At 37.8% G+C, this 115,343-nt stretch carries 108 protein-coding genes, 8 tRNA genes and 3 rRNA genes (1 of these 119 running past the window's edge); 75 read left to right on the forward strand and 44 right to left on the reverse strand.

Features of this window, described 5'->3' with window-relative positions; translation table 11 throughout:
- The first annotated feature begins 647 nt into the window (after nt 1-647).
- From LS68_RS00005 to rrf, 5 genes are all read left to right on the forward strand, one after another.
- A 16S ribosomal RNA gene (locus tag LS68_RS00005) occupies nt 648-2,141 on the forward strand.
- A 131-nt stretch (nt 2,142-2,272) separates the two neighbouring features.
- Nucleotides 2,273-2,349: transfer RNA gene (locus LS68_RS00010), tRNA-Ile, on the forward strand.
- Nucleotides 2,350-2,360: 11 nt separating this feature from the next.
- Nucleotides 2,361-2,436, forward strand: a tRNA-Ala gene (locus LS68_RS00015).
- A gap of 408 nt (nt 2,437-2,844) precedes the next feature.
- Nucleotides 2,845-5,726: ribosomal RNA gene (locus LS68_RS00020) — 23S ribosomal RNA — on the forward strand.
- Nucleotides 5,727-5,938: 212 nt separating this feature from the next.
- Nucleotides 5,939-6,054, forward strand: a 5S ribosomal RNA gene (gene rrf, locus LS68_RS00025).
- Together the 16S, 23S and 5S rRNA genes with 2 tRNA genes alongside form the textbook arrangement of a ribosomal RNA operon.
- Before the next feature lie 492 nt (nt 6,055-6,546).
- On the opposite strand, the gene LS68_RS00030 is transcribed toward rrf, so the two are convergent.
- The 6 genes from LS68_RS00030 to LS68_RS00055 form a co-directional block, all read right to left on the reverse strand.
- A complete protein-coding gene (locus tag LS68_RS00030) occupies nt 6,547-7,182 on the reverse strand; it encodes an ion transporter (RefSeq protein ID WP_158621807.1) in 636 nt (211 codons plus the stop codon).
- 116 nt (nt 7,183-7,298) lie between these two features.
- A complete protein-coding gene (locus LS68_RS00035) occupies nt 7,299-7,904 on the reverse strand; it encodes a hypothetical protein (protein WP_034374051.1) in 606 nt (201 codons plus the stop codon).
- Entirely contained in the window at nt 7,891-8,409 is a 519-nt protein-coding gene (locus tag LS68_RS00040) for a hypothetical protein (RefSeq protein WP_034374048.1), read from the reverse strand. The genes LS68_RS00035 and LS68_RS00040 overlap by 14 nt, the downstream gene beginning before the upstream one ends.
- Nucleotides 8,410-8,420: 11 nt before the next feature.
- A complete protein-coding gene (locus LS68_RS00045) occupies nt 8,421-9,587 on the reverse strand; it encodes a hypothetical protein (RefSeq protein ID WP_034374046.1) in 1,167 nt (388 codons plus the stop codon).
- A gap of 25 nt (nt 9,588-9,612) precedes the next feature.
- On the reverse strand, nt 9,613-10,278 hold the full coding sequence (locus LS68_RS00050; RefSeq protein ID WP_034374044.1) for a hypothetical protein: 666 nt from the start codon (nt 10,276-10,278) through the stop codon (nt 9,613-9,615).
- Nucleotides 10,279-10,632: a hypothetical protein gene (locus tag LS68_RS00055; protein ID WP_034374041.1), complete on the reverse strand. Its 354-nt coding sequence runs from the start codon at nt 10,630-10,632 to the stop codon at nt 10,279-10,281.
- A 251-nt stretch (nt 10,633-10,883) separates the two neighbouring features.
- Here LS68_RS00055 and LS68_RS00060 point away from each other — a divergent pair, with 251 nt between their 5' ends.
- Nucleotides 10,884-11,489 carry a carboxymuconolactone decarboxylase family protein gene (locus LS68_RS00060; protein ID WP_034369120.1) on the forward strand — a complete coding sequence of 202 codons (606 nt, stop codon included), beginning with the start codon at nt 10,884-10,886 and terminating at the stop codon, nt 11,487-11,489.
- A 165-nt stretch (nt 11,490-11,654) separates the two neighbouring features.
- Here LS68_RS00060 and LS68_RS00065 read toward each other — a convergent pair whose 3' ends face one another.
- Genes LS68_RS00065 through LS68_RS00075 form a run of 3 tightly spaced genes read right to left on the reverse strand, consistent with a single transcriptional unit; the run spans nt 11,655 to nt 13,825 of the window.
- Nucleotides 11,655-12,005: a hypothetical protein gene (locus tag LS68_RS00065; protein ID WP_034369122.1), complete on the reverse strand. Its 351-nt coding sequence runs from the start codon at nt 12,003-12,005 to the stop codon at nt 11,655-11,657.
- A gap of 10 nt (nt 12,006-12,015) precedes the next feature.
- Entirely contained in the window at nt 12,016-12,672 is a 657-nt protein-coding gene (locus LS68_RS00070; RefSeq protein ID WP_034369124.1) for a hypothetical protein, read from the reverse strand.
- A gap of 16 nt (nt 12,673-12,688) precedes the next feature.
- Nucleotides 12,689-13,825, reverse strand: a complete 1,137-nt coding sequence (locus tag LS68_RS00075) for a hypothetical protein (RefSeq protein WP_138090677.1) — start codon at nt 13,823-13,825, stop codon at nt 12,689-12,691.
- A gap of 254 nt (nt 13,826-14,079) precedes the next feature.
- On the opposite strand from LS68_RS00075, the gene LS68_RS00080 reads away from it, so the two are divergent.
- From LS68_RS00080 to LS68_RS00130, 11 genes are all read left to right on the forward strand, one after another.
- Nucleotides 14,080-16,026, forward strand: coding sequence for a methyl-accepting chemotaxis protein (locus tag LS68_RS00080; protein ID WP_199741454.1), 1,947 nt, complete (start codon nt 14,080-14,082; stop codon nt 16,024-16,026).
- 229 nt (nt 16,027-16,255) lie between these two features.
- Nucleotides 16,256-16,954: an LPP20 family lipoprotein gene (locus tag LS68_RS00085; RefSeq protein WP_034373893.1), complete on the forward strand. Its 699-nt coding sequence runs from the start codon at nt 16,256-16,258 to the stop codon at nt 16,952-16,954.
- Nucleotides 16,955-16,977: 23 nt separating this feature from the next.
- The gene (locus LS68_RS00090; protein WP_138090680.1) at nt 16,978-17,529 is read left to right on the forward strand and encodes a hypothetical protein; all 552 of its coding nucleotides are present in this window, start codon (nt 16,978-16,980) and stop codon (nt 17,527-17,529) included.
- Nucleotides 17,530-17,619: 90 nt separating this feature from the next.
- The gene (gene argF, locus LS68_RS00095; RefSeq protein ID WP_034373895.1) at nt 17,620-18,600 is read left to right on the forward strand and encodes an ornithine carbamoyltransferase; all 981 of its coding nucleotides are present in this window, start codon (nt 17,620-17,622) and stop codon (nt 18,598-18,600) included.
- Between the two features lie 10 nt (nt 18,601-18,610).
- Nucleotides 18,611-19,048: a DUF2603 domain-containing protein gene (locus LS68_RS00100; RefSeq protein ID WP_034373898.1), complete on the forward strand. Its 438-nt coding sequence runs from the start codon at nt 18,611-18,613 to the stop codon at nt 19,046-19,048.
- Between the two features lie 12 nt (nt 19,049-19,060).
- Complete coding sequence (gene hemN / locus LS68_RS00105; RefSeq protein ID WP_034373900.1) at nt 19,061-20,434, forward strand: oxygen-independent coproporphyrinogen III oxidase; 1,374 nt, start codon at nt 19,061-19,063, stop codon at nt 20,432-20,434.
- A gap of 8 nt (nt 20,435-20,442) precedes the next feature.
- The gene (locus tag LS68_RS00110; RefSeq protein WP_034373903.1) at nt 20,443-21,750 is read left to right on the forward strand and encodes a (Fe-S)-binding protein; all 1,308 of its coding nucleotides are present in this window, start codon (nt 20,443-20,445) and stop codon (nt 21,748-21,750) included.
- Nucleotides 21,740-22,699, forward strand: coding sequence for a metallophosphoesterase (locus LS68_RS00115; protein ID WP_052100532.1), 960 nt, complete (start codon nt 21,740-21,742; stop codon nt 22,697-22,699). The genes LS68_RS00110 and LS68_RS00115 overlap by 11 nt, the downstream gene beginning before the upstream one ends.
- A 69-nt stretch (nt 22,700-22,768) precedes the next feature.
- Nucleotides 22,769-23,881, forward strand: a complete 1,113-nt coding sequence (locus LS68_RS00120; protein ID WP_138090683.1) for a glycosyltransferase family 4 protein — start codon at nt 22,769-22,771, stop codon at nt 23,879-23,881.
- On the forward strand, nt 23,856-24,959 hold the full coding sequence (locus LS68_RS00125; RefSeq protein ID WP_138090686.1) for a glycosyltransferase family 4 protein: 1,104 nt from the start codon (nt 23,856-23,858) through the stop codon (nt 24,957-24,959). The genes LS68_RS00120 and LS68_RS00125 overlap by 26 nt, the downstream gene beginning before the upstream one ends.
- Nucleotides 24,960-25,157: 198 nt before the next feature.
- A complete protein-coding gene (locus LS68_RS00130; RefSeq protein ID WP_138090689.1) occupies nt 25,158-26,012 on the forward strand; it encodes an HDOD domain-containing protein in 855 nt (284 codons plus the stop codon).
- 189 nt (nt 26,013-26,201) lie between these two features.
- Here LS68_RS00130 and LS68_RS00135 read toward each other — a convergent pair whose 3' ends face one another.
- Together LS68_RS00135 and aspA are read right to left on the reverse strand one after the other, a co-directional pair.
- Nucleotides 26,202-27,629 (reverse strand): anaerobic C4-dicarboxylate transporter, encoded by a 1,428-nt coding sequence (locus LS68_RS00135; protein WP_034371865.1) that lies wholly within the window; start codon nt 27,627-27,629, stop codon nt 26,202-26,204.
- Between the two features lie 186 nt (nt 27,630-27,815).
- Nucleotides 27,816-29,246: an aspartate ammonia-lyase gene (aspA, locus tag LS68_RS00140; RefSeq protein ID WP_034371862.1), complete on the reverse strand. Its 1,431-nt coding sequence runs from the start codon at nt 29,244-29,246 to the stop codon at nt 27,816-27,818.
- Nucleotides 29,247-29,533: 287 nt separating this feature from the next.
- Between aspA and LS68_RS00145 the strand changes: the two genes are divergently transcribed.
- The 11 genes from LS68_RS00145 (at nt 29,534) to metF (ending at nt 42,060) form a co-directional block, all read left to right on the forward strand.
- Nucleotides 29,534-30,826 carry an aminotransferase class I/II-fold pyridoxal phosphate-dependent enzyme gene (locus LS68_RS00145; protein ID WP_034371859.1) on the forward strand — a complete coding sequence of 431 codons (1,293 nt, stop codon included), beginning with the start codon at nt 29,534-29,536 and terminating at the stop codon, nt 30,824-30,826.
- A gap of 63 nt (nt 30,827-30,889) precedes the next feature.
- The gene (gene metA / locus LS68_RS00150; protein WP_034371856.1) at nt 30,890-31,777 is read left to right on the forward strand and encodes a homoserine O-succinyltransferase; all 888 of its coding nucleotides are present in this window, start codon (nt 30,890-30,892) and stop codon (nt 31,775-31,777) included.
- 103 nt (nt 31,778-31,880) lie between these two features.
- Nucleotides 31,881-33,986: a TonB-dependent receptor gene (locus LS68_RS00155; RefSeq protein WP_241993672.1), complete on the forward strand. Its 2,106-nt coding sequence runs from the start codon at nt 31,881-31,883 to the stop codon at nt 33,984-33,986.
- Between the two features lie 17 nt (nt 33,987-34,003).
- Entirely contained in the window at nt 34,004-34,498 is a 495-nt protein-coding gene (locus LS68_RS00160; protein ID WP_034369540.1) for a hypothetical protein, read from the forward strand.
- Nucleotides 34,495-35,526: an ABC transporter substrate-binding protein gene (locus LS68_RS00165; RefSeq protein ID WP_034369537.1), complete on the forward strand. Its 1,032-nt coding sequence runs from the start codon at nt 34,495-34,497 to the stop codon at nt 35,524-35,526. The genes LS68_RS00160 and LS68_RS00165 overlap by 4 nt, the downstream gene beginning before the upstream one ends.
- 48 nt (nt 35,527-35,574) lie before the next feature.
- Entirely contained in the window at nt 35,575-36,336 is a 762-nt protein-coding gene (locus LS68_RS00170; RefSeq protein ID WP_034369535.1) for a class I SAM-dependent methyltransferase, read from the forward strand.
- Complete coding sequence (locus tag LS68_RS00175; RefSeq protein ID WP_034369533.1) at nt 36,336-37,355, forward strand: iron ABC transporter permease; 1,020 nt, start codon at nt 36,336-36,338, stop codon at nt 37,353-37,355. The genes LS68_RS00170 and LS68_RS00175 overlap by 1 nt, the downstream gene beginning before the upstream one ends.
- A complete protein-coding gene (locus tag LS68_RS00180; RefSeq protein WP_052100540.1) occupies nt 37,348-38,133 on the forward strand; it encodes an ABC transporter ATP-binding protein in 786 nt (261 codons plus the stop codon). Before LS68_RS00175 ends, LS68_RS00180 begins: the two co-directional genes overlap by 8 nt.
- Complete coding sequence (locus LS68_RS00185; protein WP_034369526.1) at nt 38,120-38,746, forward strand: energy transducer TonB; 627 nt, start codon at nt 38,120-38,122, stop codon at nt 38,744-38,746. Before LS68_RS00180 ends, LS68_RS00185 begins: the two co-directional genes overlap by 14 nt.
- A gap of 186 nt (nt 38,747-38,932) precedes the next feature.
- The gene (gene metE, locus LS68_RS00190) at nt 38,933-41,203 is read left to right on the forward strand and encodes a 5-methyltetrahydropteroyltriglutamate--homocysteine S-methyltransferase (protein ID WP_034369524.1); all 2,271 of its coding nucleotides are present in this window, start codon (nt 38,933-38,935) and stop codon (nt 41,201-41,203) included.
- Nucleotides 41,200-42,060, forward strand: a complete 861-nt coding sequence (metF, locus tag LS68_RS00195; protein ID WP_034369522.1) for a methylenetetrahydrofolate reductase [NAD(P)H] — start codon at nt 41,200-41,202, stop codon at nt 42,058-42,060. The genes metE and metF overlap by 4 nt, the downstream gene beginning before the upstream one ends.
- 70 nt (nt 42,061-42,130) lie before the next feature.
- Here the strand turns inward: metF and mnmA are convergent, their stop codons facing one another.
- On the reverse strand, nt 42,131-43,159 hold the full coding sequence (mnmA, locus tag LS68_RS00200) for a tRNA 2-thiouridine(34) synthase MnmA (protein WP_241993627.1): 1,029 nt from the start codon (nt 43,157-43,159) through the stop codon (nt 42,131-42,133).
- A gap of 133 nt (nt 43,160-43,292) precedes the next feature.
- Between mnmA and LS68_RS00205 the strand changes: the two genes are divergently transcribed.
- From LS68_RS00205 to LS68_RS00245, 9 genes are all read left to right on the forward strand, one after another.
- The gene (locus LS68_RS00205) at nt 43,293-44,159 is read left to right on the forward strand and encodes an ATP phosphoribosyltransferase regulatory subunit (RefSeq protein ID WP_241993628.1); all 867 of its coding nucleotides are present in this window, start codon (nt 43,293-43,295) and stop codon (nt 44,157-44,159) included.
- 9 nt (nt 44,160-44,168) lie between these two features.
- A complete protein-coding gene (locus LS68_RS00210) occupies nt 44,169-45,410 on the forward strand; it encodes an adenylosuccinate synthase (RefSeq protein ID WP_034369520.1) in 1,242 nt (413 codons plus the stop codon).
- Nucleotides 45,411-45,415: 5 nt separating this feature from the next.
- Entirely contained in the window at nt 45,416-45,844 is a 429-nt protein-coding gene (locus LS68_RS00215) for a flagellar export protein FliJ (protein ID WP_034369517.1), read from the forward strand.
- The gene (locus tag LS68_RS00220) at nt 45,841-46,620 is read left to right on the forward strand and encodes a pdp protein (RefSeq protein WP_034369514.1); all 780 of its coding nucleotides are present in this window, start codon (nt 45,841-45,843) and stop codon (nt 46,618-46,620) included. The genes LS68_RS00215 and LS68_RS00220 overlap by 4 nt, the downstream gene beginning before the upstream one ends.
- Before the next feature lie 123 nt (nt 46,621-46,743).
- The gene (locus LS68_RS00225; protein WP_034369511.1) at nt 46,744-47,337 is read left to right on the forward strand and encodes a heme-binding protein; all 594 of its coding nucleotides are present in this window, start codon (nt 46,744-46,746) and stop codon (nt 47,335-47,337) included.
- Between the two features lie 10 nt (nt 47,338-47,347).
- Nucleotides 47,348-49,834, forward strand: a complete 2,487-nt coding sequence (locus LS68_RS00230) for a molybdopterin guanine dinucleotide-containing S/N-oxide reductase (RefSeq protein WP_138090695.1) — start codon at nt 47,348-47,350, stop codon at nt 49,832-49,834.
- 90 nt (nt 49,835-49,924) lie between these two features.
- Nucleotides 49,925-50,416 carry a type II 3-dehydroquinate dehydratase gene (gene aroQ, locus LS68_RS00235; protein ID WP_034369507.1) on the forward strand — a complete coding sequence of 164 codons (492 nt, stop codon included), beginning with the start codon at nt 49,925-49,927 and terminating at the stop codon, nt 50,414-50,416.
- The gene (locus LS68_RS00240; protein WP_034369504.1) at nt 50,416-51,456 is read left to right on the forward strand and encodes a M24 family metallopeptidase; all 1,041 of its coding nucleotides are present in this window, start codon (nt 50,416-50,418) and stop codon (nt 51,454-51,456) included. Before aroQ ends, LS68_RS00240 begins: the two co-directional genes overlap by 1 nt.
- A complete protein-coding gene (locus LS68_RS00245) occupies nt 51,453-53,420 on the forward strand; it encodes a 6-hydroxymethylpterin diphosphokinase MptE-like protein (RefSeq protein ID WP_052100130.1) in 1,968 nt (655 codons plus the stop codon). Before LS68_RS00240 ends, LS68_RS00245 begins: the two co-directional genes overlap by 4 nt.
- A gap of 173 nt (nt 53,421-53,593) precedes the next feature.
- On the opposite strand, the gene LS68_RS00250 is transcribed toward LS68_RS00245, so the two are convergent.
- Nucleotides 53,594-54,013 carry a Fur family transcriptional regulator gene (locus LS68_RS00250; protein WP_034369502.1) on the reverse strand — a complete coding sequence of 140 codons (420 nt, stop codon included), beginning with the start codon at nt 54,011-54,013 and terminating at the stop codon, nt 53,594-53,596.
- Nucleotides 54,014-54,180: 167 nt separating this feature from the next.
- Here LS68_RS00250 and ffh point away from each other — a divergent pair, with 167 nt between their 5' ends.
- The 6 genes from ffh to rplS all read left to right on the forward strand — a co-directional run bounded on the left by ffh (nt 54,181) and on the right by rplS (nt 57,715).
- Complete coding sequence (gene ffh, locus LS68_RS00255; RefSeq protein ID WP_034369499.1) at nt 54,181-55,524, forward strand: signal recognition particle protein; 1,344 nt, start codon at nt 54,181-54,183, stop codon at nt 55,522-55,524.
- A 66-nt stretch (nt 55,525-55,590) separates the two neighbouring features.
- The gene (gene rpsP / locus LS68_RS00260) at nt 55,591-55,821 is read left to right on the forward strand and encodes a 30S ribosomal protein S16 (RefSeq protein WP_034369496.1); all 231 of its coding nucleotides are present in this window, start codon (nt 55,591-55,593) and stop codon (nt 55,819-55,821) included.
- Nucleotides 55,822-55,842: 21 nt separating this feature from the next.
- Complete coding sequence (locus tag LS68_RS00265) at nt 55,843-56,082, forward strand: KH domain-containing protein (RefSeq protein ID WP_034369493.1); 240 nt, start codon at nt 55,843-55,845, stop codon at nt 56,080-56,082.
- Between the two features lie 10 nt (nt 56,083-56,092).
- Nucleotides 56,093-56,641: a ribosome maturation factor RimM gene (gene rimM, locus LS68_RS00270; protein WP_034369491.1), complete on the forward strand. Its 549-nt coding sequence runs from the start codon at nt 56,093-56,095 to the stop codon at nt 56,639-56,641.
- 1 nt (nt 56,642) lies between these two features.
- A complete protein-coding gene (trmD, locus tag LS68_RS00275) occupies nt 56,643-57,362 on the forward strand; it encodes a tRNA (guanosine(37)-N1)-methyltransferase TrmD (RefSeq protein ID WP_034369487.1) in 720 nt (239 codons plus the stop codon).
- The gene (gene rplS / locus LS68_RS00280) at nt 57,359-57,715 is read left to right on the forward strand and encodes a 50S ribosomal protein L19 (protein WP_034369485.1); all 357 of its coding nucleotides are present in this window, start codon (nt 57,359-57,361) and stop codon (nt 57,713-57,715) included. Before trmD ends, rplS begins: the two co-directional genes overlap by 4 nt.
- Before the next feature lie 13 nt (nt 57,716-57,728).
- On the opposite strand, the gene LS68_RS00285 is transcribed toward rplS, so the two are convergent.
- Entirely contained in the window at nt 57,729-58,337 is a 609-nt protein-coding gene (locus LS68_RS00285; RefSeq protein ID WP_034369482.1) for a rhodanese-like domain-containing protein, read from the reverse strand.
- Nucleotides 58,338-58,347: 10 nt separating this feature from the next.
- Nucleotides 58,348-61,020: a valine--tRNA ligase gene (locus LS68_RS00290; RefSeq protein ID WP_034369480.1), complete on the reverse strand. Its 2,673-nt coding sequence runs from the start codon at nt 61,018-61,020 to the stop codon at nt 58,348-58,350.
- A gap of 80 nt (nt 61,021-61,100) precedes the next feature.
- On the opposite strand from LS68_RS00290, the gene fliW reads away from it, so the two are divergent.
- Nucleotides 61,101-61,523 carry a flagellar assembly protein FliW gene (gene fliW / locus LS68_RS00295; RefSeq protein WP_034369478.1) on the forward strand — a complete coding sequence of 141 codons (423 nt, stop codon included), beginning with the start codon at nt 61,101-61,103 and terminating at the stop codon, nt 61,521-61,523.
- A gap of 20 nt (nt 61,524-61,543) precedes the next feature.
- Nucleotides 61,544-63,571, forward strand: a complete 2,028-nt coding sequence (locus LS68_RS00300) for an ATP-dependent helicase (RefSeq protein WP_034369474.1) — start codon at nt 61,544-61,546, stop codon at nt 63,569-63,571.
- Nucleotides 63,572-63,585: 14 nt separating this feature from the next.
- On the opposite strand, the gene LS68_RS00305 is transcribed toward LS68_RS00300, so the two are convergent.
- The 6 genes from LS68_RS00305 to LS68_RS09545 form a co-directional block, all read right to left on the reverse strand.
- On the reverse strand, nt 63,586-64,884 hold the full coding sequence (locus LS68_RS00305; RefSeq protein WP_138090698.1) for an ATP-dependent nuclease: 1,299 nt from the start codon (nt 64,882-64,884) through the stop codon (nt 63,586-63,588).
- A 2-nt stretch (nt 64,885-64,886) separates the two neighbouring features.
- Entirely contained in the window at nt 64,887-65,291 is a 405-nt protein-coding gene (locus tag LS68_RS00310; protein ID WP_034369471.1) for a YkgJ family cysteine cluster protein, read from the reverse strand.
- Nucleotides 65,278-66,522: a hypothetical protein gene (locus LS68_RS00315; RefSeq protein ID WP_138090701.1), complete on the reverse strand. Its 1,245-nt coding sequence runs from the start codon at nt 66,520-66,522 to the stop codon at nt 65,278-65,280. Before LS68_RS00315 ends, LS68_RS00310 begins: the two co-directional genes overlap by 14 nt.
- Entirely contained in the window at nt 66,519-67,169 is a 651-nt protein-coding gene (locus LS68_RS00320) for a uracil-DNA glycosylase family protein (protein WP_034369470.1), read from the reverse strand. Before LS68_RS00320 ends, LS68_RS00315 begins: the two co-directional genes overlap by 4 nt.
- 4 nt (nt 67,170-67,173) lie before the next feature.
- The gene (locus LS68_RS00325) at nt 67,174-67,929 is read right to left on the reverse strand and encodes an exodeoxyribonuclease III (RefSeq protein WP_034369468.1); all 756 of its coding nucleotides are present in this window, start codon (nt 67,927-67,929) and stop codon (nt 67,174-67,176) included.
- Between the two features lie 26 nt (nt 67,930-67,955).
- A tRNA-Glu gene (locus tag LS68_RS09545) sits at nt 67,956-68,032 on the reverse strand.
- Between the two features lie 96 nt (nt 68,033-68,128).
- Between LS68_RS09545 and LS68_RS00330 the strand changes: the two genes are divergently transcribed.
- A complete protein-coding gene (locus LS68_RS00330) occupies nt 68,129-69,232 on the forward strand; it encodes a CapA family protein (RefSeq protein ID WP_052100127.1) in 1,104 nt (367 codons plus the stop codon).
- A 2-nt stretch (nt 69,233-69,234) separates the two neighbouring features.
- Nucleotides 69,235-70,212, forward strand: a complete 978-nt coding sequence (locus tag LS68_RS00335; RefSeq protein WP_052100125.1) for a cation transporter — start codon at nt 69,235-69,237, stop codon at nt 70,210-70,212.
- Nucleotides 70,213-70,216: 4 nt separating this feature from the next.
- Here LS68_RS00335 and murG read toward each other — a convergent pair whose 3' ends face one another.
- Complete coding sequence (gene murG, locus LS68_RS00340; protein ID WP_034372821.1) at nt 70,217-71,275, reverse strand: undecaprenyldiphospho-muramoylpentapeptide beta-N-acetylglucosaminyltransferase; 1,059 nt, start codon at nt 71,273-71,275, stop codon at nt 70,217-70,219.
- A gap of 125 nt (nt 71,276-71,400) precedes the next feature.
- On the opposite strand from murG, the gene gltX reads away from it, so the two are divergent.
- The 3 genes from gltX (at nt 71,401) to LS68_RS00355 (ending at nt 74,041) form a co-directional block, all read left to right on the forward strand.
- Nucleotides 71,401-72,783: a glutamate--tRNA ligase gene (gene gltX / locus LS68_RS00345; protein ID WP_034369463.1), complete on the forward strand. Its 1,383-nt coding sequence runs from the start codon at nt 71,401-71,403 to the stop codon at nt 72,781-72,783.
- Between the two features lie 61 nt (nt 72,784-72,844).
- Nucleotides 72,845-73,054 (forward strand): TOBE domain-containing protein, encoded by a 210-nt coding sequence (locus LS68_RS00350; protein WP_034369460.1) that lies wholly within the window; start codon nt 72,845-72,847, stop codon nt 73,052-73,054.
- Between the two features lie 30 nt (nt 73,055-73,084).
- On the forward strand, nt 73,085-74,041 hold the full coding sequence (locus tag LS68_RS00355; RefSeq protein WP_052100123.1) for an ankyrin repeat domain-containing protein: 957 nt from the start codon (nt 73,085-73,087) through the stop codon (nt 74,039-74,041).
- Between the two features lie 19 nt (nt 74,042-74,060).
- On the opposite strand, the gene LS68_RS00360 is transcribed toward LS68_RS00355, so the two are convergent.
- From LS68_RS00360 to LS68_RS00370, 3 genes are read right to left on the reverse strand one after another with little or no spacing between them, the layout of a single operon-like run.
- Entirely contained in the window at nt 74,061-74,417 is a 357-nt protein-coding gene (locus tag LS68_RS00360) for a dihydroneopterin aldolase (RefSeq protein WP_034369457.1), read from the reverse strand.
- Nucleotides 74,418-74,419: 2 nt separating this feature from the next.
- Entirely contained in the window at nt 74,420-75,073 is a 654-nt protein-coding gene (gene plsY / locus LS68_RS00365) for a glycerol-3-phosphate 1-O-acyltransferase PlsY (RefSeq protein ID WP_034369454.1), read from the reverse strand.
- Between the two features lie 41 nt (nt 75,074-75,114).
- Nucleotides 75,115-75,453: a rhodanese-like domain-containing protein gene (locus tag LS68_RS00370; RefSeq protein WP_034369451.1), complete on the reverse strand. Its 339-nt coding sequence runs from the start codon at nt 75,451-75,453 to the stop codon at nt 75,115-75,117.
- Between the two features lie 137 nt (nt 75,454-75,590).
- On the opposite strand from LS68_RS00370, the gene LS68_RS00375 reads away from it, so the two are divergent.
- From LS68_RS00375 to LS68_RS00385, 3 genes are read left to right on the forward strand one after another with little or no spacing between them, the layout of a single operon-like run.
- Nucleotides 75,591-77,198, forward strand: coding sequence for an ATP-binding cassette domain-containing protein (locus tag LS68_RS00375; RefSeq protein ID WP_034369448.1), 1,608 nt, complete (start codon nt 75,591-75,593; stop codon nt 77,196-77,198).
- Nucleotides 77,199-77,220: 22 nt separating this feature from the next.
- On the forward strand, nt 77,221-77,997 hold the full coding sequence (locus LS68_RS00380) for a protein-ADP-ribose hydrolase (protein ID WP_034369445.1): 777 nt from the start codon (nt 77,221-77,223) through the stop codon (nt 77,995-77,997).
- Complete coding sequence (locus LS68_RS00385) at nt 77,960-78,808, forward strand: hypothetical protein (protein ID WP_199741455.1); 849 nt, start codon at nt 77,960-77,962, stop codon at nt 78,806-78,808. The genes LS68_RS00380 and LS68_RS00385 overlap by 38 nt, the downstream gene beginning before the upstream one ends.
- Nucleotides 78,809-78,876: 68 nt before the next feature.
- Here the strand turns inward: LS68_RS00385 and LS68_RS00390 are convergent, their stop codons facing one another.
- From LS68_RS00390 to LS68_RS00405, 4 genes are all read right to left on the reverse strand, one after another.
- Nucleotides 78,877-79,689 carry a hypothetical protein gene (locus tag LS68_RS00390; RefSeq protein WP_034369440.1) on the reverse strand — a complete coding sequence of 271 codons (813 nt, stop codon included), beginning with the start codon at nt 79,687-79,689 and terminating at the stop codon, nt 78,877-78,879.
- A 9-nt stretch (nt 79,690-79,698) separates the two neighbouring features.
- Entirely contained in the window at nt 79,699-80,166 is a 468-nt protein-coding gene (locus LS68_RS00395; protein WP_034369438.1) for a hypothetical protein, read from the reverse strand.
- A gap of 75 nt (nt 80,167-80,241) precedes the next feature.
- The gene (locus LS68_RS00400) at nt 80,242-80,817 is read right to left on the reverse strand and encodes a hypothetical protein (protein ID WP_034369436.1); all 576 of its coding nucleotides are present in this window, start codon (nt 80,815-80,817) and stop codon (nt 80,242-80,244) included.
- Nucleotides 80,818-80,859: 42 nt separating this feature from the next.
- Nucleotides 80,860-81,270 (reverse strand): hypothetical protein, encoded by a 411-nt coding sequence (locus tag LS68_RS00405; RefSeq protein WP_241993629.1) that lies wholly within the window; start codon nt 81,268-81,270, stop codon nt 80,860-80,862.
- A gap of 137 nt (nt 81,271-81,407) precedes the next feature.
- On the opposite strand from LS68_RS00405, the gene LS68_RS00410 reads away from it, so the two are divergent.
- On the forward strand, nt 81,408-81,812 hold the full coding sequence (locus LS68_RS00410; RefSeq protein ID WP_034369431.1) for a helix-turn-helix transcriptional regulator: 405 nt from the start codon (nt 81,408-81,410) through the stop codon (nt 81,810-81,812).
- Nucleotides 81,813-81,969: 157 nt separating this feature from the next.
- On the opposite strand, the gene LS68_RS00415 is transcribed toward LS68_RS00410, so the two are convergent.
- The 5 genes from LS68_RS00415 to LS68_RS00435 form a co-directional block, all read right to left on the reverse strand.
- Nucleotides 81,970-82,046: transfer RNA gene (locus tag LS68_RS00415), tRNA-Asp, on the reverse strand.
- 50 nt (nt 82,047-82,096) lie between these two features.
- Nucleotides 82,097-82,172, reverse strand: a tRNA-Val gene (locus LS68_RS00420).
- A 55-nt stretch (nt 82,173-82,227) separates the two neighbouring features.
- Nucleotides 82,228-82,302 (reverse strand) — tRNA-Glu (locus tag LS68_RS00425).
- A gap of 14 nt (nt 82,303-82,316) precedes the next feature.
- Nucleotides 82,317-82,392: transfer RNA gene (locus tag LS68_RS00430), tRNA-Lys, on the reverse strand.
- Between the two features lie 157 nt (nt 82,393-82,549).
- On the reverse strand, nt 82,550-83,065 hold the full coding sequence (locus tag LS68_RS00435; RefSeq protein ID WP_034369428.1) for a CinA family protein: 516 nt from the start codon (nt 83,063-83,065) through the stop codon (nt 82,550-82,552).
- Nucleotides 83,066-83,169: 104 nt separating this feature from the next.
- On the opposite strand from LS68_RS00435, the gene ppk2 reads away from it, so the two are divergent.
- From ppk2 to LS68_RS00455, 4 genes are all read left to right on the forward strand, one after another.
- On the forward strand, nt 83,170-84,306 hold the full coding sequence (gene ppk2, locus LS68_RS00440; protein ID WP_052100121.1) for a polyphosphate kinase 2: 1,137 nt from the start codon (nt 83,170-83,172) through the stop codon (nt 84,304-84,306).
- A gap of 355 nt (nt 84,307-84,661) precedes the next feature.
- On the forward strand, nt 84,662-86,038 hold the full coding sequence (gene ccoG / locus LS68_RS00445) for a cytochrome c oxidase accessory protein CcoG (protein ID WP_034369425.1): 1,377 nt from the start codon (nt 84,662-84,664) through the stop codon (nt 86,036-86,038).
- Between the two features lie 59 nt (nt 86,039-86,097).
- Nucleotides 86,098-86,796 (forward strand): Bax inhibitor-1/YccA family protein, encoded by a 699-nt coding sequence (locus tag LS68_RS00450; protein WP_034369423.1) that lies wholly within the window; start codon nt 86,098-86,100, stop codon nt 86,794-86,796.
- A complete protein-coding gene (locus LS68_RS00455) occupies nt 86,780-87,196 on the forward strand; it encodes a thiamine-phosphate pyrophosphorylase (protein WP_241993630.1) in 417 nt (138 codons plus the stop codon). The genes LS68_RS00450 and LS68_RS00455 overlap by 17 nt, the downstream gene beginning before the upstream one ends.
- Nucleotides 87,197-87,273: 77 nt before the next feature.
- Here LS68_RS00455 and miaA read toward each other — a convergent pair whose 3' ends face one another.
- The 6 genes from miaA to flgH form a co-directional block, all read right to left on the reverse strand.
- Nucleotides 87,274-88,227, reverse strand: a complete 954-nt coding sequence (gene miaA / locus LS68_RS00460) for a tRNA (adenosine(37)-N6)-dimethylallyltransferase MiaA (RefSeq protein WP_241993631.1) — start codon at nt 88,225-88,227, stop codon at nt 87,274-87,276.
- A complete protein-coding gene (locus LS68_RS00465) occupies nt 88,199-89,317 on the reverse strand; it encodes an alanine--glyoxylate aminotransferase family protein (protein ID WP_034369417.1) in 1,119 nt (372 codons plus the stop codon). Before LS68_RS00465 ends, miaA begins: the two co-directional genes overlap by 29 nt.
- Before the next feature lie 130 nt (nt 89,318-89,447).
- Complete coding sequence (gene pseI, locus LS68_RS00470) at nt 89,448-90,503, reverse strand: pseudaminic acid synthase (RefSeq protein WP_034369414.1); 1,056 nt, start codon at nt 90,501-90,503, stop codon at nt 89,448-89,450.
- Nucleotides 90,503-92,032: a UDP-4-amino-4,6-dideoxy-N-acetyl-beta-L-altrosamine N-acetyltransferase gene (pseH, locus tag LS68_RS09710; RefSeq protein WP_034369412.1), complete on the reverse strand. Its 1,530-nt coding sequence runs from the start codon at nt 92,030-92,032 to the stop codon at nt 90,503-90,505. The genes pseI and pseH overlap by 1 nt, the downstream gene beginning before the upstream one ends.
- A 75-nt stretch (nt 92,033-92,107) precedes the next feature.
- Nucleotides 92,108-92,803 (reverse strand): pseudaminic acid cytidylyltransferase, encoded by a 696-nt coding sequence (pseF, locus tag LS68_RS00480; protein ID WP_034369409.1) that lies wholly within the window; start codon nt 92,801-92,803, stop codon nt 92,108-92,110.
- Between the two features lie 71 nt (nt 92,804-92,874).
- The gene (gene flgH / locus LS68_RS00485; RefSeq protein WP_034369406.1) at nt 92,875-93,609 is read right to left on the reverse strand and encodes a flagellar basal body L-ring protein FlgH; all 735 of its coding nucleotides are present in this window, start codon (nt 93,607-93,609) and stop codon (nt 92,875-92,877) included.
- 139 nt (nt 93,610-93,748) lie between these two features.
- On the opposite strand from flgH, the gene LS68_RS00490 reads away from it, so the two are divergent.
- The 5 genes from LS68_RS00490 to LS68_RS00510 are packed head-to-tail and all read left to right on the forward strand — an operon-like array spanning nt 93,749 to nt 98,320.
- Nucleotides 93,749-94,675 carry a DMT family transporter gene (locus LS68_RS00490; protein WP_241993632.1) on the forward strand — a complete coding sequence of 309 codons (927 nt, stop codon included), beginning with the start codon at nt 93,749-93,751 and terminating at the stop codon, nt 94,673-94,675.
- Nucleotides 94,668-95,111 carry a CoA-binding protein gene (locus tag LS68_RS00495; protein ID WP_034369403.1) on the forward strand — a complete coding sequence of 148 codons (444 nt, stop codon included), beginning with the start codon at nt 94,668-94,670 and terminating at the stop codon, nt 95,109-95,111. Before LS68_RS00490 ends, LS68_RS00495 begins: the two co-directional genes overlap by 8 nt.
- A gap of 34 nt (nt 95,112-95,145) precedes the next feature.
- Nucleotides 95,146-96,360, forward strand: a complete 1,215-nt coding sequence (gene ilvA / locus LS68_RS00500) for a threonine ammonia-lyase (protein ID WP_034369401.1) — start codon at nt 95,146-95,148, stop codon at nt 96,358-96,360.
- A 5-nt stretch (nt 96,361-96,365) separates the two neighbouring features.
- Nucleotides 96,366-97,643, forward strand: coding sequence for a hypothetical protein (locus LS68_RS00505; RefSeq protein ID WP_034369398.1), 1,278 nt, complete (start codon nt 96,366-96,368; stop codon nt 97,641-97,643).
- 32 nt (nt 97,644-97,675) lie between these two features.
- Nucleotides 97,676-98,320 (forward strand): hypothetical protein, encoded by a 645-nt coding sequence (locus LS68_RS00510; RefSeq protein ID WP_241993633.1) that lies wholly within the window; start codon nt 97,676-97,678, stop codon nt 98,318-98,320.
- Here the strand turns inward: LS68_RS00510 and LS68_RS09870 are convergent.
- The 3 genes from LS68_RS09870 to LS68_RS00525 all read right to left on the reverse strand — a co-directional run bounded on the left by LS68_RS09870 (nt 98,317) and on the right by LS68_RS00525 (nt 100,562).
- The gene (locus tag LS68_RS09870; protein ID WP_138090707.1) at nt 98,317-99,738 is read right to left on the reverse strand and encodes a methyl-accepting chemotaxis protein; all 1,422 of its coding nucleotides are present in this window, start codon (nt 99,736-99,738) and stop codon (nt 98,317-98,319) included. The two genes, LS68_RS00510 and LS68_RS09870, sit on opposite strands and share 4 nt — an antisense overlap.
- A 196-nt stretch (nt 99,739-99,934) precedes the next feature.
- Nucleotides 99,935-100,010: transfer RNA gene (locus LS68_RS00520), tRNA-Lys, on the reverse strand.
- 96 nt (nt 100,011-100,106) lie between these two features.
- Complete coding sequence (locus LS68_RS00525; protein ID WP_034372637.1) at nt 100,107-100,562, reverse strand: Fur family transcriptional regulator; 456 nt, start codon at nt 100,560-100,562, stop codon at nt 100,107-100,109.
- Nucleotides 100,563-100,892: 330 nt separating this feature from the next.
- On the opposite strand from LS68_RS00525, the gene LS68_RS09875 reads away from it, so the two are divergent.
- The 4 genes from LS68_RS09875 to carA all read left to right on the forward strand — a co-directional run bounded on the left by LS68_RS09875 (nt 100,893) and on the right by carA (nt 106,216).
- The gene (locus LS68_RS09875) at nt 100,893-102,224 is read left to right on the forward strand and encodes a methyl-accepting chemotaxis protein (protein WP_138090710.1); all 1,332 of its coding nucleotides are present in this window, start codon (nt 100,893-100,895) and stop codon (nt 102,222-102,224) included.
- A gap of 235 nt (nt 102,225-102,459) precedes the next feature.
- Nucleotides 102,460-104,463, forward strand: coding sequence for a PBP1A family penicillin-binding protein (locus tag LS68_RS00535; protein WP_138090713.1), 2,004 nt, complete (start codon nt 102,460-102,462; stop codon nt 104,461-104,463).
- 68 nt (nt 104,464-104,531) lie between these two features.
- On the forward strand, nt 104,532-105,083 hold the full coding sequence (locus LS68_RS00540; RefSeq protein ID WP_034373181.1) for a DUF507 family protein: 552 nt from the start codon (nt 104,532-104,534) through the stop codon (nt 105,081-105,083).
- Nucleotides 105,080-106,216 carry a glutamine-hydrolyzing carbamoyl-phosphate synthase small subunit gene (carA, locus tag LS68_RS00545; protein ID WP_034373179.1) on the forward strand — a complete coding sequence of 379 codons (1,137 nt, stop codon included), beginning with the start codon at nt 105,080-105,082 and terminating at the stop codon, nt 106,214-106,216. Before LS68_RS00540 ends, carA begins: the two co-directional genes overlap by 4 nt.
- Nucleotides 106,217-106,219: 3 nt before the next feature.
- On the opposite strand, the gene LS68_RS00550 is transcribed toward carA, so the two are convergent.
- On the reverse strand, nt 106,220-107,596 hold the full coding sequence (locus LS68_RS00550; RefSeq protein WP_034373176.1) for a sodium-dependent transporter: 1,377 nt from the start codon (nt 107,594-107,596) through the stop codon (nt 106,220-106,222).
- 130 nt (nt 107,597-107,726) lie between these two features.
- On the opposite strand from LS68_RS00550, the gene LS68_RS00555 reads away from it, so the two are divergent.
- The 8 genes from LS68_RS00555 to LS68_RS00590 form a co-directional block, all read left to right on the forward strand.
- A complete protein-coding gene (locus LS68_RS00555) occupies nt 107,727-108,137 on the forward strand; it encodes a thioesterase family protein (protein ID WP_034373173.1) in 411 nt (136 codons plus the stop codon).
- Nucleotides 108,138-108,248: 111 nt separating this feature from the next.
- Nucleotides 108,249-108,509, forward strand: coding sequence for a DUF493 domain-containing protein (locus LS68_RS00560; protein ID WP_034373170.1), 261 nt, complete (start codon nt 108,249-108,251; stop codon nt 108,507-108,509).
- A 9-nt stretch (nt 108,510-108,518) separates the two neighbouring features.
- On the forward strand, nt 108,519-109,226 hold the full coding sequence (locus LS68_RS00565) for an MqnA/MqnD/SBP family protein (RefSeq protein WP_034373167.1): 708 nt from the start codon (nt 108,519-108,521) through the stop codon (nt 109,224-109,226).
- Nucleotides 109,227-109,287: 61 nt separating this feature from the next.
- Nucleotides 109,288-110,721, forward strand: a complete 1,434-nt coding sequence (locus LS68_RS00570) for a TrkA C-terminal domain-containing protein (protein WP_034373166.1) — start codon at nt 109,288-109,290, stop codon at nt 110,719-110,721.
- Between the two features lie 15 nt (nt 110,722-110,736).
- A complete protein-coding gene (gene aroB / locus LS68_RS00575) occupies nt 110,737-111,792 on the forward strand; it encodes a 3-dehydroquinate synthase (RefSeq protein ID WP_034373163.1) in 1,056 nt (351 codons plus the stop codon).
- Nucleotides 111,793-111,794: 2 nt separating this feature from the next.
- Nucleotides 111,795-113,438, forward strand: a complete 1,644-nt coding sequence (locus tag LS68_RS00580) for a mechanosensitive ion channel domain-containing protein (RefSeq protein ID WP_081950969.1) — start codon at nt 111,795-111,797, stop codon at nt 113,436-113,438.
- Entirely contained in the window at nt 113,438-114,700 is a 1,263-nt protein-coding gene (gene mtaB / locus LS68_RS00585) for a tRNA (N(6)-L-threonylcarbamoyladenosine(37)-C(2))-methylthiotransferase MtaB (RefSeq protein WP_034373160.1), read from the forward strand. Before LS68_RS00580 ends, mtaB begins: the two co-directional genes overlap by 1 nt.
- Nucleotides 114,687-115,343: the start of an AAA family ATPase gene (locus tag LS68_RS00590; protein WP_034373156.1), read on the forward strand. It continues 1,047 nt past the right edge of the window; only the first 657 of its 1,704 coding nucleotides appear in the window; its start codon is at nt 114,687-114,689; its stop codon lies off the right edge, out of view. Before mtaB ends, LS68_RS00590 begins: the two co-directional genes overlap by 14 nt.

The following is a 115,343-nucleotide window of genomic DNA, read 5'->3' on the forward strand; positions in this document are numbered from 1 at the left end:
AATTCCCTCTACTCCTAAGCCCACTTTAAGCTTAAAGTATGTATTATTTCACTCCCTTACCGATTGAGCTTCTAGTCTCTCTTTTAGGTTTATCTGTATTATTACATAGGGATTGTTCCTTATCTTGAGGATTAAAGATAAGACAAGTTAATAGTTTTGTCTTCATCATTAAAGTCAAATATGGACAAACAGCTATGATATGTTAAAGATTATACTTAAAAATGTGTTTTAGAAGTGCATAAGTTTGGATTGTTCTTTATATCAGAGTAATATGGTGAAACCTTGAGTATAAATTGAACTCTTAAGGGTTATGCTTAATTATTTTGGTGTATGATCTTTGACATCTAAGCAAGAACATTAAGTTGATTTATCAATACTTGATATTCATAATTGATAAATTTTTAAAGACTTAATTTCTTAGTAATATTAAATATACAACTCAAATATAACTTTGAGCAGATTCTGAAACTATGATAAATGATACTTGATATTCTTTGTCATACAGAATCTACTCTAGTCTTTGTGATATATGAGATACACTAAGAGATAGGACAAATTCACTAAAGCTATAAATCAAGATAGAGTTTCTAAGATTTTCATCTTGAAATTATATATTGAGAATAGCAAGAGAAGTAAAACTTCTCATTTTTATGGAGAGTTTGATCCTGGCTCAGAGTGAACGCTGGCGGCGTGCCTAATACATGCAAGTCGAACGATGAAGCTCTAGCTTGCTAGAGTGGATTAGTGGCGCACGGGTGAGTAACGCATAGATAACATGCCCTTTAGTCTAGGATAGCCACTGGAAACGGTGATTAATACTGGATACTCCTTACGAGGGAAAGAATTTCGCTAAAGGATTGGTCTATGTCCTATCAGCTTGTTGGTGAGGTAATGGCTTACCAAGGCTATGACGGGTATCCGGCCTGAGAGGGTGAACGGACACACTGGAACTGAGACACGGTCCAGACTCCTACGGGAGGCAGCAGTAGGGAATATTGCTCAATGGGCGAAAGCCTGAAGCAGCAACGCCGCGTGGAGGATGAAGGTTTTCGGATTGTAAACTCCTTTTGTTAGAGAAGATAATGACGGTATCTAACGAATAAGCACCGGCTAACTCCGTGCCAGCAGCCGCGGTAATACGGAGGGTGCAAGCGTTACTCGGAATCACTGGGCGTAAAGAGTGCGTAGGCGGGGTTGCAAGTCAGATGTGAAAGGCTATGGCTTAACCATAGAACTGCATTTGAAACTGCAACTCTCGAGTATGGGAGAGGTAGGTGGAATTCTTGGTGTAGGGGTAAAATCCGTAGAGATCAAGAGGAATACTCATTGCGAAGGCGACCTACTGGAACATCACTGACGCTGATGCACGAAAGCGTGGGGAGCAAACAGGATTAGATACCCTGGTAGTCCACGCCCTAAACGATGAATGCTAGTTGTTGCCCTGCTTGTCAGGGCAGTAATGCAGCTAACGCATTAAGCATTCCGCCTGGGGAGTACGGTCGCAAGATTAAAACTCAAAGGAATAGACGGGGACCCGCACAAGCGGTGGAGCATGTGGTTTAATTCGAAGATACGCGAAGAACCTTACCTAGGCTTGACATTGATAGAATCTGCTAGAGATAGCGGAGTGCCCTTCGGGGAGCTTGAAAACAGGTGCTGCACGGCTGTCGTCAGCTCGTGTCGTGAGATGTTGGGTTAAGTCCCGCAACGAGCGCAACCCTCGTCCTTAGTTGCTAGCAGCTCGGCTGAGCACTCTAAGGAGACTGCCTTCGTAAGGAGGAGGAAGGTGAGGACGACGTCAAGTCATCATGGCCCTTACGCCTAGGGCTACACACGTGCTACAATGGGGTGCACAAAGAGACGCAATACCGCGAGGTGGAGCAAATCTTTAAAACATCTCTCAGTTCGGATTGTAGTCTGCAACTCGACTACATGAAGCTGGAATCGCTAGTAATCGCAAATCAGCCATGTTGCGGTGAATACGTTCCCGGGTCTTGTACTCACCGCCCGTCACACCATGGGAGTTGTATTCGCCTTAAGTCGGAATGCCAAACTGGCTACCGCCCACGGCGGATGCAGCGACTGGGGTGAAGTCGTAACAAGGTAACCGTAGGTGAACCTGCGGTTGGATCACCTCCTTTCTAGAGATTTTATCAGTATATTCATTTATGCTGATACAGATTAGAGATAGAGAGTAGAGATAAACACTTAATGAAATTGCTTAGTTTTCAGAGATCACCCAAGATAGCAGCTTAATTACAAGAGACTTTAGGGGCTTATAGCTCAGGTGGTTAGAGCGCACCCCTGATAAGGGTGAGGTCGGAGGTTCAAGTCCTCCTAAGCCCACCATCTTTTAGAATGGGGAATTAGCTCAGCTGGGAGAGCGCCTGCTTTGCACGCAGGAGGTCAGCGGTTCGATCCCGCTATTCTCCACCACTTTTGAGTTGATGAAGTTGTATGGAAGGTTTTTACATTTATAAGACTCTATAAAGTATTCAAGGATTAAAGTGATATGATGTCTTGATTCTGAAAGCAGTGTTTAGGCAGAATCTTTTTCTTTTTTCATATTGAGATTCGTTGATTTGAAAATAAAAGTCTGTATATGCAAAGAAGAAGTAGTATTTAGAGGATAAATAATATAAGCTTTAGTATTGAAGAATACGCACACAGCATTAAGTTTAATGTAAATTTTATCGATACAGAAAGATTTACATTAGACTTTATGTCTAAATGTTATTTGAAAATTTATTGTTAATAGCCTACAAAAATAGTAATTAACTACAATTACGCGATAGTGTTTTATTGTTTGTAATCATACATTCAATAAGGCAGTAACCTTAGAAGAAATAAGCTTTTAAGGGCAGATGGTGGATGCCTTGGGTGATAGAGGCGATGAAGGACGTACTAGACTGCGATAAGCTACGGGGAGCTGTCAAGAAGCTTTGATCCGTAGATTTCCGAATGGGGCAACCCAATGCGTAGCAATGCGCATTACCTTTAATGGAGCGAACCTAGCGAAGTGAAACATCTCAGTAGCTAGAGGAAAAGAAATCAAATGAGATTCCCTAAGTAGCGGCGAGCGAACGGGGAACAGGGCAAACCAGTAGCTTGCTACTGGGGTTGTGGACTGCAATATCCACTTGAATAATGAAGCAGAAGTATTTGGAAAGATACATCACAGAGGGTGATAGTCCCGTATGCGAAACATTATTTATAGGTAGCAGTATCCAGAGTAGGTCAGGACACGTGAAATCCGGACTGAAGCAGGGGAGACCACTCTCCAACCCTAAATACTACTATCACACCGATAGCGAACAAGTACCGTGAGGGAAAGGTGAAAAGAACCGCAGTGAGCGGAGTGAAATAGAACCTGAAACCATCTGCCTACAATCATTCAGAGCCCTATTGTTTACAAGGGTGATGGACTGCCTTTTGCATAATGATCCTGCGAGTTGTGGTATCTGGCAAGGTTAAGCACATGCGAAGCCGTAGCGAAAGCGAGTCTGAAAGGGCGTTAAGTCAGATGCTGCAGACCCGAAGCGAAGTGATCTATCCATGGCCAAGTTGAAAGTGGGGTAACACCCACCGGAGGACTGAACTCGTGCCCATTGAAACGGGCTGGGATGAGCTGTGGATAGGGGTGAAAGGCCAAACAAACTTCGTGATAGCTGGTTCTCTTCGAAATATATTTAGGTATAGCCTCAAGTGATAGTCATAGGGGGTAGAGCTCTGATTGGGCTAGGGCTGCTCACCGCGGTACCAACCCCTGTCAAACTGCGAATACCTATGACCGTATCTTGGGAGTCAGGCGGTGGGTGATAAAATCAATCGTCAAGAGGGAAACAACCCAGACTACCAACTAAGGTCCCAAAGTTCTATTCTAAGTGGAAAATGATGTGGAGTTACTCAGACAACCAGGAGGTTGGCTTAGAAGCAGCCATCCTTTAAAGAAAGCGTAACAGCTCACTGGTCTAGTGATTCTGCGCAGAAAATATAACGGGGCTAAGATAGACACCGAAGTTGTAGATTGTGCTGATGCACAGTGGTAGAAGAGCGTTCGTATTGCGTTGAAGGTATACCGGTAAGGAGTGCTGGAGCGATGCGAAGTGAGCATGCAGGAATGAGTAGCGATAAAAGTGGTGAGAATCCACTTCGCCGAAAATCTAAGGTTTCCTACGCGATGCTCGTCATCGTAGGGTTAGTCGGGTCCTAAGACAAGTCCGAAAGGGGTAGTCGATGGAAAATGGGTTAATATTCCCATACCAATGCAAGTGTGCGATGGAAGGACGCATAGGGCTAAATGGTGTTAGCGGATGGAAGTGCTAATTTAAGAGTGTAGATTGGAGGATTGGCAAATCCGCCTCTGTATTCGAAACTCCAATAGCTTCAAGCGAGCTTCGGCTCAATTGGAGTACCATTGATGCCGTCGTGCCAAGAAAAGTTTCTAAGTTTAGCTTGCATTGCCCGTACCGCAAACCGACACAGGTAGATGAGATGAGTATTCTAAGGCGCGTGAAAGAACTCTGGTTAAGGAACTCTGCAAACTAGCACCGTAAGTTCGCGATAAGGTGTGCCTACGCAAGTAGGTCTCAGCAAAGAGTCCCTCCCGACTGTTTACCAAAAACACAGCACTTTGCAAACTCGTAAGAGGAAGTATAAGGTGTGACGCCTGCCCGGTGCTCGAAGGTTAAGAGGATAAGTTAGTAGCAATACGAAGCTTTGAATTGAAGCCCGAGTAAACGGCGGCCGTAACTATAACGGTCCTAAGGTAGCGAAATTCCTTGTCGGTTAAATACCGACCTGCATGAATGGCGTAACGAGATGGGAGCTGTCTCAACCAGGGATTCAGTGAAATTGTAGTGGAGGTGAAAATTCCTCCTACCCGCGGCAAGACGGAAAGACCCCGTGGACCTTTACTACAGCTTGGCACTGCCGATGGGAACATTATGCGCAGGATAGGTGGGAGGCTTTGAAATCTTCACTCCGGTGGAGATGGAGCCATCGTTGAGATACCACCCTTAATGTTTCTGTCTGCTAACTGGCTCGAGTTATCCTCGAGCAGGACAATGCCTGGTGGGTAGTTTGACTGGGGCGGTCGCCTCCTAAAAAGTAACGGAGGCTTACAAAGGTTGGCTCAAGATGGTTGGAAATCATCTGTAGAGTGTAATGGCATAAGCCAGCCTGACTGCAAGACAAACAAGTCAAGCAGAGACGAAAGTCGGTCATAGTGATCCGGTGATTCTGTGTGGAAGGGTCATCGCTCAAAGGATAAAAGGTACCCCGGGGATAACAGGCTGATCTCCCCCAAGAGCTCACATCGACGGGGAGGTTTGGCACCTCGATGTCGGCTCATCGCATCCTGGGGCTGGAGCAGGTCCCAAGGGTATGGCTGTTCGCCATTTAAAGCGGTACGCGAGCTGGGTTCAGAACGTCGTGAGACAGTTCGGTCCCTATCTGCCGTGGGCGTAGGATTGTTGAGGAGAGCTGTCCCTAGTACGAGAGGACCGGGATGGACATGCCACTGGTGTACCAGTTGTTCTGCCAAGAGCATCGCTGGGTAGCTACGCATGGATGTGATAACCGCTGAAAGCATCTAAGCGGGAAGCCAACTCCAAGATGAACAATCCCCGAAGGTCGCAGCAAGACTAGCTGCTTGATAGGGTAGATGTGTAAGCATAGTAATGTGTTTAGCTGACTACTACTAATAGACCGTTTGGCTTATTTTTTAAGGATTACTGCCTTATTGAGTGTATGGATAAAATTCTTTATTAAGAGTATCTGTATCAAGAGAAAGATAAAATATCTGCAGTGATTGTGGTTTTACTACTTTACAAGGCTTTTAACAATGATCATGACATTTTATGAAAAATGGAAATAAGAGCAAATACTTGTTTATAAAAATAGATAAATGTATAAAAATTGCTTTTATTTCCCTTTTTCTTGTGTCTATAGAGAGAAGGCAACACCCAGCTCCATTCCGAACCTGGCAGTTAAGCTTCTCTTCGCCGATGATACTGCACTTTTCAAGTGTGGGAATGTAGGTCGATGCAGGGATAGGGGAAATTCCTCTTAAGTCTTTCTGGTATTCTTTCAATGTTTAAATGAATTTAATAATTATTTTATGCTTCTTTTAGGGCTTTAATGTAACTATACATTTTAGCATTGTTCCAATGATATTAACCATACTCGTATTCTTGTATGTATGATGGTAAGATTCTAAAGAGATATGCTAAATAGAGAATCTACAATCAATGCAATAGTTTAATTAATGAGGGTTGGTTACATTGTGATCAAGTAGGGATTCTATGATTTATTCTGTTTGTGTTGTGAAAATGCTAAGATTCTGCAATGGAGAATAGCTTAAAATTATTTGATAAAGAAGTGTGTCTAGGGTGAAGAGCGTGATATACGCATTATTATTCATGCTTGTTTTAGCTTTGCATTGATTTTAATGATTTAGTTTGAAATTATTGGTAAAAAATGAAGTAAAGGTTAAAAGCCCTGTGCTTTTAATATGAAGAAAATCCTATAAAATAAAAGTGAAAGTTATTTTGGAAGATTCTTTTTTATCTCTGCAATACTTTCTACAGCTACGCCTACGATTAGATTTAGAACAATAAAATTAGTTATGCAGATAAAGCTTATAAATACTATCCATGCATAAGGATATACTTCCATAATAGGGCGCACAATACCCATAGACCAAGATTCTAAAGTCATAATTTGAAAAAGTGTATAAAAGCTCTTACCTAGATTTCCAAACCATTGTGGGAATGTATCACCAAAAAGATTCACACAAAGCACTCCGTAGATATAATAAAAAATAGTGAGTAACACCACAACGCTCAACATTGCGGGGATTGTGTGCAACATTGCCATTGATATAATACGCATAGCAGGGATAGCAGAAAGCAAACGAAAAATTTTCACTATTCTTACTGCTCGAACAATAGAAAATCCAGCATTTGCAAAAATACTTATTAATACAATTATTAAGTCAAACCAATTCCATCCCCATTCATTACTTCCAATAAAAAAATTCTTTTTATATGTAATGATACGAAGTGATAGTTCAATAACAAAAATTACAAGGCAAACATTATCAATAATGAAGAGTGTATTGTTAAACTGCCTATGGATAATGTCTATTGTGTCCAGTCCTAATGCAATAGAATTTATCAAAATTACACCTATGATAAAAGATGTCCATAATCGAGATTCCAAAAACAAAGAGAGCTTCATGGTTTTCTTGATTGGGCGATATTTCTTATCATTATTTTTCTTCCCCTTTATGTAATTTATTCAAATTTTTTTGCAATGATACGCTCTTTGGTGGCGTTATAGGATTGTGTGTCTCCAAGTTGAAAATAAATTTGTGAGAGTGTTTCTAAATCTGCTAAATTTTCGTTATTCTTTAGTCTGGTTTCTAGAGATTGTGCCATTGTTTGAAGTGCATTTAAAGCCTCTTTTGTGCTGATAGTTTCTTGCGCAAAATTTGTTTGAGAGTGAGGTTTGCTCTCTTCTGAAATAGCATAGAGTTTAACGAGATTTTCTTTGGGAAGTATGGAGAGCATTTGATTTTGGTCATCTGATATTTTACTTTGAAAGGCACTTATTTTTATCCCTTCTAGCTTAGAATCTGATGTTTTGAGATAGGATAAGAGTTGCGATTTAGCATAGAGTTGTGCGCGAATTTGAGTTTTGGAAAGCGACTCGTTTTTATCTAACAGAGGTGTGCATATCACAAATACTTCATTTTGCCCTAGATTTTGCTCACTTACATTTGTTTTTGATTGTTGGCAGATTCTATTGATTTTTTCCCATTCAGAATCTGCTCGAGATTCCACAACAGAAAACAGAAATAGTATTCCTGCACTCAAAATGATTAGCTTAGAAGTCTTCATATTTTTTGCTAGGTTTTTTCTTTGAAGTTTGGTTGCGATTCCAGCCTACTACAACACGCACAACTTTATCTTTTTTGTTGATTAGTGTTTGTATTGTAACAACGCCTTTAAGGATAGCTTGCGCATCGTTGCTAATATTTTGCATTAAGGTGTCAATGTCTTTTTTACTGACATTTGCATTTCCTTTGGAGCTTTGCTCACTGAGTGTTTTGCTAAGTTGTTCTTGAGTTTCTTGAGATTTAATATCTTCAGAAAGATATTTTGTGATGTAGGCTTTGGCAGAGAGTTCGGCTTTATGAGTTGCTTGGCGAATATCTTTGGCATCACCAAAATGATAATTTGCTTCGCCTATGGAGATAATGCGGGTAATTTCTTTAGTGTCTGAATTAATGATAATCTCATCTTTTTGCACACCTAGCGTTTGTATTTCCTCAAAATCATCAGCTTGCAATACATTTAGGCTTGTGCCAAGTAATACAATAAGTATATATAAATATTTTTTCATTGATGTCCCCTTTAAATGTTTTTAAGTGAAAATTCACATTTAATCTCTTTGAGATTTTGTATCATCTCTTGTGTGAGATAAACGATAAGCACAGATTTTGGTGGGTCTTTGAGAAATTGCACTCCATTCCACCATTGAGGAATTAGTCCAGATTCTGGATTAAACTCCCACTCTCCTTTGGGTTGTTGATATTGAGGGAGATTGAATGAAACTATTTGAGACTTCTTCATATTATCCGTGTAGATATAGGGGGAGGGCAAAGGTCGTTTTTGAGAATCTAGGAAAGTTAGAGTGAGTTTGCCCTTTTTGCCGTATTGATTATTAAAAGATTCAAGTTTTGTTTGAAGCAATGAGGCAAAAGGCTCTTGTATTTCTAAGCAATAGTTTGCAAAATTATTAGGCTTAAGAGGATGAGTGATAAATATCTCAAATATATTCATCGGAGCATATCTCATAAAAGCGATTGTTTTTTGATTGAGGGATGATTGAGAGCATTGTTTGTTGCTGATAGTAGAAAAGAGCTTTTGAATACCCTCTAAGTATCCTTTTTGGTGCTTTAAATCAAGGGTGATAAGATAAGGTTTATAGCGCGATACATCAGGGTTTGCTTTTGCCACAGGATTGATAAAAGATGAGCGACAATCAGCACTAGCATTGCATTGTTTGTAAAACTTACTCAACTCAAAAGGCTCAAAAGCAACGATTTTGGTTTCCCACGCTTCACTATTTAATAATGGTGCTATGATTACATCATCAATCATTGTAGTAAAGTCATTGTCTTTTTTATGGCTTTCATCGACATAGACTTTGAATGTCCCAGAATCTATATCTTTGACATCGACATTAAGGTCTTTGAGTATGCCCACAAGTTTGCCATCTTCGATTTCTAATTGGGCTTTGATTTCATAAAGTCCATAATCATTTTTGGATACTGAGAGCTGTTGGTAATCCAAAACATAAGCATTGCTGAAGCTAATAACCTTTTCATTAAGGGTATCATCTTCTAAGCTTTGTTTGGTGCGGATATATTCGCCCATTGCTTCTCGAATCCCATTAGCAATCGCATCTTTTTTGGCACTTTCCAAATCCTCGCCAATACCTACGGATTCTAAAGTGATACTTGCAAACATTAATTCTATACACAAACTCAGCGGGATTAAAAATCGTAAAAGTTTCATTATTGGTAACCTTAAATTATAGAGATTAGGCTTTGTTTTCTCGTAATGCCTTACGGATTGATATTACAGCTTCTTCTGCTGCCACTAAACTTTGTTTATTGCTTGTATTGATGCGAATATTGCATTCATTTTGCCCATGAACTTTAATAATAAAGCGTTTTGAATTATCTTCATCGTATATGCTCACTGTGCTGATATCTCGATAGAAAAATTCATTGGTTCTGCCTGAATAATCACTTTCACTTTGGCACATTATGTCTATTTCTACGCTTGCTATAAGAAGTTGATTGTTGGTGAAGTATATAGCTTCCATTTGCATAGGATTAAAGCGATATACGCCATCTTCACCTTTTTTTGAATGAGTATATGAATTAAAGCCTATAATTGTCAAAGGCTCTCTTATAATATCCTCTTCATTGATGCCAAGCTTACTAAAAACTTGCTTTTTTCTCATTTCTTTAATTTGCTCGAAAGTTTCATCGATTTGTGCATCGGTTGGGAAGTTTTTATATGTTAAATAAGCAAGTGCTCCACCTCCTCCAAAAAAAATTAGGACAGCAAAACCACTAAAAAACTCGCCATCAGCTATTAGAAATAGACCACCTATAGCAAAAAAGGCGCAGCCGATAAAAGTAAAAATACTTGGTTTTTTCTTTGTGAAATAAGTTTCTATCTGTTGGGGGGTTAGCATTCATTTCTCCTTAATTAAAGTCTGGTTTTTAAGTGCTTGCAGGTTCTCAAATTGAGCTTTTATTTTTTCTAAGGCTTTAGAAAATTTTAAGCGAGAATCATCATTTTGAATAGATGCTTGCAAAAATTTTATTGCTAGTTCATCAGGCACGATAAACCAACAGGGTTCATTTCTTGTGTTTGTAGGGAAATCTTTTTGCCTACCTTGTTTTGTGTAGCGAAGACCTAAACGAAAACATTCATCCTTTGCGTGAAAACCAAAACCTACGAGAAAATTCCCCTTATCTCGCCATAGGATTTCAAAGTCTTTTTTTGCAAAAGGTCGAAATACTTCATTTGAAATTGATTTGTCCATTTGTTTCCTTTTCTTTGATTGTAATATTTTTTAGAATTTGTATTATGCCCCCCCCCCCGCTAAAATTTTGCTTAAATCGCTTGTGAGAGTGTCGTGAGTGCTTCGCACTTAAGTTTTAGAAAGATACGCATATTTAATAAAACCTCATTGTATTTATTGTCTTTTTGTATTGTTTTTATTACAATGCCATAAGAGATAAAGGCTAAATAAATAGAGAATCTGTCTTATAACTTAAACTATGTGAGAAAAAAATGCGTTTTATAATTGATGACCAAGAGAATTTTTTTAAAGATTTCGACCAAGCATACATTGACCCTCCTAAAAAATTGCCCTTTTATATACGCATAGGAGCATGGCTATCAAAAAAGATTATCAAAAAGGATTTGATGATACCCAAGCTTTTAGCATGGTATCCAAAAGCAGCAATAAGCTCGGGTATATTGGAAAGCCTTGTAACTCACGATGACGGAGAGATTAACAAACGGCTTTTAAAAATCATACGCATACAGGTTTCTGTAATGGTGGCTTGTCCTTTTTGTATTGATATGAATGCTTTTGAATACGATAAAGTCGGACTTAGTCTTGAGGAAATCAATGCGATAAAAAATGGTGATTACACTTACCACTCTTTTAGCCCTAAAGAGCAAGTTATGATGGAGTATGTCTGCCTTATGAGTAATACGCCTGTCGTCATTCCTAAAGAAATGGTTGATAGGCTTAATGAGCATTTTTCAGAACGCGGCATTATCATCATCGCATCAACAATCGCACAAGTCAATTATTGGGCAAGGCTTATCCGCTCTCTTGGCATTCCAGTAGCAGGTTTTGGCGATATTTGCACAATGGAGAAGCCATAGATTCTCCTAAAAGATATGGCTTTATTTTACTCGTTATTGAGTGAAAAATTATGGAACAAATCCACTTCCGCAGCTTTGGTAAAAGTAAGCAAAAGTATTGCTAGAGTGCAGAGGTTAATGATTAGTTTCATACATATATTCTTCTATGCGAGTTGATTAGATCATTTATTTTTTTGGGCTTACATTCTTTAATACTATTGATTCTGTCCCATCAGTATTTTTTATGTGCGCTATTGTATATTCTAAATCCAAAGACCTAGAGCCAGCTTGTGCAGTTGCTGTGCATTCAAGGATAAGACCGTCTTTTGATTTATTAATCTGTTGGACATTTTTAAACGCAACGGGAATCTCCTTTAGCTTCTCGGGAGCATGAAACACTTTGTTGGCTTGTTCTTTGATATACTCATCAAGGAGACCCTCGCTTTCTTTGCTATCGCATTTAAAGCCTGAATTCCCGCAGCCACTCAATACCAGAATCATTAAGGTAACGCTTAAACTTGTGATTATTTTTTTCATTATTTACTCCTTATAGGTGTGAAAGTGTGCATTGTTGTTTGTGTGATTTGACATAATCGATAAAGGCTTGTGCCTCATCGACTTCTGTGATGTTGCCATAGGGTGAAGTGCGTTTGGGGACTTTGGGACGTATGTGAGCGGGTATTTGGAGAGCCTTTTTTCCGCTTCCAAAGTAATAAAACTCATCGCATATCAACACTTTGAATGATTTAAGGTCATGGTCTTTATCGCTGAAATGCGATGATGCCTCCTCCTCATCAATGTGTTTGGAGCTTGGGTAACAAAAACAACCAATTGATGCTTTTTCATTTTCGGGGTGATGAGCATTAGGTATGACTTCAAAATCATCGGCACTTTGAGGGTTTGGGACTAGAGGTTTATAGATATTATCACCCTCTTTATTTTGTGGAGGACGTTTTTGAGGATAAGCCTCCCAATACTCCGCAAAAGTGAGGATTTGAGAAATTTTGGCAAGATAGATGAGATTCTCTTGCCCTATTTGTGAATCATCTAAGGCTTTGGAGCTCCAGCCTGCAAGATATTCTCCAACTTTTGCAGATTCTCTGATATAGGGTTTGCAGGTAGCGAGTGTGAGCACCCCGCAAGAATAATTAGGAGCAAATCCGCAATCTACTTTCATTTTATATGAGCGAATACGATGAGACATTGTTTATCCTTCTATTTTAGTTTATGCTTATATCTTTTATGTTTTCGGAGATAAAGCGCACCATTTCTTTGTCATAAAATTTGTTAAGCAGTGTGTTGAATTCTTCTTGATTATAGACACGGGGATCAATCTTAACACCATTTTTTGTGAAAAATAAGTATATGGAAGAGCCTCCCGACACGCTTGTAAGGTTTAGTTTGTAAGTCGCACCGTTGATTGTTTCGGTGATTTTCTCGCTAATGTATCCTCTCATTGATTGTAAAACAACACCTCCTAAACCAACACCAACGCTTCTGGGACTGAACTCTATGCTGCCATCATATTTGTTAAGAGAGGGTTTAGTCATTTGATAGTCAGAATCATTTGAGAATGGATCAAATTCTCCTTTTTCAAATCGTTCCAAAAGTGTCTCAAAAAATCCATATTGAGAATGGCAATATTTTTTATCTCTTTTCTTGAAATCGGAATCGGAATAAAAGTCGCGCCAAGTCATTTTATAATTTGGTATTTGAATCCAGTAATGATGTTCATTTCCCTGTGTAGAGTCATTTTTACTCAATACAATATAATCACAATTTATCGAACTATTAACTATCATTGCGCCTGCCCTTATGTCAGAAAATTCAGAAGAGCCAGAGCTACCTATCGATAATTGGATTTTTTGCATCTCTTTGGGCTCTTGGTGTGTTTTTCTTCCTCCTACTTCATCTGAAATTCCCCCATTCCCCTGTGCCTGGTATAGTGTCTTTCGCATAAGGATATGATATTCTTTATCACTGGGGTTTGCCTTGCTTTGTTTGGGTAAAAAAACCCATGTTTTTTCTTCCCCATCTTGCACTCCATTTTTGTAGGTTTCTTCCTCCAAAATGACCCCTTCATACACTGTGCTTTTTAGCTGGAAAACACCCTCTTGTTCCCCGTCTATATAGTTCCCTTCTAAAACAGTGGCTTGAGAGCTACCCTTATCTTTTTCAAATTTAACAAGTCCGTGCAATCGGTTGTAGGCATTGAGAGGATTACCGTCTCTATCGGGATGTGTGCCAGCAGGGTATCCTTCGTAAAACACATAATCACTGAACAATTCAGCATATACATTACCCATACCATATTGAACGCACAGCATCATACTTAAGACTAATGCTTTGAATTTCATTCCAAACTCCTTTTAAATCTCGGAAAATTTAATAAAAGTCTGTATTATGCCCCCCCCCCCGCTAAATATTTGCTTAAATAGCTTGTGAGAGTGTCGCGGGTGCTTCGCACTTAAATTTTAGAAAGGTTTATTTTTAACTTAAATTAAGGGTGTAGAGATTAATATTAAACTTTGTTGATTTAAATATAAGAAAACATAAAACCAAACAAATTTGGGATTCTATTCATATTTATTCGTATTAAGGAGAAATTAAAATGTCATTATCTATCAATCAAAAAGTATCAATCGGTGCGGTTTTTTTGGTGATTCTTAGTTTTGCGTGTTTAGGAATGTTTAATGTTTATAGCACGAAAAATGTTGTTACGGAAATGGTCTTAGAGACGCAAAAAGAAACGGTCAAAGAAATCGATAGCCTCATTTCTGTGTATTTGCATGAAAAATCTCGTCTGATTCGCACTCTTGCTCAAACTATCGCAAAGGATAATCTTAGTGAAGAAACAATGATACAGAATCTTGCCTTGATGCAAAAATCAGGTGCGTTTAATCTTTCTTACATCGGTTTTGAATCTAATGGGAGAATGTTGCGAGGGAATGGCAATCATCAAATGCCTAAAGATGGCTATGAGCCACGCGATCGAAGTTGGTATTTTCTCACGAAACAAAGCCAAAAGGACGAGATTCTCGGTGTGCCATGGTTGCAAGCTTCTTATAAGATTCCCGTTTTTGGTTTTTCTTCACCTATTATCAAAAATGGCGTATTTGTAGGTGTCGTCTCAAGTGATATTGCGCTTAAATCGTTAAATTCTTATATTGTTGGATTGCGAGAAAATAGCGATAGTTCTATTGTCGTGATTGATTCTAAGGGAAATTATGTAACACATCAAGATGAAGAAAAAATAATGAAATCTGATGCAGTAAGTGAAAATCTTCTCCAGAGCTTTAGCACAATGGATAAGCCCATATATTTTGAGCAAGATTCGATTGATAAAATCGCTACTTGTATGAGCAATACCAATGCACAATGGCTTATTTGTTCGGTGATTACAGAATCTTCCATACATCAAAGTATTAAAGAAAGTATTTTTTCTACGCTGTTGATGCTTCTTGTTTTTGCTTGTTTGTTGATTTTGTGTTTATCACTTTTTTTACGAACCTTGCTAAAACCCTTGCCTGAAATAAAGAATGCCCTCTTAGATTTTTTTGCATTACTGAATCATCAAAAAGATTCTATTGAGCCGCTTAAAATTCGCTCCACAGATGAGTTTGGGCAAATGGCATTAGCAATCAGTGAGAATATCACAAAAATTGAGCAAGGGCTTAAGAAAGACAATGAGAGCATCAGAGATTTTCTTAATACCGTCAATAAAGTCAAAGGTGGGTATTTGGATCTTTCTATTAATAGTGAGCCTAATAACCCTCAACTTGCCCAGCTTAAATCATTACTCAATGAGATGTTTGTGTCATTACGAGACAATATTCAAGAGATTCTTAAAGTTCTTAATGAATATTCACACAATAATTTTACATCAAATTGCACAAATAAGGGCTTAGAGGGTGAGATTCGCAATATGATTGATGGTGTAGGGAATCTCGGACAAGAGATGCGCAAAATGCTTCAGACAAGCTTAGGTTTTGCTCATATTTTGGTAGAGAGATCTAAGGAATTGGATCATCTTGTCCATGAGCTTAGCGAAGGTTCAAACGAGCAAACAATGAGTATCAATAAAACTTCTACGGCTCTTGAAGAAATCACAAGCTCAATGCAAAATGTGCGTGATAAAACAGATGGTGTGATTCAACAAAGTGAAGATATTAAAAGCATCATTAGTATTATTAAAGATATTGCCGATCAAACAAATCTTCTTGCGCTTAATGCTGCCATTGAGGCTGCGCGTGCAGGTGAGCATGGCAGAGGCTTTGCGGTCGTTGCCGATGAAGTGCGCAAACTTGCTGAACGCACGCAAAAAAGTCTTGGAGAAATTGAATCAAATACAAATATGCTCGTTCAAGGTATTAATGAAATGGGAGAATCTATACGAGAGCAAACTATTGGCATTGAGCAAATCAATGAGTCTGTGTCGCATTTAGAGAGCATCACTCATCGCAATGCTGAAATCGCTAATCAATCTCAACAGGTGAGCAGAACGGTCGAAAGTATTGCCAATGATATTTTAGAAGACACGAATAAAAAGTCATTTTAGTATCAAAGTGTGCGACAAAAAGTCTTAACACAATGATGTTCTTATAAATATGGTAAAAGCACTAAAGTTAATTGAGCTTTTATAAGCTTTTATTTGTAGGTATGATTGATGAACAGAATCAAAATTCAATGGACAAAAGATAAAGCCAACGCATAAAATGAGAGCATTTTATATTTTTGGAATATTAATTGCTTTATACCTTTTTGAAATTTAATTCAAAGGACTGAATATGAAAAAAGGTATGCTTAAAGGTTCAATCATTGCGAGTTTTGCTTTATTTGCATTGAGTGGTTGTGGTGATTTATTTAGTGTTGGTGGTAATGATAATGCAGGGTTGATTCCTCCTAGCGCGAGTAATCAACCGGTATATCAGCCGATTCAAGCACCGACTTATCCGCCAATGCCCGGATATAATACTAATCCTAATCTTTTGTCAAAACCCAATGTTGGCAATCAAAAAGTCGGCACTTTAGTCGTTGAAAAAGTGGAAGTGCCCGGATTGAATAGAAATGATCTTGAGCCAAAATTTGATCGAGATGAGTATTTGGACAGAGGAGGCAATCAAAGTATCCCTAATGCTCCAATGCTGACACCAGAAAATGAAATTACACTTAGTGCAGTAGGTATAGGTGTATCGCCAGAGAATTCTCTTTCACCCTCACAGGCTTTTGCTATGGCAAAACGCGCAGCAATCGTTGATGCGTATAGACAAATTGGTGAGAAAATGTATGGAATCAGAGTAAATGCTCAAGATACGGTGCGAGATATGATGCTTCAAAGCTCAACGGTTAAAACAAAGGTGCAAGCACTTATTCGTAATGCTGAAATCTTAGAAACGGTCTATAAAGATGGTTTGTGTCAAGTGAATATGGAACTCAAACTTGATGGTAGAGTTTGGCATCGAATACTTTCTAATGCTCGAGCATAATGCACTTATATAAAGTATTTTGAATGAGAATCATTAAGCAAGTAATATCTTTAGGCTGGGTGCTTTTGCTCCCAGCATTTATCACTTCTTGCGCATGGATTGAGAGTTTGCAAAATCCTACCACCGCTACTGCCGAAGCTCCTGTGCTTGAGCCTACAAAATTTAAGATTTTACTTATTGATACCCCTCAAGTGAAATTTTATGATTTTGCTTCATTCAAATATGGCAAAACTGACAAGAATCTCACCATTGATTTATATAAATTAGGAAAACCCATCAGTCAGATTAAAGTTTCTTCTAAAGAAGTGTGTATGATGAAAAAATGCACCGCGAAATGGATCGCATCAAAGAGTTTCTTTGGATCGGTGAGTTACCCTAATTTATTTAGTGATATTGTGCGAGCGCGTGATATTTTTGATGGTGAAGGTAAAAGAGTAGGCAATAATGGCGAATTTGTGCAGTGGTTTGTCAAAGGCGGACAAGAGATTTATTATGAACGCAGTAAAAATCGTGTTTTGTTTAAGAATCTGACAACAGGCGTTACAATAGGGGTCGAGGATTATATCCCAAATTGATTGAAAGTTATGGTTTTCTTAGTTATTTTTAGATACAATTAGCCCTTTTTAGATTTTGGTATGAGCGATACACAAAATAAGGGGTGAGCGATGAGACACTTTTTGACGCTAAATGATTGTAACAAAGATGAATTGTTAGAGATGATTGATTTAGCATTAGATCTCAAAAAAGCATTACAGACGACAGGACATCAACCTTATTTGAAGGGTAAGATTCTTGCAATGATTTTTGAAAAAAGCTCCACGCGCACACGAGTAAGCTTTGAGAGTGGCATTTATCAACTTGGTGGTTTGGGAATCTTCCTTTCCAATCGTGATATTCAACTTGGCAGGGGCGAAAATATCAGCGACACAGCACGCGTTATTAGCTCTATGGTTAATATGGTGATGATGCGCACAGCAGAGCATTCTCGCCTTGAAGAATTTGCTCAATATTCTAAAGTGCCTGTTATCAATGGTTTGAGTGATGATTATCACCCAGTCCAGCTTATGGCAGACTATCTCACAATGGTAGAATGCGGGATTTATATGCCCCATAAGAATCCTCTTTACCCTCAAGGCGGAGAAAATGCTCGAATACCGATTGTGGCTTATATCGGTGATGGTAATAATATGGCACACTCTTGGCTCAATCTCGCATCGATTTTGGGTTTTGAATTGCGTATTGCTTCGCCCAAAGGTTATGCGCCACTCCAAAAGATTCTAGAATCTGCGTATGCGACTGCAAATAAAAGCGGTGCGCGAATATCTGTAAGTGAAGACATCAAAGAGGCAGTGCGTGGTGCTAATGTCGTAGTAACAGACACATGGGCATCAATGGGTCAAGAAAATGAAAAGGAAGAGCGCAAAAAGGCTTTTAAAGGATTCTGTGTTGATGATGCGTTGATGAGCTTAGCACAAAAAGAGGCGATATTTTTGCATTGTCTGCCTGCTTATAGAGGGCAAGAAGTGAGTGAATCTGTAATAGATGGCGCACAAAGTCGTGTTTTTCAAGAAGCCGAAAATCGTCTCCATGCTCAAAAGGGTATTATGCTTTGGCTTGCACGCGTGAATGGATTGATCAGTCATTAAGAGAAGGATAATGAAGACATTTAAAAACGATCAGGAATGGTTAGAAGAGCCATTGGGAGAGAATTTAGGAGTTTTGCGTAAGCTTGACAATAAAGAAATGCTTTTGTCAATGGAACAAGGCGGATTCTCAAAAGAGGATTTATGGTTTTTGCAAGATGAGGAGGGTGAAGAATATGTCGTATTCCCTCAAAAACTTTTTGTGCGTCTGCTCTCGCGTATCCGCACAACGCGTGAAGAGAATCTTATAATGGCTCTTGAAAAAGACATTATCGCACAAATGCCTCTTGATTTTGATGATGCGATGGTAGTGGCAAAATCAGCTTTAGAGACATTGCGACAAAATGACGGGAGTTTGCCCGAGATCAATACCGCTTTGTTTGCAAAAGATATTAAAGTGAAATACCCTAATCTTTTTTTTGATCTTAATGATTATTTGCAAAAATCTTAAGAAGGACAAGAAATGAGTGATGCCATTGATTTTGCAAAATTTGTGAAGTATTCCAAATCGGGACCACGATATACGAGCTACCCCACAGCTGTTGAATTTACGCAAAATTGGCAAGACAATGATTATATGCAGGCACTCAATCGTGCGGATAAACTTTTAGATTTACCCCTCTCGCTTTATGTGCATCTGCCCTTTTGTCGCTCGGCTTGTTATTTTTGTGGGTGTAATTCAATTTATACAAGCAAGGAAGAAAAAAAGCAAAGATATATTGCATATCTCGCCAAAGAGCTTGCTTTGCTTGCAGATTCTATGGACACATCACGCAAGGTTGTGCAGTTTCATTTTGGCGGAGGGACGCCGACATTTTTCAATGCTAAAGAATTAGAATCTGTTATTGCGCTTGTTCGCAAAACATTTCCTCATTTTGCATCAGATGCTGAAGTGAGTTGCGAAGTCGATCCGCGATTTTTCGAGCGTGATCAGATGAAAGTATTGCGTGAGAATGGATTCAATCGCCTTAGTTTTGGTGTGCAGGATTTTAATGAGCAAGTCCAAAATGCAATCCATCGTCATCAAAGCGTTGAGATTGTCAAGCGTGCGGTGGAGCTCGCACGAGAGTTTGGGATTTTATCAATCAATTTTGATTTGATTTATGGGCTGCCTTTTCAGAATCTTGAAACTTTTAAACAAACGCTCCATCTAGTCGTCTCACTCTCACCTGATCGTTTAGCGATTTTTAATTATGCACATTTGCCTTGGATGAAAAAAACCATGCGTAAAATCGATGAGACTACTCTCCCTACGCCTCAACAAAAGCTTGAGATTCTCAAAAATACGATTGCATTTTTACAAGCAAATGAATATGCAATGATTGGTATGGATCATTTTGCTAAGACAAGCGATGAGCTGTATCTCGCTAAAGTCCAGCACCAGCTCCGAAGAAATTTTCAAGGTTATACAACACGAGGATTCTCTCAAACAATCGGTATTGGGCTAACGAGCATCAGTGAGGGTGTGGATTATTATTCACAAAATTTCAAGGATATGGCATTGTATGAACAAGCCCTTGATTCTCACAGACTCCCAGTGGAGAGAGGAGTGAAACTCACAGAAGAAGATATTTTGCGTAAAGAAGTCATTATGGGATTAATGAATAACCTTTCTTTGGATTTTGCGAGCATTGAAGAAAAGTTTCATATTAATTTTAAGGAATATTTTGCCAAAGAGCTTGCTTCTCTTAAAGAATATGAAGATGCACAATTGCTTGAAATCACATCTTCAGGCATTACCACTTCCCCAACGGGTGGAATGCTTATCCGTAATATTGCTATGACATTTGATGCTTATTTGGTTGCAGATTCTAAGCGATTCAGTAAAACGATATAGGGGATTGTATGCTTGATTTGCAAACTTTGTCAAATAGCTGCGTAAAATGCGGAAAATGTATCCCTCATTGCACGATTTATCTTGCCAATCGTGATGAAGTAACTTCTCCAAGAGGTTTTTTGGATTTGCTCGGTGCATACAAAAGAGGCGATTTGCCCCTAGATTCACAAGCAAAAAATATTTTTGAATCATGTTTCCTTTGCACGACTTGCGTGAGTAATTGCCCTTCAAGTTTGCCCGTAGATACGGCAATAGAATCTGTGCGTATTGATATTGCACAAAAATATGGTATTGCGTGGTATAAACGCGCTTATTTTTATCTCTTGCGTCATCGTAAAATCGCTGATTTGGTCTTTGGATTCTGTCATTTTGTGATGCCTTGTGCATTTAAAAGCGATGCACAAGGGCGAAAAGTCAGCCGTTGGAAGATTTTTAAAGGTATTGATGGGCAAAGAAAATATCGGTCTGTTTTCCCCTTTTGGCGTAAGTCCTTTTTGCAGACTTATAGCGGTGAGATAAAGCCTCAAAAAGTGCGAGACAATGGCTTAAAACATAATCGTGTGGCGATTTTTATCGGGTGTTTAAGTAATTATAATTATGTCCGTGTGGGCGAAAGTCTGCTTGAGATTCTAAGTCATTTGGGGATCAATGCGTTTATCCCTCCTCATCAAGAGTGTTGTGCTGCACCAGCATTTTTTACGGGTGATAAAGACACAGTGGTGTATTTGGCGAAAAAAAATATCGAATATTTTGAAAGTTTTTGGGAAAATATTGATGCGATGATTATCCCTGAAGCGACTTGTGCGGCGATGATTAAAAAAGATTGGTTACATGCTTTAGAAGGGCATCAAGATTATCAAGAGCGACTAAAAAAACTATTGCCTAAAATCGATATGGCAAGTTCGTGGCTGTATCACCATACTGCATTACTTACGCTTTTGCCTAAAGATAAACACTCATCACTCATCACTTATCACGATCCTTGTCATGCGAGAAAAGTTTTGGGAATCTACAAAGAACCTCGCGCCTTGCTCACTCGCAATTATACATTGAAAGAAATGAGTGATTCTACGCGATGTTGTGGGTTTGGTGGTATCACGATGCAAAGCTCCAAATACGACCTTACACTTAAGGCAGGTATTCCTAAAGCACAGATGATAGAATCAAGTGGCGCGCATATCGTAAGTGCAGAATGCGGCGCGTGTCGAATGCAGATTGACAATGCGCTCGTGCAAATTGATTCTCAAATGAAGTTTTATCACCCCTTAGAGCTTATCGCACAAGCCTTACAAACACCTATAAAAAATGACGCTTAAATACTCCATTTTACTTATATTGTTTCTCGCAATTGTCGTGAGTGCGCTGTATGTGCCGTTAAAAGAGCGATTCTATACAATAGAATCTTTGTCATCTCCCGATAAGGCAAATCCTATCCATATTGCACTTTTAAGTGATTTACATTCTGGCAAACTTTATCTTCCCACACTCTTTGCCAAGCTCGAAGAGGCTTTGAAAGAAAATCGTTTAGATATGATTGTGATGAGCGGGGATATGATCGATGACGATGAGCCTTTTGATGGCGCGAGGGTGTTTTTTGAGCGGCTTAATGCACCGCCTTTTGATCGGTTGCCTAAGTTCTATGTGAGTGGGAATCACGAATTTTGGAGCGGTGAGATTCTCTCTTTTAAAGCATTTGTGAGGGAGCATCAAACCTTTGTGCTTGATTCTGCATCTCCTTGTGTGTATTTGAATCTTAAAGGTAGGGAAATCTTAATAGCAGGTGTTGATGACCCTTATAGTGTCAAATATGACACGCAAGGCATATTCATTCAAAAAAACTATCCAAAAAATTGGCAAGATGAATGGATTAATACATTTCAAAACACATTTAAGGGGGATTTTGATTGCACGATTAGGAGTGATTTGCCTTTATGGTTAGAATCGCTCCAAAGTCATTCATCTTCCCAACCTTACAAGATTCTCTTATCTCATCGCCCTGAATTTGTATCGCTTTATACGCAATCGCCTTTTTCTCTTGTATTGAGCGGACATACGCATGGTGGGCAGGTGAGAATTCCTTTTTTGATTAATGGTCTGTATGCGCCCAATCAAGGTATTTTCCCCCAATTTGCAGGAGGGAAGTATGAGATAGGCAAAGATGAATTAGGCAAAGCAAAGCATCTTATTGTTTCACGAGGTTTGAGTTTCAATCCTATCCTCCCACGCATTTACAATCCACCCGAAATTGTATGGATAAAGATTTAAGGGGAGAAAGTGGTTTGTTTAAAAGTTGTGTTATAATGATTAAAAATTGATTTCTTTTTAGGTTTAGTCATGAAGATTCTTCTAACGATTGGCGATGTTAGTATTGTAGGCGGAGCTGAACGCGTATGTGTGAATCTCGCTAATGCCTTTAATGAAATGGGACATCAAGTCGAGATACTAAGTTTTTATAAAACAAATGAGACTTTGCCCTTTGCTATCCATCAAAATATCAAGCTCCATATATGGCATAATATGTCAGAATCTAGGCACAGACAGGAAGCCACGCGGCATTTCTTGACGAAATTGTATTATAAAAATTTTTATAAGCTTGTTCTTAATTTTCAAGTTGCAATGGCTTTCAAAGATGTCGATGCGGTGATAACTAACGATAATACTTTTATACCTTATTTTAAACACAAAAATACACGATATGCAAAACTGATTCATTGTGCGTTTGCTTATCATTCACGCAATCGTATTTTCCAAATTCTTGTCGTTTTGACTTCCAAAGAGATTGCTACTTGGAAAAGCTATTTTAAAGATGTTAGGGTAATCCCTAACTTTATTCCTTATCCCCCCCCCCCGCTAAAAACAGACATTTCACAGCATAGAATCTTATCCATCGGCAGAATGGACAAGGGCGACCAAAAAGGATTCTTGCGCCTTATAGATATTTGGGCAAAAGCGCAAGATTCTATCCAATCCACACACCCACAGCTTAAAGATTGGCAGCTTACAATCGTAGGGGGTGGAGAACTCAAAGAAACCATAGAGACAAAAATCACAGAATACAATCTGCAAGATTCTATTATCCTTAGACCCTTTACGCAAAATACAGAATCTGAATATTTACAAGCAAGCATCTATGCAATGAGTAGCCATTACGAGGGATTGCCAATGGTGCTTTTGGAGGCAAGCAGCTATGCTTTGCCTTGTGTCGCCTTTGATGTCAAAACAGGTCCGAGTGATATTATAGAATCTGGCAAAAGTGGCTATTTAATCGAAGATAATGACTTAGAATCTTTTGCACAAAAACTCATAGAGCTTATGAATGATGAATCTAAACGCAAAGCAATGGGTTTAAATGCACGGCAAAAGATGCAAGATTGCTTTTCCAAAGAAGCCATTATGCCTTTATGGGAGGCATTGCTAAAAGATGAAACTCCTTCTCACAATAGCTGATATTAGCACTACAGGCGGAGCTGAACGCGTATGTGTGAATCTCGCTAATGCCTTTAGTGAAATGGGACATCAAGTCGAGATACTAAGTTTTTATAAAGCAAACGAAACTTTGCGCTTTGCTATCCATCAAAATATCAAGATTCATATATGGCATAATATGCCAGAACCCCAGCATAGGCAAAATATGACTCGATATTTTTATCCGTTGTCTAAAATTTATTACAGAAAGCTTTATAAATTCTTCTTTAGTTTTCAAGTGTCCCGAAAATTTTGTGATTTTGATGTGATGATTGCAAATAGCGATCTTTATGTGCCTTTTTTGAGACATAAGAATGCGCAATACATAAGGCTTATCCACGAGTCGTTTAGTTGTCATGCGCGTAATCGTTCTTTGCGTTTGTATGAAACTCTTGTCATTCTATCTTCCAAAGAGATTGCTACTTGGAAAAGCTATTTTAAAGATGTTAGGGTAATCCCTAACTTCTTGACATTTATCCCCCCCCCCCGTTACAATCCTATTCAGCAAAGGATATTATCCGCAGGACGCTTGAGTAATGAAAAAGGATTCTTGCGACTGATTGATATTTGGGCAAAAGTGCAAGATTCTATCTATAGTGCGTATAGTCATTTAAAGGATTGGAAGCTGATTATTGTCGGTGGCGGAGATCTTAAAGAAACCATAGAGGCAAAAATCAACAATCAGAATCTGCAAGATTCTATTATCCTTAGACCCTTTACGCAAAATATAGAATCTGAATATTTGCAAGCAGACATTGTTGCTATGGCAAGTCATCGCGAAGGGTTTGGGTTGGTATTGGCAGAAGCAAGCAGCTATGCCTTGCCTTGTGTCGCCTTTGATGTCAAAACAGGTCCGAGTGATATTATAGAATCTGGCAAGAGTGGCTATTTAATCGAAGATAATGACTTAGAATCTTTTGCACAAAAACTCATAGAGCTTATGAATGATGAATCTAAACGCAAAGCAATGGGACTAAATGCACGACAAAAAATGCAAGATTGCTTTTCCAAAGAAGCCATTATGCCTTTATGGGAGGCATTGCTAGAAAAGCATAAATGAGTGAAGGTATTGGCAGAATCATTATTTTTGTATGCTGGTAAGTTGCTTAAAATCGTGCGAGTAAAAACAAAAGAAGCACAAAGATGATGTGTAACATACGCGTAACCCTTATAAGTTTTTGAATCTTAATCACTATTTTGTAGGGTTTTTGAGATATAATTATAAGTCTGGATATTTTAAAAAGCCGAAGGATAGATAATGAATGAACTTTTACTTAAAACGATTGATAATTTACCTCCTTTACCCGACACTGTGATTAAGCTACAACAATATATCGATTCTGCTGGATCAGATGTGAGCATACAAGGTGTGGTTGATATTATTTCCAAAGATCCGCTTTTAACCGTGGATTTGTTAAAACTTGCAAATTCCCCTTTTTATGGGCTTTCTCGTGAAGTCTCTACATTGAATCAAGTCGTATCTTTGCTAGGAGTAGGTAATGTCAAAAATGTAGCGATTGCAAATTCACTAAGAAGCGGTTTTAAAGTAAATGTTTCTCCTTATGGGCTTGATACTTCAGAATTTTTGGCAAGCTGTAGCAGAGAAGTGGATTTTATTTCTACATGGTTTGAAAATGAGCGGAAAATGGCTCAAGTGCTTGTCCCTTGCGCAATGTTATTGCGTTTGGGAATAATCCTCTTTGCAAACACTCTTATCCAATCAGGCAAGGACAAGGATTTTCTTAGCGCGCTTAAAGAGAATGATTTTAAAGATATTGCCACCGTGGAGACAGAATTTATAGGCGTTGATCACTTGTCATTTTTGGGCTTTTTGTTTGATCACTGGAATTTTGATGAGTTGCTTATCCAAAGTGTAGCTTATATTACAATGCCCCATGCAGCTTCAGATGAGATAAAGAAAAATGCCTATGCTTTAGCAATCACAAATCGGATATTTGCCCCTTATCAAGGTGGGAATCCTTACAATGTCCAAGAAGCTTTAGCGTTAATCAAAGAGGCGGGCGAACAAAATGTCAAGCTTGACAAAGAACGTTTCCTTGAGATACTGCCTCCTGAAGCGAAAGAAAATCTCTATAAAGAAGTAGAGGAATAGGATAAGCCTTTTGTTGGAGGAGATTCTTAGATTTCCTCTTGATTTTGTTCTGATGACCCAAAATCTTAAATTTTAAGATTTCAAAACTCACTCAATAAAAACTTACAAGCATAAATAAAATTTAGAATATAAAAAGATAAACAAGAGTCAAGAAGCATCACAGAATCAAAAGATTCTGTGATATGAAGATTAGGCAAAAATGGGAGCGACCACAAATCCTAACGCTACAGATAATGCCACAGCGACAACACCCGGGATAAGGAAACTATGGTTGAAAACATATTTACCGATTCTTGTTGAGCCTGTGTCGTCCATTTGCACCGCACCTAGAAGTGTAGGATAAGTAGGCAACACAAAGAGGGCTGAAACTGCTGCAAAACTAGCGACTAAGATATATGAATCGCCTGGATTTACTGCGCTGATTCCCAACGCACCAATTACGACTGGCATAATAGCTTTTGCAGTCGCTGCTTGTGAATAAAGAAGCATACTTGCAAAGAAAAGAGCCACTGCCAAAAGTGCAGGATAATCTCCGACCAATGCTCCAGCCAAATCACCAATTTGTTGTTTATAGCCAGCCACAAAGGTATTCCCAAGCCATGCTACACCTAGCACACACACACATGCAGTCATACCTGCTTTAAATGTGCTTGCTTCAAAAAGCTTGCCTGTCTCTACTTTACAGAAAATCGCAATCAACGCAGCAATACCCAACATAAAGCTCATAATCGCTCCATCTCGAGGTAAGCGCACAGGATCAATATAGCCTTTCATAAATGTTGCAACACTTGCCATAAAGCCTTCCCCATTGCTATTTGCAATAATTCCACTTAAAAAGTCTAAAAAAGGTTTGCGAACGATGTCTGAAATCGAAGTCGCATAAAGCACGACCAAAACCACACCACCAAGGAAAATACCCACAGAAAGTTTTGCGCCTTTTTTAAGCTGCATATTTGATGCACCCACAGAAGGTTTGACAAGCCCAGCTTTAAGTCGTTCTTGGTAAATAGGATCTTTGCTCAAATCAAGCGGGAAAAATTTACTTACGATAAACGCAGTAAGCATCACAGCACAAAAAGTTGTGATAAGCCAGATTCCAAGTAAGCCCGGATAGCTCCAACCAAAAGGTTCTAATGCGCCACTCATATACACCACTGCGGCACTTACGGGACTCGCAGTAATAGCGATTTGACTTGACACAACCGCAATTGACAAAGGAGCAGAGGGCTTAATGTTTTGTTCTTTTGCTACTTCTACGATGACGGGGATCATTGAAAAGGCTGTGTGTCCTGTCCCTGCTAAAAATGTCAAGAAGTAAGTAACCGTTGGTGCAAGGTAATTGATATGCTTAGGATTTTTACGCAAAATCTTTTCTGCGACTTGCACCATATAATCAAGCCCACCCGCAAGCTGCATTGCTGCAATAGCTGCAATCACGGACATAATGATCAAAATCACATCCCAAGGAATATCGCCCGGCTTCATTCCTAGCACGAGGCAAAGCACCACGACACCAAATCCCCCAGCATAACCAATAGCCATACCGCCTAAGCGAATCCCTAAGAAAATCGCCCCCAGCAATACCGCAACTTGTAAAATTAGTAAAATAATATCCATAGATAAATCCTTTAAAATATAATGATTTTTCTCCTTTTGTTGTAAGGAGAAGTCGTTAGAATCTAGCTTTTAAGGTATTGACCTTGCATTGATTCTAACAACAAAAAGCCCCTTACCACAGCAAGAGGCTTTGTCAAGATTCTGTAAGATGCGAAATCATACAGAATCTTTACAGATTTTAGAAATTTAAGAATGTTGTTTAAATTTCGCCTTGTCTTCGGCACTCATATGTGGATTAAGCATATTGGCAGGTTGGAAAATCTCATCAAGCTGTTCTTTTGTCAAGAGACCTCTTTCCAAAGCAATATCATAGACGCTTTTTCCGGTGTTAAGAGATTCTTTAGCGATTGATGCAGAATTTTCATAACCGATATAAGGATTAAGTGAAGTAACGATACCGATGCTGTTAAATACAAAATCTTTACATACTTTTTCATTTGCAGTGATGCCATCAACGCATTTATGTGCAAGAGTAAGCATTGCGTTGCGCATCATTGAGATAGAGTTGAACAAACCATACGCGATAACGGGTTCAAACACATTGAGTTGGAGTTGCCCTCCCTCACTTGCAAAGCTCACGGTTACATCATTACCGATAACTGCGTAACATACTTGGTTTGCGACTTCAGGAATCACAGGATTGACTTTACCGGGCATAATAGAGCTTCCGGGTTGCATTTTAGGAAGATTGATTTCATTTAACCCAGCGCGTGGTCCAGAACTCAAAAGTCGCAAGTCATTACACACTTTTGAAAGTTTCACTGCTACTCTTTTAAGCACACCGCTTACTTGCACATACGCACCTGTGTCTTGTGTCGCTTCAATTAAATCACTTGCTGTTTTGAAAGGGTGTCCTGTGATTTCTTTGAGTTTTGTTTCTACGATTTTGGGGTATTTAGGATCGGAATTAATCCCTGTCCCAATGGCTGTTCCACCCATATTGATTTCAGTGATAAGCTCTCGTGCTTCTAAAACACGCGAAATATCTTCACCCATCATCACCGCAAAAGTATGAAATTCTTGTCCCAAAGTCATAGGCACAGCATCTTGAAGCTGTGTGCGTCCCATTTTGAGGACATTTTTAAATTCTTGTGATTTTTTTTCAAATGATGCTTTAAGCACTTCCATATCTTTTGCCAATGCAGAAAGCTCATCATAAAGAGCCACATGGATTGCTGTAGGATAAGCGTCATTAGTTGATTGAGAGAGATTGACATGATCATTAGGGTGGCAGTGTTGATAATCACCTTTTTTGTATCCCATGATTTCTAGTGCAAGGTTTGCCACAACTTCATTTGTATTCATATTTGTGCTTGTGCCTGCACCACCTTGTATCATATCTACCACAAATTGATCGCGATATTCACCAGCAATAAGTTTGTCGCACGCTTTACAAATAGCGTCCTTTTTCTTTTCATCAAGCAATTTAAGCTCAAAGTTTGCCAAACAAGCTGCTTTCTTTACTTGCGCAAAAGCTTTGATGAAACTTGGGTAACCGCTTAATTTATCACCCGTGATATTAAAATTTTGCAAAGCTCTGAAAGTTTGCACACCATAATACACACTATCGTCAATTTCTAATTCACCGATAAAATCGTGTTCTACACGTTTTCCCATAATATTCTCCTTGTAATGTGGTTATGTATGTCTTTTGACATTAACTATTTTAGCCTAACCCTTAATAATCATACCTTAATCACTTGTGTTTTTAATATTTTTTGTGATAGTTGCTCTTATGACGCAGCAAGATGTCAGACAAAAAAATTAAAATACAATATGTAATGTAATAAAAAGTAACATTCAGAATCTTTTATCATTACAAATTTTTATAATTACATATTGTGTTTATAAATTTATGCCATATTTTCTTTGTTTTAAAAAATTCATTTCAAAAAGGACAACTAATGGCAAATCTAACTCATCAAAACTTTTCGCAAAGCACTCTTGCTTTGCATGCGGCATATCAGTATGACACACAGCGCACTTTGAGTGTGCCGATTTATCAAAACACCGCTTACAGCTTTGAATCTCTCGCTCAAGCGGCAGCACGATTTGGTCTTCAAGAATTGGGCAATATCTACACGCGTTTGACAAATCCTACTAATGAGATTCTGGGTAATCGTCTAGCAGCGGTTGAAGGCGGTGCGTTTGGTGTGGTTACAGCAAGTGGCTCATCATCGGTTTTTACTTCGCTTGTTAATTGTGCGCAAGCTGGTGATAACATCGCATTTTCAAATAAAATCTATGGAGGCTCACAAACGCTTTTAGTCCATGTGCTAAAACGATTTGGCATTGAAGCGCGTGTTTTTGATATTGATAATATTCAAGGCACACTCCCTCAAGTGATTGACGATAAGACAAAGGCGATTTTCTTTGAATCTCTCTCCAATCCACAAATTGCAATTGCCGATGTAGAGCAAATCACCACCATTGCTAAAAAGCATAAAATTATCAGTATTTGTGATAATACCGTGGCTACGCCTTATTTGCATCGCCCTTTTGAATACGGTGTCGATGTGGTAGTGTATAGTTTGAGTAAATACATCAATGGACAAGGCAGCGCGTTAGGTGGAGCGATCATCGAACGCAATGGTTTGAATGAGCTTATCAAAGATAATCCTCGCTATCCTGCGTATAATACACCTGATGAAAGCTATCATGGGCTTGTGTATGCGAGTTTGCCCTTGCCGATTTTCTCTATCCGTGTGATTACTGAATGGCTAAGGAATCTTGGTGCGACACTTTCTCCGCAAAATGCTTGGATTATTTTACAAGGGCTTGAAACATTGGAATTGCGTATCAAAAAACACTCTAATAATGCGCTTGAGGTCGCGAAATTTTTAGAATCTCACCCACGCGTTAAAAGCGTAAGCTATCCGGGATTGTCAAGTAATCCTTATCATACTTTGCTTAAAAAGTATTTCAAAGATTCTCAAAGTTCGGGGCTTTTGAGCTTTGAAGCACAAAGCTACGAAGAAGCACAAAAGATTTGCAATTCACTTGAAATCTTTGCCATTGTTGCAAATATTGGTGATAGTAAGTCGCTTATCATTCACCCTGCTTCAACGACACATTCACAGCTAAGCGCGAAAGAATTAGAATCTGCTGATATTACCCCTTGCACAGTGCGCCTAAGCATTGGCTTAGAAAATGTGCAAGATTTGATCGCAGATTTGAAAAAGGCGATTGAGGCTTAAAGGTGTGGTTATCGCGCTCATTGAGATTGTTTTATGAAATTATTTAATAAATAAAGGATTCTTATGCCATTGATTATCCCAGAGCAAATTCCTGCGTATCAATTTTTACAAAAAAGTGCTTTTGTGATGGGGGCAGAGCGGGCGATTCACCAAGATATTCGTCCGCTTGAAGTTTTGATTATCAATTTGATGCCGACTAAAATCGAGACAGAAAATCAGATTCTCTCACTTCTTGCGAATTCGCCTTTGCAGGTGAATATTACCCTGCTCACAACGCAAAGCTATATAGGCAAAAACACGCCACAAAGCCATTTGGATAGATTCTATGTAAATTTTGAAGATATTAATGGGCGAAACTTTGATGGTGCGATTGTAACAGGTGCGCCTATCGAACATTTGGCGTATGAAGAAGTCAAGTATTGGGACGAGCTTGTCGGCATTATGTCGTATTTGCGATGCCATTGCACAAGCACGCTTTATTTGTGTTGGGGAGCAATGGCAGGGCTTTATTATTTTCATCGTATTGACAAGATTTCTTTACCACAAAAGCTTTTTGGTATTTTTGATCATTATGTGTGCGAAGATGATGTGCTTTTAAGTGGGCTTGATGAGGTCGTAAGAATCCCTCATTCTAGGCATTCAGGCATTGATGAGCTTGCCTTAGCACGCAAAAATGACCTCAAAGTCTTGCTTCGTGGAGAACAAAGCGGGACAAGTATGCTGCGAGATTCTCAAGATGTCTTTATCTTAGGACACCCCGAATACACGAAAGAAACGCTTTATAACGAGTATCAGCGAGATTTAAGCAAAGGACTTAGCATAGAATCCCCGCAAAACTATTTTAATACGCATGGGCAAATTGTCTTTTCTTGGCGTTCTAGTGCGAGTGTGATTTTTAGCAATTGGCTTAATTTCTCTGTGTATCAAGACACACCTTTTATCTTGCACTAGAGTGATAAAAGGAGCAAATTTTGATATAAATCAATTTTTTATCTATATATTTTTATATATAATGCACTCCGCAAATTTTAACAAAAAGGAGTGGAAAGTGAGAATGAACATCACTAAAATCATACGAGGGGGGGGGGCATTAATTGTCTTCTTAGGCGCGAATGCTTATGCGTTAGAAGATTCTAGTAAGACTTACGACTTAGGACGAATCGAAAAAGTCGATTCTCAAAATTCAAAAATCACCGATTACAATCCCACGGTTACAACAATCACATCTGAAGACATTGCCAATTCTAGCTCAAACAATATCGCCGAGGCGTTGCGCTTTACGCCCGGTATGTTTTATGAGCCTGCCGCTGGTTCTAGGGGAGAGCCAAGCATCGGTATTCGCGGATACAGCTCTACACATATCGGGCTATTTATTGACGGAATCCCTGTGCATAGTGTTTATGATCGCCAAACTGACTGGTCGCAATTTAGCTCATTTGGCATCTCTGAAATCGATATTTCTAAGGGCTACACTTCGCCGATTTATGGTATGAATACCTTAGGAGGAGCGGTGAATATCATCACTTCCAAGCCCAAAGACAAGCTTGAGATTGATGCGCGTTATGGCTTTGTCGCAAATAATGAGAATCAAGTCAATCTCTCTGTGGGGACAAATATGGGTAAATGGTATGCTCAAGCGAGCTATGCCTACACTGATAGAGATTCTCTTAATCTCTCGCATAACTTTAAAACGACACAACTCCAGCCTACAAAATCCGATAAAATCAATTCAAACTATACCAATCATACTTTGCGCGCTAAAGTCGGCTGGGAGCCGAATGAAAATCACGAATATTCGCTCAATGTGATTTATCAAAAGGGCGAAAAGGGCGGTATGATCTCTGCTAATGGGACAAGTGCGAATCTGTGGGATTGGCCAAATTACGACAAAACCACCGTGTATTTACTCGGCAACTCTTACTTCACCGATAAGCTTTCTTTGAATTCTCGTTTGTATTATGATAGTTTTTATAATAATCTTACGGTAAAAGGTGCTTGGGACGGAAGCTCTATTAATAAAATAGATAAATGGGCAGGTGCGAAAATTGATACCAACAATCCTTATGTCTCAATTTACGATGATTGGGCTTTGGGTGGGATTTTCACACTCGGCTATGAGTTTGATGAGCGGAAGAATCTTAAAGTGGGGCTAAACCTCCGATCGGATACACATAAAGATGAGACTACTTATAAATGTGCAAATGGTGTAAGTGATTGTAATGAAAATGACCCTATGGATATTAATACTAAACTATCAGATTTTAGCACGAGTATTTTTGCAGAATACACCCAACGCGTGAGCCAACTCTTCCGCTTTGCGCTGAATGGTAGCTATGACCGCAATGATATGCTTAAGGCAGTAGTAAAAAACACCGATGATAAGACTTATTCGATGCAGGGCTGGACATTGCAAGGGATTGCTTATGCAGATTTAAGTGACTGGGCGATTTTGCACCTTAATATCGGGAAAAAGTCCAAACTCCCCACGCTTAAAGAACGATACAGCACGACTTGGGGAAATCGCACACCTAATCCAAACCTAGCCCCTGAATCTGCGCTCAATTATGAAATCGGCGCAAATTTCGACTACCAATCGACTAAAGCCTCTATTGCGGTATTTTATAATGACATCAACGATATGCTAATCTCTGTGGAAGATACTAGTAATAGCTGTAACGAGGGAAGTAACTGCACCAAGCTCACTAATGCTAAAGAGGGTTATTCTTATGGTGCAGAAATCGCGCTCAATCAAGGATTCTGGCAGGATCGCATTAATCTAGGTATCAATTATTCCTATGTCCAAAGAAAGGCAACCAACAAAGATGGCACTAGCTATGGAGTCGATGGCTCACGAATCTTGGATTATCCTAATCATATTGCGAATGTTACATTCCTTATCAACCCATGGAAGCCTTTAGATGTGATTGCCAATGCGACTTACCAAAGCCCACAATGGTATACTTCTGGAAAAGGAGCAAGTATGACCTATGCACAAAACAACGATATTTTCTTGCTTGATTTAAAGCTCAATTATCGTGTGATTAATGGCTTACAACTCTCTCTCGGTGCGTATAACTTACTCGATAGGAATTATTACTATGGTGCAGGTTATTATATGGCAGGACGCAGAGTGTTTGCAAGTATCGAGTATAAATTCTAAAGAGTATAGATTCTCTAATGATGCACGATTCTCACAAGATAACGCGCCTTGCAAAGGGCGCGCAGGATTTTTTGCAAGGCTCTCTTTCCTCACAAGATTTTCAAGTCATGCTTAGTGATGCGGGCTGTGTGATTTCCCATGCACACCAAACTCCTCATCTTTACCCGCAACAAACATTACTAGAATCTTACCGCCAAGCTCTGCAGGCTGGATTCTCTCCTCAAATCAAGCTCATAGGGCTTTTTACATTCTTTAGCCTTTGTCCTATCCCACAAACGCAAGAATCGTTTAAAAAGATTAAAAGCGCATATTTGGATATGATTGATACAATTGTCAAAGAGCTAGGAGTGGGCGTTGTGATTGAATTTGATGAGCCAATCCTTGCGCAAGATTCTGTGCTTAATGAATTACGATGTGTCTATGACCGAAGCGCGATTGAGTGCATTTATGAAGTGATCCCTCAAAAGGGTATTCAAACGATTGTCCATACATACACAAAGGAACAAAAATGAAAAACATATTATTAGGATTTGTAGCGTTTTTATTAATCGCTTGTTCGGATAATGCGTCTGAGAAGCAGACAAATATCCCTCATAAAGAGCCGCAACAAACACGCGTTATCAAGGCTTTTGGAATGAATCCACCGCTTACGGTTTTGCTAGAGATTCTCAATCCCGAAGGTATGGTGGGCTTAAACTATAAGCCTTATCCCGAAGATATTGTGTTTATGCCACCAAACATTGCTGATTTACCTGTGCTTGGACATATGGGTGATAGGAGTGCATTATTTGAGGCAATCGCCCAGCTCAAACCTGATGTGGTGTTTTTTAGCGACACGACACCCTTAGAAGTGCTTGAGCCTTACGAAAAAGTCGGTATTAAGGTTGTGCGTGTGGAGGGCTATGGTTTTGAAAGTTTAGGCTCGGCGATAGAATCTTACAAAGACGCGTTAGGCGGGGGAGATTCTGCTGTGGGTAAAAAGGCTGATGCGCTGATTGCGTTTGTGCAAAAGTCTATTGATACATTACAAACACTAAGTGAGGCGATTACATCTCGCCCTAAGATTTATTTTGCGCAAGGTTTTGATGGGCTGAAAAGTCAATGCAGTGATGGCGATAATCAACAAGAATTAGCCTATCGCATCGGTGGTGTGAATGCCTTGCCTTGCTCGATTCTCACAAATCCCTCTCATCAAGTCAGTATTAACTTTGAGATTCTCGCATCGATTAATCCCGAAGTCATTTTTGTGCGTGAATTGCCTTTTTACAAAGAACTAATGTCTAATCCTCCACAAGAGTGGCAATCTTTAAAGGCTTTTGAAGATAAGAGAATCTATTATGCGCCATCAACGCCGTCAAATTGGCTTATGCGTCCGCCAAGTGTGATGCAATCAATCGGATTTTTATGGGCGTTTTCAAAAGTCCAACCCACGCTTTTAGATGATGAATCTGTAAAGCAAGAAGCGCAAAACTTCTTTCATACTTTTTTAAGAGATTTGAGTGATAATGATTATGAGCGCATACAAGGTTTGAAAGATTAGATTCTGTAAAAATAAAGAATCTGATATTAATTGAAGGAGGGAACAACGATGCAACGATCATTTTGGGAGAAAAAAGCGCAAACTTTTCCACGTTTTAAGAAAGGTGCAGAGGATACCTTAGAGATTCTGACATTTTTTCAAGACCAAGGTGTGGATTTTCGCGATAAGGTGGTTTTTGATATTGGCTGTGGCAATGGACGCTTTGCGCTAGAGATTGCTTTTTTAGCAAAGAAAGTCATCGGGAGTGATATTTCTACCAATATGCTTGCTTTTCTTGAGGAAGATGCAAAGACTTTGGGGCTTGATAATATTCGCACATTGCATACGGATTGGGTGGATTTTGATGTTGCGTCTTTGGAAGAGAAAATCGATATAGCCTTTGCATCAATGACTCCTGCATTAAACAACAAACAAGGCTTGTTAAAGGCAATAAACTTAAGCGAACAAGGGCTTTGTTATGTCGGCTGGGGGAGACTGCGAGAATGTGAATTTTTAGCAAAAATCCTTTCCCAACACAATATTACGCTTTTACTCCCTAAAGGTTTGCCTAATGTCCTAGAATGGTTGCAAGAAGAGGGCTATAAGCAGCCAAAATATCTTTACAGAAAGGCAGATTTTACCTATCAAGCACCGATTCAAAAAGCGATTGATGATATTGTATGGCATGTGAGTATTCACGAGGGAGAGCCAAACCTTCATCTCATTGAAGAATATGTGCGACAAAACGAACGCGATGGGCAAATCACTTATACGCATAGTCGTGAAGTGGGTATCGCCTTTATCCCTAAAAAATCCTCAAAGAAAGCTTGATGATTGCTTTATCTGCGCGTAAGATTCTATGGATTGTTTTACTTGCGTGCGCTCTTGTAGGATTTGCGTTGTATGCGATTGGTGTAGGGACGCTTTCTATCAGCTATCACAAAATCTTTGCGATGATTTTTGGCTCTGCACAAGATGTCGCAGGGTTAGAAGATTTTGTGGTGTTTGAGGTGAGAATCCCACGCATCATTGCAAGTATTGTTGTGGGCGGTTCGTTGGCATTAAGTGGGGCGTTGTATCAAGGTATTATCGGTAATCCGCTTGTCTCTCCAAGTATTCTTGGCGTGCTTAATGGTGCGAGTTTTGGCGCGGCGTTGGGTATGTTGCTTGGATTCAATGTGTTGGGTATGGAAGCATTGTGCTTTGCATTTGGAATCTTTGCAATGAGCATAGCGGTGCTACTAAGTCAGCTTTTTGACGGGCGCAGGAGTATTTTGATGCTGATACTTGGCGGTATGATTAGCTCGGCATTTTTTGGCGCGGGGGTGAGTGTGTTAAAGCTCCTTGCTGATCCTTACAATACTTTGCCTAATATTGTATTTTGGCTTATGGGTTCTTTAAGCGGGATTAGTGGGTTTAGTTTCCCTTTGGTGTTTGCGAGTGTCATTTTTGTTTTGAGCTTTATTTTCAGCACGCTTTTTGCGCGTTATGTGGATATACTCAATCTCGATGATGAAAGCGCACACGCTTTAGGTGTGAATGTCAAATTGATGCGGCTTGTTTTTGTGGTGATGGCGACATTTTTAGCGAGTTGTAGTGTAACGCTGGGAGGTATTATTGGCTGGGTAGGTTTGGTGATACCGCATATTGCGCGTTTTATTATCGGCGCAAATCATCGTTTTATGCTGCCTTTTTGTGCGCTTTTTGGGGCGTTGTTTTTACTTTTTTGCGATAGTCTTGCACGAGGTTTATTAAGCACAGAAATCCCTTTGGGAATCCTCACAAGCATTTTTGGAATCCCCATTTTTGTGGCGATTTTATACACGACTAAGCGAGCAGTGAATGAATAGCGCACTTAGTGTTTGTGATATGAGTGTGAAAATAGGCAAGAATAAGGAAATCTTGCGTCATATTAATTTTGAGCTTGGGCGCGGAGAAATCTGTGCAATTTTGGGCGCAAATGGCAGTGGCAAAAGCACGCTTTTACGCGCTATTTTAGGTGTTTTGCCATATAGTGGGAGCGTGAAGATTTTTAATCAAGAATGTCATAGTCTCTCGAATCTGCAACGTTCAAAGATTCTAAGCTATGTCCCACAATCCCAACACATCAGTTTCCCCTTTACTTTGCTTGAAGTCGTGATGATGGGTGCATTTGCTAAAAGCGCGTTTGTCTATCGTGCAGAGGATTCTAAAAAAGCATTTGAGGCATTGGAATTGCTCTCCATTGCTCACCTTGCTTCGCAAAAATTTTCTACACTTTCTGGAGGACAAAAACAGCTTGGACTTATTGCACGCGCACTCGTGCAAGATAGCCCGATAATTGTCCTTGATGAGCCTGTGAGTGCGCTTGATATGTCGTATGCGTTTAGACTTTTGGAGATTCTCTCAACATTGCGTGATAAGAGTATTGTTATCACTTCGCACCACCCTGACCAGTGCTTTATCGCCCAACGCATTTTAATGCTCAAAAAAGGTGAGTTGTTTGCTTTTGGCAATTATGATGAGATTCTAAGAGAATCAACGATTGATGCGCTGTATGGTGTTACGACACAGAGTGTGATGTTGCCAAATGGAGGGCGGTATTTTTGCCCTTTGAATACACAAAGATTTAGCGATGAGAAGAGCTAAGAAAAAGGAAAGAAGTTCTCTTTGTATTGCCTTTTTTATTGCAGTGGGAATCTATGTGCTGCTTGGCGTATGTGTGTATGCGGTGATGATAAAAATGAAAGATTATGAGATTCTTGCTCAAAAGACTTATTATCTTTCACTTTCGCATTTTGTGCCAAGCTCATCACAAGAAACAAATCAAGAGCATCAAAAAGCCCAAGATTCTTCAATTAATGAGATTGATAAGGTGAAACCCACAGCCTCGCGTAAGAAAAAACCTCCCAAAGCGCAAACACATTCATTTCCGCAGACCTCCCAGCCCATATCTGCTCCGTCATCGCAAGCAGTCGATTCGGATTCTGATGATGCGTATGCGCGCAGGATTTATGCACTGATTTCAGAATCTTACACTTATCCCTCGTATTTGAAAAATAAAGGCATCAAAGGAGAAGTAAAACTCCGCTTTGAAATCGATGAAAATGGGGCATTAAATAATGTCAAGATTCTGCAAAGTAGCCGTTTTGAAAGTCTTGATAAACTCGCAATCAAAAGTCTTTTAAAGGCTTCTCATTATTTTCCCAAACCTTCCGCAAATCGTGAGATGATCATTACTCTAGGCTATGGGACAAAGTGATTTTACAGGGTTTATTAAGGGATTTGTAGAATCTTCATATTTATCATAATTAGATATATTTTGAGAAAATAGGCTAAAATTTCCAAAAATACATATTGTGTTTTAAAATATATTGATATTTATTTCATATTTTGGTATATTTCCAAAAATACATATTGTGTTTAAGATTTTTTACGAGGAGTTTTTATGCAGGTTTCTACTATTTCCTATCCGAGAATCGGTGCAAAGCGCGAACTAAAATTTGGGATTGAAAAATATTTTAAGGGTGAGATTTCTCAAGCTGAATTGTTGAATCTAGCAAAAGATTTGCGTCAAGTGCATTGGAGTGAGCAGGCAAAGAATAAGATTGATTTTTTAAGTTGCAATGATTTTTCGTTTTATGACAATATCCTTGATGCAGCGGTATTGTTTAATATTGTGCCAAAACGATATAAAGATTTGGGATTAGATTCTCTTGATGAGTATTTTGCGTTGGCGCGAGGTTATCAAGGCGATAAGGGCGATGTAAAAGCTCTCGCAATGAAAAAGTGGTTCAACACCAATTATCATTATTTAGTGCCAGAGTGTGAAGATGCAAGTAAGATAGCCCTTGTAGGGGAGAAAATCTTTAATGAATTTCTTGAGGCAAAGGCTTTGGGTTATCGTCCAAAGGTCGTGATTGTAGGGATTTTCACACTGCTTAAGCTTATTTCTTTTAGTAATGACAAAGATTTCAATGTGGCTTGTGAATCTTTGCTAAAGGCTTATCTTGCGTTGTTAGGTAGATTGAAAGACATTGGTGTAGAGTGGATTCAGTTTGATGAGCCAGCTTTGGTGTGTGATTTAGATTCTCATGATAAAGAGCTTTTAGGGCGATTGTATGGTGCATTATTGGCGCATAAAAATGGCTTAAAAGTGTTACTCCAAACATATTTTGGCGATATTCGTGATTGTTATGAGCAAGTATTGGGCTTTGATGTCGATGCTATCGGACTTGATTTTGTCGAGGGAATCCAAAGCTTGGATTTGGTGCAAAAATATGGCTTTGATACAAATAAAATCCTTTTTGCAGGGATTGTAAATGGTAAAAATATCTACAAAAATCAATACGCAAAAAGCCTCAAGGTCATCACAGAATTACAAAAAATCACACAGCGCATCGTGCTTAATACGAGCTGTTCGCTTTTACATGTGCCTTATACTTTGCAAAATGAAACCAAACTTCCTGCAAAGACTTTGCAGCATCTTGCTTTCGCACAAGAAAAACTCCAAGAACTCAATGAATTGCGAGAAATCATTGATACAGGTAATAGCACTCACAAGCTTTTAGAATCTAATACGACTTTGCACGCGCATCGTTTAGAATCTCGCAATGATGAGCTTAATAAAAAAATCGCGCAACTTGATTTGGGCAATATCAAACGCTTGCCAAGCTTTAAAGAGCGTCAAAGTGTGCAGAAACAAGCACTGAATCTGCCTTTGTTGCCAACTACAACGATTGGCTCTTTCCCTCAAACAAGTGATGTGCGAGCAAATCGACTTGCGTTCAAACAAGGTAAGATTAGTCTTGAAGAATACACTGCATTTAATCAAGCCAAGATTAAAGAATGTGTAAAGCTACAAGAGGATTTAGGATTTGATGTGCTTGTGCATGGAGAGTTTGAGCGTAATGATATGGTGGAATATTTTGGTGAAAGCTTAGAGGGCTTTATTTTTACACAAAATGGTTGGGTGCAATCATACGGCACGCGTTGTGTAAAACCTCCTGTTGTTTGGGGAGATGTGAGCTGGAAGCAGCCTATCACCGCACCTTATACAACCTATGCGCAAAGTCTCACTTCAAAACCAATGAAGGGAATGCTCACTGGTCCGGTTACGATTCTCAACTGGTCATTCCCGCGAGAGGATATTAGTCTCAAAGATTCTGCCTTGCAAATTGCTTTTGCAATTGCGCAAGAAGTGTTGGATTTAGAATCAAAAGGCATCAAGGTGATTCAAATTGATGAAGCAGCTTTGCGTGAGAAATTGCCTTTGAGAAAGGGTGATTGGCACACACAATATTTGAGCTGGGCAATCCCTGCTTTCAATCTCGTGCATAAAGATGTCAAGCCACAAACACAGATTCATACACATATGTGCTATAGTGAATTCAATGATATTATTAAAGAAATCGATGCGATGGACGCTGATGTGATTTCATTTGAGGCTTCACGCTCGAATCTTGAATTGCTTGATGCGCTTGTCGCAAATCATTTTCAAACAGAAGTCGGACCGGGCGTGTATGATATACATTCGCCTCGTGTCCCCAAAGTCGAAGAAATCAAAACCACGCTTAAAGCAATACTCTCCAAGCTCCCCAAAGAGCAAGTGTGGGTGAATCCTGATTGTGGGCTTAAAACGCGCAATAATCCCGAAGTGGTAGAGAGCCTCAAACACTTGATTCAAGCGACAAAGGAGATAAGAGAGGAGTGGCGATGAGTGAGCCAAAGCCTTGTTTTTCATTGGAGGTTTTTCCTCCAAGAAATACAGATGATTCTCGTAAAATTTATGAAGTTTTAGAGGATTTAAGCCATCTCCAGCCGGATTTTATTAATGTTACTTATGGCGCGGGCGGTTCAAAAAATAGTGATAAAACGCTTGAAATTGTCTCGCTCATTCAGAATCATTATCACATTAAAGCTATTGTGCATCTTCCTTGTATTCATAAAAGCCAAGAGGAAGTTTTGGATTTTTTAGATTCTTGCACAAAAATAGGCGTGAAAGATATTTTAGCCTTGCGTGGGGATAAAGTGGAAAATGCACCTGTGAGCAAGGACTTTACTTATGCGAGTGATTTGGTGCGTTTTATAGAATCTCACAAAGCCTTTAAATTTGAGATATATGGGGCATGTTATCCTGAAAAACACAGCCAAGCACTTGATTGGGTAAGCGATATGAAAGCTTTAAAAATCAAAGTCGATGCGGGAGTGAGCCGACTTTTTACACAATTATTTTTGGATAATGATGATTTTTATGCGTTTAAAGAAAAATGCGCTTTAGTAGGTATCAATGTCCCTATACACGCGGGTATTATGCCGATTATCAATGTTGCTCAAGCGCGTAAAATCACAGCAATGTGTGGGTCAAAAATCCCTCCAAAATTTGAGAGAATCTTGCAAAAATATGCCGATAAGCCTAAAATGATGTGTGAAGCAGGCACGGCTTACGCAGTGGATCAAATCGTGGATTTGCTTACAAGGGGCGTTGATGGGATTCATTTGTATGTGTTAAATAATGCTTCTGTGGCGCGAAAAATCTATGAATCAATACATTGTTTATTGGGACGCTCTAGCTGATAAAAAGTGTAAAAAGAGTTTTAAGAATCTTAAAGTAATAAAATCACTTAAAGATTCTTGTAAGCATTAATCAGACAATCACCCCACCGCCTAATACACAATCTCCTTCATAAACGACTAAAGCTTGTCCTTTTGCGACACCATAGGCGGGTTGCAAAAGAGTAGCGTTAATATAGTCTCCATCAATAGTGATTTCAGCCTTTGTAGGCACACTGCGATAGCGCACTTTGACATCATAGGTTTTTTGGCTAAATTGTTTGGGCAAACTTTTGTTTAACGCTCTGACTGAAGAAACTGCTAATTCTTCTTTATTCCCTACGATAATTTCATTGATTTGGGGATTGATTTGTTTGACATAGTGAGGCTCATGTGAATGAAAGACATTGAATCCTTTGCGTTTGCCAATCGTATAGTGCATATAGCCTTTATGTTTGCCTATGATTTCTCCTTTGCTATTACGCACAATACCCTCATTATCGACTTGTTCGTATTGCTTTAAAATATCAATGTAACTATTTTCTACGAAGCAAATTTCTTGTGATTCTTTATAGGTTTGTAGTGTCCCTAAAAATGGCAGCAATGTAAGGGCGGTTTTTTTAATATCTTCTTTGATTAGCTCACCTAGTGGGAAAATGATAGAATCAATCGCATCTTGAGAGAGCGCATAAAGGAAATAGCTTTGGTCTTTGCGCTCATCGATTGCTTTGGCAATGCGCTTGATGCCATAAATTTCTTTAATCCGTGCATAATGCCCTGTAGCGATGCGCTCACAGCCGTATTCTCGCGCCTTTTGAAGTCCTAAGCCAAATTTAATCAAAGGATTGCAAATTGCGCAAGGGTTGGGTGTCTGCCCTTCTTTGTAAGCTTGGATAAAATTTTGATACACTTCTTGATGAAATTCTTTTTGTGCGTCAATGACTTCAAAAGCGATTCCTAAATGTTTTGCGACATCGTGGCAATTTTGGATATAGATTTGATGCTTTTTTTCCTTATTATGAAGCTTCAGATAGAATCCTTGCACTTCGTAACCTTGAGATTGTAATAAATATGCGCAATAAGAGCTATCTACCCCACCGCTCATTAATAATCCGACTTTCAATAGATTCCTTTAAATAATGAATTTTTAAAAGCAAGAGTGTATCATTTTAAAACAAGTGCTTTGCAAATGTGATTAAAACGAATTTATGTTATAATAAATGCTTTTTTATATTATTAATATTATAAAGCAGGATATGACATTGATTCTAGAACATGAATTACCACAAGGAAGCAAACTTTATTTTGACACATCAGCGAAGTTAAAACGCGATATAGAATCGTTGGCTGTGGAATACCTCTATCAAAATGACTATAAAGAAATTGTAACGCCAATTTTTACCTTTTTGGAGCATCAAGAGGATTTTTCTAATCGTCAGCTTTTGCGTTTAAGCGGAGAGAGTAATCACCAAATTGGATTGCGCTATGACACGACTTTTGATGCAATGCGTATTATCACAAAACGCATTGCACATAGCAGTGAGCACAAAAAGTGGTTTTATGTCCAGCCTGTATTTAGCTATCCGACAACAGAGATTCACCAAATTGGTGCGGAACATTTAGGGAGTGATAGTCTTTCGCCCGTAATGTGCTTGGGCGCGAGTATTATGACGGCACTAAAGCTCAAACCATTTCTGCAAATCTCTAATATGAAGATCCCTCTTTTGTGTGCTAAACATAGTGGCGTGGATATAGAATCTTTTGCCGCACTCAAGATTGAAGAGCTTTTGCAAATGGATAGCTATATCGCACAACTTGTGCGTGTGAGCAGTAAAGATGAGCTCAAAGAGGCGATCAAAAAAGCTCCTGCATTTTTAAAAAATGAGCTAGAGCGTTTGTTGGAATGTGCAAGTTATTGTGAGTATGAAAATACCTTATTTTCACCTTTAGCTTGCGCACCCAACTCGTATTATGGTGATTTGTTTTTTAAAATGTTTATCAATAATGCGACTTTATTGCAGGGTGGAAAATACAGCATCGGTAAGCAGTCTTCATGTGGGTTTGCGATTTACACCGATGAGGTCGTAGAGTATTTGTTGTTAAATAATATTTCAATAAAGTAGGGAGGAAATATGGCAGACTTGATTGTCGGAATACAATGGGGCGATGAGGGCAAAGGCAAGGTCGTAGATTCCCTAGCTGGACAATATGACTATGTAGTGCGTTATCAAGGTGGGCATAATGCGGGGCATACGATTGTTGTAGGTTCGCGAAAAGTCGCTTTGCATCTTTTACCATCAGGGATTTTATACCCACATTGTAAAAATATTATCGGTAATGGTGTAGTGATCGATCCTTGGGCATTAGCTGAAGAGATGCAATCATTTGAGAATCTGCAAGGGCGATTGTTTGTGAGTGATAAAGCTCACCTTATTTTGCCTTATCATATTCTACTTGATCAAGCCAAAGAAAAAAACAAACAACGAGCTATTGGCACGACAGGCAAAGGGATAGGTCCTTGCTATGGGGATAAGATTTTGCGCAATGGCATTAGAGTAATGGATTTAAAAAATCTTGAGGTCATGAAGACAAAAATCGCACATATCTTACAAGAGCTTGGCTATGTTGAAAAACTCTATGGGATAGAATTGCCAAGTGTGGATTCTATTATGCAAAAAATAGAATCTGTGCGCCCTTCTATTATGCCTTTTATTGCAGACAGCACGCAGATTCTATGGAAAGCACAAGAAAAGGGAGAAAAAATATTGTGTGAGGGTGCGCAGGGCAGTATGCTTGATGTGGATCACGGCACTTATCCTTTTGTAACAAGCTCTACAACGATTGCCGCAGGTGCGTGCAGTGGGAGCGGACTTAGCCCTAAGAGCTTGAAGAATATTATTGGCGTGGCGAAAGCCTATTGCACACGCGTGGGTAATGGTGTGTTTCCTACAGAAGAAGAGGGAGAAGTAGGCGAATGGCTACGACAAAAAGGCGGAGAATTTGGCACAACTACAGGCAGAGCAAGGAGATGCGGGTGGTTTGATTCTGTGGCAGTGAAGTATGCGTGTGGATTAAATGGTTGTGATAGCCTAAGTATTATGAAACTTGATGTGCTTGATGGATTGGAGCGCGTGAAAGTCTGTGTAGCGTATGAATATGAAGGTAAAAGGATTGATTATATCCCTACAGATTATAACAATGTCAAGCCTATTTATCAAGAATTTGAGGGCTGGGAGAAAACTTGCGGTGTGAGGAGTTTTGACTCATTGCCTTCAAAAGCGCAAGATTATATTAAGGCTCTTGAAGAGATAACTAAAGTGAAAATCTCAATGATTTCGACAAGCCCACAACGAGATGACATAATCATGCGGTAAAAACGATGAAAACAAAATTCAGTGCGATTGTGGATTTGCGTAAAAAAGATATGCAAAAATGTGAGCGTGAAATTATGCAAAATGAAAACAGAATTGCCGATAAACACAGCCAAATTGCACATTTGAATCAATCATTTGAAAAGTTACAAATCCCACAAAATGGTTCTTTTGATTGTTTTCAAGCGTTTGAAATATCCAAAAGGGCGATTTTGTATGAAATTGAGATTGCGATGCAAGAGCTTCAAGACTTGCAAAACACGAAGAGTGCTTTACAAGAGCGATATAAGCACTTAAATATTGAGTATGAAAAAATCAAATTCCTTGATAAAAAAGTGCAAGATGAAGTGATCAAAGAGCTTAAATATCGTGAAAAAATAGAAAGTGATGAGATTGCTACGATGCTTTATAACAATACGCTAGGAGGGATTGTATGAAAAAAATCATTCTACTTATTGGCGTAACAAGCTTTTTGTGGGGGGTAGATTCTCATTTGTTGGATTGTAGTATTATTTTTGAAACGCGCAAAGATGAGATAAAAGCCCAGCTTGATGAGATTGATGAGCGTCAGCAGGCTTTACAAGTGCTGCAAAATGCTACACAAGTTCTTCTTGATGAGAAACAAAGACAATTGCAAGCAAAAGAAGCAGAGATTGATCAAAAGATTCTTGTTTTTGCTCAAGAACAAGAGAAAGCTCAAGCTGATATTGACGAAAAAAATAAACAAAACACTCAAGCCCTAGAAGAAAAAGAACAAGCAATTTTGAATCTGATTGCGCAAAATGAGGAGATTCTCGCGCAAATCAAAGAAGTCAAAGATGATAAGATTATTAAGGCTTATCAAGGAATGAAAGAGGCTAAGGCTGCGGCTATTTTGGCGGGTATGCCTGAATCTGAAGCTGTGGATATTCTTTCAAAAATGGAAGTAAAAGATATAACAAAAATTTTAGGCAAAATGGACGATCAAAAAGCTGCGACAATCACTTCTGCACTTCGCGCCGTAGAGCCTAATCGTCTTGAAGATTCTGCAGCTTCGTCTGCTCCTTTGCCCAATCAAGAAAAGTCTGATGATGAAGACATCGCACAAGATGTGCAAGAACCTCAAGATATGTCTGAAAACGAAGATTCTCAAGATGAAGAGACAGATAGTCAATCAACTCAAGAAGACTCACCAGACACACAACAAAATCCACAAGATAATAACGCTTTATAGTCTAAAAATCCCCATATACTAATATGTTTATATTAATTTTTATATAAAGAAAAATAACGCATTTTAATTTGATTTTAATCAAATTGGTTTTATTCTGCTTAAAGATTGCTTTAAGGAGGATCAATGAAAATGCTTATTAAACTCGTTGTGCTGACAGCAATAGCATTTGTGTATGCACAAGGAGGGGAAATCAAATATGCTTCTAAGGTCAAATCGCTTTACAAAGAAGGCGATGATAAGGTCGTGGGGAGGCTTTTACCCACCGCTAAGGTAGAAGTATTAGAACAAAAAAACAACAAAGTGCTTTTGCGTATCAAGGGTTACACGCAAGCAGACGCGCAAGTCGCATTGTATTACGCACCCAATCGGCGGATTCTCAACGCTGGATTCTCTAAAAATTCTGGAGTGGTCTTTAATCGTATAGAATCTTTTAAAGAGAGTGAGAGCAAACAAGAATGGAATCTTGCAAGTGTGGATTTGTGGAGTGATAATGTGGATTTGGTCGATAAGGTTGAGCCACTTTATCAGGAAGCGCAAGAGCTTTTTGCAAATTGCTCAATTTGCCATGCTTTGCACCCACCAAAGGAATTTAGCGCAAATGCGTGGCCAAGTGTGGTCAAATCAATGAAAAGTCGCGTAGGGCTTGATAGTGATCAAGAGTATTTACTTTCTCAATACCTACAAAAAAATGCTAAAGATATGCCTAAAGAAAAATAAAGGAGAAATAATGAATCCAATCAATAGACGACAAGTGCTTCAAGCAATGGGGAAAGGTTTAGCGATATTTGCCCTTGTGCCTTTTGTGGGCTGTGATAATCAAAGTAAAAAGACAGCCATAGAATCTGGTGTCAAGAGTTTTAGCGAGAATCTTGTGCTTGATGGAGAGGTTATCACAGGGGCTCATTGGGGAGTATTAAAAGCGACAATTAAAGAAGGGAAAATCGTCTCAAGCACTAATGCGCTTGATAATGCAATGCCTAATCCTTTGCACAGCACGATTCCGGATTTGGTGTATTCACCCACACGCATAAAGTATCCTATGGTTAGAAAATCATACCTTGAGAATCCTGATAATCCAAAACCCGAATTGCGGGGCGATGATGAATGGGTAAGGGTGAGTTATGATGATGCAATTGCATTGATTGCTAAGGAATTGAAAAAGACTTACAAACAAAAGGGTAAAGAGGGCGTATTTGCGGGTTCTTATGGTTGGAAAAGTAGCGGGAATCTTCACAATGCGAGAATCTTATTGCAGCGATTCATGGGAATGGCTGGCGGTTATGTGGGTGTAACAGGGGATTATTCTACGGGTGCTTCACAGGTGATTATGCCTTATGTCGTGGGAAGTATTGAAGTGTATGAACAACAAACTTCTTTTCCTTCAGTATTAGATCATACACAGGTAGTAGTCATTTGGGGTGCTGATCCAATGGTAACATTGCGCAATGCTTGGACGCTTAATGAAGGCACGGGGCTTGATTTTTTCAAGAAACTTAAAGAATCTGGCAAGAAAATTATCAGTATTGATCCAGTGCGAAATATGACTTGTGATTATTTGGGTGCAGAGTGGATTGCTCCTTTGCCTAATACAGATGTGGCATTGATGCTTGGTATTATGCACACCATGCTTAAAAATAATCAATACGATAAAGATTTTATAGAAAATTACACGCAAGGCTTTGAACGTTTTAAGGCTTATTTGCTAGGAGAAAGCGATGGCGTAGTGAAAGATTCTCTATGGGCAAGTCATATTTGTGGTATTTCAAAGGCAAAGATAGAATCTTTAGCAGAACTTTTTGTTGGAAATCGCACGATGTTAATGTCTGGTTGGGGTATGCAAAGGGCTCATCATGGTGAGCAGGCTCATTGGAGTTTGGTAACGCTTGCTTGTATGATAGGACAGATTGGGCTACCCGGTGGCGGATTTGGGCTAAGCTATCATTATAGCAATGGCGGCTCGCCTACAGCGACTGCTCCTGTGGTCGGAGGTATGAATCTAGGCAATGTGAGCAATGGAGGAGCAGAGTGGTTGATGCAAGGAAGTGATAATAACTTCCCCTTAGCTCGTATTGCTGATGCACTATTACACCCGGGTAAAACAATCGATCATAATGGTAAAAAAATTACCTATACAGATATTGATTTCATTTATTGGGTAGGTGGCAATCCGATTGTGCATCATCAAGATACAAATACTTTTCTTAAGGCATGGCAAAAGCCCCGCACAATTGTTGTCAATGAGATTTATTGGACGCCTACTGCGCGTTATGCTGACATCGTGATGCCTATTACGACAAGTTATGAACGCAATGATATTTCTATGAGTGGGGATTATTCGAATCTGCATATTGTGCCTATGAAACAGCTTGTAGAAAAGCAATTTGAAGCTGTTGATGATTATCAAGTTTTTTGTGATTTAGCAAAGGCTTTTAATGTCTATGACAGATTCAGTGAGGGCAAAAATGAAATGCAGTGGCTGAAAGAGTTTTATAATCAAGCCCTTAGCCAATCTCAAGGGTTGATGCTTGAATTACCGGATTTTGAGAGTTTTTGGAAGGCAAATGCACCGCTGAAGTTTGAAATCCCTTCAGAATCTGAAGAATTTGTGCGCTATGGGGATTTTAGAGAAGATCCGATTTTAAATCCGCTCGGCACAGATTCTGGTTTGATTGAAATTTACTCTCATACTATTGAAAAATACAATTATAAAGATTGCCCTGCACACCCTACTTGGCTTGAACCTATCGAATGGCTAGGTATGGAGAACAAACCTGCAGAATTTGCTCTTATCACTTCTCACCCTGCATATCGGCTGCATTCTCAACTCGCCAATACCTCTTTGCGCAAGGAATATGCAATTGCTGATAAAGAGCCTATTTGGATTAATGCCAAAGACGCACAAGAAAAAGGTATTAAGACGGGTGATGTTGTGAGTGTGAGCAATGCGCGAGGAGAAGTCTTAGCTGGGGCTTTTGTAACAGATTCTATCAGAAGAGGCGTGGTGCGTTTGTGTGAAGGCGCATGGTATGATCCACAAGAGCATGGCAAGATTGGTAGTCCTTGTAAGAATGGCTCATCTAATGTCCTTACGCTTGATATACCTACTTCTGCGCTTGCTAATGGCAATATTGCCCATACTGCACTTGTGAATATTAAAAAATACGAAGGAGAAGTAAAACCGGTAGATATTTTTATCCCACCTGAAGGCGCGTAACTTTAATGCCTTAGATTTGCTTCTAAAATCTTAAGCATTAAATGAATGATTTTGGCTATAATATGAGGCTATTAAGTTTAAAGGAGTGGTATGAAAATCTTAGTTATTCAAGGACCAAATCTTAATATTCTCGGACATCGTGAGCCTCATATTTATGGTAATTTTACGCTTGATCAGATTCATCAGAATCTTCAGGCACAGGCACAACAAAATAATGCTGAATTGGAATTTTTTCAAAGCAATTTTGAGGGAGAGATTATCGATAAACTTCAAGAATGTATCGGTGGAGAATATGTCGGTGTTATTATCAATCCCGCCGCATTTTCGCATACTTCTATTGCTATTGCTGATGCGATTGCGAGCTGCGGTGTTCCTGTGATTGAAGTGCATATCAGCAATATTCATGCGCGAGAAAAGTTTAGAGCGCATAGCTATACTGGTGCCGTAAGTGCGGGTGTTATTACGGGATTTGGAGCATTTAGCTATCATTTGGCTTTGATGGGAATCTTACAGATTGCAAGTGAAATCGCTGCTCTTAAGGCTCAACAAGCCCAACAATCTCAACAAGCTGTCAAACCTTAATGAAAGCATATCTTACTTTTAGTCAAAGTGCTCAATACTATGAGTGTGGATTTAGCTGTGATAATGCCGTTGTGGTGCGGGTAGATGAGGCGAGATTTTTTATCACAGATTCTCGTTATACTTTAGAGGCAAAAGAATCTAGCTATTCGGGTGTGGAAGTCATCGAATCAAGGGATTTTATCCAAAGTATTCAAGGCATCGTCAATCGTTTTAAGCTTAAAGAAATTGCATTTGATTCACAAGAAGTCAATGTTGATTTTTATCAGAAGCTTTACGCGGGATTAGAGGCATTTAAGTGTAGTCTTGATGCGCAAGCAAATTTTCATCAAAAACTTCGCATCATTAAGACAAAAGAAGAAATCGAGCTTATTCGTCAATCACAAAAGCTCAACAAAAAAGCTTTTAAAAATTTTGCCAAATATCTTGAAAAAGCATTAAAAGATGCTCCTAATGAGCAAGAATTGCATTATGAAGCGATTAAACACTTGACCTACAAAGGAAAATATGCCTTGAGTTTTGAGCCTATTGTCGGCATTAATGCGAATGCTGCTAAGCCTCACGCATTGCCATCAATCAAGTGTAGATTGTATAAGAATGATTTGCTACTTTTTGATGCAGGAATCAAATACAAACGCTATTGTTCGGATATGACACGCACAGCTTTGATAAAAAGTGAAATAAACTTTAGTAAAGATCAAAAGTTTAAAGACAAGCAACGCATGCAGATTTATGATATTGTCCGAAAAGCACAAGAAAATGTCATCAAAAATGCGCGTAGTGGAATGAGTGGGAAACAAATAGATTCTCTAGCGCGAGAAGTCATCGAAAAAAATGGCTATGGAAAATATTTTATCCACAGCACAGGACATGGGGTAGGGCTTGATATACATGAATTACCGCGTATTTCGCGCATAAGTGATGAAATCGTGCAAGATGGTATGGTGTTTTCAGTCGAACCCGGTATTTATTTGCCTAACGCCTTTGGTGTGCGCATTGAAGATATTGTCGTAATGAAAAACGGACGAGCGGAAGTTTTGTGAGTGATATTAGCCTTTTAGAGATTATCCATTCGCGACAGCTTCATCTTTTGGATTCTTGGAGTGCGCGAAATTATGCTTTGAATATGAGCTTTTTTGCATCACTTAATCCAAAACTTTTTGAAGAGCTTAAGAATCCTCCTACACAATATAATCTTTACCTTGAAGGTGAGAATCTTAATATCATTGATATATGCAATCACAGCTTTGTCTATCCTATTATCAATGGGCATCATCAAATGATTGAGCAAAATATCCAACTTGCTCAAAATCCGCTCAATAATCAGCTTTATACGCTTCACACCAATCATCTAGCACTTCAAAAGCTTGATGAACAAAAAATTCCCTACACTGCCAAAATTTGTAATGAAATGATTGATATTATGATGCAAGAATATGGCGGACAGAATCGTTTTCATCTGCCCCAGCATTTTTTGCCTAATATGACACTTTTTGGGCTTTTGGGCGGTATGTTTTTGGAATTTTTACTTGAAGAGGGATATTTTTTTCACTCTCTTTTGCTTTTTGAGCAAGAGTTGGATTTGTTTCGTATTTCGCTTTATTTTGTGAATTATCCTAAGCTGTTTGAGCAAGTCTCCGAGCATTCATGCTATATTTTTGTGAAAGATTTATTGCACAAAGAATTGGTGCAAAATTATTTTACTCACAAAAAAATCACGAATAACTTTTTACGATTAGAATTGCAGCTTTATGACAGCCCCAAAATTGATCGTGTGCGGGAACATATTGCAGAATCTTATGCGATTAATGCGCGGGGTTGGGGGAGCTTTGATGATGAAATGATTGGTGTGAAAAATACTTTTGCAAATCTTGGCAATGATGCGCATCGGCTCAAGTATCCCATCTTGCACCAACCTAAACGCGTTAATATTCCTGTTTGTGTCGTGGGAAATGGTGCGAGTCTTGATGCGTTATTACCTTTTATCAAGGCTAATCTTGATAATATGATTGTCTTGAGCTGTGGCACGGCACTAAAGCCTTTGAAAAATGCAGGTATTGAGCCAGATTTTCATATTGAAATCGAACGGATTGATTATCTTAAAGATGTTTTAGAATCTGCACCTTTGGGTGATACTACGCTTTTGTGTGGTAATATGGTGCAGCCTAATGCTATAGAGATTAGCAAGGAAGCTTATATCTTTATGAGAGGCGGGAGCGCGAGTTCGTATTTTGGAAAACCTTCAAGCGTGATTGAATTTGCCGCTCCTTATGTGGGGAATGCAGGCTTTGCTTTGGCGTGTTTATTAAGCGAAGAAGTTATTGTTTGTGGGTTAGATTGTGGCTATATCAAAGGGAAAACAAAGCATGCTAAGGGATCATTTTATGGAGAAGAAGATAGTGAGATTCCTAAAAATGCTTATAAGGTGCAAGGAAATGGGGATTATGAGGTGTATGCTGACGCGCTTTTTTCACTTTCAAGCGCAATGATGTCTCGGGCAATCAATGTCTTTAAACCTCATCTTGTGATTAATCTTGGTGATGGTGCGTATATACAAGGGAGCAAGGCAGTAAAGCCTAGTGCATTTGATTTGCGTGAAGTCGATAAACAGAAGTTTGTCAAAGAGCTTAAAAGTTGTATGAATGCGGATAAAGAATCTGTGTTTGCGTATTATCCTAAAGACGCGTATTTAAGTGAGATTCTTGCATTTAAAGAGCAAATTATTCGGGCTTTAAGCTCTCCTGTTGGTGGGAAAAGAGCATTGTTTGAGCGAATTGATTTAATCCATAAAATAAGCCTTAAGCAATCTTCGCAGAATCCTTTCGTGGGTGTGCTTTTTGAAGGCAGTATCTCGCATATTTTGCATTCGCTAATGGTGTGTGCGTTGCATATTCCTCGTGATGATATTAGTGGATTCTATCAACGATGTGTAGAGTGTATTATGCTAGGGCTTAATCAAATGACGATGAATTATCGAATGGTCAGTTTTAGCGTGCAGCAATTATAGGGCTTGCATAAAGTTTATTTTTGATATTGTCATTTTAATGGTTTAGGTATCTTGTATCTGAGGGTTTAAGTGAAAAGAGAATCTCTTTGTGCGGTATTGTGAAAATGTTATTTTCTAAAGAATAAATGCTCATTCGGTGGGATTAGCCCTCCGAAAAGCTCTCTGTAATGTGCTTAACAAGCACTACTTTTTGCCTTGCATTCTGGGCAAACGCCAATAAATACTGCGGATACATCATAGATTTGATAACCGCTTAGATTCGCACAGCCATTTTGCAATGAACTTGTGTCGATTTTAATATCTTCCAGTTTGCCGCATTTTTCACAAGCGACATGGATATGTCTGTCGCTGCTAAGCTCGTATTTTTGCTTTTGTGTGGGGGCTTTAATCTCTCGCAAGATATTAGCTTCACATAAAGCATTGATATTTTTGTAAATTGTAGCAAGTGAGATAGAGGGATAGATAGACTTGATTTGTTCGTGCAATTCCTCAATACTCATATGCCCATTATCGCTAATTTGGCGAAGCATTACCATTCTTTGAGGCGTGATTTTGAGATGTTTATCACGCAATTCTTGTTCAAAACTTATCATACAAATAAACCTTTTTTATAGAATTTTTAATTAATTAAAATTTTTAAGCAAATTGCGCTTGAAATATATACGAGAGAAATAAATAAAAGCATAATGAAAGTGATTTTTTTATACAATTTTTGTCAAAACAACATAAAATTATTTAAGAGAATCAAAAAGGAGTTATTGTGTTTGACACTTTGACACATTCATTTAAGGGTATTGTTAATAAGATTCGATTTGCTGATGACGAAAAGTCTTTACAAAGAGCGTGTGATGAGCTCAAGAAGACGCTTTTAAGAAATGATGTTTATCATAAAGCGACTAAAGATATTGTGCAAGAAGTGCAGACTCAAACAAAACTTAAAGGCATTGGCAAGCAAAATTTTATGCAGGCTTTAAAGGATTCTTTAACCAATATCCTCCAGTCTTCTAAAAGTTATGGGATTAGCTTTTCGCCTACGCCACCTAGCGTGATTCTGATGATGGGTTTGCAAGGAAGCGGTAAAACGACTTCAAGTGCCAAGCTCGCATTATATTTGAAACAAAGAGGGAAAAAGGTTTTGCTTGTTGCTTGTGATTTACACCGACTTGCAGCTATTGAGCAGCTCACCCAGCTCGCAGAGAGTATAGAAGTCGATATTTTTACTCCTAGTCAAGCCTCAAAGCCTGAAAATGCTATACAAGTTGCCATAGATGCGAAGAAAAAAGCGACAGATGCACATTATGATGTGATGATTATTGATAGTGCAGGGCGGTTAGCGATTGATGAAGTGCTAATGAATGAGCTTTTGGAGATTAAAAAAAGTGTAAATGCTTATGAATGTTTGTATGTGGCAGATTCTCTAAGTGGGCAAGATGGTATCAAAACCGCAGGGCATTTTAATGATAAAATCGGTATTGATGGTGTGATTCTCTCAAAGTTTGATAGTGATAGTAAGGGTGGTATTGCCTTATCGATTGCGTATCAAATCGGTGTGCCATTGAAATTTATTGGGAGTGGCGAAAAGGTCGCTGATTTTGATATTTTCTTGCCCGATAGGATTGTCGGGAGACTTATGGGTGCGGGGGATATTGCTTCTCTTGCAGAGAAAACAGCAAGCGTAATGGATCAAGATGAAGCAAAAAATATTGCTAAAAAATTGAAAAAGGGACAATTTGGTTTTGAGGATTTTATCGCACAAATTGAAAATATGAAAAAGCTAGGCTCTATGAGCTCTATCGCTTCGATGATTCCCGGACTTGGAAATATGGCAAGTGCGCTCAAAAATGTGGATTTGGAACAATCCAGTGAGATAAAAAATATTCGTGCGATGGTCAATTCAATGACAAAAAAAGAACGCGAGAATCCAGATATACTCAATGGCTCTAGGCGTAAGCGTATCGCGCAAGGAAGCGGCTTGGAAGTGAGTGATATTAATCGTATTATTAAGCAATTTGCTCAAGCCTCTAAGCTTGCGAAGAAAATTTCCCAAAAGGGGGGAATGCAGGATTTAATGAGTATGATGAATCATCTTAAAATACCAAAATAATGATGTTTTAAGAAAAATCCATTATAATACACGCTTTAAAAGCTAGATGTTTTAAGGAGAATTAAAATGGCAACAGTGATACGATTAACAAAAATGGGACGCAAGAAAAAACCTTTTTATCGCATTGTAGTAACAGATTCACGCAAGAGAAGAGATGGCGGTTGGATAGAATCTATTGGTTTTTACAATCCTCTTACAGAGCCTGCTACGATTAAATTTGATGCTCAAAGACTTGAATATTGGAAAAGCGTAGGTGCAAAAATGAGCGAACGGGTTGCAAAATTAACATCAAAATAATCCAAAGTAAAGCAGGATATGATGGTTGAAGATTTTATTAAAGAATACGTCAAAAAAATCGTTATTCGACCTGAAGCGATAGATATTCAAACACAAGATTTAGAAGACGATACCCGAGAAATTACTATATTTGCTGATGCGGAAGATGTAGGGCGATTGATCGGACGCGATGGCAAAATGGTTGGTTCTCTCAAGACATTTATTTCTGGCACTAAAGCCAAAGATGGCAGAAATTACAAAATTATCGTTCAAGCTCATTAAAATCTAAAAGATGCCCATTCCTCATCATTCATCTCTCAAGCTTTTACAAGTTGCTAGAATCGGTCGTTTGGTTGGTATTCGTGGAGGTTTGAAGCTTCATATTATGAGTGATTTTCCTTATATCTTTGTGCCACAAGCTTTGTTCCATACCAAATCTTCTTTTGTTAAAGAATTGAGAATCCAACATTATGACGCAACAAAAAAGCTTGTTATTTTTGAGGGTTTTACTTCACGAGAATCTGCAGCAAAGCTTGTAAATGTGGATTTGTATTCGACTTTAGAAGAAAGCAGACAAATGTGCAAACTTCGTGAAAATGAATATTTATGGGAAGAGATTATTGGCGTGAATGTGCAAGAAGAAGGCGAGAATCTAGGCATTGTTTGTCAAATTGAGCGTATAGGGGCGTTGGATTATCTGATTATTGATACACATCAAGCATTGATTGAACAAGGAATGCCACGAAGTTTTTTGATTCCCAATATTGATCAATATATCATTGAGCTTTCGCCACAAGGCATATATACGCGTAATGCAAAGTCTTTGCTTGAAATGAGTTAGCTTGAAATTTTGTTTTTTGACACTTTTCCCCCAACTTATAGAATCTTATTTTTCTGATTCTATCCTTAAACGCGCTTTGGAAAAAGGATTGATTGATTTTGAGATTCTTAATATTCGTGATTATGCGTATGATAAATATAAAAAAACTGATGAGCCACCAATAAGCGGTGGTGCAGGGCAAGTCATAAAAGCTGATGTGCTAGGCAGAGCATTGCAAGATGTAAAAGATACTCATATTATTTTTTTAAGTCCTTGTGGCAAACCTTTTAATAATGATGACGCATTGAGATTAAGCAAGAAATCACGCATAGCATTCGTTTGCGGACGCTATGAGGGTTTTGATGAACGAGTGATTGAGTGCTTTGGCGATGAGGTGATGAGCGTGGGAGATTTTATTGTTACAGGTGGAGAGCTCCCTGCGCTTATGATGTGCGATAGTATTGCGCGACAGATTAAGGGTGTGCTTGGAAACGAAGATTCTTTGAAACAAGAAAGCTTTGAGGATTTTTTACTCGAAGCACCTAATTTTGCTAAAATTTCTAGTAAAAATACTATATTTTTTACTCCACCTTCAGAGTATTCAAAGGGAAATCATAGTAAAATTGCCGACTTAAAAAAATGTTTGGCGATTTGTAAGACAAAATATTTTAGACCAGATTTGTATCAAAAATATCGCACAATCGTTCATCAACAAAAGATCAAAGAAAAGGGCAAAAAATGAGAAATCGATATATTCAAAGCTTTCATCAAAAGCAAATTGGAGACAAGAAAGTTCCTAATTTTAAAGCTGGGGATACTGTGCGATTGGGTATTAAGATTCAAGAAGGAGACAAGAGTCGTATCCAACACTATGAAGGTGTGTGTATTGCCATTCATGGCAATGGTGTGGATAAGACATTTACCGTGCGCAAAATGGGTGCAAACAATATCGGTGTAGAAAAAACTTTCCCTCTTTATAGTGCGAGTCTTGATAGCATTGAGGTTTTGCGTATCGGACGCGTAAGACGCGCAAAGCTTTATTATTTGAGAAATCGAAGAGGTAAAGCCGCAAGAATCAAAGAGCTTCGCAAGTAAGCTCTGTCTTTTATTACATTTGGCAACATTCTGGGACTTCTGTCGTTGTAGGAAGTCCGCTATCTTTCCAAGCACCAAATCCACCAATAAGTCGATACAGATTCTCATATCCTAAATGTTTTGCCCAAATTAAGCCTAAATGAGCACTTCCTACAGGCGATAAAATGTCATCACCATTATCGTAAAAAACAATTTTTGCCTGCTTGTTTTCACCTAAGAGGCTTAAAAAATCTTCTTGGTTTCTTTCTAAGCCATCAGCTGACCAATTCCAATCACTGCCATCTTCATTAAGAGATGGGCTTTGAGCAAATTCAAAAAATTTAGCATGAGGGATTAATCCTAGATTGTAGATACCACGAGGAAGTGAAGCAATAATCACAAATTCATCATTATTTTTATTTAATTCTTGAGGGCTGATAAGCTTGTAACCTGAAAATTTTGAGCGAAGTATTAATGCTTGAGCGTCATCAAGTCTTGATGTAATGTTGGTGGTAGAATTACCTTTTTCTAAGCTTTCTACTGCTGCAACAAGCGCAAGATATTTGCTTTCTTTGCTTTGCTGTTTTTCGCTACATCCTATACATAACCATACTGCAATGCAGCATATCAAAAATTTTTTCATTACTACTCCTTTATGATTCTTTGGGGCTAAGCACTGAAAGCTCAAGTTGAATCTTATCAAATTTGCTTTGGGCAGATTGAAGGGCGTTTTGATTCTGTTCTAATACTGCTTTGGGCGCATTTTTGACAAAATTTTCATTGTTAAGCATTCCTTGAAGTTTTGCAATTTCTTTTTGAAGTTTTTGGCTTTGAGCATTTAGTCGTGAGATGATAGCACTCAAGTCAATGCCTTCAAGCTGAATGTAACTCTCTGTGTATTCACCTACATCGCACACGCAATTTTGAGGTTTATTTTGTATGATTTGGAGATTCTCAATTTTAGCAAGTTTGCATACGAATTGTTCTAAAAGCTCGCTAGATACAGAATCATTAAGCTTAACAAAAGCTTTTTGAATAGGTGCATTTCCTAGCTCCAAAGTTGCTTTAAGGCGGCGCAGAGAGACAATCGCATCTTGAATAATGATAAAATCTTGTTCGATTTTATGAGATTCTATTGTCTGTGCTTGTGGATAGGGCATAATCATAATAGAATCGCTTTCTTCAATCTCTGTGCCATCAAGCTGATGCCATAATGCGTCTGTGATAAAAGGCATATAGGGGTGTAAAAGCTTCATTGATGCTTTAAATATTGCCCCCAGCTCAAAGATAGAATCTTTGCTTGCTTTGGCTAATTCGATACCCCAATCGCAAAATTCTCCCCATAAGAAGCGATAAAGAATACTTGCCCCGTCATTAAATCGATAATGGTTGATAGCCTGATGCACTTCATTAGTAGCTTGATTAAAACGAAGTAACATATATTTTCCTAGTGGCGTTTGGAATGAAATATCCTCAAGATTCTTAAATCCTTTTTGTGGCGTTTGGTTAAGCTGCTCAAAGTAGAGCATCAAAAACGATGCGGCATTATAGAGTTTGTTGGTGAAGTTTTTGGAGATTTCAAGTTGTTGAGAGGAGAGTTTGACATCACGACCTTGCGCACACAGAATCGCAAGAGTAAAGCGCAACGCATCTGCACCATACTGCTTAATCATCTCAAGCGGATCAATCACATTCCCCTTGCTTTTACTCATCTTTTGCCCTTTTTCGTCTCGCACTAAAGCATGGAGATAAATATGTTTAAAGGGAAGTTCGTGCAAAAGCGATTCTCCACTTAAAAGCATACGCGCTACCCAGAAAAATAAAATGTCAAAGCCTGTGATGAGGAGCGTATTGGGGTAAAAATCTTTCACATCATCGGAGCGATAAAATGCAGATGTTTCACCTTCATTACCCCAACCTAGAGTGCTAAAAGCCCAAAGCCCAGAGCTAAACCAAGTATCAAGCACATCTTCATCTTGTTTTTGTATCTCTTTATGGCATTTTGGGCAAGAGGGGAAGTCTTTTTCACTTGCGATTTTTTCTCCACATTCACAATACCACACTGGGATTCTGTGTCCCCACCAAAGTTGTCGTGAGATACACCAATCTTTGAGTTCTCGCATCCACGCATTATAGTTATTGAGCCATTGAGCGGGATAGAATCTCGTCTCACCCTCATTAACGCGCTTGATTGCATTTTGAGCGACTTCTTTTTTGACAAACCATTGTTTGGAGATATAAGGCTCAACGACATTACCGCAACGATAACATTTGCCTACTTGGTTGGTATAGTCTTCAATTTTTTCGACAAATCCCTCTTTTTGTAATTTTTTTACAATGAGTTCGCGCGCTTCCAAACGCTCATAACCCTTAAATTCTCCTGCATATTCGTTGAGAATCCCTTTTTCATCAAAAATTGTAATAAAAGGAAGCTGATGTCGTTTGCCAACTTCATAGTCATTCATATCGTGTGCAGGTGTTACTTTCACGCAACCTGTGCCAAATTCTTTATCCACATGAGAATCTGCGATGATGGGAATCTCGCGATTAAGCAAAGGCAAGATGACACTTTTGCCTATAAGATGTGTGTAGCGAGAATCTTCGGGGTGTATCATCACGGCAGTGTCGCCAAAATATGTTTCTGGGCGTGTAGTCGCTACAATCACACATTCATTAGAATCTTTGATTGGGTAGCGCAAATGATAGAGTTTGCCTTGATTTTCTTCGTATTCTACTTCAATGTCTGAAAGTGCGCCATCGTGTGTGCACCAATTGACCATATAATAATCTTGCACGATAAGCCCTTGATTATACCATTGCACAAATGCTTTTTTGACAGCATTTTGCAAACCTTTGTCCATAGTGAATCGCAGCCTTGACCAAGCAGGAGTAATACCAAGATGACGCATTTGTTGCAGGATTTGTCCGCCACTTTGTTCTTTCCACGCCCATACTTTTTGTAAAAATTGCTCCCTGCCTAAGTCTTCTTTTTTGATTCCTTGTGCAAGGAGCTGTTTTTCTACGACATTTTGTGTGGCAATCCCTGCATGATCCAAACCGGGCTGATAAAGTGTTTTGTAACCATTCATACGCTTATATCGAGTGATAATGTCTTGCAAACTAAAAGTAAGAGCATGCCCAATGTGTAGCACACCTGTAACATTGGGTGGAGGCATCATGATACAGAATGTTTGATTGTCTCGCCAAAGGGCTTGATTACCCTCGATTTCAAAATAACCGCGTTTTTCACAGATGTCATAGAATTTTGATTCTATGATATTGTGATTGTAGCTCTTTTTTGTGTTTTCTTTTGCACACTCATTCATGAAAATGCCTTTATGGTATTTATTTTGCTTTAGAAATGTATTATAATATCAAAATGCTAAAAATAAAATGGAGGTAAGTAATGACTTACGAATTAAAAATGCCAATTTTGGGTTTTGAAGATGTTACGAAGATCGAACTAGAGAAAATCGATGAAACTTTTAGTAAAATTAAGAGTTTAGATGGCAAAAATGGTTTTGAGATTAACCTCGTCAATCCTTTTTCACTTTGTGATTATGCCTTTACTATTCCGACTGCAGATGAAAGATTGCTTGATTTGGACGAAAAAAGAGGCGACAAAGTAGAAGTTTATTGTGTAGTAGTTGTGCAAAAACCTATCGAAAATTCAATTGTAAATCTACTAGCACCTTTTGTGTTTAATCCTGCCAATGCTTCAGCCTTGCAAGTTACCACACTTCCTGTAGCTGAATATCCACAATTTAGCAAAGTGCAACCCATTAGAGAGTTTTTATCTAAAGAAGTGCTTGAGACATTGAAAGCATAATTTTTATTTACTGCTAAGTTATGCCGCTCTCCAATCTCAACCAAGAACAAGCGAATGCGGCAAGTGCCCCAAGTGGGCATAATCTCATCATAGCTTCTGCTGGGACGGGCAAGACTTCTACGATTGTCGGACGTATCGCCCACCTTCTTCGTAATGGCTTTGTGCCAAGTGATATTTTATTATTGACTTTTACTAATAAAGCAAGCAATGAAATGATTGCGCGTGTGGGGAAAATCTTTGGTGAATCTTTGGCAAAAAATATTGAGGCGGGGACTTTTCACGCTGTGGCATATCGATATTTGCAAAAGCATTCCACCATTCATCTTAAGCAACCCAAAGAATTACATATACTTTTTAAAAGTCTGTATGAAAAACGCATCTTTAATCTTAGTGGTTCTAATGCACCTTATTCTGCACAATATCTTTATGATTTGTATTCTTTATTTGTTAATTCCGCTGCGCATTGTTCTTTTGGCACATGGATTACAGAAAAATACCCACAACAAGAATCTCATAGTGCAATTTATGAAGATGTGATAGAAGAATTTAAAGCTCTTAAAGCATTGCATCATTATGCTGATTACAATGATTTGTTACTGCTTTATCGCCAATCCATTGAAAAGCTTGAAAAGCCTTTGTTTAAAGAGGTTTTGTGTGATGAATATCAAGATACAAATCCCTTGCAAGATTCTATCCTTGATGCCTTGCATGCGCCCAGTCTTTTTTGTGTGGGAGATTACGATCAAAGTATTTATGCCTTTAATGGTGCAGATATTCGCATCATCAGTAATTTTACGAACAAATATGCAGATTCTCGAGTTTTTACATTGAGCAAAAATTATCGCTCAAGCGCGCATATTCTGAATCTCGCTAATAAAATTATTGAAAAAAATGAACGCATTTATCCTAAGAATCTTGAGGTAATTAAGCAGGGAGATTTTTCTCCTCCTAAATTGATTCAATACGATGAGCTGTTTTTGCAATATCAAGGCATTGCAAGGCATATCGCATCAAGTCAATTACCTTATGAAGAAGTCGCAATCATTTTTCGCAATAATTCAAGTGCCGATGGGATTGAGGCAAGTTTAAGAGAATTGAAGATCCCCTCAAAGCGCAAGGGAAGTATGAGTTTTTTTGATGCAAAAGAAGTGCGCTTGATGCTTGATATTTGCTCTCTTGTTTATAATCCGCGCGATATGATGGCTTATATCCATACTTTGAGTTATGGTAAGGGTATAGGCAATTCTATTGCAAAGGAGATTTATGAAGCATTATTTCGTTTAGGAGATGGGGATTGCAAAAAAGGAATGTTTGCTCCTAATCCAGATATTACCGCTTATGAGAAAAAGGCAAAAAACACACAATTAGGTTTGTTTGATGATTTTTTTATTTTAGAATCTCAAGCGCGTTTTGATACCTTTGTGTCTGATATTTTTGCTTCTCACCCAATACTTGCTCACCCTAAGATTCATAAAGATGGGGCAGTTTTCTTGAATGATTTTTTTGAAATGATTTATCATGTGCCTTCTGTGCGTTCTCCAAAGAATCTTATCACACATATAATGCAAAGTAGTTTTTTTAAAAATATTTGCTTTACTCTTGCTACACAAAGAGCAAGGCGCAAAGATGGCGAAGTAGATAGCCAATTGTTTGAAAATGCACAGGAAAGCATCAAGCGTAAAGCCTCATTATTATATGATTTATCGAGAAATTACGATGATTTAGGAAAATTTCTCAATGCGATGATTTTGGGCTCAAACGAGGCAAGCGAAGGAAGTGGAGTCAATCTATTGAGTGTGCATGCAAGTAAGGGCTTGGAGTTTAAAAGTGTTTATATCGTGGATTTGATGGACGGACGATTTCCTAATCGCAAACTTATCACTAAAAGCGGAAGTTTAGAAGAAGAGAGAAGATTGTTTTATGTCGCTATTACAAGGGCAAAAGAGAATCTGATTCTGTCTTTTGCAAGTAGAGATATGGTTAAAAATGTGAATTATTCGCCTTCGATTTTTCTCTATGAAAGTGGGCTTTTAAACGAAGGCGAATAAAAAATATAGGGCAATCAAGGCTCGCATTGATTGATAAGATTCTGATGGTCTTTAAGCTCTTGTTCTTTTGTGATTTCATCACTTGGAATCTGTGCAAAGATTTCTCTTGCAAGCTTGCAATCCTTGATTTTATAATATCCCCATGCCAAAGAATCTAAATAAGCGGGATTTTTGGGCGAAATTTCTAAGGCTTTTTTGACATACTTTACACCTTCTTTTGGGTTGATTTCGTAATCAATCATCAAATAACCTAAAAAATTGAAAAAAAATCCTAATTCTATACTATAAGGATTCTGTATAGAATCTGTGGGATTGTTTTTGAGTGCATCTTGCGTGGGAATCTGAATCAAAGTGATTGCTTTTTGTAATTCGTGAGTGATATTTTTGACTAATTTTTTATCTTGTTTGTTGGGCAAAGATTCAAAGGCGTAAATTTGTTGCAAGGCAAGATAATAGGGGTTTTTATTTTCTTTATATAAGATTCCAGCTTGCAAAGAAGCATTGAGAAAATCTTCTTGGGCGATATAGAGTTCAAGCATAATTTGCGGATTGAATGGGAATTGTGAAGCAATTTGCGTAGCTTGTTGAAATTTTTTTTGATGTGTGTAAATCAAGATAAGATTCTGGGCGTTAGCAATGGTCGGATTTGCTTCAAAAGATTGCTCAAATATCTTTTCGATTTTTGTAATTTGTTTGGTTTTTGCATAAAAATCAATAGCGATTTTGCAAAAGTAATCTTTGCAGCCGTATTGTTCGATGTGAGAATCTAAAGCATTTAAGGCTTTTTTATTTTGTCCCTGTGCGATGTAAATAGAGAGAATCTTTTGCAATATTTCTTGATTTTTTGTGCGTTCATAAGCAAGTAAAAATTCTTTTTGTGCATTCTCAAGATCACCTTGTGCAGCATAGAGAGAACCTAAAATATCATTAATCACCGCACTATCTTCTTGAGATTTGACCCATAGGGCTTCTTTAAGGGCAGATTCATTTAAGCCAAGTTTGAGATAGCAATCCAAGAAAACTTTATGTATCGTCAAATCGTTTTCTCCGCCCATAAGGATATATTCTCGCGCAAATTGTAAGGTTGCGGAGGGTTTATCCAACATTGATGAGAGTAAAACGGCTTCCCTAAGATATTCAAGTTTGTTCGTTTCTTCGTATAATATAAGATACATATCACGAGATTTGTCATATTGGTTTTGTATTTCAAGTTCAATGGCGTTGAGTATATAGGTATCTTCATCAAAATCTGCATAAAGGTATAATGTTGAGCTAATCCACAATGCTAGAATCCAGCGGATATATTTGCTCATATTTATTCTCCTTTTTTGTTAAAAATATTAATGCCTCGACATTCTTTTTGCAATAAGATGAGGTTTTCAGGTGTGAGGCATGAAGTTTTGTGAGCGTTCCAAAAGGGAAAATCCCGACATTGTTTGGGACGCTGTTCATAAATGCGACATTTTTTATTTGATGAATCAAAAAAAATACACGCATAGCCATCTTCGTTGATTTTCTCGATCAACGAAAAGCGATAGCCTATTTTACGCACATAAGTTTGTGTAAAATCTTCAAATGTCAGATTCAGAGTTTGTGCGATGTGAAGCATTTCATCAATGCTTATAAACACATAGCCACTTTCGCCAATACAACATTTGCCGCCACATTCTTCACATTGCGCGGCATCAAAGCTAAAATCGTATTCATTAGCGGTATTCATAGAAATTTTTTGTATCACTTTTGTAAATTTTATTGATATACTCAACTTGCCCATCTTTTAGCCGTTCTTGGAAAAATCGATGATTTTCTGCAATATGTGAGCTGATGAGCTGTTCTACACCAATGGCAGTTGAGTAATTTACCCAATCATAGCGCAAATCTCCTCCTAAAAGCGATGCGTATTCGACAAGATATTGATTTTTGTTGTTAATAACATTCGTAATATAAAGATTTTTTCTATCTTCTCTTTGAATCAAAAGCAAAAGCGAGGGATTGAAGTTGATTTGTGTAGAAAGTAGCTTGTCGGGAAGTCTTTTTGAGAGGGCAAGTTGAGAAGCCATTAAGCCGGTTTTGACAACAGGCGTATTGAAAAAGACATTATTGCCAGCAATGGAGCGTTCGTGTGCTTTTAGTCTTTGGACAAAAGTCGTTGCAGTTTGGGAATCAACAACTTCTTCATAAACAATCTTTGAAGTTTTACTTTTGAGGATATTACCCAAGTTGCGTCCTACAAAACTATTATCATTATAGGCAACTATAGGCTTATCCCCAGCAAGTGAAAGCAACAAATCAATTTGGGCTTCATAGTCGATCCCGCCAAAGTAAAGATTCTTGCTTGAGGGTGGATTTTTTAATTGACGCTTATTGATCGTGGGAAGATAGGTAGGAATATTAATAGAGAGATTGGCTAATTCTTGCGCCCCATTGAGCGTAAAAATAGCAATGACAAAGTCGTAATTGGATTGAGCGATTTTTTCATAAGTATTTTTGATAGCACTTGCACTTTCATCACCTGTGTCAAAAACTTCAAACACAAAGTCATTGCCTCTTGCCATAAGGTAAGCAAGTATTGTATCAATGCTTGTTACTGAATAGCGTCCAATGATTTTTTTAGGCATCAAAAGAGCGAGTTTGATTCTTGCATTGCTATTTTTTTCGGGTCCGATGATTTGATCAAATATGCCCAAATCCCCTAATACACTTGAAAGCTTTGCGCGTAATTCTGTATCTCTGGCTTGATTGCCAAAAAATGCAATAAACGAAAAAAACTGCCCTTTAACAAAATAATCCGATAAGCACGAATTGCTGCATTTATCCGTGCTGATATTGAGCACTTCTTGTTGAGGAAGAGGTAGAGGAGAGATGATGTAACTTTTTGCGTAAATTTCTGTTTTCAAAAAACACAAAGATAAGAACAAAACAAGAAAAGTAGGCAGAATTTTGCGTTTCATAATGATCCTTTGGCAAGTATAAAATCGTTATTTGCCTCTTTTTTCAAAGAGGGATTTTTGACTAACTCATTAAGTGAATAAGAAACTAAAAATTTTTTATTATTGTGCCATAAAATTTTATGCTGGCATAAATGATCTTGTAGATTCTGTCCTAAAATGTGTGTAGCGACATTGTGTCCGAGTAGAATATAGATTTTTGCATTGATGTGTTCGAGTTGAGAAAATACATACCCTATGCAAGAGAGAATCTCACTTTTTTCAAGGTGAAGATTCTGACTATCGCATTTGACTAAAGACAAAATCGAACATACATTTTGAGGGAGGCAAAAAACATTTTTAATAATATTTTGGAGCATTAAGGCGCTTTTGTTTTGCACAAATTGACCCTTTTCATCAACGAGAGGAATCTCGCTAATGAAGCATATCGGGGATTTTGGGTTGATGATACCAAATGAGGGTTGTTTGCAATGTTTAATACGATTACACAAAGAACAATGCTGGATAATTTGCTCTAGGCTTTCGCCCATTTTGGAGGAAGTAAGAGGTTGATTTTGTATATGGGGCATTAAGCGTGTGTATTTTTCACCGCAAAGTGCCTGTCGATAAAGCTGTTTAAGGTATAAAAGTTTAAGGATATGCGTTTTCATTATTTTAAAAGTTAATTTCTAATCCTACGGGGCAGTGATCGCTTCCCATAATTTGCGGATAAATAGATGCGTTTTTAAGTTTATCATTAAGAATGCGGGAACATAAGAAATAATCGATTCTCCAACCTGTATTGTTTGCTCTTGCCTTACCCATATAGCTCCACCAGCTATAAGCTCCTTCAAGTGTGGGATAAAAATATCGGAAAGTATCGGTAAATCCAGATTCAAGGAGTTCGCTCATTTTGGAACGCTCCTCATCGGTGAATCCAGCATTTCTGCGGTTGCTTTTAGGATTCTTAAGATCAATTTCTTGATGGGCTACATTGAGATCTCCGCAAACAATCACGGGTTTATGCTTTTCTAAATCCTTGAGAAAAGCCCTAAAGTCATCTTCCCATTCCATACGATATTGCAGTCTTTCAAGCTCGCGTTTAGAATTTGGCGTATAAACATTAACAAGTTGAAAATGTTCATATTCTGCCACAATGATGCGCCCTTCTTTATCGTGATGTTCTTTACCCATATCATAACTGACACGCAAAGGCTTTTGCTTGCTAAGAATCACGACACCAGAATAGCCCTTTTTTTCGGCACTATTCCAAAAACTTTCATAACCCTCAAAGCAAAAATCTGCTTGTTCTTTGTGCATTTTAGATTCTTGAATACAAAAAATATCGGCATTGATTTGTTGAAAAAAATCCATAAAGCCTTTATTCATACAGGCTCTTAGTCCATTAACATTCCACGATATAAGCAGCAAAATATAAATCCTTGTATTGGCTTTTATGGCGACCCTTGGAAGATTTGAACTTCCGTTGCCACTGAGAAAGAGTGGTATCCTTGGCCAGCTAGATGAAAGGGTCGCTGAAAGTATAGCAAAATTTAATTAAAGCAAAAATTTAAGACAAATCGCATTGAAATTTGCTAGAATAATGCCTTTAAATGCAGGGGAGAATCTAATGTATTATTTGAGGTTTTTTGCGCGATGGGTCATTGTGGCAGTTTTGATTGCAGGGCTTAGCGGTTGTTTTGGCGATAAAACACCCACACCTCAAGTATCTGCAGGTGCTTTATCGAATAATGAAGTTATCACATTAAGTTTTATCGGAGACAATATTTTAGGGGATTATTTTGGCAGCTCGGGCGAAACTTTTAATTGGAAGTTTGCTCAAATTGGCGGAGATTATCGCTATTTTTTTGCTAAAGTGCAAGAGGTGCTTGCTAATGATGATATGACTTTAGGGAATCTAGAAGGACCGCTTACAACGCATAATGGCGACAGAATGATCAAACCCTTTGCCTTTAAAGGTGATCCAAAATATATTAATATTTTAAAAGAGGGAAGTATCGAAGCTGTGAATATTGCAAACAATCATACACGCGATTATGGTATGAAAGGCTTTCAAGACACCGTTGCTACACTCAAACAATCACCCATACATTTTAGCGGTGAGGGATATTTGAGTATCTATAAGGTAAAAGGTAAAAATATCGGAATGGCTGGGCATCGCGGTTGGAATCCTGCTATCAAATCTCAAGTCAAGAGTGAAATCAAAAAGCTTCGTGAAATGGGTGCTGATATTGTGATTTTCACCTTTCATTGGGGAGAGGAAAGGGAAAATTATCCCAATAAGATTCAGAAAGAAATCGGACGATTTGCGATTGATAATGGTGCGGATTTGATCATCGGGCATCACCCTCATGTTTTACAAGGGATTGAAGAATACAAAGGCAAAAAGATTGTTTATAGTTTGGCAAATTTTGTCTATGGCGGGGCAAAGAATCCAAAAGACAAAGACACAATCATTTATCAAGTGCGGTTTGCATTTGGCAAACATCAAGGAGATTTAGAAAGTCTAGCCAAATCGACAGATTTTATTATAAATAAAAAAGTCAGACCTTTTGTCAAAATGGAAGAATGGAGTGAGTTACATAGCTTTGTGCCCGTATCAATCAGTGGAGAGAAAACTTACAACAATTATCAACCTGTGATTCTCCAAGGTGAAGACAAGCAGCGAGTGATAAAACGAATGAATACTTATTCCCAGAATCTAAGTGAGTGAATATGGGCTACTTACATTCTCGCCCTCGATTGATTGCAAGCAAACGCGTTAGGGATCGTGTTCAGAAAGAAGAAAGCCCTAATAATACAAAAGAACAAAGTGTTCTCAAGGTCTCGACTTATAGTGCTTTGATTCTTGCTATTTTTGGCATCACATTTGGTAGTGCAGTGGGTTCTTCAGCGGTCGTTTTTGATGGATTTGTCGCGCTTATCAGCGTGGGTTTGGGATTCTTAAGCGTGATCACTTCACGTTATATTTACAAAGAAGATGATGATGTGTTTCAATACGGCTATGTGCGTTTTGAACCAATGGTGAATCTGTTCAAAAGCTCGGTATTGATTGTCGTATGTGTGTATGCGTTTATCACAGGGATAGGTAGTATCATCAGCGGAGGGTATGAGATTGTTTTAGGCGGGGCGATGATTTATACATTTGTCGCACTTTTGTATAGTTTTGCTCTTTCTGCTTATACGCGTTTTTATTCTAAACGACTTGATTCTGGACTGATTAAAGTCGATCAAACCGAGTGGCTCATTGATTGTGTGCTTTATGGGGGCAGCGCGATTACTTTTGGCGTGATTTATTTGCTTGATCCTAGACAAGAAAATCCTTATTCACATTTTCTTGATCCGGCGTTGCTTACTATTTTAAGTCTTTTTCTTTCTGTCAGTCCGATAAAAATTGCTATCGCTAATTTCAAAGATTTGATGATGGTCGCACCCAAAGAGCTTGATGACAAAATCACAGAGATTATGGAGACTTTGTCTAAAGAACATCAATTTGGCGATTACGATACGCATGTGGCAAAAAGCGGGAGATTCTATACCGTTGAGGTGAATATCTTGATGGATAAAAATTTTCAAATTTCTTCTGTCGCAGAGCTTGATAATCTGCGTGAGTATATTTGTTCGGCGTTGCAGATACCCTCATATAAAATTTGGCTTTCTGTGAGTTTTACTGCTGATCCAAAATGGTTATAAAAGTCTAATGTGAAAAACACGGCACTAAAGAAGTGATGTGTTGAATGATTTCTTTTGCGCCATTAGGAGTGATTTTGTCGATTAAAAGTTGGGATTTTTGAGCAAGATTCCCATCTTGTTGTAAAAATTCTAAAAACTCATAAACCTTTTGTGTATCAATTTGTGATTCTCGCATTAGAATCCCCAAGCCCTCTTGTGTAAATGCAAGCGCATTATAATACTGATGATCTTTAGCCGCATAGGGATAAGGGATAAAAACGCCTATCACGCCATTTGCGCTCATTTCCCATAGACTTGATGCGCCTGCTCGTGCAATGCAAATATCAGCTGACGCGAGACGCGCAACAAGGTGATTATCAAATGCAAATAAATCAATCTTATCTAAAATGCCTAGCATTTCATAGGCATGTTTTGTCCTTTCATAGTCTCTTGTCCCGCATTGATGAGTGATTTTAATGCCACGATTAAGAATCTCTTGTGCGATTTGAATTGCAAAATCATTAATAGCTTTTGCACCTTGCGAACCACCCAAAAAAAGTAAATGCTTGATTTCTGTGCGCACTCGTGAATGCGAGAAAAATTCTTGTCTTACGGGATAAGAAGTGTGGATAAAGTTTTTAGAGGAGTTTTGAAAGCTGCCAAAAATTGCTTTTGCAAAAGGTGTGAGAATCTCATTAAGTTTGCCTTTGACTGCATTTTGTTCGTGGATAAAAAGAGGGATTTGGCATAAGATTGCACCCATAGAAGCACCACCTGCACTGAATCCTCCCACACTAATCACACATTTGACTTGGTGTTTTTTAAAGATTTTTCTGCATACCCAAGCGGCTTTTATTTGTTTGTTGATTGCGAAAATTTTGTCAATACCTTTTTTATTGACAACACCGGTAGAATCTAAAAAATAACGTTGTTCAAAAAGTGGAGAATGCTCGAACCATATTTTGTCTTGACCGATATTAGATCCAATATAAATTGCTTTGTGTCCTTGAAGGGTGATTTCTTCGGCTAGGGCTTTAGCGATTGCTAAATGTCCTCCCGTGCCACCGCCAGTGATTGCAAACATTTTTGACCTTAAGATAATAGTTTGTTGATTTTTGTTAAAAGCTGATTATAGCACATTTTGGTATAATCATTTTTTGGCTTTGATTAACAAATGTCAAAAGTTACTAAAATTATAAAGGATAAAAAATGAGCCAAATAGTTACGCGATTTGCTCCTTCACCGACAGGATATTTACATATTGGAGGCTTACGCACCGCACTTTTTAATTATTTGTATGCGCGCACTAATGGAGGTAAATTTTTGCTCCGTATTGAAGACACAGATACATCGCGTAATTGTGTGGAGGCTGCTAAGGCAATTGTTGAAGCCTTTGATTGGGTGGGACTGGATTATGACGGAGAGGTAGTATATCAAAGTCAGCGTTTGGCATTGTATCAGACTTATATCCAAAAACTTCTTGATACAGGTAAGGCGTATTATTGTTATATGAGTAAAGAGGAGCTTGATTCATTGCGTGAATCACAGCGTCAAAGAGGTGAAACACCTCGCTACGACAATCGCTATCGTGATTTTAAAGGTGTTGCCCCTGAAGGTATTAAACCTGTTGTGCGTCTTAAGACACCTTTGGAGGGAAGTATTGCGTTTGATGATGGTGTGAAAGGGCATATTGCCATTGATGCTAGTGAAATTGATGATTATATTATCGCGCGCAGTGATGGCACACCGACTTATAATTTTGTAGTAGCAATTGATGATGCGTTAATGGGCGTAACTGATGTGATACGAGGCGATGATCACTTGAGTAATACGCCTAAACAGATTCTTGTTTATCAAGCTTTTGATTGGAAGATTCCAAAATTTTATCATGTGCCAATGATTTTAAATCCTCAAGGCAAAAAGCTAAGCAAACGCGATGGGGCAATGGGTGTAATGGATTACCAAAAAATGGGTTATTTGCCTCAAGCGATTTTGAACTTTTTGGTGAGATTGGGTTGGAGCTATCATGATCAAGAGATTTTTTCATTGCAAGAGATGCTTCAGTTTTTCGACCCTAAGAATCTTAACACTTCTGCAAGCGCGTATAATCAGGAGAAATTTCTTTGGCTTAATCAGCATTACATCAAACAAACACCTAACGATAAATTGGAGAAACTTTTAAGCTCATTTGGCATAAAAGCCATATCGGAGGACAAACGCGAGATTCTCTACAATGAGCTAAAAAATCGTAGTCAAACACTTTGTGAATTTGCGACACATTTTACAGAAGTGATGAATCCGCCACAAACCTATGATGAAAAGATGCGAAAAAAACTCGACCAACAGGCAAAAGTATGGCTTGAAACAATCAGCGCAGAGCTTACTCAAACGCAGTGGGATATAGAGAATCTTGAGCAATATTTGCATAACTTTGCATCATCGCATAATATCAAGCTCGGGCAGTTGATGCCAGCTTTGCGATGTGCATTGTTGGGTAAAAGCGGCGGGATAGGAATCGCTCCAGCAATATATGTGTTAGGTTTGCAAGAATGTCAAAAACGCATTGAAGTATTTAATGCTCAAGATTCTTGATAATTTAAGCGCAAACATTAGATAATACGCCTCAAAATAAAATTTTGCTTTAGGAGAAGTTATGAAACTTAGTGCGAGAAATCAACTTAAAGGTAAGATTGTAGCAATTGAAAAAGGCGCAGTGAATGCAATCGTGAAGATTGACATTGGCGGAAGTAATATCATCTCTGCTACTATTTCTTTAGAATCTATCAATGAGCTTAAGCTTGAAGTGGGCAAGGAAGCTTATGCTATCATCAAAGCAACTTCTGTTATGGTAGGCGTTGAATGATGATTTTACCTACCCACAGAGGTGTGAAAAGTGTTTTTTAGAGCCATTTTGCTGCTCTCAATTTTTAGCAGTCTGCTGTTTGGGGGTTGGTTTATCGATAAGTGGGAGGCACATTTTCCTCCTACGCTAGATCAAAGCATTGAGGCTTTGTTGAAGGTGGATTGCCAAAAGGTCAAACAACTTCGCGGATTGACTGCAAATCTTGCTTTTAAAGGCGAGAAAGCTGTCGAACGATGTTTCCAAGAGCAGAAGTTTTTGAGAGCTATTTTTGAAAATGATGTCCAGACTTATAGATATATGTTGGCAACTAATGAGCACACGCCCTATTTTTTATTTTTTAGCACATATGCTCCACGATTTGAAATCACTCCTTTAATGGTCGCTATTGTCGGCAATGCTCAAGATACTTTTAATGAGATTCTGCAAGAAAGTGGGAAAATTGATTTTTTAAAAAGAAAGCCCTTGCTTTATAATATCAATAGCGAAATGTATGATGATTATAAGGCATTGGGCGGGTTTCGTTTGAGGAATCAAATCTATGATGTAAAATGTGTCAAGGCATTGGATTTAGCAGCAATGTATCATCGTTATGAAATGTTTGAATCTCTTTTAAAGCGAGGTGCGGAATATAGAGATTCAAGATGTCCTCAAAATAATGGCATTGTTGCTTTTGGGGATATTAGTATTTTTGAGTTAATGTTGGCATTTGATCCTTCATTTTTGTATGATTTTGCAGGAGGACATATTTTGCATTATGCAGCTAGAGATAATAATGTCGAACTTATTGAATATCTTGTAAAAGATAAAGGTGTGCCTATTGATTCTCTCAAAGCAGCGGAAACTTCGCTTGATGTTGCATTGAGTGGTAAAAATATCGAACATAAAGTGAGAATTGAAGCTGCTAAAAAGCTTATTGAGCTTGGAGCAAAGGTCAGCGAAGGGAATCAAAGACGCATTCAAAAACTTATTAAACAAGGAGTTTGGTAGAAGTTATTTTAATAGAAAATCACCAATGTTTAGAAATGCTTGCTCCTACAACGATTGGAGCGAGTATATCGGGCTTTTTAATGTGAATCTCAAGTGAAGTGATGGCAGGAAAAACAGATTTGAGATGTTGAGCAATATCACACAGAGCAGATTCTAAAAGATCATATTTCTCATTTTGGAGTTTTTGACAAATCATTTTGCTCACCAGTGCGTAATCAATATAAGCTTCCTCTTGGACAGAATAAAAATAAGTAATCTTTGCCTTGATGTGCAAGTTTTGAGATGTGGTTCTTTCACTCTCTAATATGCCAATGATCGCTTTGATGTTGAGATTCTCAATAGACAATGTGATAAGATGAGAATCTGTTTTTGTCATTTTTATAATACCTTACTTTCCTGACCGCTAAAAAGACGCTTGATATTAGGAATATGTGTATAAATGATAAATAGACCGATAAGCACAGCAGGTGTGTGAGTGTGGATTTGATCAACAATTGAAATGCTAGAAGGAATAGGGAAAAGATAGGGCACTACAAAGGTTAAACCAATCCCACTAAGCACACCCACAAGTGAAGAGATTGATGAAATCTTAAAGACTTTGCCGACAATACCCCATATAATCAGCCCACAAATGCCCTCTATGGGAATGAGCAAGATCACTGAACCAATAGCTGTAGCCACGCCTTTACCACCTTTGAATCCTAAATACGGGCTGTAACAATGCCCTAAAATGCTTAATAATGCAATCGCCCATTGCGTCTCATAGCTAAGTCCGAGAATCTTTGCTGCAAGCACGACAATCAAGCCTTTTGTTGCATCAAGTATAATCGTGAGGATAGAAAATTTTTTGGCATTTTTAGGATCAGTATCTTTGATCGCTCGATAGACATTAGTCGCTCCAATACTTCCTGAACCGATTTTGCGAATGTCAATCCCATAACGCAATTTAACGAGAATTAAACCAAAAGGAATCCCCCCAAACAAAAATGCTATAATATAAAACAAAACATTGATGTTAAGCAAAATACTCATTGTTTAGCCTTTGATAAGATAAATTTATAGAAATTATAGCATTATTTGGCGATGAGTTGAATAGGTGCATTTTCTAAGGTATGAAATTCATCATCATAGAAATAAACATTCTCCAAACCCTCTTCGACAAGCTCACTTCCTAAAATGCTTGCCATATGACCTGAATAGCACACAAGCACACATTTTTTTTGCGGGTGGCGTTTGATGTGTTCGTAAATATCGTAGGGATTATTGAGATTAAGAGAATCTTTAATATGAATCATCTCATAGTCTTGAGGATAGCGCATATCAATCACGCAAAAGCTTTCGTCTAAATCCTTTGCATAAAGTGGTGAAGCGAGGCTAAGATTATTTTTGCCTTTCAGATTTTCATATTCCATTATTTTTGCCTTTCGTTTTAGAGATTCTATTTTTGCATTTTTTTCTTAATGTTTTTTAAAATTTGTTTTGAAAAATTTAGAATCTAAGCAGACTTTTATAGTAGAATCATATTCATATTTTTTTAAGGATAATGACGATGTTGCAGACTATTAATCTTTCTATGCGCTTTGCCACCAAAAAGCTTTTTGAAAATGTGAATATCAAGCTTGATGCGCATAAGCGATATGGGCTTATTGGAGCAAATGGCGCGGGTAAATCGACTTTTTTAAAAATTTTATCGGGCGTTTATGAATCAAGTAGCGGCGAAGTTGTAATAGAAAAAGGTTTGAAAATGGGCGTGTTGGGGCAAGATCAGTATGCCTTTGAAGACTTGAGCCTTAAAGATGCTGTGCTTATTGGCAATAAACGCCTTTATGATGCGATCAAACGCAAAGAATATCTCTATGAAAATGGTGATTTGAGCGATGAGCGTGTGAATGAAGAATTAGGGGATCTTGAGATGATTTGTGCAGAAGAAGATCCGATGTATGAATATGATGTCGTGATTGAAAAAATCCTTGAAGATTTAGGATTCCCTGCTTCACTTCATAATGAGCTAATGAAAACACTTACAGGTGGGGATAAGTTTAAGATTCTCTTAGCGCAAGTGCTTTTCCCCAAACCGGATATTTTGCTCCTTGATGAGCCGACAAACAATCTTGATTTGCACTCTATTGCATGGCTTGAAGAGAATCTTAAACGACATGAGGGCACAATGGTCGTCATTAGCCACGATAGGCATTTTTTAAACAGCGTTTGCACGCATATTTTGGATATGGATTTTGGCGGGGTGCGTGAGTTTAGTGGGAATTACGATGATTGGTATATCGCAAGCACGCTTATTGCTAAACAACAAGAAATGGAACGCAACAAAAAACTCAAAGAAAAAGAAGAATTAGAATCTTTTATAGCGCGTTTTTCGGCAAATGCAAGTAAGGCTAAACAAGCTACTAGCAGACAAAAACAGCTTGAAAAGCTTGATATTGCTTCTCTTGCGGTAAGCTCCAGACGCGATCCGAGTATTGTCTTTAAGCCGAATCGTGCGATTGGCAATGAAGCATTAGAATGTGAGAATATCTCAAAAAGCTATGGCTCGTTGTGTGTGCTTAAAAATGTGAATCTAAAGATTTTGCCCGGTGATAAAATTGCGATTATTGGATCAAATGGCGTGGGTAAAAGCACATTGTGTCAGATTCTAGTTGAAGAATTGACACCTGATAGCGGGATTGTCAAATGGGGTGCAACAATCCAAAGAGGGTATTTTCCGCAAAATGTGAGCGAAGAAATCAAGGGTGAAGAGAGTCTTTATGAATGGTTAAGGGGGTTTGATAAGAAAAAAGAAAGCGGAGAAATACGTAATGCTTTGGGGCGTATGCTTTTTAGTGGCGAAGAGCAAGAAAAATCTGTGAATGCTTTGAGCGGAGGAGAAAAACACCGAATGGTGTTAAGTAAATTGATGCTTGAAGGCGGGAATTTTCTTGTGCTTGATGAGCCAACAAATCATTTAGACTTAGAATCAATTATCGCGCTTGGCGAGGCGTTGTATAAATACAGCGGAAATGTGATTTGTGTCAGCCACGATAGGGAATTGATTGATGCGTATGCAAACAGAATCATTGAACTTGTAGCAGATTGCGATAATAATGGCGCGAAAATCATCGACTTTCGCGGGAGTTATGAGGAGTATCTAGAATCTAAGGCATAAAGAAAGGCATAATGATAAATCAATGAATGACACAACTAAATTATTAGACAAATTGATAGAAATACTTTGTGCGGAGCGTGAGGAAAGTGTGCCTTGTGTGCCTGAAAACCAAAAATTTACATTATTCCGTGCGCTTGTCAATATCCGTATGCCCAAAGAGGTAAGTGAAGAATTTTTGCAAATACAGAATCAATACCTGCAAGCAATACTCAAGCAAAAAGAGATAACAAATATTGCTGATCTCTCGCCTATAATGTCTGATATATATCTGTGGCAGGGTGATATTACTACATTTAAATGCGATGGTATAGTGAATGCGGCAAATGCGCAAATGCTTGGCTGTTTCTGCCCTAATCATGGTTGTATTGATAATGCTATACACACTTTTGCAGGTGTGCAGCTACGATTGGAATGTGCAAATATAATGATCGCACAGGGCAAGGAAGAATCTGTCGGGCAAGCTAAAATAACAAGTGCTTACAATTTGCCATGCAGATACATTTTACACACCGTAGGTCCGATGGTTGTCGGCGAACTCACCAAATGGCATGAGCAACAGCTTGCAAGCTGTTATCGTGCATGTCTCAAACTTGCCGATGAAAATAACTTGAAAAGTTTAGCATTTTGTTGCATATCTACCGGTGAATTTCATTTTCCAAACAAACGTGCTGCCGAGATTGCCATACAAGCAGTGAGTGAGTATAAACAGCAAACACAAAGCAAAATCAAAGTAGTTTTTAATGTATTTAAAGGGGGCGATTATGACATATACACAAAACTTCTTAGAACAAATAAGTAAAATTAAATCCGAGCTTGAAGCAGTAGATGCTATTTTAATTGGTGCAGGAGCAGGGCTTTCTGCATCGGCAGGTTTGACTTATTCAGGCGAACGCTTTTTTAAATATTTTGCAGATTTTCATGCAAAATACGGCATAACCGATATTTATTTAGGTGGCTTTTATCCTTATGATACTTTAGAGGAATATTGGGCATGGTGGTCAAGGCATATTTTGTATAATCGTTATGAGCAACCCCCACTTGTAGTGTATGAGAATCTCTTATCATTTGTAAAAAATAGAAATTATTTTGTGCTGACTACAAATGTCGATCATTGCTTTCAAAATGCAGGTTTTGATAAGGCACGATTGTTTTATACACAGGGTGATTATGGTCTTTTGCAATGCTCGGTAGCTTGTCATAACAAAACCTATGACAATGAAGATATTATCCGCAAAATGGTTATTGAGCAAAACAATATGAAAATCCCAACAGAGCTTATACCTTATTGTCCGGTATGTGGAAAACCCATGACGACAAATTTACGCAGTGATGATAAGTTTGTTCAGGATAATGGCTGGGCGGCAGCTTGCAAGCGATATGAGGATTTTATAAGCAAATATGGAGATAAGCGTATTCTGCTTTTGGAGCTTGGTGTAGGCGGCAATACACCCGCGATCATTAAATACCCATTTTGGCGAATCACTATGAATAATCCACAAGCAATGTATGTGTGCATCAATAACGGCGAAGCATTTGCTCCTAAAGAAATACAAGCACAATCTTTATGCCTTAATGGTGATATAGGGAAAGTGCTGGAGATGATGAAATAAATGTGTGCGGCATTTGCACACAATCGCACTTAGTCTAAGATTGTCTATCGAAATATGAAGTGAGTGATTTATCGCTCATATGAGACGACACCGCATAGTAGCACAAAGGGCATATATTCTGCACTATATATGTGGTAAGTATCTTGTTCGTCTGTGTCGATACTCGGACGTAAATCCAGCACTCCACATAGTATGCCATCAATTTCGATACCTTCTGCTTCTTGGGCAGATTCTAAAATCATATCCATGATTTCCTTTGCAAAATTGACAGAATCTAGCTCGTGCAAATCATTAGGGGCTTGTTCTCTTTTACAAAAGATATTGATGCTAAAAAGTGCGAGGTTAAAGTCATTATAATCATTGTCTTTTTGATATATTGCTGCATCTCGCAATTGTTTCATTGCCTCTTTGATGCGGTTTTGATTTCCTGAAGTGAATTGTCTTTGTGCCTTTTTGCCGATATTGAGCCATAAATGCTTGGATTCTATCCATATAGCGATTTTTTTACCATCTCTATCATCCGTGCAGCACCAAAAATCTAAACGCCCTTTTGAGTTTTGATCTTCTTCTTTGCCCGATTCTAGTTTTTGACGATCTATACTCATTTCGCTGATGACATAGGGTGTTTGGCAAGAAAGTGCTATGGCGATAGTAGCGGAGTTGCTTCGTTCGTTATAAACGATGGGAAAATCACCCGTATTTTCTAATAAAGCAAGGTTAATATCAAAGATGTAGCTACACATTTCATCAAAAAATGCCTTAAACTTTCTACCGCCCTTTTGTGCCACACCATCGCTTTTATAGTGTGAATCTACGAATATATAGCTGTATGGAGCATTTTTCTTTGAGAATCGCTTTTGTGGATTGTAATCATAAGCCATTGTGTCTCCTTATTTTAGTAGTTTATCATCAGGGGCGTTTTTGAAGTATTCTGCAAAATCAATAGGCTCTGTATCTATGTCTTTTTTAGGCTTGATATTGTTTTCATAATCAATACTAGTTATGCAATAGTCATGGCTTATAAGTATATTTGTATTGTAGAATTTATTACTTATTTTGTTTAATTCTATTGCTAGTGCTTTAGCTTGTTTATCGGCTTTTGTCATACTCTCCAAATCATCATTTTCTTTATAACCAAAGTATCCAGTAACATCTCTTGCTGTATGAAGGTTATTTTTATGAGATTCATAGTCAATTTTTACAATTCTTTTGCATTGGTATGTAATATAATTATTGCTCCAATGGTCTTCGGCAGGGTTAATATAACTTACAGACTCTCTATAACCCTCTGTTTCTCCAAATAAGCTCTGCCCAATAATTACAATACCTATTAGTATGTTTGGTAGTAGTTTTCCCATGGTTTCCCTTTATCTTGGTTTATTAAATTTCTCTGACTTTAAGTAAAGAAGTCAGAGAGAGCTGAAAGTATTTGGTTATTTTAACACTTCTATCATTAGATCACCTGCTCCATTGTCATAAGTTTTATAAGTCATGCCATTTGATGCAAGTTGTGTAGCAATTGTCGCTATACCAATTAAGATTTGCATATCTTGAATATTGAAATTGTCCCTTATCTCTTTACTATTAAAAGTATGCTCATAAAGATTATTAGCTACTAGTCCAATAAGAAGCGCATCTTTACTAAGTCGTGCAACAGAAAAATAAGTTTTTGTAAAATCTGTTTCTGGTAATTCTGCATCACCCTTTTGGATCGACTTAAAGGTTTCTACACTCTTTTGAACATAGCTATTTGCAATTTCTACCTTACAAACACTGGATTTTTTATCTTTATCAAGATTGAGAAGCTGTATATTTCCAACTTCAAAGCCCAATTTTTGGATCGTTAGATTAAGCTCATTTTTACCACTTGCATCACTAAAAAATAAAATATTTAAAGCTTGTTCTGCATAATCTTTGTCATCACATTTAAAATTATTGCCACAACCACTTATAATAAATACCATTACTGCTGCCATAAAGCCCATTATTACGTTTTGTGTATATTTCATTGTATCTCCTTAAATTGTTATTATCGTTAATGTAGAATCATATTATAGAATCTGCATTATTTTTTCAAGATTCTGTTTTCTTAGTTTTTTACCTACGATAAACAAATCCACAATCCACCAAATCCACACAGCTAAGCTTATCCACAGAGCCAATCCATGAAGTATTGGGTTTGTCCCATCACTAATTATCTCAAAAATTATAGATAATGCAACCAGTGCCAAACGAATACCACCAAGTAAGGTGTCACCGATCATAAACCTTCCTACACCAATATTTCCAAATAAGAAACTTCCTACCCAAAAAACAAGTTTAGGACTTTTCAGGTTAAGCATAGATATTTTTGCAAACATATCGTCTTTTTGCTTATCATCAAGTTTATCTAACTTTTCTTTGAATATCTGCATAGAATCTAAATCCTTTGGCAGTTTATCTTGCAAGCTTGTCATTATCATTTGAGAATCCATTAATTGCCTCCAATTTTTGTAAAATATATGAATTTATATCATATCAATAATTAAATTATCCTTTTACGATAATTTAATCGTTACAATAATAAAAACCTATGAATATCTATTGTAGAGTAAAATAAATGAAAGTAGTCGAACGAATAAATGAAATACTTAAAGAAAAAAATCTTAGTAAAAAACAACTTGCCAATCGCCTTATCGACTTAGGTTTGCGTGCAAATAAGACGGGTGAAATACCTACGATTTCTAGTATCTATGCCTACCTTAATGGTAATATTGAGCTAAAAGCGGATATGATTCCCTTTATCGCGGAGGCTTTGGGTGTGTATGAGCAGGAGCTATTTAAGGCAGATTCACAGAGAATCTTGCGTAGATTTTACGCACAAGATCCGACTTTAGCTAAATATAATCATATTGTAGAACTCCTAGAATATATTTCGCCAAAATCCCTAGAAACTCTCGAAAAAACACTTATAAGCCATAAAAATAAGACCATAGAACTCAATCAGATTATACAAAATCTCTAAAATGTTTTACAAAACCCATTAATTTATTTCTCGAGCTATGTTATAAATTCCTAAGACAGCATAAAAGGACAAAGAGATTCTAGAATTTTATGTTTAAGAAATGTTTTGAGTGTCAATATAGTCAAATGTCAAAAATAAAATTTAAGAAAAGCAAAGGTGGCGGAGCGGACGGGGCTCGAACCCGCGACCCCCTGCGTGACAGGCAGGTATTCTAACCAGCTGAACTACCGCTCCAAACTCAATGAATAGAGGAAAATTTAAGCCTAAAGCAAAAATTTAATCGGTGGTGGTCGCTATAAGACTCGAACTTATGACATCCACCTTGTAAGGGTGGCGCTCTACCAACTGAGCTAAGCGACCAGCAATCAAATATCTAATAAGATAAAGATAAAATTTAAATATCAAGTAATAAAAGTGGTGACCCCTAGGGGATTCGAACCCCTGTAGCCACCGTGAAAGGGTGGTATCCTAACCGTTAGATGAAGGGGCCACTTTTATTCTTGGTGGTGACCCGTGTTGGATTCGAACCAACGGCCCATTCCTTAAAAGGGAATTGCTCTACCAACTGAGCTAACGGGTCATCTAGTAAAACATCAAAATTGTTGTAAATGTAAAGGAGCGAAATTATAGTGTGTTTAATGAGATTTGTCAAGTATGTGTATTAATTTTTAGAATCTTATTATAAGAAATTACAGATGCTTTAAAGGCAGGATATTTGGGATTTTTGGATTTGTAATTTATCTTGATTGTAAGAGGTCTATAAGCATTTCCAATGCTTGATTGCAGGTTTGAATCTGTATCTCATTGCGATTACCGCTAAATTGGCAATGCTTCACGATTGCATCTTTATTTTTGAATTGTATGCCAATAAACACCGTCCCTACAGGTTTTTCATTACTTCCACCGCTTGGACCAGCAATCCCACTTGTAGCAAGCCCTACATCTGCTCCACTTTGCTTGATAATGCCCTTGCACATTTGGCGCACTACAATCTCGCTGACTGCACCAAATGTTTGAAGAGAATCTGAACCAACACCGAGCCATGTGTTTTTGATGCTATTAGCATAGCTAATCATACCCCCATCAAAGATTGTAGAAGCCCCGTCTAGGGATATAAAATGATATGCCAAAAGACCACCTGTGCAGCTTTCAGCGGTTGCAATTTTTAATTTTTGCTTTTGAAGCAGTATGATTGCTTTTTGTGCCAAAGTGATATTGGTGATATTGTGGATTGTTTCAATTTTTGTTTTCATACACAAATTCTTTGTTTTTAAAAATTTTTTACTAACTTTTGTAAAAAATTAGTGTATCATATAATCATAAATTTTTAGATTCGGAAACGAAGAGGAGTTGAATCATGGGAAAACAAGAAAAACAAATCGTCATTCGACCAGAGAGTGAAGCTAATCCTAAAGAGGTGTATAAAAAGAAAAATGGCAGAATGAAAGAGGATTTTTACCTTGAGGAGCTTACGAAACTCCAAATTGAGCTTTTGAAATTACAAAATTGGGTTAAAGAGACCAATCAAAAAATTGTTATCATTATGGAAGGGCGTGATGCTGCGGGTAAAGGAGGCACAATTAAAGCCCTTACAAGTCGTATGAATCCTCGTAGTTGTAGAATAGTTGCCTTACCCAAACCCACAGAGGCAGAAAAAACTGAATGGTATTTCAAGCGTTACATTAGCACTTTGCCTAGTGGTGGAGAAATCGTCTTTTATGACAGAAGTTGGTATAACCGTGCAGGTGTAGAAAAAGTAATGGGCTTTTGCACTCAAGAACAATACAAAGAGTTTATCACACAGGTTTCTAATTTAGAGCAAATGCTTGTTTCGAGTGGAATGCTGATTTTTAAATATTTCCTTGATGTAGGTAGAGATGAGCAAAAACGCAGAATCTTAAGACGCAAAACCGATCCTTTAAGAATGTGGAAATTAAGCCCAATTGATAATAAATCTCTTGATTTGTGGGAGCAATACACTGAAGTATTTGAAAAAATGTTTGCTCGCACACATACACATATTTGCCCTTGGACTATTATTAATACTAATGACAAAAAACGCGCAAGGTTGAATATTGCTCGAGATATTTTGAGTAAAATTGATTATGAAGGTAAAGATCAAACTGCAGTATGTCTTTTGCCTGATCCTAGTATCGTATGGACTTATTCACAACACCATAAGAGTGATACTGACCCTACAAAAGAGATTCAAAAGCAGCTTGAAGAATTAGAGCGTAAGAAGGAAGAAGAGAAAAAAGAGCGCAAAAAAGAAAAAGAGAAAATTGAAAAAGAGCGCAAAAAAGCAGAAAAAGATTTGAAAAAGGCTGAAAAAGAAAGGGAAAAAGCCGAGAAAGAAATCCAAAAGGTTGAAAAGGAAAAAGAAAAGCAAGCTCTCAAACAAAAGATTGATGAGAATGCTAAGATTCCAAGTGCGACTACAAAAGCGGCTAGTAAACCTGTTGCAAAACCACAGCCGACAACAGATAACAAATAACGCCTGAAGTAAGGTTTATTTTATTTATTGATTCTTCAATCTAGAGTTGATGCAACACGATGTTTTGACTTTAGATTGACTCCTTCATTAAAGATTCTAGAAACTCAAATACCTGTTTTTAATATTGTGAGCCTTGATAACAATTAAGATTCTATCTATGCGATAAAACAGACTATTTTGACTTTTTGTTGTATGTTGCGTGATTGCCGTATTGATTGTATCAGTAAAAAATATTTCTTTTGAATTCTTAAAATTTATATGATTTTGAAAAAATATTCTTTTAGATAAGATATTGTTCAGTTAAATAATATTAGAATCTTCTTTAACAAATAAAGTTGTTTTTCGGGAGGAAATAATGCAAACAGAACAAAGCTCTTATCGTAAAAAGCGGTATTTGGTTTATGGTATAGCAAGTCTTATTCTATTTACATTTCCATTTATTAAAATTCATGGAAACCAAATTTTCTTGCTTTCTTTTGATCACAAACAGCTCCATTTGTTGGGAACGGTTTTTGACATACAAGAATTCTATTTGATGCCTTTTTTGCTTATCATGCTATTTGTAGGGATTTTCTTCATTACCACACTAGCAGGGCGTATGTGGTGTGGCTGGGCGTGTCCTCAAACGATTTTTAGAGTGATGTATCGTGATTTATTGCAAACAAAGATTTTCGGTTTGCGTAAAAGGATTTCAAACAAACAAGAAAAAATGGATCTTAGCTCACCAATCGCAAAAATTAAAGCCGTCTTAGCTTTTCTTATTATTGCAGTGTTGTGTTTGCTTGCCGCAGCAAATTTGATGTTTTTCTTCACACCTCCGGGTGAGTTTTTTGCATATATTACTGACCCGCTTAATCACAGAATCTTGATGGGATTCTGGCTTGGATTTGGTTGTTTCTTTATCCTTGATATTACTTTTATTCGGGAAAATTTCTGTATCTATATGTGTCCTTATTGCCGCGTGCAAAGTGTGCTTTACGATAATGATACCATTATGCCTATTTATAACTACTATCGTGGAGGTATGGTATATGATACTAAAGGTGTGAAAAATCCTCTAGCTCCTCAAAAACAGAATCCTCAAAATGAATGCACCAACTGCAATCAATGCGTAAGAGTTTGTCCTACACATATTGATATTCGTAAAGGTATGCAGTTAGAATGTATCAATTGTCTTGAATGTGCAGATGCTTGTGCAAGTGTTATGGGCAAACTCGGTAAAAAATCTCTTGTAACTTGGCGTTCTTCAGCTTCCCTTGAAAAAAATGAAAAAGTTAAAATTGTGCGATTTAAGACGATCGGATATGTCATTATCTTGGCTCTTGTGTTTGCCTTGTTATTTATTGTAGGTAGTAAAAAAGAGACTATGCTTCTTAATATCAACCGCACCACGGAGCTTTATGAGATTAGAAGTCATCATGTTGTAGATAATAATTATATTATGCTTTTCCATAATACAGACACTCAAGATCATATGATGTATTTTGAAATCCTTGATGGTAAAGGTGAGTCTATTGCCCATTTGCTAGAAATTGTTACCCCCAAAGAACCTTTTAAGGTTAAAGCAGGTAAGAAGAATAGACAAGTCGTGAGAATTGCTACCAAAGAAAGCCTTGAAAAGGGTGATCATGATATTATCATTAGAGCTTTTGCAGTCGATGCAAAAGATCAAGTGTTTGTAGAGCGCAAGACGAAGTTTATTTATCCTGATACGAAATTGCTGAAGGATTAGGGTTTGTTTGTCAAATTTTAATACAATGGCAGACTTTTAATATTGATAAAGGAGTGTTTATGGGACTTTATGATAGAAATTATTCAAATACTCAAGCTGCAAATGAGGCTTTGACTCAAGAACAAGATACGGCTTTAGTGAATTTTGTCAAAACGACTTATAAATTTTTTGGTGCAAGTTTGTTATTTGCAACTTTAGGGGCTTTATTTGGTTTTATGTATTTTGAGGCTGTGGTGCAATACAGACTTTTTATTTATATTGCTGAATTTGCAGCATTGTTTGGCTTGATTTTTTCTCGCAATAAACCGGGCTTAAATATCGCAATGCTCTTTATTTTCACGACATTGACAGGTGTAACAATTACACCTTTAATCGGTATGGTGGCTTATAAAGCTGGTGCAAGTGCGGTAGCAATGGCTTTTGGTATGACTACAATTGTATTTGGTGTAATGAGTATTTTCGCACTTAAAACAACCAAAGATTTAGCAAATATGGGAAAAATGCTCTTTATTGCTTTGATCGTTGTAATAGTTTGCTCACTCGTAAATCTCTTTTTGGGTAGCTCAATGTTCCAAGTATTAATCTCAAGTGCATGTGTTTTGCTTTTTAGTGTTTATGTCGCTTATGATACACAAAACATCGTGCGAGGTTTATATTCTAGCCCTGTAGAGGCAGCAATTGCACTTTATCTTGATTTTTACAATATTCTTGTCCATATTCTCTCATTGATTGGTCTTTTGAGTGGAGATAGAGACTAAGGATAATCTTCAGATTGGCAGAGTGATTGATGCCAATCTCAATCGCCTCAAAGAAGGGATACGCGTCATTGAAGATACACTTCGGTATTTCCATAATGATGCTCCCTTAGCCTTATCATTGAAATCCCTACGACATCAAGTCAAAGTTTCTGATTCCAGCCTTTTGTTAGCTTATCGTGATATTCGTAATGATGTTTCCAAACGCAGCATTGCTGATGAATTGGAGCGTGATAATATTGCTCATTTGGTGATTGCTAACTTTAAACGCGCTCAAGAGAGTGCGCGAGTTTTGGAAGAGTATTTAAAGCTTGATAACACATGGGGAGATACACATCTTTTCAAAACCTTGCGTTATGAACTTTATGACTTAGAAAAGCAATATGTAGAAAAATATTTTTAGGCGATGTTTGTCTTGATTGCAAAATAGAATCTTGTCAATGTGAGGTAGCTAGATTCTATGGGCTAGACTAAATCTATTCAATATTTGTTGTCAATAATCTCGCGGATTCTCAAAGAAAGTTTCTTTTCAATTTCGTCAAATTCATCATGGGTAATACGAGAAAATTGTGTGCGATTGAAAGTGCGTTGTCGTTTGGCAAGCTGACAAGTATGACAAAAAATCATCTCTTCTAACTCTTTTATTGAGGATATGCGAGATTCTAAAAAAGCGATACATTCTTTGATACCAATACATTGTAATGCGGGAGCTTGACTTTCGTAATGTTGCCATAATTTTTTTGCTTCTTCAATAATCCCTTGCTCCATCATTTTGGCTGTGCGTTGGGCAATGCGTTTTCTCAATGTCTCTCTTTCCCAATGGATACAAAAAATCTCAATAGGATAGGCAAAAGGCACTTTTGGGTGAGATGCAAAATATACGCTAGGCGCACAATTTGTAGCAAAATAAATCTCTAAAGCCTTTTCTACCCGATAAGTATCTTTAGGAGTAATTTTTTGTGCATACACAGAATCAAGCGTATTTAATAGCATATATTTAGCATTCAAATCCCCAATAGATTGGACTTTTTCTTTATGGTTGGGCAAGATTTGAGGCATAGGGCTTAAGCCCTCAATAATGCTTTTAAGAAAAAAACTACTCCCGCCCACAATCAACAATACTTTTTTGCCTTTTGCGCGTGAGTCAATGATACTTTGCTCTAAGAGATTTTTAAAAAGCATCGCATTGCTTGGTTGGTCGGGTTTTAGGATATTAAGTGCATAGTAACATACTTCATTTTGCTCCTGCAAGGTGGGTTTGGCAGAAGCAATATCAATCTCTTGATAAATACTTAAAGAATCTAAACTAAAAATTTCACAATCAAAGGTTAAAGCGAGTTTATGAGCTAATGCGCTTTTGCCACTCCCGCTTGAACCGATCAGTGCTATCAGTCGAGGATAAGATTCAACCATTGAGTTGATAGTAAGTTTCAAGGAAAATCTTGTTACCTAATCCGTCAAATCGTCTTAAAGAGAGTTTGTCAAGAGCAAGCTCAATAGCATTAACCACCCATGTGCTTTTATTAAGCGGTATCATTCCCATTTGGTTGATACGAAAGAGGCTTGTTTTGAGCTTGTCTTGTCCACCTGCAATATTAAGGTCAAAGTCATTTTTCAGAATCTTGCGTATCGCACTAGCATTTTTTTCATCATAAATCGTATTCATCGCAAGTGCTGGAGTTTTTGGAAAAATCTTTAAACCTAAAGATTCTAAAGCTTTGTGTGTCGCGAGTGATCGTGCTTTGGTTTGTGTATAAATATGCTCAATCCCGCCATTTTGCTTAACAATGTCAAAATATTTTGTTAAACCGATAATGATTGTTGTCGGTGCAGTCCAAGCGGTGGTGTTTTGGGATTGATTTTTTAATTCAGTTTTGAGATTAAAGTAAAAGCCTACATCGCGTTGATTGGCTAGATCTACTGCATATGAAGAAAGCCCAATGATACTTAATCCGGGTGGGAGCATAAAGGCTTTTTGAGAGCCACCGATAAGTGCATCAATATGTGTAGTGTCGATTTTTTCTACACCCATTGCCGTAATAGCATCGACAATCACAACAATGCGAGGATTATAGGCTTTGATTGCTTGAGCAATAGATTCTACGGGGTGGCGCAAACCTCCGGCAGATTCACACATTTGGATACAAAATGCGTCAATAGATTGATCTTTTTTGAGAATCTCCATGACAGATTCTATACTCACAGGCGTGTCCCATTCGTTGATAATTTCTTCATAAGGGATATGATGAGCCTTAGCAATTTTGCCAAACCGCTCACCAAATTTACCGCTATTGACGCTTAAAATTTTGCTTTGGGCAAAAGTGCATACACATGCTTCCATCGCACCACTTCCACTACTTGCAAGCATTAAGACTTCAGGCATATTGATAAGATTCTTTAATCCTTCTCGTGCTTGTGCAAATATTGCTTCAAATTCAGGGGTGCGATGATGAATGGTTGGCTCACTCATTGCTTGACGAATAGGTTCAATCACAGGGGTAGGTCCGGGTGTAAAAAGTAGCATCAGATTCTCCTTTTGGTATGTTTAGCAACTCATACAGAATCTAAAGTCAGATGCGGTAGATTCTGTATGGATACTAAACTTTATGATTTGGGTGTATTATACTTGATTTTGGCAAAACTTTCTTTAAATGCTACATCTTAATATCATCAAGGCATAGCGGCTCATAGGCTTCCAAATCTTTTTTTGCCTTTTTGCCTAAGATTTTTTTATAAAATTTAGGGTGCGCTCCGTTGTTTGGGCGTATGATAGCAATATTATCACGCGTGATTTTTTCACCTTTTTTAATGTCTTGAGTGATAAAAATGCTTCGCGCAAAGGTGCGTCTTTTTGCGAGAATCTCTTGATTGATGGAGGGTTTTTTTGTGCCTAAGGCAAGGGCAGTATTGCGGACATCTTTGACCATTTGTGCAAATTCATCTTTATCCATACTGAATGCACTATCCACACCGCCCAATGCTTTATCAAGGATAAAATGTTTTTCTATCATTGTTGCACCTAAGCTTGTAGCGATAATAGGACATAAAGAGCCGATAGTGTGGTCAGATAAACCATATTTAACCTTGTATTGTTTATAAGTTTTTGCAAGTTGTGGCATACACGAGAGATTAGCTTCATCAATAGGTGCGGGATATTGGCTCGTGCATTGGAGTAAAGTAATATCTTTACAATGGTGTTTGTAGCAGATTCTAAGAGCAGTTTTAATCTCTTCTGGTGTAGCAACACCTGTTGAAATAATGATAGGTTTTTTGGTTTTTGCAATTGATTCTATTAATTCATAGTGCATCACTTCAAAACTCGCGACTTTATACATAGGGCAATGCAAAGATTCTAAAAAATCCACAGCTTTAGGTGAAAAGGGTGAGCTAAAAATCAAAAGATTAAGCTTTTGGGCAAGTTCAAAAAGCTCTTGATGCCATTCCCAAGGTGTTTGAGCCTCTTGATAGAGGTCATAAAGATAGCGATTATCCCACAAAGTCCCGCCTTTAATTGTAAAATACGATTTTTGAGAAGGCAATGTAAGGCATTGGGGCGTGTAAGTTTGAAGTTTTACGCCATCTGCACCACATTCTGCAATCGCATAAAGTGATTCTTTAGCGACTTCAAGGCTTTGATGATGATTAGCACTAAGTTCAGCAATGATGAGCGGAGAGCGAGATTGGCTTGAGGATTTTTCGTGGGGATTCATTAGGGATTCCTTATGGATTTTTTATACATCAAAACAACATCATAATATCGGTTATCTCTGTGAATAAATTCATTCAAAATCCCTTCTTTAATGTAGCCCATATTTTCATAAAATGTGATTGCTTGTTTATTGATTGCAAGCACTTCTAAATGCAGCGTGTGGAGATTAAGCACATCAAAAGCTTGATATTGTAAAAAGTCCAGAATCTGCTTTCCTTTGTGGGGGAGAGGGGAGAAAGGATTCTTATAAATCCCGATATAGGCGTGTTTATGTGTGAGATTAATACGAGTGAGTGATCCAACACCGATAATTTCTCCCTCTCGTTTTAAAAGCCAATATCGTTTTGTTTTGTCATCACGGAGGTTGGCGATAAATTGTAAATGTGATTCTTTAGATACAGCATTGCTATACATCCAAGGTGCGATTTGGGGGTGATTGCGCATAGAAAGCACAAATGCAGAATCATCTTCATTAAGTGCGGTAAAATCAATTGATTCAAGGCAGTTAGGTGTATTATGAGGCATATAAGATTCTTGTGCATCATATTGCATCTGAATCTTGTGCGCGATTTGTTGCAATGTCGGCAGGAGTTGAGATCCCATTTTAATGTCTCTAAGACGCGAAGACATATCATTATAAGTTGATTGTAATGTCGGTAAAAGCGTGATAATCTCTTGTATATTATAAGCGGGAATGATCGCCCCAATGGACGCCCATTGTGTTATTTGAAAGGCTTGATTAGAAGCAGTTTGGAGAATAATACTCGGGATTTTAAGGGCAATGAGTTCAATCATACTTCCCCCACCTGCGCTGATTGCTAAATGGCATTGTGATGCGGTGGCGATGAATTGAGCAGGGGTCAAATCTGAATACACTTCTACAGAATCTTGCAAGGAGGAAGGAATGTGTAATGTATGAGGATAGCCACCACCTAACACCACCAAAAGATGAGATTCTAAAAGCAAGTGAGAATCTTTACCTAATTCATCAAGCAATTTTTGTGTGAAATTACCATGATCCACGCCTCCCATCGTGATGAGAATCTGTATGGGAAGCTGCTTGGAAGTTTGTTTTGTCTCTAAAGCAAGGGGCAGCAAGGCATAAGGAGCACCTGCGAGAATCTGTTGATTCTGTGGATAATAGAGCTGGGCGTTAGGTGTGCCATTAAGGATATAACTATTTAAGGGATAAATATCTTTAAATTCATCATCAAGGCATATAAGGGCTTTAGAATGATGGCTCATTTGATGATAAAAGCGAATATCTGCTTGGTAACTATCAATAAAAACCATATCGAGATTTTCAGGCTGCGTGGCGAGCCATTCGTAATGTTTAAAGTCAATTGATACAGAAGATTCTTTGTGTGGCAAGAGGGAATGTAAGTTTTTAGGGACAAAATCCCCACGATGATGTAAAGTGATGGCTTTGACTTGAGGGATTTTCACGCATAACATAATGAGTTTAAGACAACGATAAAAATGTCCTAATCCATATTCACTCCCACTTTCACAAAACAAATCAACGCGCATATCACCTCTTTTCAAATAAAATTATTGTGAAGATATAGCAAAGTTGATTCCATAAATATTTGAGACTTTACTATTTTATGCAGATTCTGATTTGCTTTGAATCTTGTATTTTATCTCCGCCATTGCCCAATCATCAGGCGTATCAATATCTTGCACTTGATAATTTTTAAGCACAATGGCACTTGAGTGTTTGGCAAAAATTGGCAGATTTGTCATAAATGCTTTGACGCGTCCCCAATAAAACTGCCCTGCATCGTGGAAGAGAGTATCCAAATCTTGCGAACGCGTGTTTTGATGTTGAGGAAAAAGCATATTGATTTCATTATCTTTTACATAAAAGCTTCGGTAGGGATTGTAGTCGTATTCTACTGCGCAAAACGCATACATTTTGTGAGGACACTCTATCAATTCTTGGAATCCACGCTTTAGAGAATCAGCCTTTAAAAGCGGTGTTGCCGGATAAATGCAACACACTAAATCTTCAGACGCAAGATTCAAGGCAGTGATAGCATGAGTGATGACAGGGATTGTAGGCGTGAAATGATCACTTAATTCTTTTGGGCGCAAGAAAGGGACACTCGCACCATAGTTTTTGGCGACTTGAGCGATAAGCTCTGAATCTGTGCTGACAACCACTTCATCAAAAAGTTGAGATTCTAAAGCTGTGTGGATAGGATAGGCGATGATAGGCATACCGCAAAAATCTTTAATATTTTTTTGAGGAATGCGTTGGCTTCCTCCTCGAGCAGGGATAATAGCGATTTTTTTCACTTTTTCTCCTTTATTTTTAAGAATCTCTGTGTCTTAGATTCTTATATAAGCTATTTTTACCTTTTGGTTGATTAAAAAGGATACAAAGATTCAATACCATCGCTTGAAGGTTTTTTGCGATGTGTGTCGCTAATCGCTCCTAACGAGCTGTAAGCGATTTTTGCATTGGCGATATGCTTACTTTGCACGGTATTATCTTTTGAAATATCAAAAGAGCGCACCACACCGCTTAATTCGAGAATCTGTTTTTCCCCATCAACAAGCACTTCTCGTCTCCCATGAATAAAGTAAGTGTTGTTATCTAAAACTTTTACGATGCGTGCGGTAATGGTCGCATTAAGTGCTTCATTGCGTGATGTTGATCCGCCACCTTGAAAATTTGAGGTATTGTTTCCTTTGATGAGGTTATAAGCGGCTTGGTCATTAAGCTCTTGCACTAATTGTTTTTGTTCTTCATTATTACCTGTGTATTCGATGCTTGGGGGCGTTACATTTCCTCCACTCGCACCGGTATAGTTTTTATTGGAAGTAAAACTAGCATTGGCTGTTTCTGTAATGACTACGGTAATAAGGTCATCGGGTTTCATAGCTCTTCGGTCTGAAAACAATGGACGATCACCGCTGCCAAATAAACTTCCTGCGCGTGGAATATCGGGTATGTCATTATCTGCAGATTCTCTTTCTTCTACCCAATCTGGAGCATTAAAATCCATACTTGGCTCAAAAGCTAAACTGTATCGAGGAGATAGTCCAATAAGAAGAGCTAAAATCCCTATGAGATATATTCCAATATGTCGTGTGAGCATTATCAGTCCTTTATTGATTTCTGTATAGCTTAAAGCAAAGGATATTCCAAGTATTGTTTCTTAAACAAATCGTGTTACAATTTCTCTTACCAAAATAAGATCATAATATATGATACGATTAACGATAGGGAGATGATTAATGGCATTTATATATTCCCCTCTTAGTATCGGAATCCTTGCAATGCTTGTTTCGTCATTTTTCTTTGCCGTAATGGGTGCAGAGGGCAAGATCTTATCTAATCATCTTTCACCGATAGAAATTGCATTTTTCCGTGCGTTTGTGATGTTGTTATTTTTGTTGCCTATGGTTATTGGCAAACCTATTAAACACGCTTATCAACGCAAAGGTGGCTGGTGGATTCTCACTGCTAGAGCCGTAGCTGGAGGGCTTAGTTTTGTGGCGTTGTTTTACAATATCTCTACGATTGCCTTAGGGACAGCGACAGCATTTGCCCAAAGTATGCCTTTGTATATTGTAGTTCTTTCCATAATATTTTTAAAAGAGAGAATCAAATGGGGGGTGATTGCTTTTACAATCATTGGTTTTGTGGGAATCTTATTGATTTGTGATCCTCGATTGGATACATTGGGGGCATTTAATATTTTTTTAGGCATTGTGAGTGGTCTAGGAATGGCAATAGCCTTTTTGAATCTGCAGGCATTAAAGGATTATTTTACTTCATCATTTATCATCTTTTTTACCGGCGTGGTGATGTGTTTGGTCGCGTGTATTGTGTCGTTTGTGCCATTTTCGCCTATGTCGCAAGCGTGGGTGATGCCTAGAGGTATAGAGTGGTTGCATTTAGTGCTACTTGGATTCTTTGGCACAATCGGACAATATTTTCTCACTAAAGCTTATATGAATGCGCCTGCAGGTATTATTTCACCTATTGATTATACGCGTTTGGTTTTTAGCTGGATTCTAGGATTAATGCTTGGCGATGCCTTACCAAGCCTTGAGACAGCATTAGGTATCGTGCTGATTATTATTTCGGGTATCGGTGTGGGATTGCCTGTATTTTTGCATGATATGAGAAATTATAGACAAAGGAGAAAAAATGGATAAAATAAATCAAGCCATTACGACAGCACTTTTAGACGCTAAGATTCTTGCCATTTATGGGTTAAGTCCTAATGAAACTAAGCCAAGCCATATTGTTTCGCGATATATGCAGCAAAAGGGTTATCAGATCGTGCCTATCTACCCTAAGGGTGAGAGTGTATTAGGAGAAAAGATACATACCAATCTCCAAAGTGTGATAGAATCTCAAGGTAGGATTGATATTTTGGTCGTTTTTCGTCAGTCCTCTGCTGTTATGAGGGTAGCACAAGAAGTGCTTGCTTTGCCAAAAGGTAGCATAAAGGGCGTGTGGTTGCAAGAAGGTATCAAAGATGAAAATGCCAAAAATATGCTTGAAAAAGCTGGTATATGGGTCATTGAGGATTGTTGTATTAAAAAATATTATGATTATCTTCAAAATCATAAAGAGCATTTGTCTTAAACAGAGGCTTACATTAAAACAATAAGGATAAAGTATGCAAAATTTTGTTCAGCATGTGAGAGAAGCAAAAAAGCGTTTAGATGATTTGATCGTCCCTACATCATTGGCTTATGCCCCTAAACTTTCTCAAATCGCTCAAGCATCGGTTTATTTGAAAAAGGAGAATCTTCAGCTGACAGGGGCATTTAAGATTCGAGGGGCATTTAATAAAATCGCAAGTTTGCCTCAAAGTATTCGTCAAAAAGGTGTGATTGCTGCAAGCGCAGGGAATCACGCTCAAGGTGTGGCATATTCGTCTCGACATTTTGGCATACCTTCTGTAATCGTGATGCCGGAAGCGACACCATTGCTCAAGGTTGGCGCGACAAAAGAGCTTGGTGCAGAGGTGGTGCTTGCTGGTGATAATTATGATGAAGCCTATCAAAAAGCTTTGCAAATTGCACAAGAGAGGGATTTAGTATTTATTCACCCTTTTGCCGATGAAGAAGTGATAGCAGGGCAAGGAACGATTGCCTTAGAAATGATGGAACAAATGGATAATATTGATACGGTGGTTGTGCCAGTAGGTGGAGGAGGATTGATAGGGGGTATAGCAGGTGCGTATAAAGCACTCAAGCCTTCTGTTCGGATTGTCGGTGTAGTGGCTAAGGGTGCAGATGCAATGAAACGATCTTTTGAGCAAGGACATATCCAAAAGGTAGATTCTGTGCGGACTATTGCTGATGGTATTGCTGTGCGTGATGTGAATGCGCTTAATTTTGAATTGATACAAAAATATGTTGATGTGATGGTGAGCGTTGATGATGAAGAGATAGCAAGCGCAATTTTGTTTTTGATTGAAAAGCAAAAACTTGTTGTAGAAGGCGCGGGCGCAGCTTGTGTGGCAAGTGTATTGCGTCATAAGTTTGATATTAATCCTAAAGAAAATGTGGCTTTAGTGCTTAGCGGAGGCAATATTGATGTAAGTATGCTAGGTTTGATCATTGAAAAAGGTTTATTAAAAACACATCGCAAGATGAAATTTGAAGTGTGTTTGGTTGATAAGCCCGGTAGCTTACAGAATCTGACAGATATTCTCACAAAAGCGGGAGCTAATATTGTGCAAATCGACTATGATAGGACATCTGCGACATTAGAATATGGAGATGCGCTTGTTACAATGGCATTAGAGACAAAAGGCAAAGAACATAAGGAGCTTGTTTTTGAGCAACTTCGCAAAAATGGTTACCATTTCAAAGAGATCAATTAGGCACAATGAAAGAAGCATTTTGGGAGAATAATCGTTCAAATTTTTATACCAATCTCTTGTTTTGTGCGATTTTATTTGTTGATGTAGTATTGATTTTTGTGATGAATACAGAAATCAGCATTCATCACAAAGAGGCTGCAGGGATTTTTTATTCTCACAAACTTGCCTACGAGATTGCTCGTTTTTCTTTAGATATTTTTGGACAAAATGACTATGCTTTGCGTTTGCCTTTTATTCTTTTGCATATTTGCAATATGATATTGCTTTTTTTGATTTCAAGAATCTATTGCAAAAAACCTTATGATGCGCTCATGGTAGTTTTGGTCTATGCGCTTTTACCCGGTGTCATATTTAGCTCACTTTTGGTGCTTAAAAGCGGTTTGATTATTTTTATAACTTTATTGTGTTGTTATATCCAAATACGCTTTCACAGATTCCCTTATGTAGTTTTATTTATCGCTGTTTTTATTGATGAGAGTTTTGCGATTTTGTTTTTTGCATTTTTCTTTTATGCACTTAAGACTAAAAACACACTTGCAATGTTGATTTCATTAGTCTTTTTCGCACTCAATATGTATATGTTTGGTCTTGATATTTCTGGCAAACCTCGCAGTTATTTTGTCTATAATCTAGGGATAATGGCTTTATTTTTTTCCCCCTTATTATTGCTGTATTATATTTATACGATTCTGAATGCGTTAAGAAAACAAATCAATCTTCTTGTGGATATTGGCGCGACTTCTTTATTTTTCGTTTTATTGCTCTCTTTGCGTCAAAATGTCGATTTGGAGACGCTTTTTCCCATGAGTGTGGTGGCATTGCCTGTAGTCATTAAGCAGTTTTTTTCAGATATACGCATACGCTTGCCTGCTTTTCGCTTAGCGTATTTGATGAGGTTTGTTGTGATTTTTAGTTTGTTGGTATTGCAAAGCGGAGTATTGTATGCTAATAAGATTCTCTATCTCTTTGGGACAAAGCATTTTGCAAGCTCGTATTATATCAGCAAAGAGTTGGCTAGCGCGCTTAAAGATAGAGGTCTTGATGGGGTAAAAACATCGAATTACAAATTAGAGCTTGCACTGCGTTTTTATGGCATCAGCCATCATTCACAATGGTATCTTTTGCCTTCACCCGATTTGCACGAAACTTATGAAAATGAGATTCCCATTGTGTATTGGGGCAAAAAAGTTGCTTCTTATGTTTTAGTGCCATCACTTCATACAAAACCTCTCACGAAAGCCCAATCACGACTGAAATCTCAAAGCAACAAACTTAGTCCATGAAAATCTTTGAATTTATTATTGCAATGAGTATAATGGCGATACTTTTTAGTTTTTTTAATATTAAGCACAATCATGCCTTGCAAGTCGCTCATCATACATTACAATCACATCTTAAAATGATGCAGGTTTTGTCGCTTAGCGATATGAATGAATTTGTAGAGCTTAGAAGCGTGGATTATTTTGCTCAAAAATATCCTTCTATCAATCGCACAGCTTTGCTTTCGTATCATCAAAATGCAATGTGGCAGATGCAATTTCATCTTGGCAGAATCTATACGACCAATAGTTATAGTATTTATATAGATACACCAAGATCCGCTCAAACAACAAATTTTGATGGGCGTCCAATGGCTGGTGATATTATCGCAAAGGATTTAGACAGACGATGTATAAGTGGATACAGCAACACAAATACAGCGGTGGATTGTAAAAACAATACACTAACAGAGGTGCGGTTAAAAGAGCGTTTTGGAGTTGATAATATCTTAGTAGAATCTGATGGTTTTTGCCAAGAACGCGATACAGCACGCATTTACTTCGATAGTTTGGGAAGACCTTATTGCGGTAGGATTCCTATGCCGTTGCAAAATGTGTTTAAAATCATCTTGCTTAAAAATGCGCAACAAAAGCATCTTTGCATTTTGCCTTATAGTGGACTTATTACTGCAGAGTGTTAGCGTTCGCAAGCACCTTCTTGAAGGCTAGCACAGGCATTTTCTTGAACATTTGCCTTATCAAGTAATGCGATAAGATCTTGGCTGTGAATCTCAAGCTGTTGAAGATTCTCAATAATTGTATGCGAACTAGTTGGGGTGATTTCTTGTGTGAGCATATGTATAGCATCAAGGACACATTGAAGCATCTTTCCTTTAATCACTTGAAGTGATGAGTCGTTCAAGGCAAGCTGTTGAAGATTCTTGGGCTCTTCAAGTAGCGGTGTGAGAGGATTTGTGTTTGCAAAGTCAAGCACTTCTTTGCCGAGGTTGAAGCTTAAATATACGCTTGATTTATAAACGATATGTTCTAGTTTGCTAATGCTGACTAGAAGACGTTTCGAGAGTTGAGAAAACACGGTGAAAAGATTGGAAGTGGAGGATTCTATCTTGTCAAAGACTTCATTGAATTTCCCTGATTCTTCATAACTTTCATGGGCAATATTTGAAATTTTTAATGAACTTTCAGTGATTTGATTGATTTCTTGTTGCATTGTCTGAATCACGATAGAAATATCATTTGTAGCTTTATGGGTGCGTTCTGCAAGTTTGCGCACTTCATCAGCAACGACTGCAAAGCCCCTTCCGTGTTCTCCTGCGCGTGCTGCTTCGATAGCAGCATTAAGAGCTAAGAGATTGGTTTGTTCGGCAATATCTATAATAATGCCTAATACTTCGCTTATATCACGCGACTTTTCGGAAAAATTTTCAATGATTGTATTGTTTTCTTCGGTCAGTTGTGTTAGCTCATTGATAGATTCTGTGATTGAAGCAACATTGTTTTTAGAACTCAAAGAAAGATCCCTCATCATACCCACCTGCTCATCTACGCGGTGCATACAAACAATATCTTGCTCAAGAAAAGTGTTGATTTTTGTCAAATCAGCATTTTGATTCCCCAAACTCATATCCATAAGGGATTTTGCAAGCGCATTTTTGATGTTATCTTTTGCATTTTGTTCAATTTTTTCTAATGCTTGATTGATTGTATGAATATTTGACACAAAACTTCCCTTTAATCCTTGAGCAAATGCTTTGCGGTAAAATTTACCCGATTGTGTGCAGGAGATTGAAGTAGCGATTTCGCGCATAAAAGCTTCAAGATTGTCAATCAAGATATTGATATTGTTTGATAATTCTTTTAAGTCAGCATCGACATTGATACGCAAAATACGTTGTTCAAATGCTCCATTGCGATAAGATTTTGAAGCATTGATGATACTTTGGATAAATTGAGCGCGTTTTTGGAATTTATAGTAGCCTAGACTTGCAAGCAAGACGATTAAAATATGAAAGATATAACTATAACTTCCGCCAATAATGAGGCTGAATACAAATCCAACGGCACTTATTAAAACGATTAATGAAAGAATTAGTTTCATTATTTACCCTTTTTGTCTTGATAGCTACAATGTTTTAAGAGAATCTTGAAGCTTGTGTTTTTAAATTTATAGGATAAGTTTGCTAAAGTTTATATTTAAGATTGTTTGGAGTTGCGATATTTTTTGGTTTATTGTGATTTAATGTAACTAAATTATTAAATACTTTGATAAGAAATCTTGTAGTGAGTTTTATTTATGGTGGACGCGCAGAGGATCGAACTCTGGACCCACTGATTAAGAGTCAGTTGCTCTACCAGCTGAGCTACGCGTCCAATAAGCTTAAAAAAAGCCTTCTTGACTTTATGATTCTGACAAAATCAAAGTCAGGGAGGTATTATATCGTGTAAAATTTTAGTTTTTGATTAAATTTATAATCCTTGGCATTTGGAGCATTTGACAAATAAGCGCATATCGTGGCTAATAAGCTTTGCGCCAAATTGTTGTGCAACGGCAATTTGCAAACTTTCAATATCTGCATCGACAAATTCGACAATATCCCCGCAGCTTAGGCAAATCATATGGTCATGATGCTCTTTTGCTGCAATTTCATAACGCCTACCGCTTTTGTCGGCTTCCAAAGCAGTAATGAAGTGTTCTTTTTCAAGAAAATTGAGGATTCTATAAACGGAAGAAATACTTGCGTTTTTGTCAGTAGTCTTGATAATATTTGTAATTTCTTCAGGGCTAAGGTGTGTGCCACTTTTGTATAGCACAGCGATAATTTCTTCGCGCTGTTTAGAATTTTTAAGACCATTTTTTTTGATTGATGTTCTCAAACGTTCCAAAATGGAATCTAAAGTTTCCAATCGATGGTTGGTATTCATTGTCATTGTGAATCTCCTTAAAATTTAGCTTTACTATGATTCTTATTTTGAGTAGAATTATAACAAAATACATAAAAAATAAGAAAGTTTATCAAAATTATGTTTTATCTTCGTTATTAAGTGTGTGAATTTTTAACAATAAAAGCGAATAATATCGCAATAACCTTGCTTGATTTTTGCTAGTTTGAGAAAAAATGTTAGGGATTTAAGCAATATTAATATAAAATTTCAATCGCAATAAATTCGTATTATTTAGAAATAAATTCAAAGTTGTGTTATAATATCAGATTAATGTAATGTTTTCACTCATTTTATAGCAAGGAGAAGTTTATGTTTGGTTCTGCTAAAACTTTGCAACGGCAGTTAATGGAAAAGGATAAGCATATTGCGCATTTGGAAAAAGAGCTTGAAGTCTATAAGATGCTTGTAGGTTTTTCCCAAATAGAAGCGATTGTAGGGTTGAAAGGCGATGAAATTGTCTATAAAAATAATGTTGCTCAAAGTATGGAAAGCTTAGAGTGCTTGAGACCACAGCTTAAAGAAGGGGTTGAGAGAGTAAATTGTGAGCGGTTTGAATACAGCGTTACAAGTGCGAGAGTTGAAGACATCGTGTATTATTCTATTGTGTTGCTCAATCACCTTACTGATAGCTCAAGCGGCACAAATCTTTTTGAAGTTTATACAAAGAGCCTCAAAGAGGGTATTACAGGCACACAGACTTCTTTACAAAATGTCTTGACAGAATCTGGTGATGTTGCCAAAAACTCTATTAGAGCAGCAGAATCTGCAGAAAATGGTTTAGCTATGAGTGCTGAAGCATTACAACAAATTGAGGTTTTGTATGAAAAAATGCAGGTAGCGTCTCAATTAGTAGATTCTCTAACACAAAGAAGTAACGAGATTACAAGTGTTATTTCTCTGATTGATGATATTGCCGAACAAACCAATCTCTTAGCCCTTAATGCAGCTATCGAAGCAGCAAGAGCAGGAGAACACGGAAGAGGCTTTGCAGTCGTTGCTGATGAAGTGCGCAAACTTGCAGAAAAGACACAAAAGGCAACAAAAGAAATTGCTGTTGTGGTCAAATCAATGCAACAAGAAGCAAATGATATTCAAACAAGCACAGAAGAGACAAATATTGCTACAGGCAATGTGCGAGAAGGAGTGGTGAAACTTAATGAAATTGTCAATGACCTTAAAGTGGGAAGTTTGATTACAAAGTGTAGCACTTCTAATTTAAGCTACAGAATCTTTTGTGTTCTAGCGAAACTCGACCATGTCGTGTATAAAAACAACCTTTATACTTATATTTTTGGACTTGCTGATAGCTTTAATTGTGTCGATCATCATAATTGTCGTTTGGGTAAATGGTATTTTGAAGGTGATGGTAAAGTCGCATTTGCTCACACTCAAGGGTATAAGAATCTTGATGCTTTCCACGCTGGTGTGCATACAGAGGCTATCAGTTTGGCGACAGCCTTTGGTGATACAACGCAAATGTGTTCTAAACAATTTATTGATGGCAAGATTTTGGCAATGGAAAAATACAGCGATGGCGTAATGGATACTATTGTTGAAATGTATAATGAAAAACGTAATGAAGTGCTTGGCGAAATTAAACAGCTTGAGGGTGAATTGATACAACCAAATAAATCCGAGTAGAGTTTAAAAGATTTGAAGAGAATCTGCATAAATCTTACGGTTAGTTAAGATAAAGCAGATTCTTTAGTATTCTCCTTAGTTAAATGACTCTATGGTGAATTTGTGAATCTACATAAAGCTCTCTTTGATTTTTGTTTGTAGCTATTAGAAGTGTTTATGTGTATTTATATGATTTTGTGGGCATTAAACCCTCAAGTAGATAAAGGATTCTTGTCTTATTTCAAGGATAAAGGGAATGTTGCAAAGGGTTAGGTATATTATTTTTCTTGTGTTGATTGTTGCGGGTATAGGTGTGGTTGCCTATGTCGCAAAATTGTTTTATGAAGTTGAATCAGAAGTAAGCAAGATTAAAGACTACCAATTTGCCCTTGCCTCGCAAATCGTTGATCGTAAAGATCGTTTGATTGCTAATATCTTTACAGATGATAATTTTCGTTTTTACGCGTCTTTTGATGAGATTCCCGCACGTGTTATAGAATCACTTTTGGCTGTGGAAGATACTTTGTTTTTTGAGCATATTGGCATCAATCCCGATGCGATTTCACGCGCTATGCTTAAAAATATCAAAAGTGCGCGTTATGTTGAAGGCGGAAGCACACTTACTCAACAGCTGATTAAAAATATTGCATTAAGCCCAGAAAAGACATTAAAGCGTAAGCTGACAGAAGCGATGTTGGCAATTCATATTGAACGTCATATGAGTAAAGAAAAGATTCTTGAACTTTATCTTAATCGTATTTTTTTTGGGCATGGGTATCATGGCATTAAAACAGCTGCTTTAGGATATTTTAGAAAAACGCTCAATGAGCTTACATTAAAAGAAATTTGTATGTTGGTAGGGTTGCCCAAAGCCCCAAGTTTTTATGATCCGACTAAAAATAAAGAATATTCAATGGCTCGAGCTAATACTATTATTGAACGGCTTTTTGATATAGGTTGGATTAGTCAAGAAGAACACGATGCAGCAATCAAAGAGGAGCCAGAAGTCTATAACGAAACTCTTACGCAAAATGTTGCTCCTTATGTTGTTGATGAGGTTATTAAAGAGCTTGCACACATTGAGGATCTTAAGACGGGGGGCTATTATATAAAACTAAAATTGGATTTAGATTATCAGCTTGCAGCTCAAGAGTCATTGATTTATGGTTATAATAAAATCAATGAGCGTTTGCAAGAACGTTATCCTAAAATATTCAATGAAGATTTTAATAATGATACACTTAATGGTGCAATAGTTGTTACAGACACACATACAGGGGATATTTTGGCAATGGTAGGCGGTGTTGATTATGCTAAAAGTAATTTTAATCGTGTTACACAAGCCAAACGCCAACTTGGCAGTAGTATCAAACCTTTTATTTATCAAGCGGCATTTGATAAGGGAGAATCTCCAGCGACTTTTGTAGCAGATGTGCCTCGAAAATTTGCTACAAAAGGTGCTTCTGAAATTGATGATGAAGCGACAAAAGAAACCGAAGCAGAAGAGTGGAGACCGGTAAATTATAGCGCAAAGTTCAATGGATTTATGACGCTTAAGGAAGCTCTAAGGACATCAAGTAACCTTGCGACTATTAATCTTGTCGATCAAAATATCGGCTTTTCACGAATCTATAATGCTTTAAAAAGCTATGGATTTGAAAATGTGCCCGAAAATATGTCCATTGTGCTGGGAAGCTTTGAGCTTTCACCTTTAGAGGTTGCACAGCAGTATTCACTATTTTCAAATTATGGCACGATTCTCAAACCAATTCTTGTTGATTCTGTGATTACACGAAGCGGAGAGAATATTTACACTTCACCGAAAGTTGCTCAACACATTACCGACCAAGCCCAAGCTTTCTTGACAATTGATATATTGCGTGATGTGGTGAATCGTGGGACAGGTTCTCGGGCAAGGATTGTAGGCTTAGAAGTTGCGGGGAAAACAGGGACTTCTAATCGCAACATTGATGGCTGGTTTTGTGGATTTACGCCTGATGTGCAAGCAATCGTTTGGTATGGGCGTGATGATAATACACCGATTGGTCCTAACGAATCGGGAGGTATTGTCGCTCCTCCAGCTTTTGCGTATTTTTTCTCAAAGGTTTTAACTTTTGATCCGGGTATCTCAAGACGCTTTCGTGTGCCTGAAGGTGTGCGGTCTAAAACTTTAGATTATGGGGATTATTATTATACAGACAATTCTCCTTTACCGACAAAAAAACCTATTACAAATATTGACGAAGAGATTTTATTTTAAAGCGAAAAGATTAAATCCATTTTTACTAAAAAAAAGTTACAATTCCTAAAAAGCTAAGGGGTATTTCTATGAGATTAAAATTACAACATGCGCCATATATCGCTAATAAAATCAGCATTGATTTGGCTAACTCTCAATATATCACAATATCAGTGCCTATTGAAAACATTACACAAAGCACCCTCAAATGTTTGCAAAAGGAGATTCAGAAAGAATTAGATATTGATGAAAAAGTTAGAAATATTCTTGAAGAAAGAAGCGATGAAATCGAAGATTTTGGTATGGATGAGAGGGAGCTTTTTAGAATGTGCAAACGACAGGTTGCCCAAGAACAAAATTTTTATCTCTCATGGGACGATCGTTGTAGTGATATTTCTCATACAATTCTTGGCGAATTGGTGAGACAAAAAGAAATCGTTTTTGCTGTTTCTGAAATGATTATTAAAAATATCATTTACAAAGCCATCAATGATTATTCTAGAATCTACGAAAAAGCTGAAGAAGGCGCACGTGAAAAACTCAAAAAATATAAACGCAAAATTGCCTATGGCACGGAAGAATATGAAATCGTTTTCAGCAAACTTTATGAAGAAGAATTGCGCAAAAGAGGGCTTTTATGAAAAAAGTATATTTATATTTTCGTAATGGTTTATTTCTTGAAGCACAAAGTTTTGGTGCGGAGGGAACAGCTGTAGGCGAGGTCGTATTCAATACCTCTATGAGTGGCTATCAAGAAATTATTACAGACCCAAGCTATGCAGGTCAGTTTATTGTTTTCAGTATGCCAGAAATAGGCATTGTTGGCGTCAATGATCAAGATAGCGAATCAAGAAGCATTTTTTGTAAAGGTGCGATTCTCTCGCGCTATAATGATTTTACTTCAAATTTTCGATCAGAATCTACTCTTGGTCAATATCTTTCTTCAAAAGGTATAATGGGCATTTGTCAGATTGACACACGCGGGATTATTAAAATGATTACCAAAGAAGGTGCGATGATGATGGTAGCTTCAACGGAGATTAGTGCAAAGGAAGAATTAAAGCAGATTCTTGAAACCTCATCTTCTATACAAGAAGTGAATTATGTCCAAGAAGTTTCTACCAAAGAGGCTTATACGCATCGTGATTCTGTCTTTGATTTTGCACATTTTGATTATGCAAAGCCTGAAACTCACAGCAAGATTCTTGCGATTGATTACGGGGCAAAGAGAAATATACTTAATGAGCTTACAGCAGTGGGGTTTGAAGTCGAAGTCGTGCCTCATGATATAAAAGCAGATGAGATTCTCCAACGATTTGCGTCTAAAGAAATCAGCGGCGTATTTTTGTCTAATGGTCCGGGTGATCCCCTTTTGCTGCACGATGAAGTCGCGCAAATCAAAAAGCTTATTGATGCTAATATTCCTATTTTTGGTATTTGTCTAGGGCATCAATTGCTTGCTATTGCGCATGGCTATGAAACGCATAAGCTAAAGTTTGGGCATCATGGAGGCAATCACCCCATTATCAATCTTCAAAAAAAAGAAGTTGAAATCACAGCACAGAATCATAATTATTGTGTCCCTGAATCTATCGCGCAAATCGCTACGATTACACATCGCAATTTATTTGATGGCACAATTGAAGGTGTGCAATATAATCATAAGCCAATTTTTTCTGTGCAATATCACCCAGAAGCAAGTCCGGGTCCTAAAGAAGCACGCACATTGTTTGCTCAATTTGCTGCTTTGTGCAAGGATTGTGCCTCTAAATAAATCTCAATACGATTGGGATAAGAGTATGATGATAATCACTAGAGGTGTGATGTAGCGCAACATCACACGCCAAAGCGTGAAAAGCGTATCATTGAGATAAGGTGTCCAATGCCGCAAATGAGATCGTTTGATATAGAATCCTAAGAAAATGAGTGCTACAAGCATTCCGATAGGCATTAAGATTGATGATGTGATAAAATCCAAGAATCCAAAAAGATCTTTACCAAATAAACTTGGTAAATGAGAATTTTCATTTGCCCACAGAATCACCAAAAGCCCAATAGATAAGATGCCCACACTGACGATGCAAGTCGCCTTGACTTGACTCATTGCAAACTTATCACGAAAGACACTTACAGCTGGCTCGAGCATAGAGATTGTGGAAGTGATACCGGCAAAAAGCACAGCAGTAAAAAATAAAACGCTGATTATGCTCCCCATACTCCCTAGAGTGTTAAAGGCAAGCGGCAATGAAATTAAAAGCAATCCCACCCCTTCACTAGGCTGACCTTTAAAATGATAAATGAAAGTGAAAATCATCAATCCAGCAATGAGTGAGATGACAATCCCGCTTAACACAACCCACAAAGAGCTTTTGAGGAGATTCTCATTTTGTTGTGCATTTGCGGCATACACACTAATCGCCCCCACTCCTAAAGAAAGCGAAAAGAAAACCTGCCCCATAGAATCTATAAGCGTTTTGAGAGTGATTTTTTGTGGATTGAAGGCAAACATAAAATCCCATGCTTGGCTAAATTCATCAAGAGTAAAGGCATAAAGAAGTAATGCAGTAAAAATAAATAATAATAAAGGCATTAGTATGAAATTAAGCTTTTCAATGCCTTTTTTGATGCCCTTAGCGACAATCAGTGCAGTCAAAATAATAATGCTACTAAAGCAACATATTTGATAAACTAGCGAATGTTTGTGAATAAATGTAAATTGCTCTTTTGCTTGAGAAATATCTGAAGGCAACGCAAAACTCACATTGATAAGATAATACAGAATCCAGCCTAATACCACAGCGTAGAAACTCAAGATAAGAGGAGATGCGATTGTGTTTAATCCTAACCATATAAAAGACTTATTATATGTGTTGTCAATCACATTGTGTTCTTTTTGAGGAGTTTGGGGAGGAAGTTTATTGAGTTTATCAAGTATAGCATAACAATCCATAGGATTACTTCGTGCTTTATTGCCAATAAGCATTTCTGCAAGGAGCATTGACACCCCGATACTTAAAGCTAAAAACAGATAAAACAGCACGAATGCTCCTCCACCATTTTCACCAGCCATATAAGGGAATCGCCAAATATGTCCTAGCCCGATAGAGCTCCCTAAAGCTGCTAAAATAAATCCTACTTTGCTAAAGCGATTCATTTTTATCCTTTTTTGGTTGATTCTGTAAGAATTATGACTTAAAATAAAGAATATTGCAAACCTCATATTGATAAAGAGTTTAAATGAGCGTTGTAGAATAAACTAATGTCTGTTACTTTTGGGAGGGATAATGAGTATATATCAAGTGAGAATCTACTTTGAGGATACGGATTGTGGGCGCATTGTGTATCATACAAATTATTTGAAATATTGTGAGAGAGCAAGGAGTGAGCTCTTTTTTGAGCATCAAAGTGATCCATTTGTGGGGGATTGTGGTTTTGTGTTGAAGTCTATTGATGCGCATTTTACTGCACCAGCACGGCTAGGAGATTTGCTAGAAGTTAGAAGTGAAATCATCTCACTTAAAAATGTTTCTTTGCAGCTTTCCCAAAGAATCTATAAAATTTATGATGCACTCACTAAATCTGCGTGTGATGAAAAAGTCTTTGACGCGCTCATTACACTTGCCTTTATTGATGTGCAAAAAGGCAAACCACAAAAAATCACACCGCAAATGCTTCGTATTTTGGAAAAAATTTGAGTGAAACTTCATTGAGAGTGAAAGTTATAGAATCTTTAAGAGTCTTCCTTAAGCCTAAAGGTGCTAGAATCTCCAAAATCATTTGTGATAAAATCATCAAAAAGAGTTTTTATGAATCTAGACTTGTCAAATCAACCTTCTATCGTTTATCCTTGTGAATGGGAATATCGTGTCATCGGAGAAGACCAAGAGCGTTTAAAAGAGATTATTGCCGAAATTATGCCACGAAAGTATGAGCTAAAAAGTGGTAAGAGTTCCTCGCAAGGTCGATTTGTCAGCGTATATGTATGGCTAATCGTGCATAATGAACAAGAACGAAATGATATTTTCTCACAATTGAGCCATCATTCAGAGGTAAAAATGGTCATATAGGAGTGTTTGATGCGTTTTGGTAAGATAGAATATCTGAATCTTTTGCCTTTTGATGTGTTTGTGAAAAAATATCCCACATCATCAGGTTTTAAAAAGTTTTTGCAACTTAAAAAATCTTATCCTTCAAAGCTTAATGGTGATTTTTTGCGCAAACGCATTGATGCGGGATTTATTTCTTCAATCGCTGCTTATTTTCCTACGCGTTTGCATCATATAACAAAAGCAGGAATTATTGCTCGAGGTGCTGTGTGGAGCGTGATTGCAATCCCACAAGAATCGGGAGAAGATTATCAATCTGCTTCTTCAAATGCTCTAGCAAAAGTGCTTCATATTAAGGGTAGGATTCTTATTGGCGATAGAGCTTTGCGATATAAGCTTAATGATGGTGTTTATCAAGATTTAGGACAAGAGTGGTGGAAAAAGTATCATTTAGGCTTTACATTTGGACGTTTGTGTTATAACGCACATCGTGATTTTTATGAGAAACTTGCATCAAATTTTATTCGCAAACGCATCAAAATTCCTCGTTATATTTTGATACAAAATGCCTTGCGCACAGAAATTTCTCCTCATGATATTAAAGCCTATCTGACACATATTCATTATAATATCACTAAAAAGGAAGAAATTGCCTTGCAGCGATTTTATACTGCTTTGCGACTAAATCATATTAAAAAACCCTCACGATTTAAATTTCAAAAAAACACTTTGCGATAAGATTTTTTCGTTATAATGATAAAGACGCTTCAAAAGGTAATTTTATAGTGTGAGGTAGGGTTTGAAAAAAACATTAATCATTGCAGATGGCAGTGTTGCTAAAATTTTTCTTAATACAATATTGGATAAATATTTTAGCAATAATCATTATGTTATCATAGCAAAAGATACATGTTTTGTCCCTAGTAATATCCCAAGTTCCTTTGAATTTTATACTTTTGATTACACATCAGAATATCGTCTTTCACGCTTGATAAATAGCGATATTACAGATATATTTATCGTGCTTGAAGATAATGAAGAAATTATCCAAACTTATGCTTTAACGCGTAATCTTAGTAAAAAAGCTCGTATTGTGCTTTTCTTATTGCAGGATTTGCGCACAAATCAAATGCTTAATGATTCTAATCTGATTATGCTTGATCCCGAATTGATTATTTCTAATAAATTTATTGAGCGTTTGCCTAATGTCCCGCTTATCCCACGAAGTTTTGGTTTAGGACAAGGCGAGATTATGGAGATAAATGTGCCTACAGGAAGCATTTTTGCTCATCGCCATATTGGTTCGATTCAACAGAAAAAATGGAAAATTATCGGGATATACAGACGCGGCGAATTACTTTTAAGCTCACACTATGTCATCATTCAGCCTAACGATAGTTTGCTTGTTGCAGGCGATCCAAAGGTGCTTAATGATGTGTATATGCAGATTAAAAGCGACATTGGGCAATTTCCCTCACCTTTTGGTAAGGATATTTTCTTGTATATTGATATGTCTATTCAGCCAGAACAAAGCATTTGGCATGATATACAAAATGCAGTTTTTCTTAATCAGAATCTAAAAAGTAATAAGCTTTTTATTCGCATACTTAATCCCTGCTCTTTTGAGCTTTTGGATCGTATCAAAGCTTTAGAATCTTCTGATGTGAATGTGAGGGTTGATTATACCAATTTGAATTTTGAACAAATGATTCTCAAAGATGCACAAAAGCGTCCCGGTTTAATCATCATCAACCACAGAATCTTTGCTTTCAGAAGAAATCGTAAAGTGCTTTTTAGCCTTTCGATTCCTGTTTTTAAAACAGGTTGGGAGCATATCGAAAAATGCAAGACAAGCTTTGTGATTCTTAGTGAAGATATGGGTAATGATGGCAATGTCGCATCAGTGATGTTTGATATTTCAAAGCAACTTGATTTAGATATAGATGTGTATGATTTTGACCCCGATGCTTCTTACCGCAATGATATTGTGCAAAGTTATGAAGATTTATCCCGCATTTTTCATCGTAAAATCAATATTATTCAGACAGATTCTACAAATCCGATTTTGTATATTCAAGATAGTTTTGTGCCGTATGTGCATTTTATCCCTTTTGTGCCAAGTATCAGCAAGATAAAAGCTTTTTCATTTATTTCCATAGATGTCCATAAGATAGCTTCTTTGAATAATAAGAATCCTCAAGTTTTTATTCCTTTACCCAAAGAGCAAAAATAAACAAGCGAGGCAAATATGCAAACACACACATTAACGATACAAACACCAACAAGCACTTATCCTATCCATATCGGAAAACTTCCTGCAATCAAGCATTCTCATAAAGTGTTGATTGTTTCTAATCCTAAGGTTGCTGGACTTTATCTCTCTAAGATTCTTGGTTTATTGGAAGCAAAAGAAGTCTATGTGTGTATTATCCCTGACGGAGAGCAATACAAAAATATGCAAAGTCTTGAGTTGATTTTAGAATGTGCCTTTGGACATAAGCTCGATCGTAAATCTTTGATGATTGCTTTGGGTGGTGGTGTGATCGGCGATATTGTCGGCTTTGCAAGTGGAATCTATCAAAGAGGTATTGATTTTGTGCAAATCCCTACGACTTTATTATCTCAAGTCGATGCGTCTGTGGGAGGTAAAACCGGTATCAATAATGCTTTTGGCAAGAATCTCATCGGACTTTTTCATCAACCTAAGGCAGTGTATATTGATCCCAGTATGCTTGAAAGCCTTGAAAAAAGGGAATTTGCAGCAGGTGTGGCGGAGATTATCAAAATGGCAGTGTGTTTTGATAAAGCATTTTATGAGTGGCTTTTGACACATTCTCTTCATCAGCCACAGAATCTGTGTGAGGCTATTATTAAAAGTGTGGAGATTAAAGCTAAAGTTGTGAATGCCGATGAAAAAGAAAAAGGCATACGCGCGGGGCTAAATTATGGACACACTTTTGCACATGTGATAGAGAATCTCACGGCTTATAAAAGTTATTTGCATGGTGAAGCAGTTGCTATTGGTATGAATATGGCAAATATTCTTGCCTGTAAGCTTGGTTTCTTGAATGACGAGCAATGTGAGCAGATTCAGCGATTATTGCAAAGTTATGATTTGCCTACGAGATTTGAAGTTTCAAATCCTCAAGCGTTTTATGAACAATTTTATTTAGATAAAAAAAGTTTTGATTCTCGTATTACTTTCATTTTGCCCTATGGCATAGGAGATTTGAGGATTACCGATGAAGTGCCAAAGTCAAAAGTTTTGGAAACTTTAGAAGAATTTGTATCAGGAGAAAAGTAATAATGATACGATGTATTTTATTAGTGTGCGTGATGTTAGGAGCGATGTTTGGCATCGATTCGTCTCAAGAGATTGTCGCTGAAATAGAAAAACTTGATGATACACTTAGAAAAAGCAATAATTTATGGCTCAAACAATATTCAAGCTTGGAAAATTATAATAATACAAATAAAGAGATTGAAGTCTTGCAAGCCCAGCTTTCTAAGGATATTTCTAGCGAGGATCAACGCTCCCTAAAGCATCGCCTTGAAATTCTCCAGCATCAACAAGAGCTTTTAAAAGATTATGCCAAGAATCCTTATGGGCAGCTTTTAGAGATAAAAAATATAGGTGAGATACCCTCTATCACAAATCCGTTTTTGATTCTCACAGGTTATTCGTTTATCAAGCATCTTAACGAGCAAAGAAATGTGGTATTGTCTAATCAAGAGAGTTTAGAATCCCTTGTCAGCCAGATTCGGCAAAAATATCATCTTTTAAGCAGACTAGCAGAGACAGATAAATCAGTCCAAATTGTGAATGAGATTTTTCACACACAAATGATGCTTGAAGAGTTAGAAGGCACACAAAAGATTCTTGAAACTTCTCTTGACATTTATTCAAAGGAGATTGATTCTGCGATATTAAAAGTGCGCAATCAAATCACCGATCAGATTCTTAAGGCTGTTTATGTCGGTGTCGCGCTTTTGATTACAATCCTTTTGGCATTTCTTTTAAAATTTACATTGCGAAAATATATTGTTGATACTAATCGTATTTACACCGCTAATAAAGCAATTAATTTTCTTAATATTACGATTATTGTCTTGATTCTGCTTTTTTCGTATTTGGAAAATGTGAGTTATTTGGTCGCGGTTGTGGGTTTTGCTTCAGCGGGTTTGGCGATTGCGATGAAAGACTTATTTATGAGTGTGTTAGGCTGGTTTGTGATAGTTTTAGGTGGGAGTGTCCATGTGGGCGATCGTGTGCGTGCGTGCAAAGATGGCACAATTTATGTGGGTGATGTGCTTGATATTTCTATGCTTCGCATCACGCTTTTTGAAGATGTAACACTGACAAGTTATATGGAGAATCGCCGCGCAGGAAGGATTATCTTTATCCCTAATAACTTTATCTTTACTACAATGTTTGCGAATTACACTCACGCAGGATTTAAAACCGTGTGGGACGGGATTGATTTTAGTATTACTTTTGATAGTAATTACAAAAAGGCGTTGAAGATTTCCACAGAGATTGGTAAAAAATACGCTAAGGGCTATACAGAAATGGTGAAAAAACAAGTTTATCGTCTAAGGGATAGGTATTCTTTGCGCAATCCCAATCTTGAAGTGCGCACTTATTGTATGATAGAATCTAATGGTTTTAGAATCTCGCTTTGGTATCAAACCAATGCTTATGCAACGCTCACTTTACGCAGCACGATTTCAGGAGAAATTATTGAAAGGATACTTGAAGAAGATGATATTTTCCTTGCCTATCCTACAACAAAAGTCGTCCCCACAGGCGGAGATGGTCGGGGTAATAAGCCTTTTAAAGACCCTAACGAACAGCCTAATCGTCCTCGCGGAGGATCGGAAGTCCCTATTGATGAGAAAGAAGAGATAGGTATTTTAGGTGGTAGTGTAAAGGGTAAAGACGAATTATAATGGCAAAAGTTTTTTTTAAAACATTTGGTTGTCGCACGAATCTGTTTGATACGCAGGTGATGAAAAGTAGCTTGAGACATTTTGAATGCACAGAAAATGAAGAAGAGGCAGATATTATCGTGGTGAATTCTTGCACAGTTACTAATGGCGCAGATAGTGGGGTGAGAAGTTATCTTAGCAAAATGCGACAAGGAAATAAAAAGATTTATTTTACAGGCTGTGGAGTGGGAACAAGAGGAGAGAGTATTTTTCATCAAGGTCTTGCGTATGGTGTATTTGCACACAGCTTTAAAGAGCAAATTGATGATTTTTTATCTAAAAAAGAATCTTTCTTTTATCCCGAAACCAACCCAGAGCATCGGGACAAAACTCTTATCACACAATTTTTAGGTAAATCACGCGCATTTTTGAAGATTCAAGAAGGGTGCGATTTTGCGTGTAATTATTGTATTATCCCTTCAGTGCGTGGAAAAGCACGCTCTATTGAGAAGCAAAAAATTTTAGAGCAGATTGCATATCTTGCTGAAAGCGGCATCAGTGAAGTAGTGCTTACAGGCACAAATGTAGGAAGTTATGGGAAAGAATTTGTTAATGAGAATCTAGCACGATTGATTAAAGATATTGCTAAGCAGAATTGCATCAAGAGACTTCGTGTAGGAAGCCTTGAACCAAGTCAAATTGATGAAGAATTTTTGGAATGTTTGGATTTACCGCTTTTTGAACGACATTTGCATATTGCCTTGCAGCACACGAGCGATACGATGCTTGCAATAATGAATCGTCCCAATCGCGTTAAATCTGATTTGCGTTTGTTTGAAAGAATCGCACGAAAAGGCTTTTGTTTGGGGAGTGATTTGATCGTAGGACACCCCGGAGAAGATGAAAAAGTTTGGGAAGAAGCATGGGCAAACTTTCAGGCTTTTCCTTTGACACATTTGCATATTTTTGTTTATTCTCCAAGAGATGGGACGCCATCGGCATCAATGAAAAATACAATCAAAGGTGATGTCGCTAAACAAAGGCTTCATCAACTTAAGTCCTTTGTCTCCCAAAACAATATGCGTTTCAGACAAACACACAAAGTGCCTTTAGAAGTGCTTTGTGAAAGTAGGACAGAATCTGAATCATCTTTTGTCTATTCAGGGCTTGATCAATTTTTTAATCGTGTGAGAATCGCTACTAATCGTGATGATTTAGAAGGACAATGGATTGATATTGACACCTATGAAATCAAGCAAGAGGGAAATGATGCAAAGATCTAAAAGTTTGATAATCGGTTTAATAAGTTTAGTGCTCATAGCGGTTTTGGTCGTTATATTATTGCTTAAAGATTCTAGTGAATTGGTCAGCATAAAACAAGCTCAAGAATTGATAGAATCCAATCCGCCTCAAAAAATTATTTTTGATAGAGACTACTTGTATTTTGATATACAAGATAAACGATATAGGGTCAATAAAGAATCTGTTTTGCCAATGGTGGGATATTTGGGCTGGGATTTTCCTATCGAAAGTAAAAATGAGCGTATGAAAGGTGAGATGATTGGTGAATTAGGTATTTTGATTGTTATTTTGTTAGGGTTAGCAGTGCTTTTTCAAGCATTTAAAATGATTTTCAACAAAAACAAAGATGCTTCCCCAAAAAAAGTTGCTTCATCGCATTTTGACGCACCTTCTCCATTGTCTTCTTTGGAGCAAAGTAACAATGACGCATTAGTGCATAGCCCCCTGTCAAGTTCGGTAACTTTTAAAGATGTAGCAGGTATTAGTGAGGTAAAAGAAGAGCTTTTTGAGATTATTGATTATTTGAAAAATACCAAAAAATATCAAGATTTGGGTATTAAACTTCCTAAGGGTGTGTTGTTAATTGGTCCTCCGGGTGTGGGCAAAACAATGATTGCTAAAGCC

It is taken from the genome of Helicobacter sp. MIT 05-5293 (genome assembly GCF_000765665.2).
Lineage (GTDB): Bacteria > Campylobacterota > Campylobacteria > Campylobacterales > Helicobacteraceae > Helicobacter_C.

Bases quoted from the DNA above. Each gene is read 5' to 3' on its own strand.
- LS68_RS00060 (WP_034369120.1), top strand. From the start codon at position 10,884: ATGCGTTTTATAATTGATGACCAAGAGAATTTTTTTAAAGATTTCGAC.
- ppk2 (WP_052100121.1), top strand. From the start codon at position 83,170: ATGGGAAAACAAGAAAAACAAATCGTCATTCGACCAGAGAGTGAAGCT.
- LS68_RS00100 (WP_034373898.1), top strand. From the start codon at position 18,611: ATGAAGACATTTAAAAACGATCAGGAATGGTTAGAAGAGCCATTGGGA.
- LS68_RS00220 (WP_034369514.1), top strand. From the start codon at position 45,841: ATGAAAAAAATCATTCTACTTATTGGCGTAACAAGCTTTTTGTGGGGG.
- LS68_RS00250 (WP_034369502.1), bottom strand. From the start codon at position 54,013: ATGATAAGTTTTGAACAAGAATTGCGTGATAAACATCTCAAAATCACG.
- LS68_RS00300 (WP_034369474.1), top strand. From the start codon at position 61,544: ATGCCGCTCTCCAATCTCAACCAAGAACAAGCGAATGCGGCAAGTGCC.
- LS68_RS00525 (WP_034372637.1), bottom strand. From the start codon at position 100,562: ATGAATACCAACCATCGATTGGAAACTTTAGATTCCATTTTGGAACGT.
- LS68_RS00225 (WP_034369511.1), top strand. From the start codon at position 46,744: ATGAAAATGCTTATTAAACTCGTTGTGCTGACAGCAATAGCATTTGTG.
- aspA (WP_034371862.1), bottom strand. From the start codon at position 29,246: ATGGGAAAACGTGTAGAACACGATTTTATCGGTGAATTAGAAATTGAC.
- LS68_RS00550 (WP_034373176.1), bottom strand. From the start codon at position 107,596: ATGAATCGCTTTAGCAAAGTAGGATTTATTTTAGCAGCTTTAGGGAGC.
- LS68_RS00285 (WP_034369482.1), bottom strand. From the start codon at position 58,337: ATGAAAAAATTTTTGATATGCTGCATTGCAGTATGGTTATGTATAGGA.
- LS68_RS00505 (WP_034369398.1), top strand. From the start codon at position 96,366: ATGAAAGAAGCATTTTGGGAGAATAATCGTTCAAATTTTTATACCAAT.
- metE (WP_034369524.1), top strand. From the start codon at position 38,933: ATGCAGGTTTCTACTATTTCCTATCCGAGAATCGGTGCAAAGCGCGAA.
- LS68_RS00395 (WP_034369438.1), bottom strand. From the start codon at position 80,166: ATGGGAAAACTACTACCAAACATACTAATAGGTATTGTAATTATTGGG.
- aroQ (WP_034369507.1), top strand. From the start codon at position 49,925: ATGAAAATCTTAGTTATTCAAGGACCAAATCTTAATATTCTCGGACAT.
- LS68_RS00535 (WP_138090713.1), top strand. From the start codon at position 102,460: ATGTTGCAAAGGGTTAGGTATATTATTTTTCTTGTGTTGATTGTTGCG.
- LS68_RS00230 (WP_138090695.1), top strand. From the start codon at position 47,348: ATGAATCCAATCAATAGACGACAAGTGCTTCAAGCAATGGGGAAAGGT.
- LS68_RS00035 (WP_034374051.1), bottom strand. From the start codon at position 7,904: ATGAAGACTTCTAAGCTAATCATTTTGAGTGCAGGAATACTATTTCTG.
- LS68_RS09870 (WP_138090707.1), bottom strand. From the start codon at position 99,738: ATGAAACTAATTCTTTCATTAATCGTTTTAATAAGTGCCGTTGGATTT.
- aroB (WP_034373163.1), top strand. From the start codon at position 110,737: ATGCAAACACACACATTAACGATACAAACACCAACAAGCACTTATCCT.
- LS68_RS00180 (WP_052100540.1), top strand. From the start codon at position 37,348: ATGAATAGCGCACTTAGTGTTTGTGATATGAGTGTGAAAATAGGCAAG.
- LS68_RS00565 (WP_034373167.1), top strand. From the start codon at position 108,519: ATGCGTTTTGGTAAGATAGAATATCTGAATCTTTTGCCTTTTGATGTG.
- LS68_RS00215 (WP_034369517.1), top strand. From the start codon at position 45,416: ATGAAAACAAAATTCAGTGCGATTGTGGATTTGCGTAAAAAAGATATG.
- LS68_RS00495 (WP_034369403.1), top strand. From the start codon at position 94,668: ATGGATAAAATAAATCAAGCCATTACGACAGCACTTTTAGACGCTAAG.
- murG (WP_034372821.1), bottom strand. From the start codon at position 71,275: ATGTTTGCAATCACTGGCGGTGGCACGGGAGGACATTTAGCAATCGCT.
- LS68_RS00320 (WP_034369470.1), bottom strand. From the start codon at position 67,169: ATGAAAACGCATATCCTTAAACTTTTATACCTTAAACAGCTTTATCGA.
- LS68_RS00435 (WP_034369428.1), bottom strand. From the start codon at position 83,065: ATGAAAACAAAAATTGAAACAATCCACAATATCACCAATATCACTTTG.
- LS68_RS00070 (WP_034369124.1), bottom strand. From the start codon at position 12,672: ATGTCTCATCGTATTCGCTCATATAAAATGAAAGTAGATTGCGGATTT.
- rplS (WP_034369485.1), top strand. From the start codon at position 57,359: ATGAGAAATCGATATATTCAAAGCTTTCATCAAAAGCAAATTGGAGAC.
- LS68_RS00120 (WP_138090683.1), top strand. From the start codon at position 22,769: ATGAAGATTCTTCTAACGATTGGCGATGTTAGTATTGTAGGCGGAGCT.
- LS68_RS00090 (WP_138090680.1), top strand. From the start codon at position 16,978: ATGAGAATCATTAAGCAAGTAATATCTTTAGGCTGGGTGCTTTTGCTC.
- LS68_RS00370 (WP_034369451.1), bottom strand. From the start codon at position 75,453: ATGGAATATGAAAATCTGAAAGGCAAAAATAATCTTAGCCTCGCTTCA.
- LS68_RS00240 (WP_034369504.1), top strand. From the start codon at position 50,416: ATGAAAGCATATCTTACTTTTAGTCAAAGTGCTCAATACTATGAGTGT.
- LS68_RS00125 (WP_138090686.1), top strand. From the start codon at position 23,856: ATGAAACTCCTTCTCACAATAGCTGATATTAGCACTACAGGCGGAGCT.
- LS68_RS00265 (WP_034369493.1), top strand. From the start codon at position 55,843: ATGGTTGAAGATTTTATTAAAGAATACGTCAAAAAAATCGTTATTCGA.
- LS68_RS00385 (WP_199741455.1), top strand. From the start codon at position 77,960: ATGACATATACACAAAACTTCTTAGAACAAATAAGTAAAATTAAATCC.
- LS68_RS00335 (WP_052100125.1), top strand. From the start codon at position 69,235: ATGGGCTACTTACATTCTCGCCCTCGATTGATTGCAAGCAAACGCGTT.
- LS68_RS00465 (WP_034369417.1), bottom strand. From the start codon at position 89,317: ATGCTACTTTTTACACCCGGACCTACCCCTGTGATTGAACCTATTCGT.
- LS68_RS00555 (WP_034373173.1), top strand. From the start codon at position 107,727: ATGAGTATATATCAAGTGAGAATCTACTTTGAGGATACGGATTGTGGG.
- LS68_RS00130 (WP_138090689.1), top strand. From the start codon at position 25,158: ATGAATGAACTTTTACTTAAAACGATTGATAATTTACCTCCTTTACCC.
- LS68_RS09875 (WP_138090710.1), top strand. From the start codon at position 100,893: ATGTTTGGTTCTGCTAAAACTTTGCAACGGCAGTTAATGGAAAAGGAT.
- LS68_RS00085 (WP_034373893.1), top strand. From the start codon at position 16,256: ATGAAAAAAGGTATGCTTAAAGGTTCAATCATTGCGAGTTTTGCTTTA.
- LS68_RS00145 (WP_034371859.1), top strand. From the start codon at position 29,534: ATGGCAAATCTAACTCATCAAAACTTTTCGCAAAGCACTCTTGCTTTG.
- LS68_RS00290 (WP_034369480.1), bottom strand. From the start codon at position 61,020: ATGAATGAGTGTGCAAAAGAAAACACAAAAAAGAGCTACAATCACAAT.
- pseI (WP_034369414.1), bottom strand. From the start codon at position 90,503: ATGAATCCCCACGAAAAATCCTCAAGCCAATCTCGCTCTCCGCTCATC.
- carA (WP_034373179.1), top strand. From the start codon at position 105,080: ATGAAAAAAGTATATTTATATTTTCGTAATGGTTTATTTCTTGAAGCA.
- LS68_RS00110 (WP_034373903.1), top strand. From the start codon at position 20,443: ATGCTTGATTTGCAAACTTTGTCAAATAGCTGCGTAAAATGCGGAAAA.
- LS68_RS00155 (WP_241993672.1), top strand. From the start codon at position 31,881: ATGAACATCACTAAAATCATACGAGGGGGGGGGGCATTAATTGTCTTC.
- LS68_RS00165 (WP_034369537.1), top strand. From the start codon at position 34,495: ATGAAAAACATATTATTAGGATTTGTAGCGTTTTTATTAATCGCTTGT.
- plsY (WP_034369454.1), bottom strand. From the start codon at position 75,073: ATGAGTATTTTGCTTAACATCAATGTTTTGTTTTATATTATAGCATTT.
- LS68_RS00410 (WP_034369431.1), top strand. From the start codon at position 81,408: ATGAAAGTAGTCGAACGAATAAATGAAATACTTAAAGAAAAAAATCTT.
- LS68_RS00055 (WP_034374041.1), bottom strand. From the start codon at position 10,632: ATGGACAAATCAATTTCAAATGAAGTATTTCGACCTTTTGCAAAAAAA.
- LS68_RS00380 (WP_034369445.1), top strand. From the start codon at position 77,221: ATGAATGACACAACTAAATTATTAGACAAATTGATAGAAATACTTTGT.
- hemN (WP_034373900.1), top strand. From the start codon at position 19,061: ATGAGTGATGCCATTGATTTTGCAAAATTTGTGAAGTATTCCAAATCG.
- fliW (WP_034369478.1), top strand. From the start codon at position 61,101: ATGACTTACGAATTAAAAATGCCAATTTTGGGTTTTGAAGATGTTACG.
- gltX (WP_034369463.1), top strand. From the start codon at position 71,401: ATGAGCCAAATAGTTACGCGATTTGCTCCTTCACCGACAGGATATTTA.
- LS68_RS00310 (WP_034369471.1), bottom strand. From the start codon at position 65,291: ATGAATACCGCTAATGAATACGATTTTAGCTTTGATGCCGCGCAATGT.
- LS68_RS00045 (WP_034374046.1), bottom strand. From the start codon at position 9,587: ATGAAACTTTTACGATTTTTAATCCCGCTGAGTTTGTGTATAGAATTA.
- LS68_RS00360 (WP_034369457.1), bottom strand. From the start codon at position 74,417: ATGACAAAAACAGATTCTCATCTTATCACATTGTCTATTGAGAATCTC.
- LS68_RS00080 (WP_199741454.1), top strand. From the start codon at position 14,080: ATGTCATTATCTATCAATCAAAAAGTATCAATCGGTGCGGTTTTTTTG.
- ilvA (WP_034369401.1), top strand. From the start codon at position 95,146: ATGCAAAATTTTGTTCAGCATGTGAGAGAAGCAAAAAAGCGTTTAGAT.
- LS68_RS00450 (WP_034369423.1), top strand. From the start codon at position 86,098: ATGGGACTTTATGATAGAAATTATTCAAATACTCAAGCTGCAAATGAG.
- LS68_RS00375 (WP_034369448.1), top strand. From the start codon at position 75,591: ATGTTGCAGACTATTAATCTTTCTATGCGCTTTGCCACCAAAAAGCTT.
- LS68_RS00135 (WP_034371865.1), bottom strand. From the start codon at position 27,629: ATGGATATTATTTTACTAATTTTACAAGTTGCGGTATTGCTGGGGGCG.
- LS68_RS00315 (WP_138090701.1), bottom strand. From the start codon at position 66,522: ATGAAACGCAAAATTCTGCCTACTTTTCTTGTTTTGTTCTTATCTTTG.
- LS68_RS00305 (WP_138090698.1), bottom strand. From the start codon at position 64,884: ATGAGCAAATATATCCGCTGGATTCTAGCATTGTGGATTAGCTCAACA.
- LS68_RS00065 (WP_034369122.1), bottom strand. From the start codon at position 12,005: ATGAAAAAAATAATCACAAGTTTAAGCGTTACCTTAATGATTCTGGTA.
- metF (WP_034369522.1), top strand. From the start codon at position 41,200: ATGAGTGAGCCAAAGCCTTGTTTTTCATTGGAGGTTTTTCCTCCAAGA.
- flgH (WP_034369406.1), bottom strand. From the start codon at position 93,609: ATGCTCACACGACATATTGGAATATATCTCATAGGGATTTTAGCTCTT.
- metA (WP_034371856.1), top strand. From the start codon at position 30,890: ATGCCATTGATTATCCCAGAGCAAATTCCTGCGTATCAATTTTTACAA.
- LS68_RS00040 (WP_034374048.1), bottom strand. From the start codon at position 8,409: ATGAAAAAATATTTATATATACTTATTGTATTACTTGGCACAAGCCTA.
- rimM (WP_034369491.1), top strand. From the start codon at position 56,093: ATGCCCATTCCTCATCATTCATCTCTCAAGCTTTTACAAGTTGCTAGA.
- LS68_RS00185 (WP_034369526.1), top strand. From the start codon at position 38,120: ATGAGAAGAGCTAAGAAAAAGGAAAGAAGTTCTCTTTGTATTGCCTTT.
- argF (WP_034373895.1), top strand. From the start codon at position 17,620: ATGAGACACTTTTTGACGCTAAATGATTGTAACAAAGATGAATTGTTA.
- rpsP (WP_034369496.1), top strand. From the start codon at position 55,591: ATGGCAACAGTGATACGATTAACAAAAATGGGACGCAAGAAAAAACCT.
- LS68_RS00580 (WP_081950969.1), top strand. From the start codon at position 111,795: ATGATACGATGTATTTTATTAGTGTGCGTGATGTTAGGAGCGATGTTT.
- LS68_RS00390 (WP_034369440.1), bottom strand. From the start codon at position 79,689: ATGGCTTATGATTACAATCCACAAAAGCGATTCTCAAAGAAAAATGCT.
- LS68_RS00330 (WP_052100127.1), top strand. From the start codon at position 68,129: ATGTATTATTTGAGGTTTTTTGCGCGATGGGTCATTGTGGCAGTTTTG.
- LS68_RS00210 (WP_034369520.1), top strand. From the start codon at position 44,169: ATGGCAGACTTGATTGTCGGAATACAATGGGGCGATGAGGGCAAAGGC.
- pseH (WP_034369412.1), bottom strand. From the start codon at position 92,032: ATGCGCGTTGATTTGTTTTGTGAAAGTGGGAGTGAATATGGATTAGGA.
- LS68_RS00205 (WP_241993628.1), top strand. From the start codon at position 43,293: ATGACATTGATTCTAGAACATGAATTACCACAAGGAAGCAAACTTTAT.
- LS68_RS00560 (WP_034373170.1), top strand. From the start codon at position 108,249: ATGAATCTAGACTTGTCAAATCAACCTTCTATCGTTTATCCTTGTGAA.
- LS68_RS00170 (WP_034369535.1), top strand. From the start codon at position 35,575: ATGCAACGATCATTTTGGGAGAAAAAAGCGCAAACTTTTCCACGTTTT.
- LS68_RS00175 (WP_034369533.1), top strand. From the start codon at position 36,336: ATGATTGCTTTATCTGCGCGTAAGATTCTATGGATTGTTTTACTTGCG.
- LS68_RS00050 (WP_034374044.1), bottom strand. From the start codon at position 10,278: ATGCTAACCCCCCAACAGATAGAAACTTATTTCACAAAGAAAAAACCA.
- LS68_RS00510 (WP_241993633.1), top strand. From the start codon at position 97,676: ATGGCGATACTTTTTAGTTTTTTTAATATTAAGCACAATCATGCCTTG.
- LS68_RS00160 (WP_034369540.1), top strand. From the start codon at position 34,004: ATGATGCACGATTCTCACAAGATAACGCGCCTTGCAAAGGGCGCGCAG.
- LS68_RS00405 (WP_241993629.1), bottom strand. From the start codon at position 81,270: ATGATAATGACAAGCTTGCAAGATAAACTGCCAAAGGATTTAGATTCT.
- LS68_RS00075 (WP_138090677.1), bottom strand. From the start codon at position 13,825: ATGAAATTCAAAGCATTAGTCTTAAGTATGATGCTGTGCGTTCAATAT.
- mtaB (WP_034373160.1), top strand. From the start codon at position 113,438: ATGGCAAAAGTTTTTTTTAAAACATTTGGTTGTCGCACGAATCTGTTT.
- LS68_RS00490 (WP_241993632.1), top strand. From the start codon at position 93,749: ATGGCATTTATATATTCCCCTCTTAGTATCGGAATCCTTGCAATGCTT.
- LS68_RS00540 (WP_034373181.1), top strand. From the start codon at position 104,532: ATGAGATTAAAATTACAACATGCGCCATATATCGCTAATAAAATCAGC.
- ccoG (WP_034369425.1), top strand. From the start codon at position 84,662: ATGCAAACAGAACAAAGCTCTTATCGTAAAAAGCGGTATTTGGTTTAT.
- LS68_RS00115 (WP_052100532.1), top strand. From the start codon at position 21,740: ATGACGCTTAAATACTCCATTTTACTTATATTGTTTCTCGCAATTGTC.
- LS68_RS00350 (WP_034369460.1), top strand. From the start codon at position 72,845: ATGAAACTTAGTGCGAGAAATCAACTTAAAGGTAAGATTGTAGCAATT.
- LS68_RS00400 (WP_034369436.1), bottom strand. From the start codon at position 80,817: ATGAAATATACACAAAACGTAATAATGGGCTTTATGGCAGCAGTAATG.